Source organism: Sinomonas cellulolyticus, from assembly GCF_014656475.1.
Lineage (GTDB): Bacteria > Actinomycetota > Actinomycetes > Actinomycetales > Micrococcaceae > Sinomonas > Sinomonas cellulolyticus.
Genome location: NZ_BNCM01000005.1, coordinates 113330 through 227670, shown reverse-complemented (window position 1 = coordinate 227670; position 114341 = coordinate 113330). Strand labels below are relative to the sequence as shown.

The window sequence follows — 114341 nt, the reverse complement described above, 5'->3', positions numbered from 1 at the left end:
CCACGCCGACGATGTCCTCGCGGCGCACCCCGGCCTCGAGCAGGAGCCTGTCGAGGACCTCGACCGCGGCGCTGATGCTCACGTCCGCCCGGTGCCCGAGCGGCAGGCTCATGCTCTCCTCGGCGAGCACCTCGTAGGCGAGGTTGGCGAGGACCACGCGCAGGTGGCGCCGCCCGAAGTCGATGCCGACGGCGACGGCGGAGTTGCTGTTGAGGCGCACCCTCAGGGCGCGCCGGCCGGAGCTCGTGGTCGGCTCGGTGGCCACCACGTTGGCGTCCTGGAGGACTTTGACGATGTTGGAGACCGTAGCGGTCGAGAGCCCCGTCTGACGGGCGAGCTCGGCCTGGGTGGCGGGCCCCGACGTGAGCGTCTCCACGATGCGCTGCTCGTTGAGCTTCCGGAGGGCGGATTGGGAGCCCGGATTGCCGGTGCCGTTCATCGTCGAGCGCAAGGTGGAGACCATGCTGTACAGCTTCCCTTCAGGACCTCTTGTCGTCAAGAAGTGAACGCAACGCGGGTCCTTCGCCCTCATCCAGTGCGGCCACTAGTCTGGGCGCATGAGCCCAGTCATCGACTTCGGGGGCAGCACCCCGGACATCCATCCCAGCGCGTTCGTGGCCCCGACGGCCTCGATCATCGGCGATGCACACCTTGCCGAGCGCTCGAGCGCGTTCTACGGCGTCTCGGTGCGCGCGGACACCGCGACGATCACGGTGGGAGCGGGCAGCAACCTCCAGGACAACGTCGTCCTGCATGCCGACGCGGGCTTCCCCTGCACTGTGGGCGCCGGAGTCTCGGTGGGGCACAACGCCGTCGTGCACGGCTGCACCGTGGGGGACAACGTGCTGGTGGGAATGAGCGCGACCATCATGAACGGCGCGGTCATCGGGTCGGAGTCGCTGGTGGCCGCGGGCGCCGTCGTGCTGGAGGGCACCGAGGTGCCGCCCCGCTCGCTCGTGGCCGGTGTGCCGGCCAAGGTGCGCCGGGAGCTCAGCGACGAGGAGGTGCAGGGCCTCTACCGCAACGCGTCACACTACGTGGACCTCGCCCGCGCCCACCGGCAGGCCAACGGCCACTGACTTCCGCGATGAACTAGGCGAAGACGACCGTCCGGTGGCCGTCGAGCAGGACGCGGTGCTCGGCATGCCACTGGACGGCGCGGCAGAGGGTGCGGCCCTCGACGTCCCGACCGAGGCGCACGAGCTGCTCGGCGGTCTTCGAGTGGTCCACGCGGATGACCTCCTGCTCGATGATGGGTCCCTCGTCGAGCGCTGCTGTGACGTAGTGCGCGGTCGCACCGATGATCTTCACGCCGCGCGCGTGCGCCTGGTGGTAGGGCCTGGCGCCCTTGAACGAGGGCAGGAACGAGTGGTGGATGTTGATGGCCCGGCCCTCGAGCTCGCGGCACAGGTCGTCGGAGAGCACCTGCATGTAGCGCGCGAGGACCACGAGCTCCACCCGGTGCTCGGCCACGAGCTCGAGCAGGCGCGCCTCGGCCTCGCCCTTGGTCGACCCGTCAACCGGCAGGTGGACGAACGGAACGCCGTAGAACCCTGCCATCGGCTCGAGGTCCGTGTGGTTGGAGACGATGACCGGTACCTCGATCGGGAGCGTCCCGGTGCGCTGCTGGAACAGCAGGTCGTTGAGCGTCCGGCCGTCCCTGGAGCACATGATGAGGGTCCGCACGGGCTGATCACCGTCGTAGACCCCGAGCTTCATCGAGAAGGCCTCGGCCACAGGCGCGAGGGCGGCCTCGAGCTCGGCGCGGGGGGCGGCGGTCTCGACTTCGACCCGCATGAAGAAGGTGCCCGTGTCCGGGCTCTCGTACTGGCGCGACTCGGCGATGTTGCATCCGGCCTCGAGCAGGGCGCCCGAGACGGCATGCACGATCCCGGGCCGGTCCGGGCAGGAGAGGGTCACGATGAAGGTGTTGCGGTCCACCCGGCCTAGCCTACCGAGCGCTCAGCTGCGCCCCGGATGCACGCGTCAGCGCACGACGGCGCCCGACTCCTCGCGCTCGGCAGCGCGCCGCAGTGTCCGGGTTGCGGCAATTGCGGCGGACCGCCCCGCGCGCGTGGCTCCGACGGTCGAAGCGCTCGCGCCGTAGCCGACGAGGAACAGGCGCGGCTCGCGCACCACGCTCACGCCATCGGGTGCCATGAGCACCCCGCCGCCGGGCTCGCGCACGTGCAGCGGTGCGAGGTGCCCGAGGGATGCCCGGAATCCGGTGGCCCACAGGATCACGTCGAGCTCGAGCTCCGTCCCGTCCGTGAGGACGGCCCCAGCCGGGGTGATCCGTGCGAGCGGCCCCCGGGAGACCAGCACGCCGGACCGGATCCCCGCGAGGTACTGGGCGGTGAGCGGCAGGCCGGTCGCCGCGGACACGGAGAGCGGCGGCAGGCCGGCGCGCGTGCGCTCGTTGACGCGGCGTTCGACGTCGGTGCCCCACTCCGCGTCGAAGGGCACCTCGGTCCACTGGGGGGGACGGCGCGTGGTCCAGACGGTGTGCGCTCCGACGGCGTCGAGCTGCAGGAGGAACTGCAGGGCGCTCGTCCCGCCGCCCACCACGAGGACGCGCTTCCCGGCGAACTCCTCCGCGGCGACGAAGTCGTGGGTGTGCAGCTGCCGGCCGCGGAAGGTCTCGCGGCCCGGGTAGTGGGGCCAGTAGGGGCTGTCCCAGGTCCCCGTCGCGGAGATGACCGTCTCACCCAGCCACGAGCGGGCGTCGGCTGCGCGCACGAGGAGGCCGCCGCCGTCGTCCGTCCGCTCCACCGAGGCCACCTGCACCGGCCGCACGAGCGGGAGCCCGAACCTGCGCTCGTACTCCCCGTAGTAGCGGCTCACGACGGCGGACGCGGGCTCGCGCGGATCCGGCGCCTCGAGCGGGAGGCCCGGGAGCGAGTGGAGGTGGTGCGCCGAGTCGAAGGTGAGGGAGTCCCAGCGGTGCCGCCACGCGCCGCCGGGGCCGACGTTCGCGTCGAGGACCACGAAGTCCTGCCAGGGGACGAGTCCCCGGCGCTGCAGCCAGTAGGCCGCGCTGAGGCCGGCCTGGCCTGCACCGATGACGATCGCCTTGAGCGCCTCCACGCCGATCTCCTTTTGTTGACGAGTCAATCGTTTCAACGGGCGTCCGCCTCGGGTTGTTCCCGCCTCCCGCGGTAGACTGGGCAGGTCGCGACTGGCGTTGGGTGGAGCACCACCGGGGAGCGGCGCACATGGGACACCGCGGATCGTACGCCTGGGCCGGGGTCGAGACGCCGCGCCTTCATGCTCCGCCACCCTGTTCCGGTGGCAGCCCGGGGGCCGGTAGCCTGACCAGTAGCCCCCGCCAGTGAACCAGGAGAGCCCGTGAGCCCCACCACTCCTACCGTGTCCGCCGTCAGCAACCTCCCGCTCGAGGAGGTCGATCCCGAGATCGCAGCCGTCCTCGGGAAGGAACTCGGCCGCCAGCGCAACACCCTCGAGATGATCGCGTCCGAGAACTTTGCCCCCCGCGCCGTGATGGAGGCCCAGGGCTCGGTCCTGACCAACAAGTACGCCGAGGGCTACCCCGGCAAGCGCTACTACGGCGGCTGCGAGTACGTCGACGTGGCCGAGAACCTCGCGATCGACAGGGTCAAGGCCCTCTTCGGCGCAGAGTTCGCCAACGTCCAGCCGCACTCCGGCGCCCAGGCGAACGCCGCCGCGCTGTCGGCGATGATCACCCCCGGCGACAAGATCCTGGGCCTCTCGCTCGCCCACGGCGGACACCTCACGCACGGCATGAAGCTGAACTTCTCCGGCAAGCTGTACCAGGTCGCCGCCTACCAGGTTGAGGAGGATACCTTCCGGGTCGACATGGACAAGCTGCGCGCGCAGGCGCTCGCCGAGCGGCCGCAGGTGATCATCGCGGGCTGGTCCGCCTACCCCCGCCACCTCGACTTCGAGGCGTTCCGCTCCATCGCGGACGAGGTGGGCGCGTTCCTCTGGACCGACATGGCACACTTCGCCGGCCTCGTCGCCGCCGGCCTGCACCCGAGCCCCGTGCCGCACTCGCACGTGGTCACCTCGACTGTGCACAAGACCCTCGCGGGCCCGCGCTCCGGCGTGATCCTGGCCAAGGAGGAGTTCGGCAAGAAGATCAACTCCAACGTCTTCCCGGGCCAGCAGGGCGGCCCGCTCATGCACGTCATCGCCGCGAAGGCCGTCGCGTTCAAGATCGCCGGCTCCGAGGAGTTCCGGGAGCGCCAGGAGCGCGTGCTCGAGGGCGCCCGGATCATCGCCGAGCGCCTCACCGAGAGGGACGTCGCGGACGCCGGCGTCTCGGTCCTCACCGGCGGCACCGACGTGCACCTCGTGCTCGTGGACCTGCGCAACTCCGCGCTGGACGGCCAGCAGGCCGAGGACCTCCTCCACGAGGTCGGCATCACCGTGAACCGCAACGCGGTTCCCTTCGATCCGCGGCCGCCGATGGTCACCTCGGGCCTGCGCATCGGCACCCCCGCGCTCGCCACGCGCGGCTTCGGCGCCGCCGAGTTCACGGAGGTCGCGGACATCATCGCGACCGCGCTCAAGGGCGGAGCATCCGGTGCGGACCTCGACAGCCTCCGCGCCAGGGTGGACAAGCTGGCCAACGACTTCCCGCTGTACCCCGGCCACGAGGAGTGGTGAGCGCCCCCATGACGCAGCAGACCTCCCACAAGGCCGTCGTCCTCGACGGCAAGAAGGCCTCGGCGGACATCAAGGCCGAGCTGGCCGAGCGGATCGCTGCGCTCAAGGCCCAGGGCGTGACGCCGGGGATCGCCACGGTGCTCGTCGGGGCGGATCCGGCCTCGCAGCTGTACGTGGGCATGAAGCACAAGCAGTCCAAGGCGATCGGGATGAACTCGATCCAGAAGGAGCTGCCGGCCGATTCCACGCAGGAGCAGGTCGAGGCCCTCATCGACGAGCTCAATGCGGACCCGTCCTGCCACGGGTACATCGTCCAGCTGCCCCTGCCCAAGCACATCGACACCGACGCGGTGCTCGAGCGGATCGACCCGGCGAAGGATGCGGACGGGCTCCATCCGACCAACCTGGGCCGCTTGGTGCTCAACGTCAACGGCAAGATCGACACGCCGCTGCCCTGCACCCCCCGCGGGGTCATCGAACTCCTGCTGCGCAACGACTACGACCTCAAGGGCAAGCACGTCGTCGTGGTGGGCCGCGGGGTGACCATCGGGCGGCCGATGCCGCTCCTGCTCACGCGCCGCGAGATCAACGCAACGGTGACGATCGTCCACACCGGCACGCAGGACATGGGCCAGTACCTGCGCCAGGCTGACGTGATCGTCTCCGGTGCGGGCGTGAAGCACATCGTCAAGCCCGAGGACGTCAAGCCGGGTGCGGCCGTCCTGGACGTGGGCGTCACCCGCGAGGAGGATCCCGAGACGGGCAAGTCCACGGTGTATGGAGACGTCCACCCCGGGGTCGCGGACGTGGCCGGCTACATGTCCCCGAACCCGGGCGGCGTCGGCCCCATGACGGTGGCGCTCCTCATGACGAATGTGGTCGAGGCGGCCGAGCGGGCGGCACGGCTCGCCTGAGCCCGACCAGGGGCGCGCATACTCCCGCCGGAGTATGCGCGCCCCCTCCGCACTTCCGCCCGCGGACGACGACGCGCCGCCGCCGGCGCGCGTAGGCTCGGCTCATGCGTGGGTCGCCTGAGGTGTGGATGCGCCCCGGGTGGGCGGGCCGCCGGCCGGCGTGGCCGGTCAGGGTCGTGGCCGTGGTGGTCCTCGCCCTCATCCAGGTCCTGGGCACCCACGGCGCTGCCTTCCGCCAGCCCGAGGCGCGCCCGCTCGACGCACTCGCCGCAGCGCTCCTGATCGCGGGCCCCCTTCTCCTGCTCGCGCTTCCCGGCAGGCCGGGGCCGGTGGCCGCCGTCGTCGTCGGCATCACGCTCGTGTACTTCGCGCTCGGCTACCCGTGGGGCCCGGTGCTCGCCTCGCCGGTCATCGCCCTCGTGCTTGCGACGGCCGCGGGGGCGCGGCGCTGGAGCTGGGCCGCGGGCGCTGCCATGGTCGCCGCCGCCGCCGCTTGGGCGCTGCCCGCCGGCGACTGGCTCAAGGCCGGGGCGGTGGCCGCCTGGACCGCCGTCGTGCTGCTCGTGGGGGAGGGGCTGCGCGTGCGGCGGGAGCGGGTCGCCGTGCGCCGCCGCGAGTGGGAGTCGCACCGCCGCGAGGTCCGCGACCGGGATCGCCTCGAACTCGCCCGCGACATCCACGACATCGTGGCCCACTCCCTCTCGCTGATCAACGTCCGCGCGAGCGTGGCCCTGCACCTGGCCGAGAGGAAGCCGGAGGAGCTCGTGCCCGCGCTCGAGGCGATCAAGCACGCGAGCCACGAGGCACTCGGCGAGGTGCGCGAACTGCTCGGGGTGCTGCGCCAGGACGCGCCGGTCACGCCCGAGGACCCGCTCGGCCGCATCCCCGGCCTCGTCGAGGATGCCCGGGGGACAGGCCTCGAGGTGACCCTCGACGCGCGGCTCGACCCGCCGCCGTCGCCCGCCATCCAGAGGGTCGTGCACCGTGTAGTGCAGGAGGCGCTGACCAACACGGTGCGCCACGCCGGCGCCCACCGCGTCGGGGTGCGGATCGCGCGCGAGGGCGGCGCCGTGGTCGTGGAGGTGCACGACGACGGCGCCGGGCTCCGGGGGAACGGCCCGGGGGCGGGGCTCACCGGCATGCGCGAGCGCGTCGAGTCGCTCGGCGGCACGCTCGCCCTCACCGACGAGGGCGGCCTGCGGGTCCGCGCGGAACTGCCCGAGGAAGGGGACGCTGCCCGATGATCCGCGTCCTCGTGGTCGACGATCAGGCCCTCCTGCGCGCGGGCTTCCGCGCCCTCCTCGACGCGGAGCCGGACATGGAGGTGGTCGGTGAGGCCGGGACGGGAGCGGACGCCGTGGCTGCGGCCGCGAGGCTCGCGCCCGACGTCGTGCTCATGGACATCCGAATGCCCGGCGGCGACGGACTCGAAGCCACGCAGGCCATCCTCTCCGCCCACCCGGAGGGGCTCAAGGTCATCATCCTCACCACGTTCGAGCTCGACGAGTACATCACCGGGGCGATCCGCGCGGGCGCGAGCGGCTTCCTCGTCAAGGACACCGATCCGGCCGACCTCGTCCGCGCCGTGCGCGCCGTGCACGACGGCGACGCCATGCTCTCGCCGTCCGTCACCCGCAGGCTGCTGGCCCGGCTCGCCGCCGAGCAGCCCCCCGCCGGTGCGGCTGAGCCCGCGGCCGACGTCGGGCAGCTCACCGAGCGCGAGCGCGAGGTCGTCTCGCTCGTGGGGCAGGGGCTCAACAACGCCGAGATCGGGGCCACGCTGTTCATCACGCCGCTCACCGCCAAGACCCATGTCTCCCGGGCCATGACCAAGCTGGGGCTGCGTGACAGGGCCCAGCTCGTGGTGCTCGCCTACGAGTCCGGGCTCGTGCGGCCGGGCTGGCTCGGCTGATCGCGGCGCCTCAGGGCGTACGGCCGCATGATCCCGCCGGAGTAGGCGCGCCCCGCGAGGTGACTCCGCGGGGCCGATGCCGGAGCAGGGCCGGCTGAGAAGACTGGAATCAGCGGCTGAAGTCCAGCCGACAGAGTCCCAAGGAGACCGCCATGTTCGCCGTCCTCGATGCCACAGCCGCCGCCGACCCGACCGCCCACTGGGCGGGCCCCTGGTTCCCGTGGTTCCTGATCTTCCCGCTGTTCTGGATCCTCGCTCTGGGCCTCTTCTTCTTCATCGGCCGCCGCATCTGGTGGGGGCGCCGCGGTCAGGCGGCCGGCTCCGGGCGCTTCGGCCCGGGCCAGTACCCTGGCCACTTCCCGGCTGGCCCCGCAGCAGCCGAGGAGATCCTCCGCGAGCGCTACGCGCGGGGCGACATCGACGAGGCCGAGTACCGGCAGCGGCTCGAAGTCCTTCGCGGCGCCGAGCCCGGGCCGTACTACCAGGCCTGATCCCGTCTGGTCCCCAGGGGGGTACGCGAACGGCGACGCCGGGCACTCGCCTCGAGTGCCCGGCGTCGCCGGTGTCCAGCCGATGCTGGGGCGGATCAGCCCTGCACCGTCATCTCGCGTTCGGCTGTATTGGGGGCGAACATCGTGGCCCCGCTGGCCTGCTCGGCCTCGTGGTCCGGGCCGAGGGGGATCCCGCGCCGGTCACGGAGCATCAGCACGGCGGCGATGGAGACGAGGACGGCGATCAGCAGGTAGACCGAGATCGAGAGCGTCGAACCGGTGGCCTGCAGGAGCGCCTGGGCGATGGTCGGGGCGAAGGCGCCGCCGAGGATCGCACCGATCGCGTAGGAGATCGACACGCCTGAGAAGCGCACCGAGGCGGGGAAGATCTCCGAGTACCAGGCAGCCTGGGGACCGTAGGTGAGGCCGAGGCCGACCGAGAAGAGGATGAGGCCGGTGTAGAGCCCGGCCACGGTGCCCTGGTTGACGAAGAAGAAGACGACGAAGACCATAACTGCCTGGAGCGCGAACCCGATGAGGTACGTGTTCCGCCGTCCGATGGAGTCCGCCAGGTAGCCGGCGGCGAGCGTCGAGACGAACCACACCGCCGCAGCGACGGTGACGGCGAGCAGGACAGCGGTGGGGTCCATCTTGAGCTTGCCCGTGGCGTAGCCCTGGAGGAAGCCGCCGGTGGTCATGTAGCCGGCCGCGTTGTTCCCCACGAAGACGAGGGCGGCGAGGATCACGAGGTGCCAGTGCTTGCGGAACAGCGCGACGATCGGCACCTTGGTCTGCTGGCCGCGCTCGGCGATCTCGGCGAAGACGGGGCTCTCCTCGACGGAGCGGCGCACGAGGTAGCCGACGACGATGAGCACCACGCTGAGAAGGAACGGCACGCGCCAGCCCCACTCGAGGAAGGCCTTCCCGGGGGAGATGATGCCGGTCATGATCGCCATGACGCCCGAGGCCAGGAGCATGCCCAGCGGCACGCCGAGCTGCGGGAAGGCGCCGGCGCGCCCGCGGCGGTCGGCCGGTGCGTGCTCGACCGCCATGAGGACGGCGCCGCCCCACTCGCCGCCAGCGGAGACGCCCTGAAGGATGCGGAGCAGGAGGAGGAGGATCGGTGCGGCGATGCCGATCTGGGCGAAGGTCGGCAGGACGCCGATGAGGGTCGTCGACGCCCCCATGAGGATGAGCGTGATGACGAGCATCGCGCGGCGGCCGATCACGTCGCCGAAGTGGCCGGCCAGGAAAGCGCCGAGCGGGCGGAACAGGAACGAGATGCCGACGGTGGCGAAGGAGAGGAGCAGTCCGATGTCCTCGCCCGCGGGCCTGAAGAACAGCTGGGCGAACACGAGGCCTGCGCCCGTGGCGTAGATGAAGAAGTCGTACCACTCGATGGTGGTGCCGATGATCGTCGCGAACGCGACCCGCCGCTGCGTCGTGGCGCTGCTGGCGGTGCTGGATGGGGTCATTGCCTGTCCTTGAGCGGGTGCGGGATGGAGCTGTGACTCCTATGGTGAGGTACGCCACTTCCCCATGTAAACGTCAGATATGTGGGAAAATAGTTCGGATCAGCTTAAGAAGGATTCGGTCAGGACGGCACTGCGAGCCCTTCCTGGAGGGAGGTGGTCATGGCAGAGGTGACGCTGCGGCAGCTCGAGCTGTTCTCCGCGCTGCCGGACTTCGAGACGCTCAGTGCGGCGGCCGGGTACCTGCACATCTCCGAATCGGCGCTGTCCCAAGCGATCACGGGCCTCGAGAAGACCGTGGGGGAGCAGCTGTGCGTGCGGCGCAAGGCGAGGGGGCTGACCCTGACGCCGGCGGGGCAGCACTTCGCAGTCCAGGCACGCCGCATCCTTGCGGACACGCGCGAGCTTGTCCTCGATGCACGGCGCGGCGCCGATCTGCGCGGACCGGTGAAGCTAGGCTGCTTTGCGAGCTTCGCCACGAGCGTGGTGCCGGAGCTGCTCGAAGGCTTCCCGCGGAGGCATCCTGGCGTGGACCTCGAGATCACGGTGGGCACGAACGACGATCTGCTGCCCGCTCTCGAGTCGGGGCGCCTCGACGTGGCGATCATGTACGACATGTTCCTGCCGGTTGGGTACCGGAAGCGCGAGATCTATGCGACCGAGCTCGAGGCGCATCTGCACCCCGACCACCCGCTGGCCCGGCGCCGCACCGTGCACCTCGCCGACCTCGCGGACGAGCCGCTCATCCACTACGAGGCCAGCCCGAGCACGCTCAATACCATTCAGGCCTTTGCCGTCCACGGCCTCGAGCCGCGCATCGTCGCGCGCGTCCCGCAGATCATCCTGGTCGAGGCCCTCGTGGGCCGCGGCGTCGGATACGGACTGCTCATGTCCCGACCGAACGTGCTGCCGGTGAGCGTCGAGGGCCGGCCCGTTGCCGTGCGCCGTCTCGATCCGCCCGCAACTCGTGCCCACGTCGTGGGCATCTGGCCGGAGGACATGGCCCTCACGCCCCGCGCCGCCGCCCTCCTGGACTACGCGGTCGAGAAGCTCGGGTGCGAAGGGCCGGGCCCTCAGGCGGGTGCCGAGGCCCGCCCGGCCGCCCGCGGCATGATCTGACGGGATCTGTCATCTCATTGTGAAAGATTCGTTGCCGATCTCGAGGTGCCGTACTAGGGTGAAATCTGTGTCACACTTCGCTTCAGCACCTGCCGGGGGGACAGCCGTGAATGAGGCAGCTCGCCGCACCGTCATCTCGGCGCAGGACCTCGTGAAGGCCTACGGGGACTTCCATGCAGTGGACGGGATCAGCTTCGACGTCCCGGCGGGGGAGTCCTTCGGCCTCCTGGGACCCAACGGTGCCGGCAAGTCCACCACCATGCGGATGATCGGCGGGGTCACCCAGCGCACCTCGGGCAGGCTGCAGATCATGGGCCTGGATCCCGAGAAGCAGGGCCCGGAGGTCCGGGCACACCTCGGCGTCGTGCCGCAGCAGGACAACCTCGACGAAGAACTGCGCGTGCGGGACAACCTCATCGTCTACGGGCGGTACTTCGGCCTCCCCATGGCCTACCTCCAGCAGCGCGCCGACGAACTCCTGGCCTTCGCCCAGCTCGAGGAGAAGGCCGGGGCGAAGGTCGACTCGCTTTCCGGCGGCATGAAGCGGCGTCTCACCATTGCCCGTTCCCTGGTCAACGAGCCCAAGATCCTGCTCCTCGACGAGCCCACCACCGGCCTCGACCCCCAGGCACGCCACGTCCTCTGGGACCGCCTGTTCCGTCTGAAGGAGCAGGGCGTCACGCTCGTCCTCACCACCCACTACATGGACGAGGCCGAGCAGCTGTGCGACCGGCTCATCGTGGTGGACAAGGGCCGCATCATGGCCGAGGGGTCGCCCGCCGCGCTCATCCGCGAGCACTCGAGCCGGGAAGTGCTCGAGGTGCGGTTCGGGGCGGAGCGGAACGCCGCCGTCGTGGGCCAGCTCCACGGGGTCGGCGAGCGGATCGAGGCCCTGCCCGACCGCGTCCTCGTGTATGCGGAGAACGGCGATGACGCGCTCGAGCAGATCCGCTCCCGGGGCCTTCACCCGATCACCTCGCTCGTGCGCCGTGCCTCCCTTGAGGACGTCTTCCTCCGTCTGACGGGGCGGTCCCTCGTTGACTGACGCCGCACAGACTGCCCGGCCGGACCGGCTCGCGGCACACACGCCCGAGGTCTCCGCGGCCAAGGCGCGCCGCTGGGGGTCCTTCTACTTCGCCGAGCACATGCTTCGGTCCATGCGCGCCTACCTGCTCACGATCGTCGTCACGAGCGTGGGCAACCCGCTCCTGTACCTCTTCTCCATGGGCGTGGGCCTCGCCTCCATCGTGGACCGGAGCTCCGGCGGGGCCGCGGCAGCGTTCGGTGGGGTGGGCTACCTCGCCTTCGCCGCGCCCGCCCTGCTCATCTCGAGCGCCGTCATGACCAGCGCGAACGAGATGATGTTCCCGGTCATGGACGGCTTCAAATGGCGGCGCATCTACTACGGCCCCCACGTGACCCCGCTCGTGCCCGGCCAGCTCGCGGCCGGCCACATCATGGCCGTGGGCGCGAGGCTCTTTGTGCAGAGCCTCGTGTTCTTCCTCATCATGCTCGCGTTCGGCGCCGCCCCGGGCCCGTGGTCGTGGGCGCTCGTACCGCTCGGAATCCTGACCGGAATGGCGTTCGGCGCCCCGCTCATGGCCTACTCGGCGCACATCGAGAAGGAGAACTTCCAGTTCTCCATGATCCAGAGGTTCATCGTCATGCCGCTGTTCCTCTTCTCCGGGACGTTCTATCCGCTGGAGACCATGCCTGCGGGCATGCAGTGGATCGGCTGGATCTCCCCGATCTGGCACGGCAACCAGCTCGGCCGCGCCGTCTCCTACGGGCTGGCGGAGCCCGGGTGGCTCATTGCCCTGCACGTGCTCTACCTCGTGGCCCTCGGGGCCGCAGGGATCTGGTGGGCGCGCCGGAACTACGCGAAGAGGATGGGCGCGTGAGCGTGCTCACCGACGACGACTACGCCATCCGGCCCAGCGCTCGGCCGCTCGGTGCCCTCTACGCCGGCAACGCACGCTCCGTGATCGAGCGCGGATTCCGGGTCATCAAGAGCCAGAACTGGATCATCCTCGTCTCCGGGTTCTTCGAGCCGGTCTTCTACCTCCTCTCGATGGGAATCGGCCTCGGAGGGCTCGTCGGCGCCGTGGAGGGCCCGGGCGGCACCCACATCTCCTATGCGGCCTACATCGCTCCCGCCCTGCTCGCGGTGTCCGCGATGAACGGCGCGATCTATGACTCGACGTGGAACGTGTTCTTCAAGATGCACTTCGGCAAGCTCTACCAGGGGATGCTGTACACGTCCCTCGGCCCCCTGGACATCGCCATCGGGGAGATCTTCATGGCGCTCTTCCGAGGGTTCCTGTACGCGCTCGGGTTCACCGGGGTCATGGCCGTCATGGGCCTCATCACCACGCCGTGGGCTCTCCTGCTCGTGCCGGCCTCTGTGATGGTCGCGTTCGGGTTCGCCTCCTTCGGGATGGCCATCACGAGCTACATGAAGACGTTCCAGCAGATGGACATGATCACGTTCTTCATGCTGCCCATGTTCCTGTTCTCCGCGACCTTCTACCCGCTCTCCGTGTACCCCGAGCCCGTGCAGTGGGTGGTGCAGGCGTTCCCGCTGTGGCACGGGGTGGAGCTCATGCGGCAGATCAGCATCGGGGTGTTCACTCCAGCCACCGGCGTGCACCTGCTGTACTACGCGGTGATGATCCTCGTCGGCGTCTCCTTCACGACCCGTCGCCTCAGGGCCCTCTTCCTCCGCTGACGCCCTTTGGCGGCGGGCGGTGGCCTCCTCCCAGTCTGGGAGAATGGACACCATGCAGAGTCTCGGCCACCAGAACTCGTCCCAGCCCGACGCCGTCCCCCACCCCCGCCGCGGCGGGATCAGGATCGGCGCGCTCGGCCTCTCGGTCCTCGTGCTCGCGTTCCTCGTGGCAGTCATCTTCGCCGCGAACCGGAACGAGGTGATCGGCTGGATCGTGGCCATCATCTCCTTCGGCTGGCTTGTCTTCGCGCTGTTCGTCTTCGTCACCGTGCGCAGCGCCGGCCGCAAGGCGCAAGAGCGGTTCGAGCGTGCTGCGGAAAGGCTGGGCGGCCGGGCGCCGTCGGTGGCCGGCACCGCGAGCGAGGCACGATCCGTGGACGACGTCCGCGAACTCAAGCTGGACCACTCGTTCAAGATCATCCAGGTCCAGGAGCGCGTGGTCCGGGACAACCTCGGCAAGGACGACGAGCAGGTCGCGCGGGCGCTCGAGACCATCCAGATCACGGCCGCCAATGCCCGCGAGATGCTGCGTCCCGACAGCCAGGCACCGGTCGCCGGGACGGTCATCGACGAGGGGTAGAGTGGCTAGGTGACTTCCCCCGAAGCGGCCCCCAAGGGCGGTGCCCTGCGCATCGCCACGGTCAACGTCAACGGCCTCCGCGCCGCGTGGCGCAAGGGCATGGCGGAGTGGCTCAAGTCCCGCGACCTCGACATCCTCTGCCTGCAGGAGGTCCGCGCCCCCGACCCCGTCGTCCACGAGTACTTCGACGGGTGGCACGTGCTGCACGCCGAGGCGGATGCGAAGGGCCGCGCCGGCGTCGCGATCGTCTCACGCGACGCACCGACCGAGACGCGGATCGGGATCGGCGACGACTACTTTGCCACGGCCGGCCGCTGGGTGGAGGCGGACTACGCGCTCGACGGCGGCCGGCAGCTCACGGTGGTGAGCGCCTATGTGCACTCCGGAGAAGCGGGGACGCCCAAGCAGGAGGACAAGTACCGCTTCCTCGACGTCATGCTCAAGCGGCTCCCGGAGCTCGCCGAGGCCTCGGACCACGCCCTCGTGGTCGGCGACCTGAACGTGGGCCACACCCCGCTGGACATCCGCAACTGGAAGGCGAACCAGAAGCGGGCCGGATTCCTCCCCGAGGAGCGCGCCTACTTCGACCGGTTCTTCGGCACCGAGATCGGCTGGAAGGACGTGCACCGCGAACTCTCGGGTCAGGTCGACGGCCCCTATACCTGGTGGTCGCAGCGCGGCAAGGCATTCGACAACGACGCCGGATGGCGCATCGACTACCACCTTGCCACGCCCGGGCTAGCCGCGAGCGCCAGTGGCGCCGTGGTGGACCGGGCCGCCTCGTGGGACACCCGATGGTCCGACCATGCACCTCTCGTCATCGACTACCAGATCTAGTCCCGGAAAGCATCCCATGACCTCTACCACCCCGGCCCGCCAGCGTCTCCTCTCGGGCATGCAGCCCTCGGGCGACTCCCTCCACCTCGGCAACTATCTCGGCGCCCTCGTGAACTGGGTCCGGCTGCAGGACGAGTACGAGTGCTTCTACTTCATCCCGGACCTCCACGCGATCACGGTCCCCCAGGATCCGGCGGAGCTGCGGCACCGGACGCGGATGACGGCGGCGCAGTACCTCGCGGGCGGGATCGACCTTTCGAAGTCCACCCTGTTCGTGCAGTCCCACGTGCCCGAGCATGCCCAGCTGGCATGGGTCCTCATGTGCCTCACCTCGTTCGGCGAGGCGTCCCGCATGACTCAGTTCAAGGACAAGTCCGCGCGTCACGGCCACGACTCGGCGAGCGCGGGCCTGTTCACCTATCCCATGCTCATGGCCGCGGACATCCTCCTGTACAAGCCGTATGGCGTCCCGGTCGGCGAGGACCAGCGGCAGCATCTCGAACTCGCGAGGGATCTCGCGCACCGCTTCAACACTCGCTTCGGCGACACGTTCCCGGTTCCCGAGCCGCTCATCCCGCGGACGTCCGCGAAGATCTATGACCTCCAGAACCCGACGGCGAAGATGTCCAAGTCCGCCGAGTCGCCCAACGGGCTCATCAACCTCCTCGACGATCCGAAGGTCACGGCGAAGCGCATCAAGTCGGCCGTCACGGACACGGAGACGGAGATCCGCTTCGATCGGGAGAACAAGCCCGGTGTGTCGAACCTCCTCAGCATCCTCTCGACGGTGACCGGCCGGAGCATCCCCGAGCTGGAGGCGGCCTACGAGGGCAAGATGTACGGCCACCTCAAGGTCGACGTCGCCGAGGCCGTCGTCGATACGCTGGCGCCGATCAAGGCGCGCGCCGAGGAACTGCTGGCCGACACCGCCGAGCTGGACCGGCTCCTCGCACAGGGCGCGGCAAAGGCGCGGGAGATCGCCTCCCAGACGCTCGCAGAGGTCTACGAGCGCGTGGGCTTCCTGCCCGCGCTTGCCCCGGCGGCAGCAACGCTCGCCTGAGGCCATGCCGCTCCGCGACCACGGACCCTTCCAGCGCCGGCCCGGGGCGTCCCCGGGCAGCCCGCTCGTCGGCGTGATCCTCAGCTTCCCCGAAGCGGTAGCCGTAGAGCTCCGGGCCTGGCGCACCTCGTTCGGAGATCCGATGGCGGAGACCATCCCCGCGCATATCACCCTGGTCACGACGACCGAGACGGACGACTGGGACGCCACCGCCCGGCACGTGCGCGAGGTCGCTGCGGCGACAGCCCCCTTCAGGGTGAGCCTCCGTGGCACCGGAACGTTCCGCCCTGTCTCCCCCGTGGTCTTCGTCAACGTGGCGGAGGGCTTCGACGAGTGCGTCCGCCTCCACCGCCGCCTCCAACGCGGCCCGCTCGAACGGGCGCTCCCGTTCCCCTACCACCCCCACGTCACGGTCGCCCACGACCTCCCGCCTGAGCAGCTGGACGCCGCGCAGGAAGCCCTCGCCTCCTACAGGCAGTCCTTCACCGTGGCTAGCATGGGCCTGTACGAGCACGATGCCGACGGGTTCTGGCAGCTGAGAGAAGAGCTTGACTTTGGCGCACGACGGGAAGCACCCCGCGCGGGGGAGCAGCAGCAGGACCGATGAGAAGGAGCCCCTGCCCACCGAACGGGGCAAGCTCAAGCTCGCCGTACTCCATCAGCGCCAGGCCGTCGGCCGTGCCCGACGCGAGGGCAGCCTCCCCCGGGTAGCGCTCGCCGTGGCCATGTGGCTCGTGGCCCGGCTCAAGGCGTTCCGCCCCATGCGGGCCTGGACGCACTACAGCCTGCAGCACGGGCCGCTGATGAGTGCCGGGATCGGCTTCAACATGTTCTTCTCGATCTTCAGCCTGCTCGCGACCGGCTTCTCGGTTGCGGCCCTCGTGCTCGCTGGGAACCCGGCCCTGATCGACCAGGTGGTCCACAGCGTGGCGAAGGCCGCACCCGGACTGCTCAAGGTCGACGGCGGCGACGGGGTAGTCGACCCGAAGAGCCTGCTGAATCCGACGGGACTGAGCGTGACCGCGATCATCTCGATCCTCGTGGCCGTGTTCTCGTCGCTGGGCTGGATCACGAGCCTGCGGGACGGGCTCCGAGGGGTCGTGCAGCTGCCCCCTCTCAAGGTCAATCCCGTGCTGCTGAAGGTCCGCGACATCGGCACACTCCTGCTCCTCGGCGTGCTCCTCATCGCGACGTCCGGCGTGAGCATCATCTTCACGGCCGCGGTCGGCTACCTCGCAGGCCTCGTGGGGATCGACGGCGCGTTCGTCGCGCCGGTCGGCTGGCTCATCGGCCTGCTCGTTCCGCTGCTGCTCAACGTGCTGACAGCGTTCGTGCTGTTCCGGCTTGCCGGGGGCCTGCGGCTCGGCCGGCGTGCGCTGCTGGAGGGCGTGCTGCTCGCGGGAATCGGCACGTCGGTCCTCCAGGCGTTCAGCACCCAGCTGCTGGCCCGTGCCGGCGCCAACCCGCTCCTCGCGTCGTTCGCGATCATCATCGGCCTGCTCATCTGGTTCAACCTTGTGAGCCAGGTCTACCTCGTGTCCGCCTCGTGGAGCGCCATCCGGGAGGCGGATATCACGGCCGCGGCCCCGCGTCGGGTGGAGTCCTTCGGGTCCGCCCGCCCCCATGTGAGGCCCTCGGCCGCACTCGTCCGCGGCATTGGCGGGCGCTCCCAGCCGCCCGCCCGAGCCCTCGTAGCCCCTGCGGACGACGGCGCTCGGGCGGCGGGGGAGGGGCGCCGTCGTGCGTCTGGTCCGCTCGCGTGGCTCGGGGCGCTGCGTCCGCGTCGGGGCGACGCCCGCGCCCAACGCTGACAGGGTCCGCGAGAGGGCCGGAGCCCATACGACTCCGATGACGCACGGGAAGCGGAAGGGGCGCCGCTCACAGTGAGCGGCGCCCCTTTGCTGTGCGAAGGCAGCGATCAGACCTTGCGGGTCAGGATCGCCTGCTTGACCTCGGCAATGGCCTTGGTGACCTGGATGCCGCGCGGGCACGCCTCGGTGCAGTTGAAGGTGGTGCGGCAGCGCCACACGCCTTCCTTGTCGTTGAGGATCTCCAGACGCAGGTCGCCGGCGTCGTCGCGCGAGTCGAAGATGAAGCGGTGCGCATTGACGATCGCGGCCGGGCCGAAGTACTGCCCGTCCGTCCAGAACACGGGGCAGGACGACGTGCACGCGGCGCACAGGATGCACTTGGTGGTGTCGTCGAACCGCGCCCGGTCCTCGGGGGACTGGATGCGCTCCTTGGTGGGCTCGTGGCCCTTGGAGATCAGGAACGGCATGATCTCGCGGTACGACTGGAAGAACGGCTCCATGTCCACGATGAGGTCCTTCTCGACCGGAAGGGCCTTGATGGGCTCAACCGTGATCGGCTTGGACGTGTCGAGGTCCTTCAGGAGGGTCTTGCACGCGAGGCGGTTGCGGCCGTTGATGCGCATGGCGTCCGAGCCGCACACGCCGTGCGCACACGAGCGGCGGAAGGACAGCGAGCCGTCGATCTCCCACTTGACCTTGTGCAGGGCGTCGAGCACGCGGTCCGTGCCGTACATGGTCAGCTTGAACTCGTCCCAGCGGTGCTCGTCCGAGACCTCGGGGTCATACCGGCGCACCCGGAGCGTGACGTCGAACGTGGGGATCTCGCCCCCGCCGCCCACGCTCGCGGGCAGCTCGACCTTCGAAGCGGGCTCTACAGTTGACATCAGTACTTACGCTCCATCGGCTCGTAACGGGTGAAGACCACGGGCTTCGTGCCGAACCGGAGGCCCTTGATGCCCTCGGTCTCCGAGGAGGGATCCTTGTAGAGCATCGTGTGCTTCATCCAGTTGGCATCGTCGCGGTCGGGGAAGTCCTCGCGGTAGTGGCCGCCCCGGGACTCCTTGCGGTGGAGTGCAGCGACCGTCATGACCTCGGCGAGGTCCAGGAGGAAGCCGAGCTCGACGGCCTCGAGGAGATCGAGGTTGAAGCGCTTGCCCTTGTCCTGGATGCCGATGTTCTGGTACCGAAGGCGGAGCGCCGAGATGTCCGAGAGAGCCTTGGCGATCGAATCCCGGGTGCGGAACACCTGCATGTTCGCGTCCATCGTCTCCTGGAGGTCGGAGCGGATCGAGGCGATCCGCTCCGTGCCGGAGGCGTTGCGGACGGAGTCGAGCATGGCAACCGTCTCGGCGGCGGGGTTCTCCGGAAGCTCGACGAAGTCGGCCGTCTTGGCGTACTCGGCAGCGTTGATGCCCGAGCGCTTGCCGAACACGTTGATGTCCAGGAGCGAGTTGGTGCCGAGGCGGTTGGAGCCGTGCACGGACACGCACGCGACCTCGCCCGCGGCGTAGAGCCCCGGGATGACCGTGTCGTTGTCCTGGAGGACCTCGCCCTTGATGTTCGTGGGCACGCCGCCCATGACGTAGTGGCACGTGGGGAAGACCGGGACGGGCTCCGTGTAGGGCTCGACGCCGAGGTACGTGCGGGCGAACTCCGTGATGTCCGGGAGCTTGGCGTCGATGTGGGCCGGCTCGAGGTGCGTCAGGTCGAGCAGGACGTAGTCCTTGTTCGGGCCGCAGCCGCGTCCCTCGCGCACCTCGTTGGCCATCGAACGGGCCACGATGTCGCGCGGGGCGAGGTCCTTGATGGTCGGCGCGTAGCGCTCCATGAAGCGCTCGCCCTCGGAGTTGCGCAGGATCGCGCCCTCGCCGCGGGCTGCCTCCGAGAGGAGGATGCCGAGGCCTGCCAGTCCGGTCGGGTGGAACTGGATGAACTCCATGTCCTCGAGCGGGATGCCGCGGCGGAACGCAATGCCCATCCCGTCGCCCGTGAGGGTGTGCGCGTTCGAGGTCGTCTTGAAGACCTTGCCCGCGCCGCCCGTGGCGAAGACCACCGACTTGGCCTGGAACACGTGCAGCTCGCCCGAGGCGAGGTCGTAGCTCACGACGCCGGCCACGCGCTTCTGCTTGTACGCGGAGCCGTCCTCGCGGGTCGCGTCCTCCTCGACGACGAGCAGGTCGAGCACGTAGTACTCGTTGTAGAACTCGACGTTGTGCTTGACGCAGTTCTGGTAGAGCGTCTGGAGGATCATGTGGCCGGTGCGGTCCGCGGCGTAGCAGGCCCGGCGGACGGGAGCCTTGCCGTGGTCACGCGTGTGGCCGCCGAAGCGGCGCTGGTCGATCCGGCCCTCAGGGGTGCGGTTGAACGGCAGGCCCATCTTCTCGAGGTCGAGGACCGCGTCGATGGCCTCCTTGGCCATGACCTCCGCGGCGTCCTGGTCGACGAGGTAGTCGCCGCCCTTGACCGTGTCGAAGGTGTGCCACTCCCAGTTGTCCTCCTCGACGTTGGCGAGGGCCGCGCACATGCCGCCCTGGGCGGCTCCCGTGTGCGAGCGGGTCGGGTACAGCTTGGTCAGCACCGCGGTACGGGCCCGCTGGCCCGACTCGATCGCTGCGCGCATGCCGGCGCCACCGGCGCCGACGATCACCACATCGTATTTGTGGACCTGCATGCTTGGATGCTCTTTTCTCTTGCGGTCGTGAAGCTGCTCAGGCGGCGGGGCAGAAGTCGGGCAGGCCGGTCGTGACTCCCTGCGGGCACGGATCGAACGTGAAGATCACGAGCGTGCCCAGGATGACGATGACGATGGCCGCCGCGAAGAGGACCATCTTGAGCCAGAAGCGGACTGCGTCGCGCTCGGCGTAGTCGTTGATGATCGTCCGGACGCCGTTGGTGCCGTGCAGCATCGCGAGCCAGAGCATGGCGAGGTCCCAGAACTGCCAGAACGGGCTGGCCCACTTGCCGGCCACGAAGCCGAAGTCGATGCCGTGGACGCCCTTGCCCACGAGGAGGTTCACCGTGAGGTGGCCGAAGATCAGGACGACCAGGACGATGCCGGACAGGCGCATGAAGAGCCACGCCGCCATCTCGAAGGAGCCCTTGGGGCCGCCCGAGCGCTTGTAGCTCGGATCGATACGGCCGGTCACGGTCGTGCTGCGCGGTTCGCGGATTTCAGGTGCGGTGGTCATGTCATGCCCCCAGCGCGAGTGAGAGGTGGCGGATGGCGAAGCCTACGAAGGCGATGACCCAGATGACGACGACGGTCCAGAGCATCTGCTTCTGGTACTTCGGCCCGTTCTTCCAGAAGTCCACGAGGATCACGCGAAGGCCGTTGAAGGCGTGGAAGAGGATGGCGGCGACGAGGCCGGTCTCACCCAGGGCCATGAGCGGGTTCTTGTATTCGCCGATGACGGCCGTGTACACCTCGGGGGACACACGCACCAATGAGGTGTCCAAGACGTGCACCAACAAGAAGAAGAAGATCACGACGCCGGTGATCCGGTGGATGACCCATGACCACATGCCTTCATGGCCGCGGTATAGGGTGCCAGCTGGTTTTGTCGGCACTGAATAAACCTCCCTGCGGGCACCGGTGCCCGCATGGGGCCCATGCGGTGGGGGCAACCGGTGCGGAGTGGCCCTGCCGTGCTGCAGGGCGCGCTCACTAATCGAGCTCCAGACTAAATCTAGACTTCGCCCGCGGGTTACTCAATTCGCGTCAGGCGCCCATTTCCCCAACGTGTCGATTCTCACACGCCGCGCTCCTGGCGCTCTCGCGGGCGGCCGAACGGGTCAGCAGCCCGACGCCTTCCACTACAGTGGGGGGCAATGACTGACAATGCAACCCCCGTCCGGGACGCCTCCGCCACCGATCCTCTCAGCAGGTTCGTCGCGGTGATCCCTGCGGGCGGCGTGGGGACCCGGCTGTGGCCGCTCTCGCGTGCCGCCGCTCCGAAGTTCCTCCACGACCTGACCGGATCGGGCAGCACGCTGATCCGCGCCACATATGACCGGCTCACCCCGCTGGCCGGCAAGCGCTTCCTCGTGGTGACCGGTGACGCGCACCGGGCGGCTGTGTGCCGGCAGATTCCGGAGCTCGCCTCCGGCGACCTGGTCCTCGAGAGCGAGCCGAAGGACTCGGGTGCGGCCATCGGCCTCGCGGCCGCGATCCTTTCCCAGCGCGACCCGGAGACGATCATGGGCTCGTTCGCCGCGGACCACGTCATCTCCCCGGACAGCGTCTTCCAGGCGGCGGTCCGGGAGGCCATCCGCACCGCGGCCGCCGGTCCCCGTGGAAAGATCGTCACCATCGGCATCCAGCCGACCCACCCGTCCACGGGGTTCGGCTACATCCGCGGCGGGGCACCGCTTGCAGTCGACGGCGCGCCGAGCGCGCGCTCCGTCCTCGAGTTCGTCGAGAAGCCCAGCCGAGATGTCGCGGAGAAGTACCTCGCGACGGGCGAGTACCTGTGGAACGCGGGCATGTTCGTGGCGCCCGTCGCCCTCATGCTCGAGCACCTCAAGGCGAACCAGCCCGAGCTGTATGCGGGGCTCATGGAGATCGCCGAGGCCTGGGACACGCCCTCGCGGGACGACGTGGTCGCCCGGGTGTGGCCGACCCTGCCCAAGATCGCGATCGACTACGCCGTCGCCGAGCCGGCCGCCGCCGCCGGGGACGTCGCCGTCGTGCCTGGTGCGTTCCTGTGGGATGACGTCGGTGACTTCGCCGCGCTCGGGCGCCTCAACAGCGCCCGGGAGGCCGAGGGCGTCACCGTCATGGGCGAGGGCGCCCGCGTCTTCACGGAGGATGCGAGCGGGATCGTCGTCTCGGACACGAAGCGGGTCATAGCGCTCATCGGCATCGAGGATGTCGTGATCGTGGACACGCCGGACGCCCTCCTGGTCACCACCACCGAGCACGCCCAGAAGGTCAAGAACGCGGTGGCGAGGCTCAAGGCGAGCGGCGACGTCGACGTCCTGTGACGTCGGCCGGACGGTCCCCAGAGAGCCCGGCGCTCGTGACGCTAAAGTGAACGGGTGCGAAACTACACGACGGAGACTGAACCCACACCGCTCGTGGGGCCCCGGCTCGAAGCCTTCCTGCCAGAGCTGATTGCGTTCCGCAGGGACCTTCACTCGCACCCGGAGCTCTCGTTCCACGAGTACCGCACCACGGACCGCATCGTCGCCCGCCTCGAGGCCGCCGGGCTTCAGCCCAAGCGCCTCGAGGGCACCGGGGTCGTTGTCGACATCGGGTCCGGTCCTATCGCTACCGCGATCCGCGGGGACATCGATGCCCTCCCGATCATGGAGGAGACCAACCTCCCGTTTGCTTCGCGCAATCACGGCGTGACGCACGCCTGCGGCCACGATGTCCACACCACCGTGGCGCTCGGCGTCGCCCTCATGCTCGCCGAGATGGACCGGGAGAGGCCGCTCGGCGCGACCGTCCGGGTCCTGTTCCAGCCTGCCGAGGAGACCATGCCCGGGGGCGCGCTGTACTGCATCGAGCAGGGCGTTCTGTCCGGCGTCCCGCGCATCATGGCGCTGCACTGCGACCCCCGCATCGACGTCGGCCGGATCGGCACGCGCATCGGACCGATCACCTCGGCCTCGGACACGATCAAGATCTCACTCACCGGGCGCGGCGGCCACACGTCGCGCCCGCACCTGACCGAGGACCTCGTGTTCGCGCTCGCGCAGATCGCGATCAACGTCCCGGCCGTCCTCTCGCGCCGCGTCGACGTCCGCAGCGGGGTCTCGATGGTGTGGGGACAGATCTCGGCCGGCTCGGCCCCGAACGCCATCCCGGCCTCCGGGTCGATGTCCGGAACCATGCGCTGCCTGGACCGGGAAGCCTGGCACAGCGCGGGTGAGCTCCTCGACGAGGTGGTCCAGCAGGTCGCGGCCCCCTACGGGGTCGATGTGGCGCTCGAGCACACGCGAGGCGTTCCTCCTGTGGTCAACTCCGAGCACGAGACTGCCCTCCTGGAGGCGGCGGCCCGCGCCGAACTGGGGGAGGACGCGGTGGTGCTCACGCCGCAGTCGATGGGCGGGGAGGACTTCGCCTGGTTCCTCGCCGAGGTCCCGGGCTCGATGTTCCGGCTCGGCACCCACACGCCAGGCGGCGAAGAGTACGACCTGCACCGGGGCGACCTCGTCGTGGACGAGGGGGCGATCGGCTACGGCGTCCAGGTGCTCGCCGCCGCTGCGCTGAGGAGCATCCGGGATCTCTGAGCGCACCCCTCGTGAAGTCGGTGCAGCACCTCAGGTAACGAATCGCCAACGATTCCAACCGCTCGTGCGCGGTGCCTTTGTGAAGGACTCGCTTCCGACTAGCGTTGTGCGCTGTACCACATGCCTGGATGTCACCTGCGGCGCCGGCAGCTGAGGATTCCCGCCCCTTGGAGGACCACGTGATCACCTTCCGCCCCCGTCTGCCGAAGGCCGGACTGGCCGGCCTCGCCCTCGCCAGCGCGGCAGCCTTGGCCCTCTCCGGCTGCGGCTCCGCGCCCCCCACGACCGGATCGTCCGGCGGCTCCTCCGCGCAGGCCTCCGACTACCTCGGGTGCATGGTCTCCGACTCGGGGGGCTTCGATGACAAGTCGTTCAACCAGTCCGGCTACGAAGGCCTGCAGAAGGCCGTCAAGGACCTCGGGATCCAGGAGAAGCACGTCCAGTCCAAGGCGGACACGGACTACGACCCCAACCTCCGCTCCATGGTGCAGGCCGGCTGCAAGCTGACGGTCACGGTCGGCTTCCTCCTCGGCGACGCCACGAAGGCGATTGCCACGGCCAACCCCAACAGCCACTTCGCGATCATCGACTACAACGACCCGGCGTTCCCCAAGAACGTCAAGCCGATCGTGTACGACACGGCGCAGGCCGCGTTCCTCGCCGGCTACCTCGCCGCCGGCACCAGCAAGACGGGCAAGGTGGCCACCTTCGGAGGCCTCAACATCCCCACGGTGACGATCTTCATGGACGGGTTCGCCGACGGCGTGAAGTACTACAACCAGAAGAAGGGCAAGTCCGTCCAGGTCCTCGGCTGGGACAAGGACAAGCAGGACGGCACGTTCGTGGGCGACTTCAAGTCGATCGACAAGGGCAAGGTCCTCACCCAGGGCTTCCTCCAGCAGGGTGCGGACGTCATCCTGCCCGTGGCGGGCCCGGTGGGCTCGGGTGCCGGCTCGGCCGTGCTCGACGCGAAGAAGGCCGGGACCGACGCCAAGCTCATCTGGGTCGACTCGGACGGCTACCTCACGGCGCCCGACTACAAGTCCGTGCTCCTGACGTCCGTCCAGAAGAAGATGACCGACGCCGTCGAGGCGGTCATCAAGGACGACAAAGACGGCAAGTTCGATCCCGCCCCCTACGTTGGCACCCTGGCCAACGGCGGCGTGGCCCTCGCCCCGTTCCACGACCTCGACTCGGCAGTCCCCGCCGAGATGAAGAGCGAGCTGGACTCGCTGCAGAAGGACATCGTCTCCGGGGCCGTCAAGGTCGAGTCGAAGTCCAGCCCGGTCACGAAGTAGTCGCTCTCGATCGACGCGCCAGCGCCGCCCGCCCTTCCACGGGACCGGGCGGCGCTCGCGCTCGAAGGGATGGTTCCCGCAGTGAAACTCGAACTCCGCGGCATCACGAAGCGCTTCGGCACGTTCGCCGCCAACGACCACATCGACCTCACCGTCGAGGACTCCCAGGTCCACGCACTCCTCGGCGAGAACGGGGCCGGGAAGTCCACCCTGATGAACGTCCTGTACGGCCTCTACGAGCCGACGGAGGGCCAGATCCTCGTGGACGGCACGCCGGTTGCCTTTCGGGGTCCGGGCGATGCGATGGCCGCCGGCATCGGGATGGTGCACCAGCACTTCATGCTCGTCCCGGTCTTCACCGTCGCCGAGAACGTGGCCCTGGGCGCCGAGCCGACCAAGGCCGGCGGCTTCCTCGACCTCGACACGACGCGGAAGCGGATCCGCGAGATCTCCGCGCGCTACGGCTTCGACGTCGATCCCGACGCCCTCGTGGAGGACCTCCCGGTCGGCGTCCAGCAGCGGGTGGAGATCATCAAGGCCCTGGTCCGCGAGGCGAGGGTCCTCATCCTGGACGAGCCCACGGCCGTCCTCACCCCGCAGGAGACGGACGAGCTCCTCGCGATCATCGCCGAGCTCAAGTCCTCCGGCACGTCGATCATCTTCATCTCGCACAAGCTGCGCGAGGTGAAGGCCGTTGCGGACGTGATCACCGTCATCAGGCGCGGACGAGTGGTAGGCGATGCGCCGCCGTCGGCCGCTTCCGCTGAGCTCGCTGCGATGATGGTGGGCCGCCCCGTCAGCCTCACCCTCGACAAGGCGCCCGCCCAGCCCAAGGACATCACGTTCGTGGTCACGGACCTCACCGTGGTCGCGCCCACGGGGCAGCGGGTCGTGGACGGGGTGACGTTCAGCATTGCGCAAGGCGAGATCCTCTCCGTCGCGGGTGTGCAGGGCAACGGCCAGACCGAGCTGACCGAGGCGGTCCTCGGCCTCCAGAAGCACGCCACGGGTTCCGTGACCCTCGACGGCGAAGAGCTCCTGGGGCGCTCGGTCAAGCACGTGCTCGAGGCCGGCGTCGGGTTCGTCCCCGAAGACCGCTCCCATGACGGGCTCGTCGGCTCGTTCAGCGTGGCCGAGAATCTCGTGCTCGACCTCTACGACCGCGCGCCGTTCGCGCGGGGCCTCGCCATGAGCCCCGGCCGGGTCGCCGCGCAGGCCAAGGAGAAGATCGACGAGTTCGACATCCGCACACAGTCGGCGGACGAGCTCGCGTCCTCGCTCTCCGGCGGCAACCAGCAGAAGGTCGTCATGGCGCGCGAGCTCTCCCGCCCGCTGCGCCTGTTCATCGCCTCGCAGCCGACCCGCGGCGTCGATGTGGGCTCGATCGAGTTCCTGCACCGGCGCATCCTCGCCGAGCGCGACCACGGGACGCCGGTCATGATCGTCTCGACAGAGCTCGACGAGATCATGGAGCTCTCGGACCGGATCGCGGTGCTGTACCGGGGAAGGCTCATGGGGATCGTCGACGGGGACACCCCGCGCGATGTGCTCGGCCTGATGATGGCCGGCATGGGCGCGGAGGAAGCGCGGGCCGCCGCAGCCCAGACGCCCGAGAAGACAGGAGAGGACCATGTCTGAGACCACCTCCGCCCCGAGTGGGTCCCGCGACTCCGTCCTCCGCCGGATCGCGACGGGCGCGCCGATGGTCTCCCTCCTCTCGGTGGTCCTGGCCATCGTGATCGGCGGCATTCTCATGGCGGTCACGAACCCTAAGGTCGCGACCGCGGCGGGCTACTTCTTCGCACGGCCGTCGGACACGATCACCGAGGTGTTCCGCCCCTATGCTGCCTTGGTCCAGGGCTCGGTCTTCAACTGGCAGGGAGCCGACCTCGCCGCGAAGCTCTACCCCCTCGCGGAGACGCTCACCGTCTCGACGCCCCTGATCCTCGCGGGACTCGGGGTGGCAATCGCCTTCCGTGCTGGCCTGTTCAACATCGGCGCGCAGGGGCAGCTGATCTTCGGCGCCCTGTTCGGCGCCTATGTCGGGTTCACGTGGCACCTGCCGTTCGGCCTGCACCTCGCGCTTGTCATCGTTGCCGGGATCGTCGGGGGAGCCCTGTGGGGCGGCCTCGTCGGTCTCCTCAAGGCCCGCACCGGCGCCCACGAGGTCATCGTGACCATCATGTTCAACTACATCGCGAGCTTTCTCCTGCTGTACCTGCTGACCCAGCCGGCGTTCCAGCGCAAGGGCTCCACCAACCCGATCTCCCCCTTCCTCGACCAGACGGCGCTCTTCCCCGAGCTCCTCGGGCCCCAGTTCCGCCTGCACGCCGGGTTCATCCTCGCCATCCTCGTCACCTGGGGAGTCTGGTGGATCCTGTCCCGCTCCACGGTCGGGTTCGAGTTCCGGGCCGTCGGGGCGAACCCGTTCGCGGCGCGCACGGCAGGGATCAACGTGAACCGTGCGACCATCCTCGTGATGGCCCTCGCCGGGGCGCTCTCAGGCCTGGCCGGAATCGCCCAGGTCTCCGGCACGGAGAAGTACCTCTCCGGGGGCGTCGCGGCGTCAATCGGCTTCGATGCCATCACCGTTGCGCTCCTCGGGCGTTCGACGCCGTGGGGCACCTTCTTCGCGGGCCTCCTCTTCGGAGCCTTCCGCGCAGGAGGCGTCTCCATGCAGGCGGTGACCCAGACCCCGATCGACATCGTGCTGGTCATCCAGTCCCTCATCGTCCTCTTCATTGCCGCCCCGCCTCTCGTGCGGGCCGTGTTCGGGCTCAATCCCCGCAAGAAGAAGCAGTCGGACCTCGGGCCCCCCAACCCGACTCCGGCCACACCTGCGCAGAGCGGAGCCGCATCATGAGCACCATCGCCGCACCGGCTGCGCCCCAGAGCCTCGGCGGTGCCCAGACCGCGCCCGTGTCGCTGAAGTCCGCGATCGGGTTCAGCCTCCTCGCCATCGCGGGCACGGTCCTCTTCGGGTTCCTCTCCGGTACCAAGAGCGCCTCGTTCGGACTCGTGGATACGGGCCGGGAAGCCTCGGCGCTCGCGGCGTGGCTCGCGTTCGCCGTCGCCCTCGCTGCCGCGGCGTGGTTCGCGGCCCTGTGGGTGCGAGACCGCCGCTCGGGGCACGCACCCGCCCGCTGGGTCCGGGCCGCCCTCGCCGCCGCGGTCGTGGTGTTCTTGCTCTCGGTCCTGGGTGTCGCGGGCGTCACCGTCGTCACCCTCAGCGCACCCCTCGTGGGCTGGACGGCATCCGTGGTGATGCTCGCCATCGCCGCCTACTCCGTATGGCTGACCGTCGCCAGGCGCAGGACGCCGGGGTGGGCCGGAGCGCTCTTCGCGGCCGCGTTCGTGGTGGCCTTCCTCGTGTGGATCGTCGCGGGCGGCCGCGACGCCACTCCCTACATCTCCCTCGCGGGTCTGCTGGCAGGGGCCGTGACGCTTGCCGTGCCGCTCGTGTTCGGGTCCCTCTCGGGCGTCCTGTGCGAGCGCAGCGGCATCGTGAACATCGCCATCGAGGGCCAGCTGCTCATGGGCGCGTTCAGCGCCGCCGTCGGGGCGACCGTTGCCCACAACGTGTACGTGGGGCTCGTGTCCGCGGCGGTTGCCGGTGCGCTCGTCTCGCTCGTGCTCGCCCTCGTGAGCATCAAGTACCTCGTCAACCAGATCATCGTGGGCGTGGTGCTGAATGTCCTGGTGGTCGGACTGACGAACTTCCTGTTCTCGACCCTCCTCACGGAGAATCCCGAGGGCCTCAACAAGCCTCCGCACCTGGGCAGCATCGAGATCCCCATCCTCGCGGACGTGCCGGTGATCGGCCCCATCCTGTTCCGCCAGTCCCTCGTGGGCTACCTGATGTACGTTGCGGTGATCGTGGTCTACGTGGGCCTGTTCCATACGCGGTGGGGCCTGCGGGTCCGTGCGGTCGGCGAGCACCCGCAGGCAGCAGACACGCTCGGGGTGAACGTCAACCGCACCCGGTTCTGGAACACGATCCTGGGCGGGGCGGTAGCGGGCATCGGCGGCTCGTTCTTCACTCTCGTGGCCGTGGACGCCTTCAGCAAGGAGATGTCGGCGGGGCGCGGCTACATCGCCCTGGCAGCCCTCATCTTCGGCAGGTGGAACCCGATCGGTGCCTTCCTCGCCTCGCTCCTCTTCGGCTTCGCCGACAACCTGCAGAGCATCATCACCATCATCGGTTCACCGGTTCCGAGCCAGTTCATGGCGATGCTGCCCTACGTCGTGACGGTCTTCGCCGTGGCCGGCCTTGTGGGCCGGTCGAGGCCGCCGGCCATGGAGGGCATCCCCTATGTCAAGCAGTGACGTGGACTGGGACGTGCTCAGGGCAGCCGCGACGGACGCGATGCAGCGCGCCTACGCCCCGTACTCGCGCTTCCCGGTGGGAGCGGCCGCCCTCGTCGATGACGGCCGGATCATCACCGGGTGCAACGTCGAGAACGCCTCCTACGGGCTCACCCTGTGTGCCGAGTGCACCCTCGTCGGCCAGCTCCAGCTGGGCGGCGGTGGCCGGATCGTGGCCTTCGCCTGCGTGGACGGCGAGGGGAACGCGCTGATGCCGTGCGGCCGGTGCCGGCAGCTGCTCTACGAGTTCCGCGCGCCCGGCATGCTGCTGGCGACCGTGAGCGGTGTCCGCACGATGGACGAGGTCCTCCCCGACGCCTTCGGTCCCCAGAACCTGCCCGCCTGAACCCCAGCCCCTACGCAGAAGGATGCTCCATGAGCGCAGAGACCGCACCCGCCGAGGCCTTCGACGCCGTGGACGTGATCCGCGCCAAGCGGGATCGGCACGAGCTGACCGATCCGCAGATCGACTGGGTGATCGACGCCTACACGCGAGGCGCCGTCGCCGACGAGCAGATGTCCGCCCTCGCCATGGCGATCCTCCTCAACGGCATGACGCACCGCGAGACGGCGCGTTGGACGACGGCGATGATCGCCTCGGGCGAGCGGCTCGACTTCTCGTCCCTGCGCAGCTCGTCCGGTGGCCCCCGCCCCACGGCGGACAAGCACTCCACGGGTGGAGTCGGGGACAAGATCACCCTTCCGCTCGCCCCGCTCGTGGCGGTCTTCGGCGTGGCCGTCCCGCAGCTCTCTGGCCGGGGCCTCGGGCACACAGGGGGCACCCTGGACAAGCTCGAGTCCATCCCCGGCTGGCGCGCGTCGCTCACCAACGCGGAGATGATGGCACAGCTGAACGACGTCGGGGCGGTCGTGTGCGCGGCCGGCGCAGGTCTCGCCCCCGCGGACAAGAAGCTGTACGCCCTGCGTGACGTGACAGGGACCGTGGAGGCGATCCCGCTCATCGCGTCCTCGATCATGAGCAAGAAGATCGCCGAAGGCACGGGCGCCCTGGTCCTGGACGTCAAGGTGGGGTCGGGCGCCTTCATGAAGGACGAGGAGAGCGCACGGGAACTCGCCCAGACGATGGTGGCGCTCGGGCAGGACGCAGGCGTGCACACCGTGGCCCTCCTGACCGACATGGGCACGCCTCTGGGCCTCACGGCCGGCAATGCGATCGAGGTCGAGGAGTCCCTCGAGGTGCTCGCCGGCGGCGGCCCGGAGGACGTCGTCGGGCTCACGGTCCGCCTCGCCGAGGAGATGCTTGAAGGCGCAGGAGTACAGGGTGATCCTGCCGCAGCCCTCAGGGACGGCCGCGCCATGGACGTCTGGCGCCATATGATCGCCGCCCAGGGCGGCGACCCCGACGCGCCGCTGCCCGTGGCGAAGGAGTCGGACACGGTGTACGCGCCGGCTGACGGCGTCCTCGTGGGTCTGGACGCACTCTCGGTGGGCGTCGCGGCCTGGCGGCTCGGGGCCGGGCGCGCCCGCAAGGAGGACGCGGTCCAGGCGGGCGCGGGGGTCCGGCTCCATGCGAAGCCCGGGGCCGTGGTCCGGGCCGGGGAACCGCTCATGACCCTGCTGACGGACACCCCGGAGCGGTTCAGCCGGGCCCGCGAGGCCCTCGAGGGCGCTGTGACGATCGCCCCCGAAGGGTCGCGCCCCGCCCAGCGCCTCATCCTCGACCGCATCGCCTGAGCCGGGAGCCGCCGGCGCCGCCGTCGGCCGCTGGGGGAGCCGCCCTCGGCTGCCGGGAGGGGTCCCCCGCGGCGGCCACGGCGGATGGTCGCGGGGGGCCGGGCATGGGACACTGGATGTGGTCCATTAGTCCGAGGAGCACCGCCCCATGTCGCTTGAGGTCATCAACGAAGCGATTCTGCACGCCGCGGGGCAGTGGTGGATCTACCCGGTGCTGCTGGTCTTCTTCTTCGTCGACGGCTTCGCAATGATCGCGCCGAGCGAGACACTCATCGTCGCGCTTGCGGCCTACTGGCGGCACTCCGGTGAGCCCAATCTGTGGATCCTCGCCGCGACTGCCCTGATCGGCGCGATGGCGGGCGACAACATGGCCTACTTCCTCGGGCGCCGGATCGGCACGGACCGCTGGAAGTGGATGCGCCGCCCCAGAGTCCAGAAGGTCTTCACCTGGGCCCGGCACGAACTCGACAAGCGCGGCGCCGTCCTGATCTTCACCGCCCGCTACATCCCCTGGGGACGCGTCGCCGTCAACTACGTCTCCGGCAGCACGGGCTTCCAGCACCGCCGGTTCTTCTGGCTCGACGCCTTCGCGTGCCTGACCTGGGTGGGCTACTCGCTCGGGATCGGCCTCCTCGCGAGCTCGTTCCCCTGGCTGCACCACAACCCGCTCCTGAGCGTGGGGGTCGCCGTCGGGTTCGCACTCGTGCTCGGGTTCCTGCTGGATCACGCCATCAGCCTCTTCCACCGGTGGCGTGACACGGTGGACGCCACGAAGGCGGCGGAGGCCGCAGCGGCGGAGCACGAGCGCGAGCTGCGCCTGCGCCCGCACGAGCCCGCCGACGACTACGCCCCCCGTGAGCGCACCGCGGACCTCGCCCCCGGGAAGCCCTCGACCCGCGCCGAGTGAGCCGGGCTAGAGTGGTCCCGTGACTGAGCCGAACATCGACGCCGCCCCGGACCTTGCCTTCGACCTGCGCGCCCTGCCGAAGGTGTCCCTCCACGACCACCTCGACGGTGGCCTCCGCCCCGCCACGATCATCGAGCTCGCCGCAGAGATCGGCCACGAGCTTCCCTCCACAGATCCGGTGGCCCTCGGCCAGTGGTTCCGTGACGCCGCGGACTCCGGCTCCCTCCCGCGCTACCTCGAGACCTTCGACCACACCATCGCCGTGATGCAGACCGCGCCCGCACTGCGCCGGATCGCCCGCGAGTTCGTCGAGGACCTCGCGGACGACGGCGTGGTGTACGGCGAGGTGCGCTGGGCGCCCGAGCAGCACCTCACCGCAGGCCTCACGCTGGACGAGGCAGTCGAGGCCGTCCAGGCCGGCCTCGAGGACGGCATGGCGGCGGTCGAGGACTCGGGGCGCGTGATCGCCGTCGGCCAGCTCGTCACCGCGATGCGCCACGCGGACAACTCCCAGGAGATCGCCGAACTCGCCGTGCGCCACCGCGACAGGGGCGCCGTGGGCTTCGACATCGCCGGCGCCGAGGACGGCTTCCCCCCGTCCCGCTTCGCCGAGGCGTTCACCTACCTCGCCCGGAACAACTTCCCCGCCACGGTGCACGCCGGCGAGGCCGCGGGACTGGACAGCATCCAGTCCGCGCTCGTGGACGGGCGCGCGGTGCGGCTGGGCCACGGAGTGCGGATCGCGGAGGACATCACGGTCGAGTCCACCGACGAGGTCGACGAGGACGGCGTGCCGATCCTCGACGTGACCCTCGGGCCTCTCGCCGCGTGGGTCCGCGACCGCGGCATCCCGCTCGAGCTGTGCCCGTCGTCGAACCTGCAGACCGGCGCGATCGCGAAGTGGGGCGAGGACATCCTCGACCACCCGTTCGACATGCTCTACGAGCTCGGCTTCAACGTCACCGTCAACACCGACAACCGCCTCATGAGCGGCGTGACCCTCACGGACGAGTTCGAGCTGCTGGTCGAGGCCTTCGACTACGACCTCGACGACCTCCTCGAGCTGACCCTCAACGCCGCAGAGGCCGCATTCCTGCCCCTCGAGGACCGAGAGGACCTGGTCGAGTACATCAACGAGGCCTACGCGAACCTCGCCGAGTGAGCGAGGCCGTGGGGTGCAGCGTGAGCCACGGGCCTTCGCGCGGCGGGCGCGTGAGGTGAGCCCCGCCGTCGACCGCCTTGTGGAAGTGGTGCGCCTCCTCCGCGAGCACTGCCTCTGGACGGCCGAGCTCACCCATGCCTCCCTCGTGACGTACCTGATCGAGGAGTCGTACGAGCTCGTCGAGGCGATCGAGGACGGTGCGCCCGAGGAATCGCTCAAGGGCGAGCTCGCGGATGTCCTGCTGCAGGTGGTGCTGCACGCCGAGATCGCGCGCGAGCGCGGCGCGTTCGACCTCGACGCGGTCGCCGAGGCGCTCACCGAGAAGATGGTGCGCCGCAACCGCCACGTGTTCACGCCCGACGGCGGCCTGCAGCCGAGCTTCCCCGCGACCGTGGCGGAGATCATCGCCTCGTGGGACGCGGCCAAGCGCGAGGAGAAGCTCGCGGAGGGCGCGGGCGCAGAGCACGACGGCGCCAGCCCCCCGCGGCTTGTGGGGCCCGACGCGCTCGAGGGGCTGCCCCGGCACCTGCCGGCCCTTGCGCTCGCGCAGAAGGCACTCGGACGGGCCGAGAGGCGGCTTGCCCTGGACGGGATTCCGTCGGGGGAGGGGGCTGCCCCGACCCGCGGGGAGGCCGCCGCGTCCCGCTTCGCGACGGAGGAGGAGCTCGGCGCGTTCCTCCTCGGCGTCGTCCGCGGGGCGCGGGCCCACGGACTGGACGCGGAGCGGGCGCTGCGCGGCGCCGTCGGCCGCCTCTAGCGTCTGGCGCCGGTGGCGCATCATCCCGGGCGTCACAGGTCGCGCACGTCTGCGCGTGGCCGATAGTCTTGGGGGCGACCCGTTCCATACACCAAGGAGCACACCCATGGCCCTTATCGATGCCATCCACGCCCGCGAGATCCTCGATTCCCGCGGCAACCCGACGGTCGAGGTCGAGGTTCTCCTCAGCGACGGATCGCTCGGCCGCGCCGCCGTGCCCTCGGGCGCCTCGACGGGCGAGTTCGAGGCCGTGGAGCGCCGCGACGGCGACAAGGGCCGCTACCTGGGCAAGGGCGTCCAGCAGGCGGTCGAGGCCGTCCTCGACCAGATCGCCCCGGCACTGACGGGCTTCGACGCAACCGACCAGCGCGCCATCGACCAGGCCATGATCGACCTCGACGGCACCGCCAATAAGGGCAACCTCGGCGCCAACGCCATCCTCGGCGTCTCGCTCGCCGTGGCCAGCGCAGCCGCCGACTCCGCCAACCTCCCGCTCTACAAGTACCTGGGCGGCCCGAACGCCCACGTGCTGCCGGTGCCCCTCATGAACATCCTCAACGGCGGCTCGCACGCGGACTCCGACGTGGACATCCAGGAGTTCATGATTGCCCCGATCGGCGCCGAGACGTTCTCGGAAGGCCTCCGCTGGGGCGTCGAGGTCTACCACAGCCTCAAGAGCGTGCTCAAGGACAAGGGTCTCGCCACGGGCCTCGGCGATGAGGGCGGGTTCGCCCCGAACCTGCCGTCCAACCGGGCCGCGCTCGAGCTCATCACCGAGGCCATCCAGAAGGCCGGCTACGCCCCGGGCAAGGACATTGCGCTCGCGCTCGATGTCGCCTCGTCCGAGTTCTTCAAGGACGGCGCTTACCAGTTCGAGGGCAAGTCCCTCTCGGCGGCCGACATGAGCGCGTACTACGCGCAGCTCGTGGAGGACTTCCCCCTCGTCTCGATCGAGGACCCGCTCGACGAGAACGACTGGGAGGGCTGGAAGACGCTCACGGACGCGATCGGCGACAAGGTCCAGCTCGTCGGAGACGACCTCTTCGTGACCAACCCCGAGCGCCTCCAGCAGGGCATCGACGCCAACACGGCCAACTCCCTGCTCGTGAAGGTCAACCAGATCGGCTCGCTCACCGAGACGCTCGACGCCGTGTCCCTCGCCCAGCGCTCGGGCTACACGACGATCACCTCGCACCGCTCCGGCGAGACCGAGGACACGACCATCGCGGACATCTGCGTGGCCACCAACGCCGGCCAGATCAAGACCGGCGCGCCGGCCCGCTCCGAGCGCGTGGCGAAGTACAACCAGCTCCTGCGCATCGAGGAAGAGCTCGACGACGCTGCCCGCTACGCCGGCCGCAGCGCCTTCCCGCGCTTCAAGGGCTGACGCCCGGTCTGCACCGCTCCCGCCGAGCCTGCACCCCGTGAGGACCCGCGGCGGCTATCGTTGACAGGACGATGGCCGCCGCGGCGCCGTCTCCGGGCCACCTGCTGAGCCCGTGGTGCGGGGCGACACGGCGGCGTGGCAGACAAAGGACCCGCACAGCAAGGAGCTCCCATGGCGACGCGTCGACCGGCCGTGCCGCGCACGCCGGCCACGAAGCGGACCGCACCCCCGGCGGCGGCCGAGGTGCCAGTCGCGGCACCTCCGAGCCCCGAACCCGCGTCCTCGCCGTCAGCCAAGCCGACGAGGCGTCCCCGGGCCTCGAAGGGACCCAAGACCCCCCTGCGCACCCCCGTCCCGACCGACGACACGCCCGTGCCCGCCCGGGCCTTCTCCGGCCGGATCGTGGCGCTCGTCGTGGTCCTCGTCGCGATCACCATCATGCTCGCCCCCACCGTGAGGGTTTTCCTCGACCAGCGGGCGGAGATCAGCTCCCTGCAGGCCGACATCGCCGCCAAGCAGGCTGAGCAGGGCAGCCTCAAGGACTCGATCTCCCGCTGGCAGGACCCCAACTACGTCAAACAGCAGGCCCGGGACCGCATTAATATGGTCATGCCCGGTGAGACCTCCTACTGGGTCTTCGGCCAGGGTGGCGGGGTTACCGCCGGCACCGGCGGCAGCAGCCCCGTCACCCCGGACAGCGGCGGGGACAAGCCGTGGGCCCAGGGCTTCTGGGACTCCCTCACGAGGGCCGCCACCGAGTGACGTCCCTCTGGGCGCCTGCGGCCGGAGGCAGAAGGCCGGGCAGAGCACCGGTGCCCACGCGCCGTCGTGCGCTGCAGCGAACAGACCAAGGACAGTGACCACCGTGACCGAGACCACCCCCACGCCGGGCGCCCTTCCCGACGCCCCGACCGAGGCAGACCTGGACGTCCTCAGCCGCCAGCTCGGCCGGCCCGTGCGGGACGTCGTCGCGATCCCGGCACGGTGCGTGTGCGGCAATCCCCTCGTGGCCGCGACGGCGCCCCGCCTCTCCAACGGCACCCCGTTCCCGACCACGTTCTACCTCACCCATCCCGTCATCACCTCTGCCGTCTCGCGGCTCGAGGCCAGTGGGCTCATGGCAGAGATGAACGAGCGCCTCGCGGCGGACTCCGTGCTCGCTGCCGCCTATCAGGACGCGCACCGGGCCTACCTCGCGGCCCGGGCGGAGATCGGCCGGCGCGCCGGGACGGGACCGGTGCCGGAGATCGACGGGGTCTCCGCGGGCGGGATGCCCACCCGTGTCAAGTGCCTCCACGTCCTCGTGGGGCAGTCGCTCGCACTCGGCCCCGGCGTGAACCCCCTGGGGGACGAGGCCATCGAGGCGATCGCCCCCTGGTGGACGGCCGAGCGCTGCTACTGCGCCGGTGCCTGGAACACGGAGGGCGCGGCGCCCCAGAAGGACCTCTCCCGGCACGGACCCCAGGGCCTGCCGTCCATGACGGGCAGGCCCGCCCCGGTGCGCGGAGCGAAGGGCGCCGACGGCGCTCCTGCGGACGGGGGCCGTCCGTGAGGGTCGCCGGGATTGACTGTGGCACCAACTCGATCCGTCTGCTCGTGGCGGACTCGGCCGACGACGACGGCGTGGGGCGCCTGGTCGACGTGCACCGCGAGATGAGGATCGTGCGGCTCGGGCAAGGCGTCGACGCCACCGGAATGCTCGCGCCCGAGGCGCTCGCGCGGACCTTCGCGGCTGCCGACGACTATGCGGCCACGGTGCGGGACCTCCACGCCGAGCACGTGCGGTTCGTCGCGACCTCAGCGATGCGGGACGCACGCAACCGCGACGAGTTCATGGCGGGGATCCGCGAGCGGTTCGGGGTCGAGGCGGAGATCATCCCGGGAACCGAAGAGGCAGCCCTGAGCTTCGCCGGCGCGGCGAGCGTGCTGCCGCTGGACCAGGGCCGGCCCGTGCTCGTGGTCGATCTGGGCGGCGGCAGCACCGAGTTCGTGCTCGGGGACGCCGCGGGAGTGATCGCCTCGCGCTCGATCGACATGGGCTGTGTCCGGCTCACCGAACGTCACCTGCGCTCAGACCCGCCCACTGCGGAGGAGGTCGCGGCCGCCGAGCGCGACGTCGACGCCGGGATCGAGCAGGCGCTCGCCGAGGTGCCGCTTGCCGAGGCGACCGCGGTGATCGGCGTCGCCGGATCCATCACCACCATCACTGCCCACGCGCTCGCACTGCCCGCCTACCTGCCGGAGCGGATCCACGGCGCCGAGCTGGCGGTGGCCCAGGTGGCGCGGGCGTGCACATCGCTGCTCGGACTCTCGCACGCCGAGCGGGCGGCCCTGCCCTACATGCATCCGGGCCGGGTCGACGTCATCGGCGCGGGTGCGCTCGTGTGGCGCCGCATCCTGGGCCGCCTCGGCGAGCTCACCGGCGGCCGGATCGAGACCGCGATCACGAGCGAGCACGACATCCTGGACGGCATCGCGCTGAGCACCCTGGAGCGGCCGGGCCCGCTGCCCCGGAAGGCCACGTGATCCGACGCTCCCTGGCCCTGGCCGCCTCGTCGCTCATCGCTTTCGCCTTCGCCGCCCTCGGGCTCCTGCCGGTGGCGCCGGCGGCGAGGGCGGACAGCATCCGTGACCGCGAGTACTGGCTTGACGAGTACGGGATCACCAAGGCGTGGGAGGTGTCGAAGGGCGCAGGGGTCACCGTGGCGGTGATCGACAGCGGGGTGGACGGCACGCACCCCGACCTGCGCGGCGTCGTCGTCGGCGGTCACGACTCCTCCGGCGCCGGGACACCGGATGGCCAGAAGCCGCTGGGTGCCAAGCCGGAACACGGCACCCTCGTGGCCACCATGCTTGCCGGGCGCGGGCATTCGAGCGCTCCGCAGACCGGGACCCAGACCGCTCCCCAGACCCAGGCCCAGACCGGCGCGGCGGCCAGCGGGGGGCCGGACGGCGTGGTCGGGGTGGCGCCGGAGGCCCGGCTGCTCACCGCCTCCACCTGGCTCGGCTCGGCCAATCCCGCCGGGAGGACGGACATCGAGCAGATCCCCGACGCAGTGCGCTGGGCGGTCGACCAGGGTGCCAAGGTCATCAACATCTCGCTCGGCAGTTCCTCGCCCGTCTGGCCCCAGAGCTGGGATGCGGCGTTCCTCTACGCCGAGCAGCGGGACGCGGTCGTCGTTGCGGCGGCCGGGAACCGGCTGGGCGGCAACGTCCAGGTCGGCGCCCCGGCGACCATTCCCGGCGTGCTGACCGTGGCTGGCCTCGACCGCCAGGGAGCCGCGAGCATCGACTCCTCCTCCCAGGGAATCAGCATCGGGGTGGCCGCGCCGGCCGAGCAGCTCGTGGGCGGCCTCCCCGGGGGTCAGTACGCCGAGTGGGCCGGCACGTCCGGCGCCGCGCCCATCGTCTCGGGCGTCGCGGCACTCATCCGGTCGAAGTGGCCGCAGATGAGCGCAGCCCAGGTGATCAACCGCATCGTGGCCACCGCCAAGGACGCCGGCACCCCCGGCACTGACCCGATCTACGGGCACGGTATCCTCGACGCGGCCGCTGCCCTGACCGCCGAGGTCCCCGAGGTCTCTTCCAACCCACTGGGCTCGATCGCGGACTGGATCCGGGTCCACCGCAAGGGAGCGGCCGCGCCGTCCGCACCGTCCGCACAGGCAGGGGCGCCAGCCGGCGGAACGGCTGGAGGGGATCCGGCTTCCGTGCCGATTGCGGAGCCTTCGCCGCCGGCACCGCACGCCGACCAGGCCGAGAGCCCTTGGCCGGCAGTCACCGTCCTCGGTTCCGCCGGTGTGGTCCTCGCCGTGGCTGCAGGGGGCGCGCTGCACGTGGGCAGACGGGCGTCGCGGGAGCGGAACACTACCGGCCCGTCGCGATAGTGAATTTTTTCACAAACTGGTACGCTTGAGCCATGCCTTCCTCCCTGCAGCTTGTCGACCGCCCCCGCGTCCTCGTCGCCGGTGGCGGATACGTGGGCCTCTACGTCGCCCTCAACCTCCAGAAGAAGATCGCCGCGGCCGGCGGAATCGTCACGGTCGTCGATCCCAACCCCTACATGACCTACCAGCCGTTCCTGCCCGAGGTGGCCGGCGGCAACATCGAGGCGCGCCATGCCGTCGTCTCCCTCCGCGAGCACCTCAAGGGCAGCGAGGTCATCCAGGGCTCCGTCACGAGCATCGATCACGCCAACCGCAAGGCCGTCGTCGAGCTCCCGGGCGACCAGGGCACCATCGAGGTCCCCTACGTGGACGTGGTCCTCGCCGCGGGCGCGATTACCCGCACCTTCCCGATCCCCGGCCTCGCCGAGAAGGGCATCGGCAACAAGACCATCGAGGAGGCCGTCGCCCTCCGCAACCAGGTGCTCGAGCGCATCGAATTCGCCTCGACCGCCACCGACCCGGCCGAGCGCAGGCGCGCCCTGACCTTCGTGGTCGTGGGCGGCGGCTTCGCCGGCATCGAGACCATCGCCGAACTCGAGGACCTCGCCCGCGAGGCAGTGCGCAACAACGGCCGCCTCCGCCAGGAGGAGGTGCGCTTCGTCCTCGTCGAGGCCATGGGCCGCATCATGCCCGAGGTCACGGCCGAGCAGGCCGATTGGGTCGTGGGCCACCTGCAGAGCCGCGGCATCGAGGTGCTCCTGAACACCTCCCTCGCCAGCGCCGAGGGCACCCTGAAGCTCATCAGCATGCCGGACAAGGCACCGGCCGACGAGTTCGAGGCGGACACCCTCATCTGGACCGCAGGCGTCCAGGCGAACCCGATGGTCCGCTCCACCGACTTCCCGCTCGAGCCGCGCGGCCGCGTCCGCGTCCTCCCTGACCTGCGCATTGCCGGCGACGAGGGGATCGTCGAGAACGCGTGGGCGGCCGGCGACATCGCCGCAGTTCCGGACCTGACCGGCAAGGGCCTCCCGGACGGCACCTGCGTTCCCAACGCCCAGCACGCACTGCGACAGGCCAAGGTCCTCGCGGACAACCTGTGGGCCAATCGCTGGGACAAGCCGCTCACTGACTACAAGCACAAGAACCTCGGCGCCGTTGCGGGTTTCGGCCCGTGGAAGGGCGTGGCGAACATCAACCTGTTCGGCCGCATCGGCCTCAAGGGCCCGCTCGCCTGGCTCGCTCACCGTGGCTACCACGGCATGGCCATCCCGACCGCGGAGCGGAAGTTCCGCGTCATCCTCGACTGGTTCTCCTCGCTCTTCGCCGGCCGCGACACGACTCCGCTCCAGGGCCTCGAGAACCCACGCGCCGCGTTTGAGACGGCGGCCCGCCCGGCCCCGAAGCCCGCTGCAGCGGCACCCGCCCCGGCCGAGAAGACCGGCGAGTCGAATGTCAAGGTCCCCGCTGGCGTCAAGTGACGCTGCAGGACTCCTGAGCTGACCCACGACGGCGGCCGCTCCCTTCTGCGCAGGGGGGGCGGCCGCCGTCGGTATGCGAGCCTCGGGCGGCACCCCGGAAGGGGCTACGCTGGGGGCGCGCCCCAGTAGCCCAATCGGCAGAGGCAGCGGACTTAAAATCCGCTCAGTCAGGGTTCGAATCCCTGCTGGGGCACCGGTTTCCATACGTTACAAGGCTGTGACCTGAATCACTGTGATGAGCATTACGCGTTCAACTAGCCTGTCCTTAATCAGGAACACCTGATTGTTCGCATCTGGGGAGCTGCCATGCCCCCCGATGGAGGAGAGAACGCATGATTCAACGTCACTTCGTGACGCCCCGAGCCGCCAAGCTTGCTGCTCTGGGCGTCGGAGTCGCGCTGCTGGCGACAGCCTGCGGCGGCACGTCCAGCACGCCGTCGGGCTCCAGCAGCTCCAGCGCCGCGGCCGCCGGCATCTCCTGCCCGGCGCCGTCCTCAAGCGGAGGATCGTCCTCGGCGGCGGGCAAGACGGTAGCGCCAGCGGACGTCCCGAAGTCGTCGACGACGTCGCCCACCCCGCTCAAGCTCGGTACGCTGCTCCCGCAGACCGGTGCCCTCGCGTTCCTCGGCCCACCGGAAATCGCCGGCGTCAACCTCGCCGTCAAGCAGATCAACGATGCGGGCGGCGTGCTCGGCCACCCGGTCGACGTGATCCATCGCGATTCCGGCGACACCACCACTGACATCGCGACCCAGTCCGTCACCAACCTGCTCGGCCAGGGAGTGAGCGCCATCATCGGCGCCGCCTCGTCGGGCGTGTCCAAGACGGTCATCAACCAGATCACCGGCGCCGGCGTCGTGCAGTTCTCGCCGGCCAACACCTCGCCGGACTTCTCCACGTGGGACGCCAAGGGCCTCTACTGGCGCACGGCCCCCTCGGACGTGCTGCAGGGCCGGGTGCTCGGCAACTACATGGCCTCCTGCGGTGCCCAGACGCTCGGCATGATCGTCCTCAACGACTCCTATGGCACGGGCCTCCGGGATAACGTCAAGAAGGCGTTCGAGGGAGCCGGCGGCAAGGTCGTCGAGGAGCAGCTGTTCAACGAGGGCGATTCGCAGTTCAGCTCTCAGGTGGACAAGGTCGTGGCCGCCAAGCCGGACGCGATTGCGGTCATCTCGTTCGACCAGGCCAAGCAGATCGTGCCCCTCCTGACGGCCAAGGGCATCAAGCCGACCCAGATGTTCTTCGTGGACGGGAACACCGCCGACTACAGCAAGGACTTCGCCGCCGGGACTCTCACGGGCGCTCAGGGGACCCAGCCGGGGACCTTCGCCAAGGATGACTTCAAGGCGCAGCTCAAGACCATCGACTCCTCCCTCGTGAACTACAACTACGCGGGCGAGTCGTGGGATGCCGCGAACCTCATCGCGCTGGCGGCTGAGAAGGCCAAGAGCACCAAGGGCACGGACATCGCCGCCCAGTTCGTGGACATCACGCACGGCAGCAACCAGTGCACCGACTTCCCGAGCTGCGTGACCCTGCTGCGCCAGGGCAAGGACATCCACTACATGGGCAAGTCCGGGCCGGTGAGCTTCGCCAAGAACGGCGATCCGCAGGAGGCCTACATCGGCATCTACAAGTTCGACGACAAGAACGTGCCGCAGCCTCTCAAGGAGGAGTACGGCAAGCTCAGCTGACGCAGTGGTTTCCACGGCTCAATGACGCAAGGCCCCGGCCCCCTGAGGGGGCCGGGGCCTCGTCGTTGCGCCTCGCCGTTGCGGGAGCGCGCCACATGGCCCGCCGCGTACGACGGCGCCGCTCGCCTTGCAAGGGGAGCGGCGCCGTCGAGCGTGTGGTCAGGGACCTATTTGCCCTCGCCTTCCACCGTCTCGGCGAGCGTGCCGAGGTACAGCTGGATGACCTTGGGATCCTTGAGCAGCTCGCGCCCCGTGCCCGTGTATGCATCGCGGCCCTGGTCCAGCACATAGCCGCGGTCGCAGATCTGCAGGCAGCGCCGGGCGTTCTGCTCCACCATGATCACGGAGACGCCTGCCCGGTTGATCTCATGGACACGCAGGAAGGTCTCGTCCTGCTTGACGGGGGAGAGACCGGCGGATGGCTCGTCGAGCAGGAGGACGGCGGGGTCCATCATGAGCGCCCGTCCCATCGCAACCATCTGCCGTTCGCCGCCCGAGAGGGACCCGGCTCGCTGGGCCCGGCGCTTGCCGAGTTCGGGGAAGAGGTCGGTGACGAAGTCCCAGCGCTCCTTGAAGACCTTGGGACGCTGGAACAGCCCCATCTGCATGTTCTCCTCGATCGTGAGCGTGGTGAACACGTTGTTGTTCTGCGGGACGAACCCAAGGCCCCGGCTCACAAGCTTGTTCGCCTTGAGCCCGGTGAGATCCTGTCCGCGGACCACGACAGAGCCCGAGTGCACCTTGACGAGGCCGAACATGGCCTTCAGGAGCGTCGACTTCCCGGCCCCGTTCGGTCCGATGATGCCGATGAGCTCGCCCTTGCGGGCCTCGATGCTGCAGCCGTTGAGGATGTTGACCCCGGGAATGTAGCCGGCCACGAGATTGGTGACGCTCACGACCGCGTCCCCGGCCGCCGCCGTCTGGGGCGCCTCGGGTGCCCGCTGCTCGCTCATTCGTCCACCTTCTTCTCCGTCTCGGCGCTGTGGGGTGCAGGGGGCGAGGCGGGATCGCGGACCTCGCCCGGTCCGGGTTCCCGATGCCGCGCCTCGCCTGTCCGGCGCCCCGCGTCTCCGTTGTGGCCCACCCTGAGCGTCTCCGCACCCTCGTGGATCGCCTCCGGGGCGATCATGCCGGCGTCTTCGGTGCCCACCACGGACTGGTCGTCGGCGGCGAGCTCCTCCTCGAGCTCCTCGACACCGCCGGCGGCGCCAAGGTCGACGTCGTGGTGTGCCCCGAGGTAGGCATCGATGACCGCTTGATCCTTCATGACCTCGGTGGGCGGCCCCTCGGCCACGACCTTTCCCTCGGCCATGACCACCACCCAGTCGGCGATGTGCCGCACCATGTGCATGTCGTGCTCGACGAAGAGTACGGTCATGCCCTCGGCCTTGAGGTTCTTGATGTGGTCGAGCAGGCTCTGGGTCAGCGCTGGGTTGACGCCGGCCATGGGCTCGTCCAACATGACGAGCTTCGGCCGGACCATGAGCGCGCGCGCCATTTCGAGGAGCTTGCGCTGGCCTCCGGAGAGCGAGGCCGCGTAGTCGTCGCGCTTCGTGTCCAGTTTGAACTTCGTCAGCAGGCCCTCGGCCTGGTCGGTGATGTCCTTCTCCCGCCCGCCCCAGATGCCGCGGAAGAGCGCATTGCGCAGCTTCTCGCCCGGCTGCTCGGAGGCGCCGAGACGCATGTTCTCCATGACGGTGAGCTTGCCCATGACCTTGGTGAGCTGGAAGGTGCGCACCATTCCGAGACGTGCCACCTTGTAGGAGGACATGCCGGCCAAGTCCGTGCCCTCGAACTGCCACTTGCCGGAGTTCGGGGTGTCGAACCCGGTGAGCAGGTTGAACAGGGTGGTCTTGCCAGCACCGTTGGGCCCGATGAGGGCCGTGATCTTGTGGCGCGGGATCTCGAGGTGCTCGACGTCGACGGCGTTGATGCCACCGAAGCGGCGGGTGACGTTGTCCGCGATGACGATCGGGTCCCGCTTCCTGCAGCCCGGAGCCGCGGCCCCCTCGGCGATGGGGCGGGTGTCTGTCATGTAGTCGATGGTGCCGCTGGATTCCGCGGCGGCGTTGCCTGTCTCGCTCATGAGAACGCGAGCTCCTTCTTGTTGCCGAACACACCCTGTGGTCGGAAGATCATCAGCAGCATGAGTGCCACACCCACGAGGATGTACCTCAGCTGGCCGGCCTGCGTGGTGCTCAGGAACGGCAGGACACCGATGTTGATGAGCCCGTACAGGACGTTCTGGGTCAGGGACAGCACGACCCAGAAGATCATGGCGCCCACGATCGGGCCGAGGACGGTGGACATGCCGCCGAGGAGGAGGCAGGTCCAGAGGAAGAACGTGAACTCCGTGCCGTAGTTCGCCGGCTGGACGACGTCTCGGGGGAGAGTGAAGACGAGGCCCGCGAGGGCGCCGAAGATCCCGCCGATGATAAGGGCCTGCATCTTGTACGAGTAGACGTTCTTGCCGAGGGAGCGCACCGCCATCTCGTCCTCGCGGATCCCCTTCAGGACCCTGCCCCAGGGGCTCCGCATGAGCAGCCACACGACGACCGCGAGGATGATCACGAGCCCCCAGCCGAAGACGCGGTAGAAGAAGTCTGGGCTGCTGTATCCGAGGTAGTTGCCCGCGGGGAACGGGTTGAGCTTCAGGAAGTCCTGCCGGAAGCCGGCCAGGCCGTTGGCGGAGCCCGTCACGTCCGTGAGGGTGTTGGTGGTGACCACGTAGCGGATGATCTCCGCGGCGGCGATCGTGACGATGGCGAGGTAGTCCGCCCGGAGCCGCAGGGTCGGGATGCCGAGGATGAGCGCGAACACCACGGACGCGATCACCGCGACGATGAGCGCGAGCCAGAACGGGAACTGCAGATGGATCGTCGTCATCGCGAAGGCGTAGGCGCCCACCGCGATGAATCCCGCCTGGCCGAAGTTCAGCAGGCCGGAGTAGCCGAAGTGCACCGCGAGGCCCAGCGCGGCAAGCGCGTATGCGGCGGTCGTGGGGCTGAAGAGCTCACCGAGGGCTTCAATGAGGATCTGTCCGAAATCCATGGTGGCCTCCTAGCCCACTCGCTCGCGGCGGCCGAGGATGCCCTGCGGCCGGAAGAGGAGGACGAGGATCATCACGACCAGCGCCCCGACGTATTTGAGATCTGAGGTCAGGCCGAACACCGTAGTGAGCTCCACGAAGACACCCACGATGACTGAACCGACGAGGGCGCCGAAGACCGTGCCGAGGCCACCCAGCGTGACGCCGGCGAAGATCATCAGCAGGATCTGCTGGCCCATGTTGAAGCTCACGCCGGGCCGGTAGTAGGCCCACAGGATGCCGCCGAGCGCTGCGAGGAAGCCGCCCGTGATCCAGACGAGCCGGATGACGCGGTCGACGTCGATGCCACTCGCCGCCGCAAGCGCCGGATTGTCCGCCACCGCGCGGGTCGCCTTGCCGAGCCGTGTGCGCAGGAGGGCGAAGGCGACCAACAGCATGACCACGACCGAGATCAGCAGTGACCACAGGTTGTTGGGCGATACCGAGACAGGGCCGAGCTGGACGTCGGTGGACTGGGAGTAGGGGAGCTGCTGGGTCGCACCGCCGAAGAAGAAGAGGATGACGTACCGGGTGGCGAGCGCGAGGCCGATGCTGACGATCATCATCGGCACGAGGCCCGTGCCCCTGCGCCGCAGCGGCTTCCACAGCCACGCGTCCTGGACCCACCCGAAGGCGACGCCGGCCGCGAGCCCCGCGATCACCGCAAGCCAGAAGGGTGCGCCGACAGCGCTGAGCGAGAACACGACGACCGCGCCGAGCGTCACCATCTCGCCGTGGGCGAAGTTCGTCAGGCCCGTGGTGCCGAAGATGAGCGAGAGCCCGACCGCGGAGAGGGCCAGCAGCAGGCCGAAGCTCAGGCCGGCTACGAGACGGTTGGCGAGGTTGGTGAAGAAGCTCTCCTGGTGGACTTGGATGCCAGCGCCGAAGGCGAAGATGGTGCTCGCATTCGAGGTCTGGTTGAAGGTCACGGTGCGGGGGTTCTCCTGGCCGTCAGCGAGCTTGACCCCGTTGGGAAGGGTGGACTCGTCGAGCGTGACCTTGTAGCTGCCCTGGGTGGGCACGGAGATGCTCCATGCGCCGGATGCGGCGGACGTGGCGCTTCCGCTGAACCCGTTGCCCTCGGCGGTGATCTTGACGCCCTCCAGCGGCTGGCCGGCGTTCCGCAGGAAGCCGGAGATGGTGTTCTGGAACTGCGACTGGCTGGAGCTCGGGCCGGGGCTGGGCGAGGTCGTCGCGCCGGCAGCCGGGGGAAATGCCAAGAGCACTGCAAGGATGACGCCGAGGAGGGCGCCGGCGGCCGCGAGCACGCGTGGTACGCGTTGGCGGGCGGCCAGGCCTGTGCTGGTCACGAAGGGCCTCCGTCTTTCCGGGGTGGGGCTGGCGGGCCAGCCGAAACGGTCGGTGCAGCGGGCGCAGCCCGTCGCGGACCCGGAAGCGGGAGTGTGACGCGGATCACCCGTTGGAGGTCATGCTACTAGGGCAATGAGGCCACCCTTGGGCCTGAAGGGCTCTCTGAGGTCGCGATCCGGTAACGACTTGGGGGCCTCAGAGGTAGAGGCCGAGATCGCTCGCCGGCTCGCCGTGCTCGGCGACCGCGTGGACGTCGCGCTCCCGCAGGAGGATGTAGTCGTGGGCCGCGACCTCGACTTCGGAGCGGTCCTCCGGGTCGAAGAGTACGCGGTCCCCGATGGAGACCTGCCGGACGCTCGGCCCCGCCGCCACCACCTGCGCCCACGCGAGCCGCTTTCCGAGGACGGCGGTGGCAGGGATGACGATTCCGGACGCCGACCGGCGCTCGCTGGCCTCCCTGTCGAGCTCGACCAGGAGGCGGTCGTGGAGCATGCGCAGGGGAAGCGTGGGGCGTGAGGGGGCGGACTCGTTCGGCACCGGGACATTCTAGCGAGCCCGCTCCCGGCGAACGGCCTGTCGTGGACCCCCAAGCTGCCAGCCGCGGGGAACCTTCCGGGCCCTCCGTGCGTGGTCACTGTAGGCCGTCCCTGCAGCACCCGCGGGGCGGGACTGCATTTCGACCGAGGAGCCGACATGTCATTTGGGGGAAACCCCGTCTTCCGGGGGAAGAACTACAAGAGCGCCATCGCGACGGCGCCGCCCGTGCCCACGGGCCACTACGGGCAGAACCCTTACTCCCAGCAGCCCTACGGCCAGCAGGCGCCCTACGGGCAGCAGGCGCCGTATGGCCAGCAGGCGCCGTATGGCCAGCAGGCGCCGTATGGCCAGCAGGCGCCGTACGGGCAGTACCCGCAGCAGCCGATGTCTCCCGAGCAGCTGGACGAGCTGTACCGCTCGCCGTCGGCCGGCCCGGTGGAAACGGGCCGGATGACGTACGACGACGTGATCGTCCGCACGCTCGCGTGCCTCGGTCTCGTGGTGGTCGGCGCCGCTGTGACTCTGGCCATGCCGGCAAGCGCCGCTATGGGGCTCATGGTCCTCGGCGCGATCGGCGGATTCGTGCTGGCGCTCGTGAACTCGTTCAAGCGCGAGCCGGTGGCAGGTCTCATCCTGGCCTACGCCGCCCTCGAGGGCCTCTTCCTCGGTGGGATCACGAGGATCATCGACGCCTTCGCCCCCGGGGTCGGGTTCCAGGCCGTGCTGGGGACGCTGGTCGTGACGGGCGTGACGCTTGCGCTCTACAAGAGCGGCAAGGTCCGGGCGACTCCGGGCCTGATGAAGTTCTTCCTCATCGCAGTCGTCGGCTACCTCGGGTTCAGCCTCCTGAACCTCGGCCTGATGCTCTTCGGTGTCGTGCAGAACCCCTGGGGGCTGCGCGGCATGACGGTGGCGGGCATTCCCCTCGGCGTGCTGGTCGGGCTCGTGGCGATCGTCCTTGCCGCGATCTCGCTCATCTTCGACTTCAACTCGGTCGAGCAGGGCGTCCGCGCCGGTGCCCCGCGTCGCTACGCGTGGACCGCGGCGTTCGGCCTCACGGTGACCCTGGTGTGGCTGTACACGGAGATCCTGCGCCTGCTGGCCATCTTCAACAGCAACGACTGACGCACGAGGTCCAGGTCCCCGACCTCGAAAGGCCCCGCGGCGCGCCGCCCGAGAGCTCTCGCCCCCTCGAGATGAGAGGGCGAGCGTCTCCGGCAGCCTGCTGCGGGGTCTTGGCGTCAGAGGACGCGCCCGGCGCCCCCTGCCGGTGAGACGCTGAACAGCTCCGGACGGGCGAACCCGGCCTTCTCGAACGCAGCGAGCACGGCAGCGCTGACAGCGTCTCCACGGTCGAGGGGAACGAGGGCGATGGCGGAACCGCCGAAGCCGCCGCCGGTCATTCGCGCACCGAGCGCGCCTGCCTCGCGTGCCGCGGCCACCGCGAGGTCCAGCTCGGGGCACGAGATCTCGAAGTCGTCGCGCATCGAGGCGTGGCTTGCATCGAGGAGGGGGCCGATGCCGCGGGGCCCGTCGGCCCGCAGGACCCGCACCGTCTCATGCACTCGCTCGTCTTCGGTGACGACGTGGCGCACCCGGCGGAACGTGGTCGGGTCGAGGAGTGCGCGGGCCTCAGGGAGGTCCGCGGGGGAGACATCGCGCAGCGCCGGCACGCCGAGGACCTCCGCAGCGAGTTCGCAGGCGGCCCGGCGGCTCGCGTAGCCGCCCTCGGCGTGGGAGTGGGCCACGGTGGTGTCCACGACGAGGATGCCAAGGCCGGCGGCTGCCGGATCGAAGGGGATGAGCTCCGCGCTCTGGTCCCGGCAGTCCAAGAGGACGGCGTGGCCCGCCTCCCCGCGCAGCGACGCCGACTGGTCCAGGATTCCGGTCGGAGCGCCCACAAACCCGTTCTCGGCCTGCTGAGTGAGGAGCACGAGATCCTCCACGCGCAGTTCCGCGCCGGCCAGCTCGGCGAGGGCAATCGCCACCGCGCATTCGATGGCGTGGGAGGACGAGAGGCCAGCCCCGACCGGGACCGTGGAGTCCAGCGCGAGGTCGAACCCGGGTACCGGCGTGCCGCGGAGGCCGAGCGCCCAGGCCACGCCCGCCGGGTACACGGACCACGCGCGGGCAGACCCTTTCGAGAGCGTATCGAGGTCCAGTTCGATGACCTCCCCGCCATGGCCCGGACGGCCGGGGTCCCGGCGGGTGGTGGTGAGACGTGCAGTGCGGTCGGGCCGGGCACGGAGGGCCACGTGGGCGGCGAGGCCGATCGCAAAGGGCAGAGCGAAGCCCTCGTTGTAGTCCGTGTGCTCCCCGATGAGGTTCACGCGTCCCGGTGCGCGCCACACGCCGTCGGGCGCCCCGCCGAACGCGGAGGAGAACGCCTCGAGGACCGCGGCCGTGGGCGCCGGGAGATTGGGCTGGGTCATGCCTCGTCCTCTCCACTGTGGTTCCCCCTCGGCCCCGGGCCCGCCAGCCGCGAGCCCGCCGGCCCCGGACCGGCCGGCTGGCGGCCGGCCTGCCCGAGCACCGCACGGAGGCGCTCCGCGACCTGCTCTGCGGTGGTGTCGGTGATGAAGGCCCCCATCGCAGCCTCCGAGCCCGCAAGGTACTTGAGCTTGTCTGCGGCCCGGCGCGGTGAGGTGAGCTGGAGGTGGAAGCGTGTCGCTGGCCGAAGCAGCGGATCGAGTGGTGCCTGGTGCCAGGCGGCGATGTAGGGCGTGGGAGTGGCGTAGAGCGCGTCCACGGCGCCGAGGAGGGAAAGGTAGACCGAGGCGAGCTCGTCCTTCTCCTCGCCGGTGAGCGAGGTGAAGTCCGCGGCGTCGCGGTGGGGGACCAGATGGACCTCGAGCGGCCAGCGTGCGGCGAACGGCACGAAGGCGCTGAAGTGGCTGCCCTCGAGCACCATGCGTTCGCCCGCGGCGCGCTCGCGGCCGAGAAGGGAGCCCAGGAGGGTGGCCTTGCCGTCGGCGTGGTCGTAGAAGCGGCGGGCGGCGGCGCCCAGCTGGGACGCCCGTGGGGTCACGTAGGGGTAGGCGTAGATCTGTCCGTGCGGATGGTGGAGGGTGACTCCGATGTCTGCGCCGCGGTTCTCGAACGGGAAGACCTGCCGCACGCCCGGCAGCGAGCTGAGCGCCGCCGTACGGTGGGCCAGGGCCTCGACCACCGTGCGGGCCCGCTCGTAGGGCAGGTCCGCGAAGGATCCGCTGTGGTCCGAGGTGAAGGACACCACCTCGCACCGGCCCGCGGCCGCGGCGGCGACGCCCCAGGGGAGCGAGCCGGGGAGCTCGGCCAGGCCGGGACCGAGGGAGGGGAAGCGGTTCTCGAACACCGCGACGTCGTAGTCCGGATCGGGGATCTCGGAGGCGTGGGTGGGGGTGCTCGGGCAGAGGGGGCACTCGTCGGCTGGCGGGAGATGGGTGCGGGACTGGCGGTGTGCCGCCACGGCGACCCATTCCCCGGAGAGCTCGTCGTACCGCAGCTCGCCCTCAGGAGCTCTTCCCGTTAGCCGGCGGGTGTCCGCCATGTGCTGGCGGGGAGGGCTGCCTGGGTCGTCGAAGTAGATGAGCTCGCGTCCGTCGGAGAGCCTTGTGCCCGTGATGAGGGGTTGGCGCCTCATGCGCTCCGCGATTCGCCGACGGCGGCCACGACGAGGTCGGGCACGTTCTGGCGGAGCTCCTCGAGGGCGCTCGTGGAGAGCGCGTCATCCGTGATGAGGGTGTCCACGGCGCTCAAGGGGAGGATCCGGGCGAGGCTCACGAGGCCGTACTTGCTGTGGTCTGCGAGGACCACGAGGCGCGCCGCGGACTCTGCCGCCGCACGGTTCGTCTCGGCCTCCAGCATGTTCGGGGTGGTCAGCCCGGCGCGGGGATGGAGTCCATGGACCCCCATGAAGCAGGTCTCGACATGCAGCTGGCGCAGCGTCGAGGTCGCGAGTGGGCCTACGAGTGCCTCCGACGGCGTGCGCTCGCCGCCGGTGAGGATGGTCCGGACGCTGCCGTTGGACGCATCGCCGAGCGCCTCGGCGACCTTGATCGAGTTCGTCGCGACCGTGAGGTCGGGCACCGTCGCGAGCAGCTGCGCGAAGGTGAAGGTGGTGGTGCCCGCCGTCACGAAGATCGTTGCCCCTGGCCTCACGAGCTCGAGTGCGCGGGCGGCGATCGCCCCCTTGGCGTCGGGTCGGTGCTCGCTCTTGGCCGCGAACCCGAGCTCGGCGAAGCCGACTTCGGTGGGCCGCGCGGCTCCTCCGTGGACTCGGCGCGCAAGCCCCTGCAGCTCGAGCTGCTCGATGTCCCGGCGGATTGTCATCTCCGAGACGCCAAGCGCGGCCGCGAGCTCCGTGACGCGCACCGCCTCGCGTCGTTCCAGCTCGGCCACGATGTAGGCTTGGCGCTCTGCAGCCAGCATGCCGTCCCCCTCTTGGGCATGCGGCCGGATCTGGGCCGCATGCCACGATCTAACTAGACTACGATCTAACACAAACAACATTTTTTCTAACAAAATGTAACATCGTTCGGGCCTGCCGGGAAGAGCCATCGCCGAATGCGTGGGGCGATCCGCGGCGCTAGCGTTGGCCCCATGACTGCATCCCCGACCAACACTCCCGCCACCGGGCGCCAGTTCGAGCTCCGGCGCGCGGGCGGAGTCGTCGTCGTGACCGAGCTCGCGGCCGCCCTGCGCTCCTACTCGCGCGACGGCGTCGCCCTCACCGAGACGTTCGGCGACGACCAGATCCCCCCGAACGCGGCAGGCATCACCCTCGCCCCGTGGGCCAACCGCATCGAGGATGGGCGCTGGATCCTCGACGGTGCCCCGCAGCAGCTGGACATCACCGAGCCTTCCCGCGGCCACGCAAGCCACGGCCTGCTGCGCAACACCGGCTACACGCCCGTGGAGGCCACCGAGTCCTCGGTGGTGCTCGAGGCCAGCGCCTTCCCCCAGCACGGCTACCCGTTCCTGGTGCGGCATCGCGTCGAATATGCGCTCGACGCCGACGGCGGCCTGAGCGTGACCCAGACCCTCAGCAACGACTCCTCCCGGCGCGCGCCCTACGTCCTCGGGGCGCACCCCTACCTGCGTCTCGGCGAGGTTCCCACGGAGCTGCTCACCCTCACCGTTCCGGCTGCGACGCGCCTCGTCGCCGACGGGCGGCTCATCCCGCGCGGCTCCGCGCCCGTCGCAGGCGAGTGGGACCTGCGTGCCGGCCGCGTTGTGGGCGGGCTCTCCCTCGACTGCGCCTACACGGACCTGGCCTTCGCTCCGGCGCCTGCCCCGCAGGACGGCGCGGAGCCTGCCCCGCAGCACGGCGCGGAGCCGGCCGCGCACGACGGCGCCGGCGCACCGAGCGCCGCGGGGGCGCCCGGCGTCGTGCGCGCCACCCTCGCGGACGCCGACGGCCGAAGCGTCTGGCTGTGGCTCGAGGACTCCTGCCGGTACCTCCACGTCTTCGTCACGGACAGGTTCCCCGGCCGGCCTACAGCGGTGGCGCTGGAACCCATGACCGGCGCCGCCAACGCCTTCAACTCCGGCGAGGGGCTGAGGTGGCTCGAGCCCGGCGCCTCCGCGTCGATGCGATGGGGGATCGGCTCCGATCTGAAGAAGGGCCGGCCCTGATGAAAGGATGGGGCCATGGAGCCCACACCAGCAGGACCCCATCCCGGCCATCGTCCCGTGCCGCCCCGGCCGACGCGTCCCGTCACTGACTCCGATCTGCCCTTCGCCCTGCGGGTCGCCGCGTCGTGGTCCTGGCGCATCGCCATCGTCCTCGTGGTGGGCTGGGCCGTCGCGTGGGGGCTCGCGCAGCTGAGCTTCCTCGTGATCCCCGTGCTCGTCGCGGCGCTGCTCGCGGGGCTGCTGAACCCGGTCGTGGCGTGGCTGCGACGTGCCCGCGTGCCGAAGGGGCTGGCGGTCGCGGTGACGGAGCTGGGCTTCATCGCCGTCGTCGCGGGGCTCCTGACCCTCGTGGGGCGCCAGATCTCCTCGGGCTTCGCGCAGCTGTGGGGGGAGGCGCTTCAGGGCCTGGCTGAGGTCCAGAAGTGGCTCGCTGAGGGGCCGCTCCAGCTCACGTCCTCCCAGCTCGAGACGTACATCAAGGACGCCCAGAACCTCCTGGAGACCAACCAGAGCACGCTCCTCAACGGCGTCCTGAGCGTGAGCTCCTCAGCAGGGCACTTCATCACAGGTGCCCTCATCGCGCTCTTCGTCCTCGTCTTCTTCCTCCTCGAGGGCGAGCGCATCTGGACCTTCCTCGTGGGACTCCTTCCCCGGCAGGCGCGCCCGGCGGCGGACGGGGCTGGCCGGAGGGGCTGGACCTCACTCGTGAGCTACGTGCGCGTCCAGGTCTTCGTGGCCGCGGTCGATGCGGTGGGCATCGGTGTGGGCGCCGCGGTCCTCGGCGTCCCGCTGGCACTGCCGCTGGGCATCCTCGTGTTCGTGGCCTCGTTCGTGCCCGTGGTCGGCGCCCTCCTCAGCGGCGCGGTCGCCGTCCTGCTCGCGCTCGTGGCAAACGGCCTCGTCAACGCCCTGATCATGCTCATCATCGTCGTGGCCGTCCAGCAGCTCGAGTCGCACGTGCTCCAGCCCCTCGTGATGGGCCGAGCCGTCGCGCTCCACCCGGTGGCCGTCATCCTCGCCGTCGCGGCCGGCTCCTACATCGCCGGCATCGCGGGAGCGCTGTTCGCTGTGCCGACCCTGGCCGTCACGAACTCGGCGGTTCGGTACATCGCGGCCCGATCGTGGGAGAACTCGTGGGAAACTGGAAGGGCACCGGCCCAGCCGGACGAGGCCGGGCTGGCCCCGGAATCCCCTGAAGCCCTCTAGGAGCACTGAGAATGACTGCCCTCTCGACACTCGCTGTGACGCTCGACGACGTTCTTGCCGCACAGGAGCTGCTCGAGGGCATTAGCGCCAGGACGCCCATCGAGCAGTCCCGGGCCCTGGGACAGACCGTGGGCGGCGAGGTCTACTTCAAGTGCGAGAACCTCCAGCGCGCCGGCTCGTTCAAGGTCCGCGGTGCCTACGTGCGCATGGCGCGGCTGTCCGAGGAGGAGAAGCGCCGCGGCGTGGTCGCCGCGTCGGCAGGCAACCACGCCCAGGGCGTGGCCTCGGCCGCGAAGCGGCTCGGCATCCGCGCCCGGATCTACATGCCGCTCGGCGTCGCGCTGCCAAAGCTCCAGGCCACCCGCAGCCACGGGGCGGAGGTCGTGCTGCACGGCCACAACGTGGACGAGGCCCTCGCCGAGGCGAAGCGCTATGCGGACGAGACCGGCGCGGTGTTCGTGCACCCGTTCGACAACGCAGACGTCGTGGCCGGCCAGGGCACGATCGGCCTCGAGATCCTCGAGCAGGTCCCCGAGGTGGACACGGTCATCATGGGCGTCGGCGGCGGCGGCCTCCTGGCCGGGGTCACGGTCGCCGTGAAGGCGAAGGCGGCCGAGCTGGGCCGCGACATCCGCGTCATCGGCGTCCAGGCCGAGAACGCCGCGGCGTACCCGCCCTCGCTCGCGGCGGACGCCGTCGTGCCGCTGCCGAAGGTCGCCACGATGGCCGACGGCATCGCGGTGGGCCTGCCCGGCCAGATCCCCTTCAGCATCATCCGCGAGCTCGTCGACGACGTGGTGACTGTGAGCGAGGACTCCCTCGCCCGCGCCCTCATCTTCCTGCTCGAGCGGGCTAAGCTCGTCGTGGAGCCCGCCGGCGCGGTCGGGGTCGCGGCCCTGCTGGACGGCAAGCTCGCCGAACTCGGGATCGATGCACGCAAGACCGTCGTGATCCTCTCGGGCGGCAACATCGACCCGATGCTCATGCTCAAGGTCATCCAGCGCGGCCTCTCCGCGGCTGGCCGCTTCCTGACGGTGCGCATGATGCTCGACGACCGCCCCGGCTCCCTCGCCACGATCTCCCGCATCATCGCCGAGAACGACGCCAACGTCACGGGTGTGGACCACACGCGGGTCGGAGGCTCGATTGCCATGGGCGACGTGGCGATCACGATCGACATGGAGACGAAGGGCCACGAGCACTCGGACCAGGTGCTGCGCGCCCTGCGCGCCGAAGGCTTCCAGCCCATCGTCATCCACGTCTGAGGCCGCCCGCCATGCGTGCGCCGGGGTCAAGGAACGAGCTCGCGGGGCGCGCGCGGGCCGGGCTCGCGACCATGACGGCCGTCACGGTGGTGCTGTACGTGGTCCAGCTCGTCAACATGGCCACGCTCGGCCTCCTGTCCCGCACGTTGGGAATTCGTCCACGGGACGTCGGCAACCTGCCGGACATCCTCACCTCGCCCCTCGTGCACGACTCCGCAGGCTGGGGCCACCTCCTGGCGAACACGCTTCCGCTCTTCATCTTCGGATTTCTGGCGTTCCTCGCCGGGCTGAGGCAGTTCCTCACGGCCGTTGCCCTCTCGTGGCTGGCCTCCGGAATCGGGGTCTGGCTCTTCGGCGGGAGCCTGCTCGGCTACCCCTCGGTGACGGTCGGGGCGTCCGGGGTGATCTTCGGCCTGTTCGGCTTCCTCCTGGTCCGGGGCTTCCTGAACCGCAGCTGGTGGCAGATCCTGCTCGCGCTCGTCTTGTTCGGGGTCTATGGGAGCGTGCTGTTCGGGGCGCTCCCGACGGTGGGAAGGGGCATCTCGTGGCAGGCCCACCTCTTCGGGCTCGCGGGAGGAGTCGTCGCGGCGGTCCTGCTGAGGCCGCGCGGTCGGCTCGCGCAGTAGCCAGCAGCGCACTCGCGCAGTAGCCGGCAGCGCAGTAGCCACATGCGCAGCCAGACGCACGACGGCGCCGCGCACCTCGTGAGGTGGGCGGCGCCGTCGTGCGTTGTGCTGTTCTCTCAGCCGTTGTACGGGGTGGCCGAGATGATCTCGACCGGGATCTCCTTGCCGTTGGGCGCGGTGTAGGCGAGCTTGTCGCCCTGCTTGTGGCCCACGATCGCGGAGCCCAGCGGGGACTTCTCGCTGAAGATGTCGATGTCGGTGCCGGCGTCCGCGATCTCGCGGGAGCCGAGCAGGAAGCGCTCTTCCTCGCCGGCGATCTTCGCCACGACGAGCATGCCGGGCTCGACGACGCCGTCGTCCGCGGGCTTCTCGCCCACCTGGGCGTTGCGGAGCAGGTCGGTGAGCTGGCGGATGCGGGCCTCGATCTTGCCCTGCTCCTCCTTGGCGGCGTGGTACCCGCCGTTCTCCTTCAGATCGCCCTCCTGCCGGGCGGCCTCGATCTTCTCGACGATCTCATGACGGCCGGGGCCCGAGAGGTGGTCCAGCTCAGCCTTGAGGCGGTCGTACGCCTCCTGCGTGAGCCAAGCGCCGCCCTGATGGGTCGTGGTGGACATGTGGTCTCCTCGTCAACGTCTTACATGCAAAGACCCCGCCTGCGGTTCTGCGCGTGCCCATGAGGCGCGATGCCTCGGGAGCGCTTTCTGGACCACCGGCGGGGCAATGGGTATTAGAACATTCTAATGAACGAGGGGACCGATCCCAAGTCGGATGCCCTCCGGGCGCGGCGTGTCGCGGTCAGGAGGCCTTCAGCCAGCAGGAGTCCACGACCCCCGAGACCGCAGCGCTCTCCGTCCGGAGAGGCACCCGCTGCAGGGATGTGGCCGTGCCCGACCCGTTGGCGTCCGGGCCGATCTCGACCTCCTTGAACCCGACGACGGCGAAGTCCTGCGAGAGGGCATGCACGGCGCAGACGGCCGTCGCGGAGGCGTCCTTGGTGACCTGGAAGTCGATCTCGGCATGCCACGGGTCCGGCGTGGAGAAGCCCACGTCCTTGGACTGCACACCCGAGCGCGCGTTCGAGACGTAGGTCAGCCATCCGGCGACCGCGACCGCAACGACCAGCGCCGCGACGACGAGGAGACGTGCCGTCCGCTTCGCCAGGCGCGGTCGGGCGGCGCCGTAGCGCGCGGCGAGGGCGGGAGAGTCAGTCACGCGTCTATTCTAGGAGGCGTGCCTGAGAACCCTTCCGCCCTGCGACTCCTCGCCGTGCACGCCCACCCCGACGACGAGTCGAGCAAGGGCGCGCCGATGATGGCCAAGTACCTGGCGGAAGGGCACGAGGTGATGGTAGTCTCGTGCACCGACGGATCCCGGGGCGACATCCAGAATCCCCACATCCTCGATGCCCCGCATCCGAAGCGGGACATGGCCGGAGCACGCCGTCTCGAGATGGCTGCAGCGCAGGAGGTCCTGGGAGTCCAGCACCGCTGGCTCGGGTTCACCGACTCGGGGCTGCCGGAAGGGGATCCGCTCCCGCCACTGCCCTGGGGCTCATTCGCCACGCTGCCCATCGAGGAGGCCACTGCGCCCCTCGTGCGCCTGATGCGCGAGTTCCGCCCCCACGTCGTGGTGGCCTACGACGAGAACGGCGGCTACCCCCACCCAGACCACATCATGGCGCACCGGGTGGGCGTTGAGGCCTACCGGGCAGCGGGCGACCCCGCCGCGTATCCCGACGCAGGCGAGCCCTGGAAGCCCTCGAAGCTCTATTACGACGTCTCGTTCAACCCCGAGAAGACGCGCCGGATCCACGACGCGCTCGAGGCTGCGGGCCTGGCCTCGCCCTTCGCCGAGTGGATTGCCCGCGCGAGCGAGAACGACGCCGAAGGCCACCGGCCGTGGACCTCCCGCCACCCGGTGACCACCCAGATCGAATGCGCCGAGTATTTCGACGTCCGCGACCGCGCCCTCCTTGCTCACGCGACCCAGATCGATCCTGACGGCTGGTTCTTCGCGGTCCCCCTGGCCCTGAGGCAGCGCGAATGGCCCTGGGACGACTTCTCGCTCATCGACTCCAGCGTGGGCCGGCCCGCCGAGGGCGACGTGGAGCGGGACCTCTTCGCCGGGCTCCGGTAGCGCGCTGAGGGGCTCCGTGGCCCCGGTAGGATAGTCCGGTGCAGAGTTTCCTCGTTGCCCTTGCCCAGACGCCCGCGCCCTCGCCTGAGGGAACGCTGCGACCTGGCCTCAGCGAGGACATGATCACGCCCGGGACCTGGGGCTTCATTGCGACGGCCTTCGTCGTCATCCTCACGATGCTGCTGATCGTCGACATGGTGCGGCGCCTGCGGCGTATCCGGTACCGCGCCCAGGTCGAGGAGACCCGCGCCGAGCAGGACGACGCGGGCCTGGGAGCCCCCGACGAGGCACCCTCCGAAGGCTCCGGCGCTCACGACGCCGCTGCCGAGGAGACGGCGCGCGAGGACCACCACCACGGGACAGGCAACGGCCGCAAGTAAGGGCGCCGCCCCTCTGAGGCAGCCGCAAGAAGGTGAGCCAGAAGTGCCGGCGCCAGAAGTGCCGGCGCTGCGCTGGGCCGGCCCGTGCCTGAGCTGATCAGTGCGTCGGCTGGCGCGGTCTCGGGACGCTGAGGCTTCCGTAGCGCTCCATCCGGTGCCACCGCAGGTGCAGTCCCGCGAGCGCCGTGAAAACGGACTGGATGACCACCAGGTACATGAGCTGCCGGTACACGACCTGCTGCAGCGGCAGGGCCCAGAGCGGACCGAGCCGCTCCTTGTCGAGCCTGAAGGCATAGGCGGCCATGGCCAGCTGGGCGCCCATGAACGCGAGCCACAGCAGGGCAATCCTCCACGGGTCGAGGAAGAACAGGCCGTATACGGCGAAGACGTCCACGATCGGGGCGAAGAGCGGCAGGAGCACCTGCAGCACGAGAAGGTACCCGAGCCCGCGCCGGCCGAGCTTGCCCGCCTGTCCGCCCTGCACGACTGCGCCCCGGTGCTTCCACATGGCCTGCAGCGTCCCGTAGCACCACCGGTAGCGCTGCTTCCACAGGGCGCCCAGGGTCGCAGGGGCCTCTGTCCAGGCCCTCGCGTCGTCCTGGTAGACGACCCGCCACCCGGCGCGGCAGAGCGCCATGGTGAGGTCCGTATCCTCGGCGAGCGTGTCATTGCTGACTCCGCCCACGCGCAGGAGTGCATCGCGGCGGAACGCGCCGATCGCCCCCGGCACCGTGGGCATGCACTCGGCGAGGTCGAACAGGCGGCGGTCGAGGTTGAAGCCGACGACGTACTCGATGTGCTGCCAGGCACCGAGGATGCCACCGCGGTTGGCGACCTTCGTGTTCCCCGACACGGCGCCGACCCGGGGGTCCGCGAGGGGCTGGATGAGCGCGTGGACGGTCCCCGGCTCGAACACGGTGTCGCCGTCGACCATGACGACGATCTCGCACGACGCCGCGCGGAGGCCCGCGTTGAGCGCCGAGGGCTTCCCGCCGTTCTCCTTGCGGATCACGACGACGCCCGGGAGGGCGAGCGCCTCGACGATGTCCGCGGTGCCGTCCGTGGAGCCGTCGTCCACCACGATGACCTCGACGGGATGTGTGGACGCCGCGATCGAGGTGACCGCGGCCTCGATCCCGGCCGCCTCGTTGTAGGCGGGGACGATGACGGTGACGCGCTCGGTCACCTCGGCCCGGAGGGGCACGTCCCGGCGACGCCGGGCCCTCCGCGCGAGCCGGTGGTGGCGTGAGGCGACGGCGACGACGAGGACGCCGCGCGCCAGCGTGACGACGCCGCTCGCCGCGAGCAGCCACCCGATGGCCTCCACGACGGCCCCGCTGACCTGCATGCCCCACACGAAGGCTGTCCCGACGAGCCGCTCGGATGGGGGAGCCGGGCGCATGCTCGTGATGCCGAGCGCGTCGCCGACGGTGGTGACCCGGTAGCCCTGGCCCTCCGAGCGCGTGAGCGTGGCGTCCAGTGCGGCGACGGTCTCGCTCCGGTCGCCGCCGCCGTCGTGCATGAGCAGGACCTGCCCCTGGGTGCCCTGCGGGACGAGGTTCTTCTCGATCGCATCAGCACCGGGACGGGACCAGTCGCGGCTGTCCACGGTGCTGAGCACGGTCAGGTAGCCCTCTCCCGCAGTGGCCTTGATCGAGGTCCACTCGCCGGAGGTGACCGCGGCGTTCTCGGAGCTGTACGGCGGGCGCAGGAGGGTCGCCGTCTGTCCGGTGATGCCCGAGAGTGCGCGTTGGACGCCCTCGACCTCGAGGTTGCGGCGCCACTCGGGGACGGTGCCCAGGTCCACGTGGCTGAGCGTGTGCAGGCCGATCTCATGCCCCTCGGCGACTACCCGGCGCACGAGATCGGGATGGTCGAGCGCGGCGGTGCCGACCATGAAGAAGGTCGCGTGCACGTGGTGGGCCTTGAGGACGTCCAGGATCTTCGGCGTCCAGACGGGGTCGGGCCCGTCGTCGAACGTCAGCGCGAGCGTGCGCTCGGGCGGGCGGGCGGTGCGCACGGTCGCGGACCGGGCGTCGATGACGGGACCGCCGTTTAGGACGGCTGGAGGCACGCCGTCTGCGCTGCCGGACGTGGCCACCGAGTCGTCGCCGATCCCGGCCAGGTGCTGGGTGTACCCCTGCACGCCGAGGGCCAGCGCGAGCGCGGCCAGGAAGGCCGCGAGGATCACCCAGTGGGCCCTGACGCTCCCGGACCGGGCTTTGGTCCGCTTCGCCGTCACGGGCGCGTGGTGGGGGTCGCGCGGCGGGTCTGGCCCGGGGCGGTGGCGTTGCCGTTCACCGGCGCGGCGGCGGTCGCAGGCGCTGGTGCGGCCGCCGTGGGCGCCGGCGCGGCCGGTGCAACGGCCGGCGCCGTACCGGCTGGCTGAGCGGGTGCGGCCGGGGCTGCGGCGCCCGGTGCGGGTGCTGCGGGGTCCTGTGCACGAGCTGCCACTTCGGCGACGCTGGCCGGGGCTGCCGTCGGGATTACCGCGGGGGTGGGACCCCCTTCCCCGCCGGACGCCGGAGGCGGAACGGGTGCCGCGGTGTGCCGCGACATGTCGGGGAGGGACGGGGCGGCTGCATTCGGCCCGTCGCTCAGGAGCGCCACGCCGACGGCCACGAGATAGGCCGCCACCACCAGCAGGGTCACAGCCCCGAGGAGCCGCATCATGCGCAGCTTCCCGCCGGAGGCGTCGACGAAGACGGGGCGTGCGTCATTCCGTCGCAGCGCGCGCCGACTGGGAGTACTCGTGGGAGGAGAAGCCATCGGTAGCCCATTCTAGGACGTCCTGTCGCCATCGGCCTGCCAAAGGGGCAGACTCGTGGGCATGGAGAACCGCCTCGCCGGGCAGGCCTCGGCCTACCTGCGCCAGCATGCAGGCAACCCCGTCCACTGGCAGCCCTACGGGCCGGAGGCGTTCGAGGAGGCCGCGCGCCGAGACGTGCCGCTCTTCGTCTCGATTGGCTACGCGGCGTGTCATTGGTGCCACGTCATGGCCCATGAGTCCTTCGAGGACGAGGCGACGGCCGAGGCACTCAACGCACGGTTCGTGAGCGTCAAGGTGGACCGCGAGGAACGGCCGGACGTGGACTCCGCGTACATGGCCGCGTGCCAGGCGATGACGGGCCAGGGCGGCTGGCCCCTGAGCATCTTTGCCCTCCCGGATGGCCGCGCCTTCTACGCCGGGACGTACTTCCCTCCCGCTCCGCGCCCGGGCCAGCCGAGCTTCCGGCAGATCCTCGACGCCGTCGACGAGGCGTGGCGGGACCGCCGGCCGGCCGTCGAGCGGCAGGCAGCTGCTCTGGCCGAAGCGCTCGGCGGGCTCTTCTCGGACCAGCTGCTGCGCGTCGGCCCCGGAGACGGGCACGACGCCGGCGCCCTCGCGGAGGTGACCGGCGGCGCCGTCGTGCGTCTGGCACAGACAGAGGACCGGGACCACGGCGGGTTCGGCGGGGCGCCGAAGTTCCCGCCCTCACCCGTCGTCGAGTTCCTCATCCGGCACGCCGCCGGGAGCGCCGACACCGCTGGCGAAGCGCAGGGGCTCGCGGGCCGAACCCTTGCGGCGATGTGCCGCTCGGCGGTCTTCGACCTGCTGGGCGGCGGCTTCGCCCGGTACTCCGTCACGGCCGACTGGTCAGTGCCGCACTACGAGAAGATGCTCTACGACAACGCGCAGCTGCTGCGGGTGCTCGCCCACTGGGTGCGGCTCGGCGGATCGCCCGAATTCGACGCGCAGGAGGCGCGCGAGGCCGCGTCCCTCACCGCCGACTGGCTCATGCGCGAGCTCGGCCTTCCGGGCGGAGGCTTCGCGTCCTCGCTCGACGCGGACTCCGAGCGCGGCGGCCGCCACGTGGAGGGCGGCTACTACGTGTGGACCCGGGCCGAGCTCGCCCACGCGCTGGGGAGCAGCGGCGGCACGCCGACGGATACCACGCACGACGCCGCACGCCTGGTCTCCGCGTTCGGCCTCCGCGGGGGCGAGCATACGGGCTCCGCGGGACCTCTGCATGGCGGCCCCGAGCTGGGCCCAGACGAGCGGGCCCTCCTCGCGAAGCACCGTCCCGCGCTGCTCGACGCGAGGGCCCTGAGGAAGGCGCCGGCCCGCGACGACAAGGTGGTGGCGGGATGGAACGGCCTGGCCGTCGCAGCGCTCGCGGACGCGTCCACGGCCCTCCTCCGGCCCGAGCTGCTCGACGCCGCCAAGAGCGCCGCGGCACTCCTGCAGGACGTGCACTGGGACGGGCGCACGCTCCGGCGGGTCTCGCATGAGGGAGCCGCCGCGGGGATCGAGGGCATGCTCGCCGACTACGCCGGATGCGCGGAGGGGGCCTTCGCCCTTTACGCGGCGACGGGGGAGCCGCGGTGGTTCGCGTGGGCCGAAGACCTGCTCGGCGCTGCTCGCGCACGCTTCGTCGCGGACGGGCTGCTGTCCGACGAGGCGGTCGAATCCGACGGGCCAGCTGGATCCGGAGGCAGCCCACAGCAGCACGGTTCCGCGGACTCCGCCCCCCGCACGCCCCCGGCGCCCGGGGTGCGGGCCGCGCTGGCCGGCTCCCGCAGCCTCGACCCCCACGATGCCGAGCAGCCCAGCGGCGCTTCCCTCCTCGCCGGCGCGATGCTCACCCACGCCGCGTACACCGGCTCGGCCGACTCCCGCGCGGTGGCTGAATCGATCCTCGAAGCACTGCCAGTCCTGGTGGGGCAGGGCCCTCGCTCCGCAGGCTGGCTGCTTGCGGTGGCAGAGGCGGCCCTCGCCGGGCCGCTCGAGGTGGCCGTGGTCGGCCCGTTCGAGGGGGAGAGGGGCAGCCAGACGAGGACCCTGCACGGCCAGGCCCTGCTCGCCGCCAGTCCGGGTCTCGTCGTGGCGCTCGGGAGCCCGAGCCGCGGCGCCGGGGAAGCGGACGGCGCCGGGGAAGCGGACGGCGGGCGGCCCGGCGTCGTGCGCGTCGCCGTGCCGCTGCTCGAGGGCCGCCCAGCCGCGGCTGACGGCGGCCCGCTCGCCTACGTGTGCCGCAACTTCACGTGCCAGCTGCCGGTGGGCACGCCCGAGGAGCTGCGCGAGCAGCTCGAGGCGTCAGGCCGCTGAGACGGGCGGCATCCCGAGCACGGCGAGCATGATCGCGATGAAGTGCACCGCGAATGCCGCGACCGTGAACGCGTGGAAGAACTCGTGGAAGCCGAAGTGCCGGTAGGAGAAGTTGGGCCGGCGGATGCCGTAGAAGACGGCCCCGGCGATGTAGAGGGCGCCGCCGATGCAGATGAGGATCGCAGCGGGAACGCTCGCGGCGAAGAACTCGGGCAGGAACAGCAGCGCGGCGCAGCCGAGCACCACATAGATGGGCACGTAGAGCCACCGCGGGGCGCCGACCCAGAGCGTGCGGAAGGCGACGCCGGCGAGGGCACCGGCCCAGATGAGCGTCAGGAGCAGCACCGCCGTCGGGCGCGGGAGGAGCACCCAGGAGAGGGGCGTGTAGGTGCCGGCGATCACGAGCATGATGTTCGTGTGGTCGAGCCGCTTGAGCGTCGCCTTGACGCGGGGGGTCCAGTTGCCGCGGTGGTAGACGGCGCTCACCGAGAACAGCAGGAGGCCGGTGAGGGCATAGACGGCGCTCGCAAGCTTCCGGTCGGCGCCGGGGGCCAGCACCACCAGGACAATCCCCGCCGCCAAGGCGAGGGGAGCGGCCGCGGCATGGATCCATCCACGCCACGACGGCTTGATGGACAGGAGTTCTGCACGCATGACGACGGACTGCTGCATACGCTCCATTCTAACTTACCTCTCGGTAGGTTACTGAGCGGTAGCCTTCGGAGGCGCTGCGGTAGCCTAGAGGGGCAGCAGCGGATTCGACGGGCAGGAGGGGCATGGAACTGCCCGGTTTCCTCTATGGCTTCTACGAGCGCCGGCTCCAGCGCTCGCTGAGCCCGGCGAGCATCCCGAGGCACGTCGGCGTCATGGTGGACGGCAACCGCCGCTGGGCGAGGCAGTTCAACGCACCCACCAGCCAGGGCCATCGCGCCGGGGCGGACAAGATCCACGAGTTCCTCGGCTGGTGCCGTGAGCTCGGCGTCCGCGTCGTGACGCTGTACATGCTCTCCACGGACAACCTGAGCCGATCGACGGAGGAGCTCTCCGAGCTGACCGAGATCATCGCCGATACGCTCGACCGCCTCGACAGCGACCCCAACGTCTCTGTCCACGCGATGGGCGCACCGGAGATCCTCCCCGACCACCTCGCGGAGCGGCTCGCACGCCTCACCCACAAGCCCAGCCCGTCGGAGCCGCTCCACGTCAACGTCGCCGTCGGCTACGGCGGCCGCCGCGAGATCGTCGACGCCGTCCGCAACCTCCTCCGTGACGCTCTGGCCCGCGGTGAGGACATCGCCGCCCTCGCCGAGCGCCTCGACGTGGACGACATCTCCCGCTTCCTCTACACCGCCGGCCAGCCGGACCCGGACCTCGTGATCCGCACGTCCGGCGAGCAGCGGCTCTCCGGCTTCCTGATGTGGCAGAGCGCGTACAGCGAGTTCTACTTCTGCGAGGCCCTGTGGCCCGCCTTCCGCAAGGTCGACTTCCTGCGGGCGCTGCGCGACTACGCGGGCCGGCAGCGCCGCTTCGGCGCGTAGCCGAAGGGTCGCGCGCACGACGGCGGGCGGTGACGGAGGATGCTGTGGCAGCTCCGGAGGAGCGGAGATCAGGAGCCGGAGGGCTTTGGGCCGTCGAAGCCGACGTGCGCGCGCAGGAGCACTGCATAGCGTGCCGCGTCGGCGCGTTCGAGGAAGGTCACGAGCCGGCGGTGGTCCGAGAGGAACCGGGCAAGGTCAGCCTGCCCCGAGAGCACCACTGCACGGGTGATCCGCTCGAGCCGCGGCCGGATCTGCCCGTAGAAGGCCTCCACGAGGGCGTTGCCTGAGGCTGCGGCGATCCTCGCATGGAAGGCGTGGTCGGCAGCGGCGAAGCCGAGGGCGTCCCCTCTGCGCAATGCCTGGGCCTGCGCCGAGAGCAGCGGGTCCAGGTCCGCGGCAGCTGCCGCCTCCGAGCCTGAGGCGGCGCACGCCCGTACCGACTCCGACTCGAGCATGATGCGGGCCTCGAGAAGCTCATGCGTGGTCCGGGCATCCTCGGCGGTCACCACGGCGCCCTGGTGCGGGCGGAGCCGCAGGAGGCCCTCCGCGGCGAGCCGGAGGAACGCCTTGTGGACCGGTGTGCGGCTCATCGCGAGCTCGGCGGACTGACTGCCCTCGGTGAGCACGGCGCCCGGAGCGAGGCTGCCGGAGATGATCCGCGCGGCCAGGGCACCATGGGCCAGGTCTGCGGCGCTGTGGGCGGGCTGTAGGGCTGGCGGACCGAAGCTCATAGCGTCTTCATTTACCGGACACTCCCCTCGATGTCACCGTGCCGTCATGTGACCCGGCGTACATTGGCCGCATCGGAGGCATTCGCCCCCGATGCGGGGAGGCCGAATATGGACGTTGCGTCACAGCAGCTCCAGGGAGGCCGGTCCGGCCTCACGGCCGAGCCGGACGGAACTGGAGCAAGCCGGGGGATACGCCCGGGGGCTGGAGTCGACGTGACGACCAACGACGTGACGACCGGGGCGGGCGCCGCCCAGCAGGACTCAGCGCAGCACGCGGAGCAGCGCATGACCTACGTCCTGGACACGTCCGTGCTGCTGTCAGATCCGCGGGCCCTCCTGCGCTTCGCCGAGCACGAGGTGGTGATCCCCGTCGTCGTGATCACCGAGCTCGAGGGCAAACGCCACGACCCCGAGCTCGGGTACTTCGCCCGCAAGGCCCTGCGGCTCCTCGATGACCTGCGCATCCAGCACGGCAGCCTCAACAGTCCAGTCCCGCTCGAGACGGACGGCGGCGGGGTGGGCGGCACGCTGATCGTTGAACTCAACCACATCTCGGCCGATGTCCTGCCCGCGGGGTTCCGCAGCGGGGACAACGACGCGCGCATTCTCGCCGTCGCCCAGAACATGGCCAACGAGGGCCGCTCGGTGGTGCTCGTCTCGAAGGACCTCCCCCTGCGGGTCAAGGCCTCCGCCATGGGCCTGGCCGCCGATGAGTACCGCAATGAGCAGATCGTCGATTCGGGATGGACCGGCGTGGCCGAGGTGGACACCACCGAGGAGCAGGTGGCCACGCTCTACGGGCACGAGCCGGCCTTCATCCCCGAAGCGGCGGAGATGCCCGTCAACACGGGCCTCGTGATCCTGTCCCCGCGCGGCTCGGCGCTGGGCCGCGTCGGGGCGGACAAGCAGGTCAGGCTCGTGAGGGGGGACCGCGAGGTGTTCGGTCTGCACGGCAGATCTGCGGAGCAGCGGCTCGCGATAGACCTGCTGATGGATCCGGCCGTGGGCATCGTCTCGCTCGGCGGCAAGGCTGGCACCGGCAAGTCCGCGCTCGCGCTGTGCGCGGGCCTCGAAGCCGTCATGGAGAGGCGCGAGCACAAGAAGGTCGTCGTGTTCCGGCCGCTGTTCGCGGTGGGCGGGCAGGAGCTCGGCTACCTCCCCGGGTCCGAGGCCGAGAAGATGAACCCGTGGGGCCAGGCGGTCTTCGACACGCTTGGCGCGCTCGTGAGCAAGGACGTCCTGGACCACGTGATGGATGCCGGCCTGATCGAGGTCCTGCCGCTCACGCACATCCGCGGCCGCTCGTTGCACGACTCGTTCGTGATCGTGGACGAGGCGCAGTCCCTCGAGAAGAACGTCCTGCTCACGGTCATGAGCCGCATGGGCCAGAACTCGAAGATCGTCCTCACCCATGACGTCGCCCAGCGCGACAACCTCCGCGTGGGCCGCCACGATGGGATCGCCGCCGTGGTCGAGACGCTCAAGGGGCACCCCCTGTTCGGGCATGTCACCCTCACGCGCTCGGAGCGTTCGCCGATCGCGGCGCTCGTCACCGAGCTGCTCGAGGGGGCCGAGATCTAGGCGGTCCCGAGGAAGGCTGCCGCGGCGTCGTGTCCCTCGACGCGCAGCTCCCACTCGGGCCGCCTGAATGACTCGCGGGGGAGCCGGAACCGCAGTTCGCGTTCGACGACGCCGGGGCGCGGCGAGCGCCTCGCCTCGCCGTTGGGCCGGTACCCCAGTTTCCGGCTCACCCCGAGCGAGGGTGCGTTCCAGTCCCACGCGCTCGTGGTGGCGACCTCCGCGCCGAGGTGGTCGAAGACCCACACGAGTGCCGCCGCCCGCATCTCGGTGCCGAGCCCGCGGCCCTGGGCGTCACGGCGCAGCCATGATGCTGTGCTGACCGTCCTGAGGTCGCGGAAGCCCGTGGCGACCACGTCCTGCGCCCCGAGGAACGCGCCGTCGTGCGTGAAGATCCCGAACATGACCACCCAGTCCTCGGGCTGGCTGCGGAGCCAGCACTCCCAGATCAGGCCGCCCGTCACGTCGGATAGGGTCCAAGGGTGACCCATCGCCTTCCGGAGCTCTGGCAGAGCAGCCCGATCGCCTTCTGGCTCGTCGTGGCATGCCTGTGCTACTTCGTGTGGATGGCCGCCCGGCTAGCAGTCATCGACATCCGGAGCCACCTCCTGCCGAACCGGATCGTGCTCCCCAGCTACTGGACCGCCGTGCCGCTCACCGTGGCGGCGGCGATCGCTGCCGGAGGGTTCGACCTGGGTGCGGCACTCCGGGTGCTCGGCGGGGGCGCCGTGCTGTGGCTTGCGTACTTTGTGCTCCGGGTGATCTACCCCGCAGGAATGGGCTTCGGGGACGTCAAGCTGGCGGGCGTGCTGGGGCTGTACTTGGGGTTCCTGAGCTGGAGCCATCTGTTCTGGGCCACTGCCGCCGCGTTCCTTCTGGGGGGCCTGTTCGGGGTGGCACTCATCGTGAGCCGCCGGGGCACGGCGAAGTCCGCGATCCCGTTCGGCCCCTTCATGCTGGCCGGCGCGGTGCTCGCGCTCGCCCTCCCCGCCTGATCCGTTGAGGGGTCACGTCCCCGTTGAGGGGTCACCTCCCTGTTGAGGGGTCACGTCCACGAAATGGGAGCGCCGCTCCGGGTCCTGCGCCCACTCGATGGCGCGGCGGTGGAGCGGCGGAAGGTCAGGAAGCTCGTCCGGGGAGAACCACGCGACCTCGAGGTTCTCGTCATCAGCGACCCGCGCCTCGCCCCCTACGTAGGTGCACGCCATGACGACGTCCAGGTACTGCGCGTGGTCTCCGTTGGGATACACCATCGGAGCCGTCACACCGACGCCGGCGAGGTGGGTCACTATGACGTCCACCCCCGTCTCCTCCAGCACCTCGCGCACCGCCGTGGCAGCGGGCTCCTCGCCGGGCTCCATGATCCCGGCCGGCACCGTCCATCGTCCGTTGTCGGCACGCCGCACGAGGAGGAGGCAGCCGGCGTCATCCGTCACCACCGCCTTGACCCCCGGGAGCCACAGCGGGTGGACCCCGACCTTCTCGCGCAGGGTCAGGATGAAATCGGGAGTGGGCATGAACTCAGCTTAGGGCGGCACCCACAGAGCGAGAACGACGGCGGCCGCCGCCTCGTGCGGGAGGCGACGGCCGGCGTCGTGCGTACCAAGGTGACCCCTCAAGCGGGAAGTGACCCCTCAAGCGGGAAGTGACCCCCCAAGCGGTCGGGGGAGGCCTACTTGTTGGAGCCCGTCATCGTGGTGACGTCGAGGACCTTGTCCAGATCGGCCTCGGAGACCTTGCCCTCGCCCTCGCCGACGAAGCCGAGCGCCACGGTCGCCTCCCGGATGGTGAGGCCCTCCTTGACGGCCTTCTTCGCGATGGCAGCGGCGTTCTCGTAGCCGATGAACTTGTTCAGCGGCGTCACGATCGAGGGGGAGGCCTCGGCGAGGAAGCGCGCCCGCTCCACATTGGCGGTGATGCCGTCGACCATCTTGTCCGCCATGACGCGGGCCGTGTTCGACAGGAGGCGGATCGACTCGAGCAGGTTGGCGGCCATGACCGGGATGCCCACGTTGAGCTCGAAGGCCCCATTGGTGGAGGAGAGCGCGATCGTGGTGTCGTTGCCGATCACCTGGGCGGCGACCATGATCGCGGCCTCGCAGATCACGGGATTGACCTTGCCCGGCATGATTGAGGAGCCCGGCTGGAGGTCCGGGAGGGCGATCTCGCCGAGGCCCGTGTTGGGGCCCGAGCCCATCCAGCGCAGGTCGTTGGCGATCTTCATGATCGAGTAGGCGATGTTGCGCAGCTGGCCCGAGGCCTCGATGAGGCCGTCGCGGTTCGCCTGCGCCTCGAAGTGGTTGCGCGCCTCGGTGATCGGCAGCGCGGTGTCCTCGGCGAGGAGCTCGATGACCCGCTGCGGGAAGCCCGCCGGGGTGTTGATACCCGTGCCGACCGCGGTGCCGCCGAGCGGGACCTCTGCGACGCGGGGGAGCGAGGCCTCGATGCGCTCGATCCCGTAGCGGACCTGCGCCTCGTACCCGCCGAACTCCTGGCCGAGCGTGACCGGCGTGGCGTCCATGAGGTGAGTTCGGCCGGACTTCACGACGTCCTTGAACTCGTCGGCCTTGCGGCTGAAGGACGCGGCGAGGTAGGTCAGTGCCGGGATGAGGTCGTTCAGGAGCGCGTTGGTGGCAGCCACGTGAACGGACGTCGGGAAGACGTCGTTCGAGGACTGCGAGGCGTTCACATGGTCGTTCGGGTGCACGACCTTGTCGCTGCCCGCGTCCTTCAGGGCGCGCGTGGCGAGCTCGGCGAGGACCTCGTTCATGTTCATGTTGCTCGAGGTGCCCGAGCCGGTCTGGAAGACGTCGATCGGGAAGTGCTCGTCGAACTCGCCCGAGGCGACGCGGTCAGCGGCGTCGGCGATCGCATCCGCGAGATCACCGTCGATCACGCCGAGGTCCTCGTTGGCGCGCGCGGCGGCCTTCTTGACGCGCGCGAGAGCCTCGATGTGCTTGCGCTCGAGCGTCTTGCCCGAGATCGGGAAGTTCTCGACGGCGCGCTGCGTCTGGGCACGGTAGAGGGCGGATGCGGGGACGCGCACCTCGCCCATCGTGTCGTGCTCGATCCGGTATTCCGTGGCAGGGGCCTGCACTGCAGAGTCAGTCATGGCTCCCAGATTAGACCCCTGCGACGGGCGGATTCGAACCGGTGACGACTAGATCTGGCCGACGTGCGAGACGAGCTCGGCCTTGCCTTCGGCGAGGTGGTAGCACACGCTCAGGACGGCCGTGCGGCCCTCCTCCACGGCCTTCGCGATGATCTGCGACGTCTCGAGCAGGTGCGGTCCGGTCTGCTTCGCGTGCTCGACGACGGTCCCGTTGACGTCGGTCACCCCCTGGCGCTGCGCGGTGAGCACGCTGGGCATGATGCGCTCGACGAGGTCACGCACGAAGCCTTGGGGCATCTCGCCCGTCTCGTAGGCGTTGACGCTGGCCGTGACCGCGCCGCACGAGTCGTGGCCGAGGATCACGATGAGGGGGACGTTGAGGGGCTCGACGGCGTACTCGAGCGAACCAAGCACCGCCTCGTCGAGGACATGGCCGGCGGAGCGCACCACGAACGCGTCGCCGAGGCCGAGGTCGAAGATGATCTCGGCGGCCAGACGCGAGTCCGAGCAGCCGAAGATGACGCACACGGGGTTCTGGTCGTTGACCAGTTCGCTGCGCCGGGCGGAGTCCTGATTCGGGTGGATGCTCGCACCATCCACAAAGCGCTGGTTTCCGTCGCGCAGCATCTGCCACGCCTGGGCTGGAGTCAGAGAATGAGGCACGCGCCGCATTCTACGCCGGAGCCGGCCAGTGACGCGTTCAGCTCCGGGGCGCGGCCACGACGGCGGCGGCGACGGTATCGAACTCGTCGAACCCCGCAGACCCGCTCAGCACTACCGTGGTGCGCCCGACCGTGGCCACGAGGCTCTTCTCAACGCCGGGCTTGTCGTAGAGCGTCCAGTCCACTCCTGCGACGGTCCGGGTACCTGTGGTCGGCGCCTTCTTGACCTGCTCGGCGAGCCACGTGGGGTTCGCCGAGGCGGTCTGGACCACCGAGATGAATTTCTGCTGGGGCGTCAGGTAGCCGATGTCCCAGTGCGCGACCCCATCGGAGGCGCCGGCCACCCAGCGGGCGTAGTTGGGGGAGTAGCCGGCCGGCAGCTGGGGCGCCACCGGCGCGAAGCCGGCAACGTCCTTGGCGTTCACCGCGACGGAGGCCACGTCCACGCTCGGCCGGTAGGGGTCTGTCTTCTGCCCGGCGTTGAGCAGTACCACGGGCACGATCGCCAGGACGCTCACGAGCAGGGCCATGATCATGCCGATCACCGAGGCGTTCGCTCGCTTGGCGGCTGCGGGGGTCAGGACGGGCTTGACGGGGGCCTGCTCGGTGTTGCTCACCTATCCATGGTCCCGCATGCTGGGCGCGAGTGCGAACGGGGCCCGCGTCATCGTCTCCATGGCGCGATCCCGGAAAGACTAGGATGAAGGCAACCACCCGCTCTAAGAATCCGCTCGAAGAAGAGGTCCAAGTGTCCGAAGACACCCAGTACTCGACCCTGTCCAGCTCGCTCCACGTGGGAGCCGACGAGCCCGACCGGAACCTTGCTCTCGAGCTCGTCCGGGTCACCGAGGCAGCCGCGATCGCGGGAGGCCACTGGGTCGGCTTCGGCGACAAGAACAAGGCCGACGGCGCGGCCGTCGACGCGATGCGCTCCTTCCTCCAGACAGTCCATTTCAACGGCGTCGTGGTCATTGGCGAGGGCGAGAAGGACGAGGCCCCGATGCTCTTCAACGGGGAGCGTGTGGGCGACGGGACCGGACCCGAGGTGGACGTCGCGGTCGACCCCATCGACGGCACCCGCCTCACGGCCATGGGCATCAACAATGCGCTGGCGGTCCTCGCGGTCGCCGAGCGCGGCACGATGTTCGACCCGTCCGCCGTCTTCTACATGGAGAAGCTCGTCACCGGCCCGGAGGCCGCCGATCTCGTGGACCTGCGCCTCCCGGTCAAGCAGAACCTCCACCTCATCGCCAAGGCCAAGGGGGTGAAGGTCAACCAGATCAACGTCTGCGTCCTGGACCGCGACCGCCACAAGCCGCTCGTCGAGGAGATCCGCGCCGCCGGAGCCCGGACCAAGTTCATCATGGACGGCGACGTGGCCGGCGCGATCGCCGCAGCGCGCGAGGGCACCGGAGTGGACGCGCTGATGGGCATCGGCGGGACGCCCGAGGGCATCGTCTCGGCCTGCGCCATCAAGGCGCTCGGCGGCGTGATCCAGGGCCGCCTCTGGCCCACGAGCGACGAGGAGAAGCAGAAGGCGCTCGACGCAGGGCACGACCTCGACCGCGTCCTGACCACCAATGACCTCGTCACGAGCGACAACTGCTACTTCGCGGCCACGGGCATCACGGACGGCGACCTGCTGCGCGGCGTCCGCTATCGGAAGGACCGGGTCCGGACCCAGTCGATCGTGATGCGCTCGAAGTCCGGGACCGTGCGCTTCGTGGACGCCGAGCACCACGCGAGCAAGTGGGAGAGCTGGGCCCGCAAGGCCTGAGCCGCGGCTAGACTGGGGCGCGGCCGCCGACGCCGCGCCCCAGCGCTGTCTGAGCGACCGCCCCTGCCACCCGACCCCGGAGGATCATGAGCCCCGAGACCCAGACTGCTGCGACAGCGCCGACCGTCCGAGAGTGCCGCGACCGCGAGGAGTGGGACGCACTCGTGGACCGGTTCGGGGGGCATCCGCTGCAGCTGTGGGGCTGGGGCCAGGTGAAGGCGGAGCACCACTGGCGGGTGGAGCGCCTCGTCGTGGAGGATCCGGCGCACGACGCCGCCGGTGCGGCGGCCGCAGTCGGCGTCGCCCAGGTGCTCTACCGGGCACTTCCCTGGCCGCTCAAGTCCCTCGCCTACCTCTCCCGCGGGCCCGCGTGCGCTCCGGAGGACGCGGGCAGAGTGCTCACCGCCGTCGCTGCGACCGTCCGCGCGGCCCATGGGCCTGTGGCGCTCGTGGCCGAACCTGACTGGGAGGAAGGCTCGGCCGGTGAGCGGGCACTGGCAGCGTCCGGGTTCAGGCGCACCGACTCGACGATCCTCATTCCGCGCACGCTCATCCTCGACCTCACCCAGACGGAGGACGAGCTCATGGCCGCGATGTCGCGCACGACCCGTTCCAATGTCCGGAAGAACCTCAAGGGAACCCTCGAGTTCCGCACGGTTGCCACTGAGGACGAGCTCGAGCAGGTCCTGTCCATCTACCGTGAGACGGCGGCCCGGGCCGGCTTCGGCATCCACGAGGACGCCTACTATCGCGACATCTGGCGGTATCTGGGAGCCGCATCCCCGATTGTGGCAGCCTTCGACGGAGACACGGTGGTCGCCTTCGTCTGGATCGCCAAGAGCGCGGGGACCGCGTTCGAGCTCTACGGAGGAGTGAACGCCGCGGGGCAGAAGGCCCGCGCGAACTACGGTGTGAAGTGGGCTGCCTTCACAGCGATGAAGGCAGCCGGATGCACGCGCTACGACCTCAACGGCCTGCTCAACGACGGCATCTCCGACTTCAAGAAGCAGTTCGCCCAGCATGAGGACACGCTCACGGGGACGTGGGAGCTCCCACTCTCGCCGCTCTACCCCGTGTACGCGACCGGCATGCCGATCGCCCGGCGGGCCCTCCAGCAGGGGAGGCGGGCGGCCAAGGGCGCGGTCGCGGGGGCACGCCGCCAGCTGGCGGTGGTCTCGGACAAGGCGAAGCGCCTGGTCCGGCGCTAGCCAAGGCGACCGCTCAGCCAGCTGGGCTTGAGACTCAGCCCAGCTGCGAGCGGGACGCGAGCCCGGTCGTGACCGCGAAGGCGAGGACGCCGTCCGGCCCGACGTGCGCGAGTGCGGGCGCCTCGGCGTCCGGGATGAACGCACTCCCGCCCCTGGCGAGCACGAGGTCGCCCTTGGGCGTGTCGAGCGTGAGGGAGCCCTTCAGCACGAGCACGACGACTGCCCCGGCCTGGGCGATGGGCACCGGCTGCCGCAGCAGGCCGCCCTCGGACGCGCCGTCGCCCGATTCTCCGCGGCCCACGGGGGCCATCTCGATGCGCTGGAGCTGGAACTCGCCGAACGGCGGGCAGAAGAGCTCCTGGCCAAGCTCCGACTCCTGCGCCCGGAGCAGCGGGACCCCCGTGGCCTCGAAGACCACGGTGCGGAGGAGCTCGGGGATGTCCACGTGCTTCGGCGTGAGGCCGCCGCGCAGTACGTTGTCGGAGGACGCCATGACCTCGATGCCCAGGCCCTCGAGGTAGGCGTGCACATTGCCCGCCGGAAGGTACATCGCCTCACCGGGGGCCAGGCTCACGCGGTTCAGCATGAGCGAGATGAGCACACCAGGGTCCGAGGGATACGCCGCCGCGAGCTCGGCGACCGTGGTAAGCGCTGGATTCTCGGCCGCCGGTCCCGCGGATGCGGCTGCAGCTGCCGCGTCCACGGCAGCCCGCACGTCCGAGCCTCCGTTGAGGAGCCGCGCGAACGCAGCCTTGAGGGCCCCCGCGGTGTCAGGTCCGCGAAGGAGCTCGGCCACCTGCTCTGTGACCTTCGCAGCCGCGGACCCGGCCAGGAGGGCCGTGAGCCTTTCGAACAGCGCCGCGGACTCCCCGGGATCCCGGAAGCCGGACAGCGCCTCGAACGGGGTGAGCGCGAGGATCATCTCGGGCTTGTGGTTGTCGTCCTTGTAGTTCCGGTGCGGCGCAGAGCGGTCGACGCCGGCGGCCTCCTCCGCGGCGAAGCCGACCTTGGCCGCCTCGAGCTTCGGGTGGACCTGGAGGGACAGCGGTGACGCCGCGGCGAGGACCTTGAGCAGGTAGGGCAAGCGGGGTCCGAACGCCTCGACGCTCTCCTCGCCGAGCGCCGCGACCGGGTCCGAGGCGATGAGGGTGCCGAGCGTCTCGCCCTCGCGTGCGTCAGCCGGCCGGGAGGGTGCGTCGGGATGGGCGCCGATCCAGAGCTCCGCCTCGGGCCGCCCGCTCGGCTCATGGCCGAGCAGATCGGCCATCGCCGTCGTGGAGCCCCAGGCATAGTCGCGCAGGGTGTTGGTCAGCAGGTACATGCGATCCTTTCAGCGTCTCTGAACCGTCACCCGGGGGTGCATTCGCCGTTGCCCGCCATGATCTCGTTCAGGATGTCGTTCTGGCCCGTACGGAAGAGGTAGTCGAGACGATCCGCCGTGACCTTGACGCCGTCTGGACCGATGTCGTTGTACTGGCCCAATGGGGCCCTCTGGCCCACGCCCGCGGTCGCACCCACTGGGAGCGTGCCCGGCACCGCGAGACCGGCTCGCCCGGCTCCGGCGAGGCCCACACCCGAGGAGGCTGCCGTCGTCGTGCTTCCGAGCGCCTTCGGCGACGGCGAGTCGGAGGCGGACCCCGTGGCCTCTGCGAGGACGGACTTGACCTTGGCATGGATTGCGTCGAAGTCCGGGTAGGTCGGGAAGGAAGCGTCGAAGTCGGGCGGCCCGATCACCAGACGAGTGGTGGGCTGGCTCTTCCCCTTGAGGGCGAGGTCCACGAAGCTGCCGAGCTGGGAGGAGGAGATGTTCGACTCCACCACCTTCGTCCCGGCATTGGCGATGTCCTGGAACTTGCTCAGGAGCGTGGCCGGGTTGAGCTGGTTGATCATGGCCTGCTGGATGCACTGCTGCCGCGCAATGCGGTCGTAGTCGCTCGCGAATTCGCGGCTGCGGCCGTACCAGAGTGCGTGGAAGCCGTCGAGCGTCTGCTCGCCCGGGGCGATCCAGCCCACGGGCTGGGCGTGGTCGCCGTTGTCGTCGAGCGCAGCGCCGCTCATGGGCACCCAGCCGCCCGCCTTGACGCGGATCCCCCCCATAGCGTCGATGAGCTGCTGGAAGCCGGCCATGTCCACCACCACGTAGGCCTGGACCTTGATGCCGAGCGTGCCTGAAGCGGCCTCGAGGGTCGCCTGGGCGCCGGGGTCGTCAACGCCGGGATAGAGGTTCGTGTACTTCTGGTTGACCTCGGTGTTGATGGCGTTGATGAGGCAGTCGTTTCCGCAGTTGTACCCGTCCGGGTAGACCTTCCGCATCGGCGAGTCGGCGGAGAACTGGGCGTTCTGGAGGTTGCGCGGGATGGAGATGAGCGCCGTGCGACCGGTCTTCGCGTCCACGCTGATGATCGAGAGGCTGTCCGGGCGACGTCCCACACGGTCGGCGCCCGCGTCCCCTCCCATGACCATGAAGTTGTAGCGGCCGTCCACGGGCTGGATCGCCGGGCCTCCGGCGAAGATGGTGCCGATCGCGCCGCGGCTGACGCCGATGAGGTAGGCGGCGTAGCCGAGGCCGCCGCTTGAGAGGACCATCGCCAGCACGAGCGCGAGGACCACGAGGGGCCGCATCCCGGGGGCCAGGAGCGGTACCCGGATGAGCCTGAGGGTATTGAGGAACAGCAGGGCCCAGGCCAGCGCGAGCACCACGAGCGCCACTATCAGCACGAGGGAGATCACCGGATGGGTGAAGACCGTCAGGATGGCGCCGCGGTTGATGAGCCCGACGACGAGGAGCAGGAGCGCGAGGACCCAGACCGTCACGGTCACCGCGAGGGCGCGGCGGGCGAGCCGGCGGTTCCCTGCGATGAGCTGCGCCGCGCCGGGCACGAGCAGCGTCAGGACCAGGAGCGTGAACGCCCGCTTGGTGCGCACCGTCGGGGGGGCACCTTCAGGGTGACGGATGGGGTCGGTCTGATAGCTGCGCTGCGGGGCATGCAGGGCCATGGTCCTCCTTGTCAGCGGAGCCTGAGAGCGGGCCAGTCACGCAGGGCGCTGGTCGACGTGCTCGGCCGAGAAGACCTCGGCCGCCTTCGCCCGGAGCGCCTCGCCCTTGCGGGCGGCGGTCGCCTTCAGCTCAGATGCGAAGCCGTCCAGACGTGCGGACAGCCGCTGGCCGAGGTCATCACCGGCCGAGGCCAGCATACGGACGGCGAGGAGTCCGGCATTGCGCGCCCCGCCGATGGACACGGTCGCGACGGGGACTCCGGCCGGCATCTGGACGATCGAGAGCAGCGAGTCCATTCCGTCGAGGGTCTTCAGGGGCACAGGCACCCCGATGACCGGCAGGGTCGTGACAGAGGCGAGCATGCCGGGGAGATGGGCGGCGCCGCCCGCCCCGGCGATGATGGCGCGAAGGCCGCGCCCCCGGGCCTCTTTGCCGTAGGCGATCATCTCCTCGGGCATGCGGTGGGCAGAGACGACGTCGGCCTCGAACGGCACGCCGAATTCTGCGAGGGCCTCGGCGGCGGCTTCCATGACCGGCCAGTCGGAGTCCGAGCCCATGACGATGCCCACGAGGGGGGTGACGGCAGAGGACGTGGTGCTCATGGCTTCTCCTGGGTCTCGCCGGCGGCTGCTGCTCCGTCGCGCACGATGCTGGCGACGCGCGAAGCCCGTTCCCGCAGCGACGCGGGGTCTGAACCGAGTCCGCCCACGATGTTGACATGGCCGATCTTGCGGCCCGGACGCACGGACTTGCCGTAGGCGTGGACCTTCGCCGAGGGCTCGGCCGCGAGAGCGGCGGGGAAGGCGCTGTAGAGGTCCTGGTTGGCCCCGCCCAGATAGTTCTTCATGACCGCCCACGTGCCGAGCACGTCGGTCGCGCCGAGCGGGAGGTCCAGGACGGCGCGCAGATGCTGCTCGAACTGGCTCGTCACGCACCCGTCCTGCGTCCAGTGCCCCGTGTTGTGAGGGCGCATCGCGAGCTCGTTGATGAGGAAGCCGGGGCCGCGGCCGGGCGTCTCAAAGAGTTCAGCAGCCATGACTCCGGTCACGCCGAGCGTCTCGGCAATGCGCAGCGCGGCGTCCTGGGCGGCTTGGGCCACGGCAGGGTCGAGCTCGGGAGCCGGGGCGATCACCTCGTCGCAGACTCCCGCAACCTGGATGGTGTGCACCACGGGCCATGCTCGCGCCTCGCCGCTCGGGGTCCGGGCGACCAGAGCAGAGAGCTCGCGGGAAAAGGGGACCATCTCCTCGGCCAGCAGGGGGGACATCGTGCCGAACCAGTCGTCACAGTCCTGGGCCTCGCCCGGGGACCGGAGCACGCGCACGCCCTTGCCGTCATAGCCCCCCCGCGGAGTCTTGAGTACAACCGGCCAGCCGATCTCGGCGCCGAAGTCGATGAGCTCCTGGACGTGGTGGACAGCGCGCCACCGCGGGTTCGGCAGCCCCATCTCGTCCACAGCCGAGCGCATCCGCAGCTTGTCCTGGGCGTGGACGAGGGCCTCAGGGCCAGGCTGGACGTTGACGCCCTCCGCCATCAGGGTCAGGAGGTGCTCCGTCGGGACGTGCTCGTGGTCGAACGTCAGCACATCGACGCCCGCCGCGAAGGCCCGCAGGTCGTCCAGGCTGCGGTAGTCGCCGACAGGCGCCTGGGGGACAGCGGGCACGGCAGAGACGTCTTCAGCCTCTGCGAGGACTCGAAGTTCAAGGCCGAGGGCCGTGGCAGCGGGGGCCATCATGCGCGCCAGCTGGCCGCCTCCGACCACTCCGATCACAGGAAAACTCACCCCCACAGCCTACAGAATGCCGGAGGCGACGGTCCGGACGGACGGGCCCAGCACAGCTGGCCCTCAGCCGCCGGCGGTAGAATGCACTGTGCTCCAGCGCGTGGCGGCTGCCCAGAACCGGCAGGCCCCGCTCGTCCAGCGGGGCCGGAACAGTAGCCCGTGGAGGATCATGATCTCGACAGTCTCCGACCGCCTGCGCGGTCTCGTCTCGCTCTTCTGGCGTGAGGTGGCCAAGTTCGGGACGGTCGGCGGTGTGGCGTTCGTCATCGACAACGGCCTGACCTTCCTGCTGATGCACACCGCCATGTCGGACGCCGAGGCCAAGGCACGCTTCGTCGGCGCTACGGTCGCCACGATCTTCTCGTGGGTGGCGAACCGCTACTGGACCTTCCGGCACCGCAAGCAGGCCAATCTGGTCCGCGAGTTCGTGATGTTCGCCGTCATCAACGGCATCGGCATCGGCATCTCCACCGGATTCACAGCGATCGCGAAGTACTGGCTCAATGTGCAGGACAAGAACGTCCTGTTCCTGGCCGGCGTTGTGGGCATTGTGGTGGCCACGGTGGTGCGCTTCTTCGCCTACCGGTTCTGGGTCTTCAACCAGGAGCTCGACTCGGAGCCCGGGTACGAGGAAGACCACGAGATCTTCGAGCACGAGCACGAGCATGAGCACGAGGCGGCCTCGGAGCACGCTGCCCGCGCGGGCCGCGCAGCCGTTCCCGACGAGCGCGGCAAGCTCAACGCAGAGGCGCCCCGGGAGCCCTAGTCCCTTTCCTCAGGCGCGGTTCCCGTCCCGGCAGATCCGTTCCGTGCCGCGCCGTCTCCAGCGGTGACCTTCTCCGCCGCCCGGAGCCGCGGGCTGTCCTCGGCCTCCTCGTGCAGCAGCACCGCTGAACCTCCGGCGCCCCAGGCGCCCAGCAGGCGGGCCAGCACTCCCAGGAGCCCCTCCCGGGCGCTCACGAGGATCCGCTCTCCGGCACCGGCCGCCACGGCGAACTCCTCCAGCAGTGCCGCCTGCGTGAGCGTGCGGGGCCCGGAGCCGAGCGCTGCATCGCTGGGTTCCGGCGGGTCGAACGGCTCGTAGGAGTCCGCGAACTGGCGCACGAGCGCCGCGTAGTCGTAGGTGCCCGCGGGCAGCTGCCCCGGATAGGCGAGCTCGAGCGCGCCGAGCGCGACGGCGACCTGCTCGCCGCCGGTGGTCCCGCCGTCGTCGGTGCCCGGTCCCCAGAAGGTGATGTCCGCGTCGGTGGCGGCGTCCGCCTCTCCCTCCAGCAGCACCGCTCCGACCTGCCACGCCGCCAGGGCGACCACGGCCGATTTCCAATGGGCGGGCAGCGCGAGCCGGATGCGGGTGCCCCGCTCGGCATCGAGCTCCTCGGACAGGAAATTCGAGGTCTTCGCCACCCAGTTGTCCAGGACGCGGCCGGAGAGCTCGATGCGCTCGCCGCCTGGGCCGTACCACGTGAGGCGGGGAGACGAAGAGTGCTGGCCGCTGCGCAGCTCGTGCAGGAGATCGGGGATCGTCGAGAGCATGTGCCCATTCTGCCCGCGGTGACGGGTTCGGCGCGCCGAAGAGCCGTCGGCCAGTTCGTCCGCCGCCTCGCGTCACGACTCTCCGATGACTGGGTTCTCGTCCCGCAGATGAGGGTGACAGCAAGGCGGTTCGGGACACCGCGATTCCCCACGCGGCCGGGCGTGTCGTCCGCGAGCGGAAGTACCTGAAATGGCTAGAATCCGCCGCTGCCGCTTGACTCCCGCCGTCTTACAAGCATGTAATTAGGACTGGACAGTAACTGCGCCGGCGGCTTCGATAACAGATCATCGCATAGCCGAGGGGAACCGGCACCGGGATTTCTTCCTGGCGCTGGACTCCGCGGCTCGCCGCGCAGTACACGACCCGAGGAGGAGCACCGTGGGACAGGCGGAGCGTATCCAGTATGAGTCGGCGGTCGCGGAGCGGACGTCGGCACGGCACCGGTCGAGGGGGATCCCGTCCGACTGGTATGTCGACCCTGCGGACCCTGACGCGCAGGAGCGCTACAGATCGCAGTCCGCGGAAGCTCTCGAGGAGGCCGCAACCGCCTTCCTCGCGGCCCAGGAGGCGGACTCCGAGGATCTCGACGACGCCCCCGACGACGAGCCGACCGACGAGGCCATCGAACGGGCCTTGGCTCTGCTCGCGAACCCGGCACTGCATGCGCCCAAGCCGATCCTGATCGGCCTCTCCCAGCCGGGTGAACCGGAGGAGGGCGAACTCGCCTGGCAGGCCGAGGCGCTGTGCGCCCAGACCGACCCCGAGGCATTCTTCCCAGAGAAGGGCGGCTCCACGCGCGATGCGAAGAAGGTCTGCGGGTCCTGCACGGTGCGGGCGCAGTGCCTCGAATACGCGCTCGCCAACGACGAGCGGTTCGGCATCTGGGGCGGCCTCTCGGAACGCGAGCGCCGCCGCCTGAGGAAGCGGGCGGTCTGATCCTGGACGCCGTACGCGTCACCGCGGTCGTCGTGGCCCACGACGGCGGTGCCTACCTGTCCTCGACCCTCGCCGCCCTCGCGGACCAGACCCGCCCGGTTGACGCCGTGCTGGGCGTGGACACCGGGTCCCGGGACGACAGCGCCGAGCTCCTGCGGAGTGCCCTCGGACCGGATCACGTCGCCGTGGTCCGCGCACCCGGCGGATTCGGCGGCGCTGTTGCCCAGGGGCTCGAGCAGCTGGGCGACGACCAGCCCGCCGACTGGCTCTGGCTGCTCCACGACGACTCTGCGCCCGCTCCCGACGCCCTCGCAGCCCTCCTCGAGGCGGTCGAGGCGGCACCGAAGGTCGCCGTCGCCGGATGCAAGCAGCTCGATGCCGAGGCGCCAGGGCGGCTGATCGACGTCGGCCTGTCCGTGAGCCGCTGGGGTGAACGGCTCACGCTGATCGACGCGGAAGAGCAGGACCAGGGCCAGTACGACCACAGGGACGACGTCTTCGCGGTCAACTCCGCCGGCATGCTCGTGCGCCGGGACGTATGGGACCACCTGCACGGCTTCGACCCAGCGCTTCCCGCCACAGGCGATGACGTGGATTTCTGCTGGCGGGCCCGTCTCGCCGGGCACCGCGTCGTCGTGGTCCCCGGCGCGCGCGTCCTCCACGCTTCCAGGCCGGACGCGGCGGGCACCCACTTCGCGGCCCGGCGCGCCGAGGTCTATTCCCGTCTCAAGCACGCGCCGTGGTGGACGCTGCCGTTCCACGTGCTCGGCGCCCTCCTGGGCGGCCTCTGGCAGTGTGCCCTCGGCATCGTGGTGAAGGAGCCTGCACATGGTGCCGCGAAGCTCGGGGCCAGCCTCGCAGCGCTCGCCTCAGCGCGTCGGCTTGCCGCGGGCCGCCGCGCCCTTGCCCGGACGCGGACCGTGTCCCGGTCCGTGGTCATGGTTCCCCCGCTCGTCACGCCCCGGGCCGAGATATGGGCGCATCGGCGCGCCTTTCTCGAATCCGTGGCGGAGCCCGACGCCGTCGTGGGCGACGGCACCGGTGTCGCCGAGGGGCCGAGTGAGCCCACCGGCGACTCCCAGCACGACTTCGTGGCCCTCGCTGTCGCCTCGCGCGGCTGGGCTGGAACCGGCGCTGTGGCTGCTGCCGGTCTCGCGCTCGCAGCAGGCCTGGTCGCGCTCGCACCGCTCCTCGGTGCGGCTGCCGCAGTGGGTGGCGGCCTCGTCCCGGTCTCCTCGACCCTCTCGGCGATCTTCGGCCATGCGACCGCCTGGTGGGTTGCGCTCGGCGCCGGACAGGCGGGCCACGGCGACCCCTTCGACCTCGTCCTGTGGCTGCTCGGGCTCTTCGGACTGGGAGACGCGAACCGCGCTGTGGCCGGTGCCCTCGTCCTCGCGAGCCCCGTTGCGGCCCTCGGAGCCTGGGTCTTCGCGGCGAACCTGACCGCTCGTCGAGTCCCACGGTTCCTGGCCGCGCTCGTCTACGCTGCCGCGCCGTCCCTGATCACCGCCCTCGCGCAGGGGCGGCTCGGTTCGGTGATCGCCCACGCTGCGCTTCCCTGGGCCGCGGTGGGGATGCTGCGTGCGGTGGGGGCGGCCAGGATCAGGGGTGCCCTCGCCCATCATGAGCCCCGGCCCGGCTCTGGGGGAGTGCCGTCCTGGACGGCCGCTGCCGCCGGAGGGCTCGCTCTGGCGTGCGCAGCGGCTGGCGCACCGTCCCTTGTGCCGCTCACCGCCGCCGTCGTGCTCGTCCTGACGCTCGCCCTGCGCCGCCGGGCGAAGACGCTGTGGTGGATGCTCGTCCCCAGCATCGCCCTGTTCCTCCCGCTCTGGGTTTCTGCCCCGCGGGCCCTCCGGGCGTGGATCGGCGACCCGGGAATGCCCCTTCCCGCGGACCCGGCGTCACCGTGGCAGCTGGTCCTCGGGCAGCCCGTGGCGTTCGATCCCGCGGGGGGCCTCACCGCCGCGCCGTTCCTGCCCGCCGGGGTGCCGTGGTCCCTCATCGCCGCGATCCTCGTAGGCGCTCCAGTGCTGGTGGCAGCCGTGGCCGGCGCCGTCCTGCTCACCGGTCGGCGTGGAGCCGCCGCACGTCTGCTTCTGCTGCTCGGCATCGGCGGGCTGGCGTACGCATGGACGGTGAGCCGCGTACCCACTGCGGTGGCAGGCGACACTCTGGCCGCCCCCTTTGCCGGTCCGAGCCTCGCTGCGGCGGGACTCGCGTTGCTCGCCGCCGCCGTGCTCGCCGTCGACCGCCTCCTGGAGCTCCGCCGCGCTGCGGACCTCCGCGCAGGCGTGGTCGGCAACCGCCGTCTCGCTGCTATGCGGACGGCGGGGGCCGCCCTCGGGCTCGCTGCCGCGGTCGCCGCCGCGGGACCCGCAGGCGTCCTCGTGCAGTGGGCGGCAACGGGGCTCACCCATCCGCAGGCATCGGGCGGCCTCGGCCCCGCCCTGCTCGTGGGTCCGGGCCGGGAGTCCATCCTGCCCGCTACGGCCTCGGACCTAGGCCTGGGGGCCCAGCAGACGCGCACGCTCGTGCTTCGCGCCACGGACGGCGGCGGGTTCAGCGCGAGCGTCATGCGCGGCTCCGGCACCACGCTCGACTCGCTTTCCGCCGTGGCTGCCGCGAGCCGCATCGAGGGCGAGCCCGGGGCCGAGCAGGTGGCCGCGGACGACGCCGCACGGGTCGCGGTGCGCCGTGCGGTCGCCACCGTCGGCGGCGGGGCTGCTGTGGATCCGCGGGCGGACCTCGAACAGCTCGGTGTCGGATTCGTGGTCCTCGTGGATACGAGCGCTGCCGACCAGCTCACCGCGAGCCAGATCGATGGTGTCCCCTCGCTCGTCGCCGTCGGCCACACCGACGCGGGCTGGCTGTGGCGCGTGACGCCGAGGGCCGCCGGGACGGGAGCCAGCTTCGCCATCGACCAGCGGGTGCGGATCGTTGACGCAGCAGGCGCGACCCTCGCCCCCGTTCCCTCAAGCAGCCAGAGCGTCTCGGCCGACATCCCCGCCGGCCCGGAGGGTCGTCGCCTCGTGCTCGCCGAGCGTACCGACCCGGGGTGGGAGGCGACCCTCGACGGTGCGCGGCTCGCGCCGACGTCTCAGGACTGGGCCCAATCCTTCGAGCTTCCGCCTGGAGGCGGCCATCTGGACGTCCACTACACGAACGCGGCGGCACTGCCGCTGGGCGCCCTGACGATCGCGGCACTCGTGGTGACCGCTCTCATGGCGATTCCCGCGACCGCCCGTCCCACTGGTCGCGGCGGCTCCCGAAGCCGCGCAGGCGCCGCCTTCCTGGCGCCCGAGGCTCAGCGGAGGGATATGCAGGGCAAGAAGGTGCCGCGGCGCGCGTCGCGCAGGAAGCCCGTCCGGGAAGGCGCCCCAGAGGGGGACGCCGAGCCGAGCGTCGTCGTGCCCCGGGCGGGTGAGACGGGCGGGGGAGAGACGGGCGCGGGTGAGGTCCGTGCCGACGAGTCCAGCACGACCGGCCGCGGCGACGTCGCCGCCCACGAGGCCGAACCCGGCGACGGCGCCGCGACGCCCCCCGAGGGCAGCGAGCACCGAAAGGGAGGAACCGGGCGCCGGGCCGCGAGGCGATGGCGATCCCGAGCAGACGGGCCAGAGACCCCTCGTCCTGAAGACACGCCGGCCCGGGCCAATGGAGAGGAGCCAGCCCATGACGACGCCCACGTCTGAGAAGTCGCCGTCTGAGCAGTCGCCGGACGGGGGATCGTCAGCCGGGCAGGCACCGGACGCAGAGAGTGCTGAGGCGGCGCGATCTGCCACAGGCACTCCGGCGGCTCGTCCCTCAGCGGCAGGGCCCGCCACCGGGAAGCCATCGGCCGGAAAGTCCTCGGTCGCGAAGCCCTCCGCCGCGCGGAGTCCCGGACGCCGCACCCGGATCGTGGTCGCTGCGGCCATCGGGGTAGTGCTCACCGGGGCTGGCGCGGGTCTCACCGTCGCAGCCTCCGGGATCCCGGCCCCGGCGTCTCTCGCAGGGCGCTCCCCACAGTCCGTGAGCGTGCCCACGGGCGACTCCGTCCGCGTGTGCCCCGGTCCCGCACGGCTTCTCGAGGGCACCCCGGTCGAAGGCGACCCGCAGTTCAGCCCCGCGAGCAAGAGCGCCCAGACGAGCGTCGGCGGGATCGTCCTGTCGGACACCCAGGGCACGCTGCCGGACGCCGCCCTCGCTCCGCTCGGCGCCCCGCCCCTGAAGGCGCTCCCGAGCGGCAGCGTGCCCGCGGGAACTGTCGCGCAGCCGCGGGCCGCAGTCGTCAGCGGCCAGCCGGTGGACGCCCTCACGGCCCTGACGGCAAAGCCTCTCTCCGGGGTCGCCGCGGCCTCGGGCGCGATGACCCGCTTCGAGGCGCGGGACGGCGATCTCCAGGGCTTGGCCACTGCCACCTGCGCGCCGCCGGCCAATGACCAGTGGCTCTCCGGGGCCGCAACGACGGTCGGCCGCACGTCCGTGCTCACTCTCACCAACGCGAGTACGACGCCCGCCACCGTCGATCTCCAGTTCTTCGGCGACAAACCGCTCACCCAGGCGCCCCCGTCGAGCCGCGGCCTCACCGTCAAGCCCGGCAGCTCGGCGTCGTACGTCCTGAATGGCTACATGCCAGGTCAGTCCAACGTCGCGGTTCGCGTGCGCAGCACGGGCGGTCCAGTGGCAGCGTCCATCCAGCAGTCGACGCTCCGCGGCTTGACGGCCGGCGGCGTCGAACTCATCACGGCCGCCTCGGCTCCCTCGACCCGCCAGACCGTTGCGGGGATCGAGCTGCAGGACCCCGGCCAGTCGAAGGACCTCGCCGCGCGGAGCGGCTTCGAGGATGCACGTCCTGCCGTGCAGATCACCGTGCCGGGCGCGGCCGACGCCGTCGTGCAGCTACGCGTCTACGGGCGCAACGGCGCCGTGCAGCTTCCGGGCGGCGGCGTGGTGACGGCGAAGGCCGGGGCCGTCACGGAGGTTCCCCTCACCGGCCTTCCGGCTGGCGTCTACAGCGTCTCCGCGACAGCAGACGTCTCCTTCACGGCGAGCGCCCGCGCACCGCGCGGCCTCTCCGCCTCCGGGCCGATGGACTTCGCCCTCGTCGCGGCATCGCAGAGGATCGGCGACAGCCAGGTCGTCCCCGTCGGATCAGGCGGCACGCGGCAGATCGTCCTCGGGGTCCCGGACGGGCGCGCCCAGATCCGTGCCGTTCCCGTGTCGGAGGACGGAGCCATGCACACTCCCGTGACACTGGATGTGGGCGGAGGGACCACCGCTGTGCTGGACGTACCGGACACGGTCGACGGCGCTCCGCTCGCCGGGTACGTCCTCTCAGCCTCGAGCGACGCAGCCTATGGGTCCCTGCTCACACACGGCGACGGGAACGCCGTCTCCTCGGCGACCATCGTGCCGGGTGCCGCAGCCTCGCAGAGCCTGCCCGTGACAGTGGACTACTAGGTCGCTGCCTGGAACTCCCGGCGGCCGGCTGGACCTCCCGGCGGCCGGCTCGAACTCCCGGCCGCGACACGGGCGGCTAGTACCCGCGGTAGTACGGGTCCAGACTCTCGGGAGCCACGCCCAGCATGAGCGCCGTGTACTCCACGACGATGTCATGGACGAGGTCCTGCAGCTCCCCCGGGGATCCGGCGCCGGTCTCCACGACCCTCCGGTACACCGTGATGCGAGGCGCTCGCCCTGGGCCGCCGGGCGTGTACTGCCCCTGCGGCGGGGTGCCGCCGTCGCGGAGCATCTGCTCGAGTCCCGGCGGAATCTCCTCGACCGCGTACTCGACGCCGTCGAGCTTGCTTCCGTTGAGGTCCTGCAGCCGGTCCGCGGCGTCGAACACCCAGTCCTCGAACCGTTCGGCCCGTGTGCGGCTCGCGGGCAGGACCGAAGGCAGGAGCTCCCCTCGCAGGCCCCGTCCGTGACGGTTCCGCCGGCGCTCCCGGAACGATCTGCGCCGCCCCGCGCCCGGCTCGCCCTCGGGGGGGACGGGGCGGATGCTCAGGGAGTGGCCGTCCGAGCCGAGCGGCGCCCCCGTGAACCGACTGTCCTGCATACATCGACTGTAGTTCGTCACCCGGCACCGTGCGAGTTGCAGCGGGCTGGAGCAGTGCGCTGGCCCGCGCGCGGCGCGGCCACGAGGACGCAGTCAATGCGGCTCAGACTGCGGGGGCGGGAGTAGGGTTCTGTGCCGTGGGTCCAGTACGCCATTGTTCACGATCTGCGTGCCGCCAGGCTGCGGTGGCAACGCTCACGTATGTCTACGCCGAGTCGACAGCTGTCCTCGGTCCCCTGGCCACGTACGCCGAGCCGCACAGCTACGACCTGTGCGCCACCCACGCCGACCGCCTCACCGTGCCCCGCGGATGGGAAGTGCTCCGGCTCGCCATGCCGGTCGCGCCCCCGCGCAACCCGGACGACCTCCTTGCTCTCGCGGAGGCCGTCCGCGATCAGCCGTCGTCGGGAGGAGCGCCCGAGGACGGTGCCTCCTCGAGCGCGTCGACGCACCGCGGAGACGGTCCCCGCACGCCCCTCGAGGCCCCGCCCGGCGTCGACGGGCCGCCGCGGCGCCACCTGCGCCTTCTGCGCGAACCGTCCTGACTGCCCGACCCCACTGCCCGACCCCACTGCTCTGCCCGCGCTCCGTTCTCTCCACGGTTGGCGGGGAGGGCCCGCGCGCGCTCCTGCTGCGGGGGTCGGTAGTCTAGAGGGCATGCCGAATCTCAGCCCGTCGCTGCTCGCCATTCTCCGGTGCCCCGTGACTGGGTCTCCGCTCGTCCAGGAGGGGGATGCCCTCGTCGCGACGGAACCGGGGCCCGACGGAACGGCTCCCCGCTATCCGATCGAGGACGGCATCCCTGTTCTCCTTCCCCACCTGACTGCCGCCGATACCCAGGAGCATTCCGCATGACGCTCGACTACAAGGTCAAGGACCTCTCCCTCCATGAGGCGGGCCGGCACCAGATCCGGCTCGCCGAGCACGAGATGCCGGGCCTCATGGCGCTGCGAGAGGAGTTCGGCGAGTCCCAGCCGCTCGCGGGCGCTCGCATCGCGGGCTCGCTGCACATGACCGTCCAGACGGCGGTGCTGATCGAGACCCTCGTCGCCCTCGGCGCGCAGGTCCGCTGGGCCTCGTGCAACATCTTCTCGACACAGGACGAGGCGGCAGCAGCCGTCGTCGTCGGCAGCGGCACGCCCGAGGACCCGCACGGCGTTCCAGTCTTCGCGTGGAAGGGCGAGAGCCTCGACGAGTACTGGTGGACCGCTGAGCAGATCCTGACGTGGCCCGGCGCCGAGCAGGACCCCGCGCTGGGCCCGAACATGATCCTCGACGATGGGGGAGACGCAACGCTCCTGGTCCACAAGGGCGTCGAGTTCGAGGCCGCCGGCGCTGTGCCGCCGGCCACCGACGAGGACGCGGACGAGTACCGCATCATCCTGGACGTCCTGCGGGCGGGCCAGGAGAAGGACCCGCGCAAGTGGACCCGCATCGCCGCCGGCATCAAGGGCGTGAGTGAGGAGACCACCACGGGCGTCCACCGCCTCTACCAGCTCGCCGAGCAGGGAAAGCTCCTGTTCCCGGCCATCAACGTCAACGACGCGGTGACCAAGAGCAAGTTCGACAACAAGTACGGCATCCGCCACTCCCTGCCGGACGGGATCAACCGCGCCACCGATGTGCTGATCGGCGGCAAGGTCGCGGTGGTCTGCGGCTACGGTGACGTCGGCAAGGGCGCAGCCGAGGCCCTGCGCGGCCAAGGAGCCCGCGTGATCGTGACCGAGATCGACCCGATCTGCGCGCTGCAGGCGGCGATGGACGGCTACCAGGTGGCGCGGCTCGAGTCCGTCCTTGCCCAGGGCGACCTCTTCATCACCACCACGGGCGGCAAGGACATCATCCTCGCCGAACACATGGCGGCTATGAAGGACAAGGCCATCGTGGGCAACGTGGGGCACTTCGACAACGAGATCGACATGGCCGGGCTCGCGAAGGTCCCGGGCGTGCAGAAGGTCGAGATCAAGCCGCAGGTCCACGAGTGGATCTTCCCCGCCTCAAGCGGCCTGGACGGTGCGGTGCCCGAGCACTCGGTCATCGTCCTCTCCGAGGGCCGGCTGCTGAACCTCGGCAACGCGACCGGCCACCCCTCCTTCGTCATGAGCAACTCCTTCGCCAATCAGACGATCGCCCAGATCGAGCTCTGGACCAAGCGGGACACCGGGGAGTACGAGAACAAGGTCTACGTGCTGCCGAAGATCCTGGACGAGAAGGTGGCGCGCCTGCATCTGGACGCACTCGGCGTGGAGCTGACTGAGCTGACCAAGGACCAGGCCGAGTACCTCGACGTCGACGTCGCGGGACCGTACAAGGCGGACCACTACCGGTACTGATCCGTCCCGGCCCACCGCTGAACGCTCCGCGGCCCCGGTTCGTGTCCCGACTGTTGCCGGGACGTGACAGCCATGCCGGTACCCTTGGATGAGGCATCCGTACGACAGGCCGTCAGTGGCGGAGGCAACATCGGTGCCAGAGGCAACGCGAAGGGGACATGCACGTGGATGGTCAGGCGACGGCGTCCGGGCGGAGGAAGTTGGGCAGAGGCGGCAAGATCGCGATCCTCGTCGCTGTCCTCGCGATCCTCGGGATTGCCGGGACGTTCGTCGCCATCGGCCCTCTGCAGGCCGCACCACCCATCAGCTCGGAAGCGGCGTCCCCCCTGCGCAGCCAGCCGGGAACCGCATTTCCTGTGGTCAAGCCCGCCACGGTCACGGCGGTGCCCGCGGCGGGCGCCAAGGAGGTCAACCCCGCTGCGCCGGTCACCCTCGCAGTGGCCAACGGCACCATCGACAACGTGAGCCTGCGGTCCGCTTCGGGCCAGGACATCGAGGGCGCCCTCGGCGCCGGACGCAGCCAGTGGACGTCGAGCGGCCAGCTGGCGTTCAACACGACCTACACGTTCACGTACACGACGCTCGACGGCGCGGGGCGTACCTCGAGCGCCACCTCGACCTTTACGACTGTCTCGACCAAGAACGAGGCGGATGCGGCGATGTACCCGCTGGATGGCATGAGCGTCGGCGTGGCGCAGCCGATACAGCTCACCTTCAGTGAGCCGGTGACGAACAAGAAGGCCGTCGAGAAGGCCATCACGGTCACCTCGACGTCCGGCCAGGCCGGGGCCTTCCACTGGTTCAGCGATACGGTGGTGCGGTATCGCCCGGAATCGTTCTGGGCCGCCAACAGCACGATCACGGTGAAGATGGACCTCTTCGGCGTGGATCTGGGCAAGGGGCAGATCGGCAACTTCACGAAGACCAACACGGTCCACATCGGGGACAAGCGGACCGCAGTTGCGGATGCCAAGGCGCACACCTTCACGGCCTACATCAACGACAAGCCCGTGCAGACGTGGCCTGCAACTCTGGGCGACGAGCGGTTCCCCTCGGCCCGCGGCTACCTGGTCCTCATGGAGAAGCAGCGCCGTGCGCACTTCGTGGCCGCGTCGATCGGCCTCAAGCCGGGGGACCCGGCCAACTACGGCGAGCTCGACGTCGAGTACGCCACCCGACTGACGCCGAGCGGTGAGTTCATCCACCAGGCGACCGACAATGCCCTGCCCTACCTGGGCCAGGTGAACCTCTCACACGGCTGCATCGGGCTCGGTCCCGACGGCGCGGCCTGGGTCTTCAACAACATGACCACCGGTGACGTCGTCCAGGTCATCAACACGGACGGCGACTACGCGAACTTCGACGACGGGTTCGGGGACTGGAACATCCCGTGGTCGCAGTACGCGAACGGCTAGGAACGGATAACGCTTCGGCCACACGTGGGCGTAGCCGCGCCCTCGGCGCGGTGACCGGAGGGTAGCGTGGACACAGACCCTGTTACGCCAGGCCCCTGAGGCCTCTACTGGACGGTGACATGTTGACCGACAACAAATCCGGATCCGAGCCGGGTGCCGATTTCGACGAGTCCCGGGACAGCGACGAACCGGCCTTCGAATGGATGAAGAAGGGCTCCGGACGCAGCGACGGCGCGGCTGCCGGAAGTTCTGCCGCGGGGAGTTCTGCTTCCGGGCGTCCGGCCGCAGAGAACCGTGCGGGCGGCGAGCGAGCCGCCCGCGAGGCCGACGCGGCGCATCCGGCCCCTTCTGGGCCGGCCTCCTCCGAGCCAGCACCCTCCGAGCCAGCGCCCTCTGAGCCAGCGCCCTCTGAGCCAGCGCCCTCCGGGGCCGCCCCTGCTGGGCGCACGACGGCGGGCCCGCGCCACCTCGACGAGGAGACACGGCACCCCGAGGAGGCCCCGCGGCCGCATCACGAGCCCGCTCCCACAGGCGCCCTCAACGTGCGTCCTCCCCAGGACGAAGTGGAGCGGCGGACTGCCCAGCGGGACGCCGTGGCCCGGTCGAAGCCAGCGGGCCCTCGGGTGGTCCAGGTCCTCATGGCGATCCTGCTGCCGTTCCTCCTGCTCATCGCGGCTGTCCGGCTGGTCGCGAGCCCGGTGTTCCTGTGGATCGAGTACTACCGACCGGGCTTCCCGGGCGACGGCTACGGATTCACTACCGACGACCGCCTCACCTACGGCTCGTACGCCGTGGACTACCTCGCAAACCTTTCGGGCCCGCGGTACCTCGGCAACCTCGTCTTCCCCTCGGGCGACCACCTCTTCACGGCCGGCGAGGTCAGCCACATGGCAGACGTCAAGGGCGTCGTCTTCGCCGCCTACGCCGCCGGCCTCGTCCTGCTCCTGTTCTTCGTGTTCGCATACTTCGGCCTGCGCAAGTCCAAGGGGGCGTTCGTGCGGGGGCTGTTCGCCGGCGCCTTCGTCACCATCGGCATCATCGTGGCGCTTGCCGTCCTCGCGGCCCTCGGCTGGCAGCAGTTCTTCACGGACTTCCACCGCATCTTCTTCGCCAACGGGACGTGGACCTTCCGTCTGGAGGACACCCTCATCCGGCTCTTCCCGGGCCAGTTCTGGATCGACTCCGCCCTCGTGATCGGTGTCCTGGTGGCCCTCGTGGCGAGCCTGCTGGTGATCTTCTGCTGGCCGACCCCGCGCCGTCGTGCTCGGCGCCTTGCGGCGGGCGACGATGAGAACGCAGAGGAGTCTTCGGCTCACGCCGAGTAGAGCTCCTCGAGGGCCTCGGGGACGGAGTCCAGCAGGTACTGCCTCCGCAGCTTCAGCGACGGCGTGAGGTCCCCGTCCTCGAGCGTCAGTTCCCGGGGCAGGATCACGATGCGCCGAATCGATTCGGCGCGCGAGACTGCGGCGTTCGCTGCGTCCACCGCACGCTGGAGCTCGGCGATCACTTCGGGATCCGACGCTGCCTCCGCCACCCCCAGCACGCGCCCGCGGCGTCGCGCCCACGAGGCGAGCCGCTCGCCGTCGAGCGCCACGACCGCACCGATGAACGGCCGGCCCTCGCCGACGACCACGGCGTGGGCGATGAGCTCCGATTCCTCGAGAACCTCCTCCAAGGGGCCGGGCACCACATTCTTGCCGCCGGCCGTCACCAGGATGTCCTTGAGGCGCCCGGTGAGCGTGAGGAACCCGTCCGGGTCGAGCGAGCCGAGATCGCCCGTGGCGAAGTAGCCGTCGGGGCGGAACGCCCCTGCTGCGGCGGCGGAGCCCGCCGCCGTGTAGCCTCGGATCACGCCGATCCCCTTGACGAGGACCTCGCCGTTCTCCGCGATCCGGATCGACGTGCCGGGAACGGGCCGGCCCACGGTCCCGATGCGCGTCGCCGACGGCGTGTTGACGGTGCACGGCGCGGTCGTCTCGGTGAGGCCGTACCCCTCCAGCACGGTGAGCCCGGCGCCCCGGAAGAAGTGCGCGAGGGTGGGGCTGAGCGCGCTCCCGCCGGACACAATGGTGGACACGCTGCCGCCGAAGGCCGCCCGCAGCCTGCTGTACACGAGGCGGTCGAACACGGCGTGCCGGATCCGCAGCCGGCGGTTCGGGCCCTCGCCGCGGCCGGCCGCCTCGTCGTCGAGCGCCCTCGAGTACTCGCGCGCCGTGGCCGCAGCCCGCACGAACAGCGAACCGCGCACGCCCTCCGCCCGTTCGCGGGCCGAGGCATAGACCTTCTCGAACACCCGCGGGACGGCCAGGAGGAAGGTGGGACGGAACGTGGCGAGGTCCGCCAGCAGTGTGGACTGGCGCGAATGACCCACCGTGACGCCGGCCGCGACGCACGTGACCTGCACGGCGCGCGCCAGGACGTGCGCCAGGGGAAGGAACATGAGGGTCCGCGAGCCGGGACCGACGACCTCGGGAAGGTGGGCGCGCAGGTTCTCTGCGAGGAGGGCCAGGTTCGCGTGCGTGATCTCGCAGCCCTTGGGGCGGCTCGTGGTGCCTGAGGTGTACACGAGCGTCGCGAGCGAGTCGAGGGTGGCCGCCCCGCGGTGGAGCTCGAGCTCGCCGTCGGAGACGCCGAGGCCGGGGCCGGTCAGGGACCGCAGGGTCGAGCCGGGCCCGTCATCCGCCATCAGGGTCACCGGCAGCCACGTCTGGGCGAGCTCGGGCAGCGAGGTCATGGCATCCTGGACGGCGAGCTCGAGGTGACTGTTCTCGACGAAGACGCGCTTCGCGCCGGAGTCTGCGAGGATGAAGGCGATCTGCGCCGGGGAGGACGTCTCGTAGATGGGGACTGGCACGCCGCCGGCGTACCAGACGGCGAAGTCGGTCAGGGCCCATTCATAGCTGGATGCGGAGACGATCGCTACCCGGTCTCCGACGTCCAGGCCGCTCGCGATGAGGCCTTTGGCCAAGGCCTGGACCTCGCTTCGGAACTGGGCCGCGCTGACGTCCTCCCAGCCTGTCTCGGTGCGCAGGGAGAAGAGGGCCGTGTCCGGCGTCTCTGCCGCGCGGGACTCCAGCAGGTCAGTGACGTTCGAGCTCGGGGGGAGCGCGGTGAGGAGCTCGGCGGAGGCCTCCGCCGGTGCTGGATGCTGGCTGGATCCGGGCTGCGGTTGGCCGCTCACGTTGTCTCCTCCTCCGCGCTCGGGCGCTGCGGACTCGTCTGGTGTGGCGTTCATCCCCGGTCCCATCCTGCCATCTCCCCGGATGCGCTACGGGCAGGCGCCTACGTCCAGCTCGGCATCCACAGCCTGAGCCGCCACTCGATGTACGGGAGGGGTTCCGCTGTCCAGATGGGCATCAGGTAGGCCGAGACGACGAGTGCGGCGAGCACGAAGACGCCGACGGCGAGGAACCCCGCCTGCCGGCGCGCCAGGGCATCCGTGGGCCGTCCCAGCATCAGCCCGAGCATCATGGCCAGAGCGAGGACGATGAACGGCTCGAACGCGACCGCGTAGAACGCGAACATCGTGCGGTCCGGGTAGAAGAACCACGGGAGGTAGCCGGCCGCGACGCCTGACAGTATCGCCCCGGCACGCCAGTCGCGGCGGCCCGCCCACAGGAGCACCAGCACGGCCAGGGCGATGGTTCCGCCCCACCAGATGAGGGGATTGCCGACCGACAGCACCGCCGACGAGCAGTGCTGCACCCCGCACACGCCCGAGGGCTCGGTGTAGTAGAACGAAACCGGCCGGCCCTGGAGCAGCCAGCTCCAGGGCGAGGAGGCATAGGGATGCGGGGTGGACAGCCCGTTGTGGAAGGCATAGGCCTCCTGGTGGTAATGCACCAGGGAACGGATGGGGGCTGGCACCCAATTCCACGCGGGGTCCGGATTCGCCTCTGCCCAGTGCCGGTAGAAGCCGTTGTCGGACAGGAACCAGCCCGTCCATGACGCGAGGTAGACCGCGCCCGCGGTGACGAGGATGCTGGCTGCTGCGAGCGGCGCGTCACGGATGACGGCGGCGGGAAGCCACGCCCGGATGCCCGCCTCCCGCCGGGCACCGGCGTCCCACAGGACGGTCATGAGGCCGAAGACGGCGATGAACGCGAGCGCGGACCACTTGACCCCGACGGCGAGGCCCAGGCACACGCTTGCGGCGATGCGCCACCACCGCACGCCGAGCCACGGGCCCGTGACGAGCGCCGTCGGCCGTATCCGCCCGTCAGGGCCGGCCAGCTTCCCCAGCCGGGAGGCGAGGCGGCGTCGCGCATCGTCGCGGTCGAGCAGGAGGGCGCAGAACGCGGCGAGGATCCAGAACGAGAGGAAGATGTCGAGAATGCCCGTGCGGGAGAGCACGAGGTGGTGGCCGTCGATCGCGAGGAGCAGTCCGGCCGCCGCGGCGAGCGTGTGAGAGCGGAACAGACGGTGCGCGGCCCACGCCGTCATCATGACCGAGAGGGTTCCCACGAGCGCGGCGGAGAAGCGCCAGCCGAACGAGCTCGCGGGCCCGAACAGTTCCATGCCGAACGCGATCATCCATTTGCCCACGGGCGGGTGGACCACGTATTCGGGGGACGCCAGGAGCCCTGACATGTCACCGCGGACAAAGAGGTCGTTCGCGTTCTCGCTCCACGCGCGCTCCACACCCGAGACGAGGTAGGAGTAGGCGTCCTTGACGTAGTAGGTCTCGTCGAAGATGAGCGCGTGCGGCCGGTCGAGCTGCCAGAACCGCAGGATCCCCGCCACGGCCCCGACCAGCACTGGCACGAGCCACACCAGCACCCGGTCACGCCTGTCAGTGTCCCTCCACCGCACCGCCGCCCCACCCAGCAGGCGGCGGCGGAGCGCCTCCGAGGGGCCCTCGCCGGCCGTGGCAGCCGGGTCACGGAGGCGGGTGCGCGGGGAGTTCCAGCTGCGCACCTGCGGACGGGTCTGGGTCGGCGTGGCCATCGCGCCCCATGCTACCGGGGCCGCTGGCGTAGGCTGAGGCGGTGCAGCCTCCCGAGACATCCGCCGAGCCGCCGCAGGACTTCGCAGCGGAGGAATCCGCCGTCGAGGGCGCCGCGCGCCGGGAGTCTGCGGAGGAAGAGCCGTCCCCTTCGGCGTACGACGGCGGGGCGGGACCGGCGCGCTCGCCCGGCGGCGGGGCGGTGGTCCTGGCGGCGACGCCCATCGGCAATCTGGGGGACGCGAGCCGACGGCTTGTTGAGCTGCTCGGCGAGGCCGACATCATCGCGGCGGAGGACACGCGCCGCCTCTCGCGCCTCGTCCACGGACTGGGAGTCCAGCCCCGCGGACGCGTGCTCAGCTACCACGAGCACAACGAGTCCGCGAAGACCCCCGAGCTCCTGGAGGCGGTGGCCGGCGGTGCCACGGTGCTGCTTGTCACTGATGCGGGCATGCCGGCTGTCTCGGATCCGGGGTTCCGGCTCGTCGAGGCTGCCGTGGACCAAGGCCTCACGGTGACGGCGGTGCCCGGCCCCTCTGCCGTGCTCACTGCGCTGGCGCTCTCCGGTCTGCCGACCGACAGGTTCTGCTTCGAGGGGTTCCTCCCGCGCAAGGCGGGGGAGCGGGCCTCGCGCCTCGCCCAGCTGCGGAGTGAGCGGCGCACCATGGTGTTCTTCGAGGCGCCTCATCGCCTGGCCGCGATGCTGCGCGCGCTGGCCGAGGCCTTCGGCGGCAGTCGGAGGGTCGCGGTGTGCCGCGAACTGACGAAGGCGTATGAGGAGGTCCTGCGTGGGGGTGCCGCGGAGCTCGCGGCGTGGGCGGAAGCCGGCGAGGTCCGGGGCGAGATTGCCGTCGTCGTCGAAGGTGCGCCGGAGCAGGCTCCGGCGAGGCCTGAGGATCTCGTGGCCGAGGTGCAGTCGCTCGTGGCCGGGGGCACCCGCCTCAAGGACGCCGTTGCGGTCGTGGCGGAGGAAGCCGGAGCGAGCAAGCGTCAGCTGTACGCCGCGGTCATTGCTGCCCGCTGACGGCGCATTGAAACCCGCTGACGCCGCATTGAAAACCGCGGAATGACGCGGGAGTCGTTTGTGCACCTGCACAAGTGGGATGCGTCACTGTCGTATCCGTCAGCATGGACAGCGACGCGGCCGGGGGCCTAGCGTGGAAGGAGTCCACCCGCGCTCGAGGTCGAGCGTGCGCCTTGAAGGAGTCGACGTGTCTGAGACTACTGCTGTCACACCGGAGCGCGAGCAGGAACTGCTTGCCAAAGTCCCCACCGGCCTGCTGATCAACGGCGAATGGCGCGAGGCCACGGGCGGCAAGAAGTTCACGGTCGAGGATCCCGCGACCGGCAAGCCGCTGCTCGAGATCGCTGACGGCACGAGCGAGGACGCCATCGCCGCGCTCGACGCAGCCGACGCCGCCCAGGCCGCGTGGGCCCGCACCGCGCCCCGTGAGCGCGGCGAGATCCTCCGCCGTGCCTTCGACATCGTCACCGAGCGGGCCGACGACTTCGCCCTGCTCATGACGCTCGAGATGGGCAAGCCGCTGGCCGAATCCCGCGGCGAGGTCACCTACGGCGCGGAGTTCCTGCGCTGGTTCTCGGAAGAGGCAGTGCGCGACTACGGCCGCTACCTCACCACCCCCGAGGGCAAGAACAAGATCCTCGTCCAGCGCAAGCCCGTGGGCCCGGCGCTGCTCATCACGCCGTGGAACTTCCCGCTCGCGATGGCGACCCGCAAGGTCGGCCCGGCGCTCGCGGCCGGCTGCACGGCCATCATCAAGCCGGCCAAGTTCACCCCGCTCACCACGCAGCTGTTCGCGGCCGTCCTCGTCGAGGCCGGCGTGCCGGCCGGCGTCGTCAACGTCGTCTCCTCCTCGTCGGCCTCGAGCATCTCCGGTCCCCTCATGAAGGACTCGCGCCTGCGCAAGGTCTCCTTCACCGGGTCGACTCCGGTGGGCCAGCGACTGCTCGCCGATGCCGCACAGAACGTGCTGCGCACGTCGATGGAGCTCGGCGGGAACGCCCCGTTCCTCGTGTTCGAGGACGCGGACCTGGACAAGGCCGTCGAGGGCGCGATGGCCGCCAAGATGCGCAACATGGGCGAGGCCTGCACGGCCGCGAACCGCTTCCTCGTGCAGGAGTCGGTGGCCGAGGAGTTCACGCAGAAGTTCGCTGCCGCGATGGCTGCCCTCAAGCCGGGCCGCGGTACCGAGTCCGAGACCACCGTTGGCCCGCTCATCGACGGGGGCGCCCGCAAGGACGTCCACGCCCTCGTCACGGAGGCCGTCTCCTCCGGCGCGACCGTGGCCACGGGCGGCGACGTGGTGGAAGGCGACGGGTACTTCTACCAGCCGACCGTCCTCGCCAACGTCCCGAACGACGCGGAGATCCTCCGCAACGAGATCTTCGGCCCGGTGGCCCCGGTGACCACGTTCGCGACCGAGGAGGAGGCCATCCGCCTCGCGAACGCGAGCGAGTACGGCCTCGCCTCGTACCTGTACACGCGGGACTATGCCCGCATGTTCCGGGTCGCGGAGCAGATCGAGTTCGGCATGGTCGGCTTCAACGCCGGTGTCATCTCGAACGCTGCCGCCCCGTTCGGCGGCGTCAAGCAGTCCGGGCTCGGCCGCGAGGGCGGCGCCGAGGGCATCGACGAGTACACGACGGTGCAGTACATCGGCATCGCCGATCCCTACGCGCAGTAACCTGTCCCGGGTCGCTGGGAGGTGACCGCGGGTCGCTGGTGAGGCGGCCCTAGCCCTTCTTGTGCCGCAGCACCCTTCTGAAGGCGGCTCGTGTCCTGGCCCCCGCAGCCCTGGCTGCGGGGGCCAGCCGCATCACGGCCCGGCTCAGCCACGCGAAGGACGACGGCGGGAGCGCGGCGATCCGGGCGCGGTGCACCGGCCGCTGGGCGAGCCGGCCGGCGCGGTGCACCTCGGAGACGGCCGCGCGGGCGGCCTCCTCGTCCGCCTCATAGCCCGGACGGCCGAACTGGTGCCGCTCGTATTCGGTGGTGAGGGTATCGAGCGCGCGGTGCACCCCGCCGTCGTGCGCCTCCCACGCCCCTAGCCGATTCGCGAAGCTCCTGGGGGTGTCAGCGGGGTCCGGCGCGAGTCCGTGGTCGAGCCCCACCGCCTCGAGCTCCTCCCAGATGCCCCGCAGGCCCCTCGCGAGGCGGCGTCGGCGCTGGGCCGCACGCACCGCCGCGGGGAGTGCGACGACGACCGCCACCGCGAGGACGCCGAGGGCCAGCAGGAGCGCCGGCAGCCAGGAGGATTCCGGCGCGGTCCGGGCCCCCTGCGGGGCCTGGCCCGGGGCGGGCACCGGAGCGCCGGTGGCCGGACCGGGGCGCAGCCCCTCGTTCAGGTTGTCGAGGTTGGTGCTGCCGCCCTGGCCCGTGGTGTCGGTGAAGGCGTAGGCCGGCAGGACGCCCCGTGAGGGGGTGGGTTCGAAGGGGACCCAGCCCAGTCCCTGGAAGTACAGCTCGGGCCACGCGTGGGCGTCCTTCCCGTCCACCTGGTACTCCGGCAGAGCTTCGGCGGAGGGGATCGCCACCGTCCGGCCCGTGGGGTGCCCCGGGGCGAAGCCGACCGCGATCCTGCTGGGGATGCCGACGAGGCGGGCCATGACGGCCATGGCCGCGGCGAAGTGGATGCAGTATCCGGCACGCTTCTGCAGGAAGACGTCCAGCACGTCCATCCCGGTCCCGTCGTAGCCGTCCTCGACAGGGGTCTTCTCGGAGTAGGTGAACGTGCGCAGCCACGCCTGGATCGCGAGGGCCCGCGCGTAGGGGGTCGAGGCGCCCGCCGTCACCTGCTCTGCTGCGGCGCGCACCCGGTCCGGGACGCCGCGGGGAACCTCCTTGGCCACGAGATCGATCCCGTGGGGCGCGGTGACGGCGGCGCTGAGGGCCGCCGCGGTGATCTGCGGCATGGTCGAGTGCACCGTGTAGAACTGGTTCTGGCTTGCGGCCGGGGGCCCTTTGACGCTCAGATCGCTCGGATCCCAGCCGAAGTCCCCGCGGACGCCGTCGAACGCCATCGGGGCATAGGGGGCCGGGAGGTAGGGGCTGGTGAACCCGCCGGTGTTGATGACCGTGGTGGACGACGTCGTGGGGACCGTCACCTGATTGCCGGAGGAGATCTGGCCGATGGGGCGCTGGAGCTGGTCGTCGTGGTTCTCGGGGGCCCACGAGCCGCCATTGAAGTCCTCGACCGTGACCGTCCGCAGGTACACGGGAGCGGTGGAGTCGGTCGCGTACGTCAGGACCCCGAGGGCGTTCGAGCTGCGCAGGTCGCTGCCGAGGGTGATGAGGGGATTCAGGCCGACGTTCTGGCCTAGCGCGCTCAGGCGCGAGCCCTCGGGGAAGGTGCCCCGGGCGAAGCCGGGGATGATCTGCGGCACGACGAGCGCGCCGGCGACCACGGCCGCCACGAGCACCACGAGCCGCGTCGGCGAGAGGGCCGCGCCCATGCGATGGGGTTCCACGTCGTCGCCCCGGGCCGTTCCTTGCGGCCGACCGGCGGCCTCCTGGCTGCTGGCGGCCGAGCCTGCCGTGGCGACGAGTCCCAGATAGCCGGCAGCCGCGGCAGCGAAGCCGACCGGCCCAACGCTCTCGGGCTTGAGCACCGCAGGAACCACGAGCACGGCGAGCACCGCAACGCCGGAGAGGGCAGGCATGCGGCACGAGACGGCGATCGTCTCGGCGACGAGTGCGATGAGGCCGAGCGCGCCCGCCGTGAGGGCGACGATGCCCACATTGGGTGCGGCAGGCACGGCGTCGAACGCGATCGTGTGCCAGGCCTGGTCCAGCGCTTCCTTCGCCGCGGCCGCCGTCTGGAGCGAGGGGACGATCCCGGCCACGCTCGAGTCGCGGAAGAACATCGAGTCCATGCCGATGATCCAGGCCGCGGCGCCCGCGAGCGCGACGAGCACGGGGTGCAGCCGGAACAGCCGGGCGGCCGAGACGCCGGCGAGGGCCGCGCACACGACGACGAGCACGGGGTACAGCCAGCTGTACCCCCGCAGCACGCCAGAGTAGCTGACGGCGCCCCCGCAGACCGCCAGCGCCAGGAAGCCCTCGGCCGGAAGATGGCGCCACTGGACGCGGCGCCTCAGCACCCTGCTCACGCAGTGCTCCTCGTGGACTCGCCGCCGAACGTCCTACCCTCGTCTGCCCTGCTGGGCGGAGCCTCCGCGGTGAGCGCCGCCCACAGGTGCGCTACCGACGAGCGCGGCGTGGCCTCGGCCGCGAGCCAGCCCTCGTCCCGCAGTGCCTCGACGGCGTCGCGCGAGGTTCCTGCCCTCGGGGTGACGACGAGTGCGATGGCCCGTTCGGCGCCCCCCGCCGCCGCGGCGAGCTGGCGCGCATCCTCCCGGCCGGTGCGCCCGAGGACCGCCACGATCGGCCCTCGCTGGTGATGGGCCTCGATCCTGTCCAGGAGGGTGTCGCTGAACCCCGCGGCCGTCGGTCCGTCGAGCGGGGCGATGGCGGCGAGTCCCTCGGCCACCATGGCAAGCCCCTCGCGGCCGCTGTAGTCGCTGCTGTCGGGTTCCGGCGCTGATGCCGAGTGCGCGAGCGCCGGGCCGCCGCCGTGCTCGAGCAGGCGGAGCGAGTAGCCGAGCTCGGCCAGATGCGCTGCGATCGACATCACGGCGGTGACCGCCCACTCGAAGGCGGGGGAATCGGCGCCGTCACGGTCCTCGCGCCCCTGCAGCGGGAAGGCCGGACGGCGCAGGTCCACCACGAGGGTCGCCTCGGGGGAGACCGCCGCCTCCTCCTGGCGGACCATGAGCTCGCCGTGCCGCGCGGTCGCGGCCCAGTGGACGCGCCGCATCGGGTCCCCGTGCCGATATTCGCGGGTCATGACGTCGTCGTCGCTGGGGGTGGACTGGATGCGGGCCGCGACGGAGCCCTCAGCACCGCGCACGCCGGCCAGCACGCTGGCTGCCAGCGGGACCGCTGCCGGCGTCACTGTGAGGCGGGAGGTGCTGCCCAGACGGCTGTGCCTCTCGGCGAGTCCGAACGGGTCGGTGTGGCGTGCCTCGACCGGGCCGAGCTCGAAGAGGCCGCGCCGAGGACAGGCGAGCTCGTAGCGGTAGTGGCTCGCGCCGTCGCGGGAGACCGAGCGGCCCGGGTAGACGAAGGAGGGACCGGTTCCGAGGCTGGCCGGGAGCTGCTCCGCCATCGACATGCGGCCAGAGAGCAGGCCGCTGTGGCTCAGGCTCAGCGCGATCTCGGTGAGGTGTCCCGCCTCGACGACGTCCGGCCGGGGCATGCGCTGCACCGTCATCGACGGGCGGATGAGGAGGTTGGAGACCAGGGCCGCGGCCGGCACGAGCGCGAGGAAGACCGCCAGGTGCAGCAGGTCCCGGCGGCCCATGACCTGGGCAGCGAGCAGGGCCACCGCGGCGGCGGCCACAAACCCCCACCCTCGGGGCGTGAGCGTGCCCTGCCAGGTGGTCCGTGGAGCCGCCGAGGCCATCGGAATCCCTCAGCCCCGCCGGCGCGAGGCCGGTGCTCCCGCCGCGGGGACGGGCACGGACTCGATGAGCGCCCGGAGCACCCCGGCCGCGGTCAGGCCGCTGCCCGCGGCCCGGCGGTCGAGCACGAGGCGGTGCGTGAGGACCGCGGGCGCCATGGCGGCGACGTCGTCCGGGAGCACGAAGTCCCTGCCCCCGAGGGCCGCGCGGGCCTTGGCCGCACGCAGGAGCTGGAGCACCGCGCGGGGGCTGGCTCCGAGCCGGAGGCGCTCGCTCGTCCGCGTGGCGCTGCCCAGGGCGACCGTGTACTCCTTGACGGGGGCCGAGACGAAGACGTCCTTGACCGTGGCGGTCATGGAGCGGACCTCTGCAGCGTCCACGACCGGCTCGACCTTGAGCAGCGGCGAGTCCGACTGGTGGTTCTCGAGCATCTCGGCCTCGGCCGCAGCATCCGGGTAGCCCATCGAGATGCGCGCCATGAAACGGTCACGCTGTGCCTCGGGCAGGGGGTAGGTGCCCTCCATCTCGATCGGGTTCTGCGTCGCAACCACCATGAACGGCTCGCCGAGCGGGTAGGACGTGCCGTCAACCGTCACCTGGTGCTCCTCCATGCACTCGAGCAGCGCCGACTGGGTCTTCGCGGACGCTCGGTTGATCTCATCCCCGATCACGATGTTCGCGAACACGGCACCCGGACGGAACTCGAACTGACGGGTGGCCTGGTTGTAGATGGACACCCCGGTGACGTCGCTCGGGAGCAGGTCCGGGGTGAACTGGATCCGGCTCACCGAGCAGTCGATGGAGCGGGCGAGCGTCTTGGCGAGCATGGTCTTGCCGACGCCGGGGACGTCCTCGACGAGCAGGTGGCCCTGCGCCAGCAGGACTGTGAGGGCCAATCGGGCAGCTTCGGCCTGCCCGTCCACGACGCGGCCGATCGAGGCGAGGATCCGCTCGCAGGCGGCCTTGAACCGCGCTGCCTCCATCGGTTCGGGCCGGCCTTGAGGGTGAACTGGGCGCAGCGGGCTGACCGTGGCCTCGTGGTGGTCCGTCCCGGCGTCGTGGCCGTCCATGCGTCCTCCCGGAGTAGGCGGGCAGTGTCCCGCATCACACCTGGTTCAACGGTACCCTCAGCGCCGGTTCTCTGCCGCGTCGCTGCGACTGCCGCTGTGACTACAGTGGAGCCCATGTGCTCCGCCCGCCCGCCCCGCGCCTACCGATGGACTGACTCCGGACCCGCCCCCGAGGGCGCTGCCCCCGAGGACGCCGGCGGCGAGAAGCGCACCGACGGCGGGAAGGCGCCGTCGTCCGGCAGCGCCGCGACCGGAGAGAGCGGCCGCCGGCGCCCCCGGGAGTACGCGCCGGCGCCCGAACCGCTGCCCGTCCCGGTCGTGGACAACCACACGCACCTGGACTTCCGGGACGGCCTCGTCGAGGTCGGCGTGAAGGACGCGCTCGACGCCGCTGCGGCCGTCGGGGTGGACCGCGCGGTCCAGGTGGGGTGCGATCTGGAGTCCTCCCGCTTCACGGTGGAGGCGGTCGACGCCGATCCTCGTCTCCTCGGGGCCGTGGCCCTCCATCCCAACGACGCGCCCCGCTACGCCGCCCGGGGAGAGCTCGAGGCGGCGTACGCAGAGATCGAGCGGCTCGCGGCGCATCCCCGCGTCCGGGCCATCGGCGAGACCGGCCTGGACTACTTCCGCTCCAAGGGGGACGCGCTCGCGGTCCAGCACGACTCGTTCCGCTGGCACATCGACCTTGCCAAGCGGCTCGGCAAGACCCTGCAGATCCACGACCGCGACGCACATGAGGACGTGGTGCGGATCCTCGGAGAGGAAGGGGCGCCCGAACGCGTCGTGTTCCACTGCTTCTCGGGGGATGAGGACCTCGCCCGGACGTGCAACGAGAATGGCTGGTTCCTCTCCTTCGCGGGGACCTTCACCTTCAAGAACGCCGAGAACCTCCGCCGGGCCATCGCGGTCGCCGAGCCGTCCCGGATCCTCGTGGAGACCGATTCGCCGTACCTGACGCCGCACCCCTTCCGGGGCAGGCCCAATGCGAGCTACATGGTCCCCTACACCGTCCGTTCCATGGCCGAGGTCCTCGGCGCGGACCTCGCCGAGCTGTGCGCGCGGGTCTCCGCCAATACCGAGGAGGCGTACGGCTCCTGGAGCTAGCCGGCCCCGGTTGCAGGGCGTTCCACGGCCCCGGTTGCGCGACGTTCGGCGGCCCCGGTTGCGCGGCGTTCGGCGGTCCGGGGCGGGCGTCGCCGTTTGGACTCGGCGATAACGTTTCGGTTACAGTCGATCCTCGATGGCCGGGGCTGGGGGAGTGCCCGGACGGAACGAGCATTGGAACCTTGTGACGCCACCCTCCGGACGCCGCGCTGCCCGCGCCGCTGAGACCGCCCCCGCAACCCGCCGCTCCGCGGTCCGCATCGCAGGCCAGGCCGCCGTCGTGGCGGCCCTCGCCCTCGGAACCACCGCCTTCGTGGTGAACGGCAAGAGCGTCACGCTGGACGTGGACGGCCAGACGACACGGGTCACGACGTTCGCCTCAACGGTGGACGAGGTCGTGAAGAGCGCGGCAGTGGAGGTCGGCTCGGCAGACAGGGTGAGCCCCGCGCTGACCGCGGACGTCGCGGACGGCGCCGTCGTCACCGTGAACCGGGCCAAGCACCTCACCCTGGACATCGACGGCGCGCGGCGCGTCGTGGACACGACCGCGCCCGACGTCGCGGCCCTCGTGGGCCAGCTCGGCCTCCCCGCCGCCTCGGCCGCCTCGGTGGACCCCTCCACCCAGCTTCAGACCGACTCCGCGCCGATCCGGATCTCCACCCCCAAGGACGTCACCGTCATCGTGGACGGCAACCCCGTCACGCGCACGACGACGGCCGCAACCGTCGCGGACCTGCTCGCCGAGCTGGGGATCACCCCCGGCGCGGCCGACCGCGTCTCAGCCCCGGGTGCCGCGCCCGTCGTGGCCAACATGGCGCTCAAGGTCACCCGCGTGGACACCTCGGGCGCGGCGACGACCACCGACGCCATCCCGTTCAGCACAGAGAAGACCGAGAGCGCCGACCTCACCGTCGGCGACACCAAGGTGGTGCAGGCGGGCTCCGACGGCACGCTCGAGAAGCACTACCAGCTCGTGACGGTGGACGGACGGGAGGCCCAGCGCACCCTCGTCTCCCAGAACGTCACAAAGGCACCCGTGCCGCAGAAGGTCCTGGTCGGCACGAAGCCCAAGCCCGCTGCGGCCGCCCCGAGCACCGGCCAGAATTCCGGCGCCGCCGCGCCGGCCGTCATGAACGGGGCCATGTGGGACAAGATCGCCCAGTGCGAGTCGAGCGGGAACTGGGCCGCCAACACCGGCAACGGCTACTACGGCGGCCTCCAGTTCGACATCTCCTCGTGGCTGGCCAACGGCGGCGGCCAGTACGCCCCGAATGCGTCCCTTGCGACCCGGGAGCAGCAGATCGCCGTGGCCAACACCTACTACGCCAAGGCCGGCCTCGCGCCCTGGGGCTGCCGCACCGCGGTCGGCGGCTGAGGCCGCCACGGTCGCGGGGCCGGACCCCGCGTCCCGATAGGATGCTCGGGTGACTGACGCCCCCGGAACCGCACCACTCCTCGGCGCCGCGGACATCCGCGCCCTGGCTGGGGAGCTCGGGATCCGGCCCACGAAGACCCTCGGGCAGAACTTCGTGATCGACGGCAACACCATCCGCCGCATCGTGGCCGCCGCGCGGCTCGACCCCTCGGAGACCGTCCTCGAGGTTGGGCCGGGGCTCGGCTCGCTCACGCTCGGACTGCTGGACGCGGCCGCCCACGTCGTCGCTGTCGAGATCGACCCCGTGCTCGCCGGGAAGCTCCCGGCGACCGTTCAGCGATGGCGGCCGGACGCCGTCGGCCGCTTCGACCTCGTGCTCTCCGACGCGCTCAAGGTCACCGAGCTGCCGCGGCAGCCGACGGCGCTCGTGGCGAACCTCCCGTACAACGTCGCGGTCCCCGTGGTGCTGCACCTCCTCGAGCACTTCGACAGCCTGCGCCACGGGCTGGTCATGGTCCAGGACGAGGTGGCCGACCGCCTCGCGGCCCTTCCCGGATCGAAGATCTACGGCGTGCCGAGCGTCAAGGCCGCCTGGTACGGGACCATGCGCAAGGCGGGGGTGATCGGCATGAACGTCTTCTGGCCGGCGCCCAAGATCAGCTCCGGGCTCGTGGGCTTCACCCGCACCGAACCGCCCGCCACCACCGCCACCCGCGAGGAGGTCTTCGCGGTGATCGACGCCGCCTTCGCCCAGCGCCGCAAGACGCTGCGGGCAGCCCTGGCCGGCTGGGCAGGATCCGGCGCGGAGGCGGAGCGGATCCTGCGCGCTGCCTCCGTGGACCCGCAGGCGCGAGGCGAGGTGCTCGGGGTCGCCGACTTCGCCCGCATCGCCGAGCAGGGCCGGGCCGCCGGAAGCGCGGTCGGCTAGCGTGGAGGCCATGCGCACCCCCACCGGCCCCGGCGGCCGCCCCCGGTCCGTGAGGGTCAAGGCCCCGGGCAAGGTCAATGTCTCGCTCCAGGTCGGCCCGCTCCGCCCTGACGGGTACCACTCGGTCGCGAGCGTCTACCTCGCCGTCTCCCTCTTCGAGGAGGTCACGGCCACGAGCACGCCCGAGCCGGGCGTCACCGTGAGCCTCGGCCCTGACAGCACCCTCGACGTCGACTCCCTCGACATCCCCCTGGACGAGCGCAACCTCGCGGTCAAAGCGGCCCGGCTGATGGCCGAGATGACCGAGAACCCCACGGGTGTGCACCTCACGATCACCAAGCGGGTCCCGGTGGCCGGCGGCATGGGCGGCGGGTCCGCGGACGCCGCCGCGACGCTGCTCGCGTGCGACGCGCTGTGGGGCTCGGGCCTCTCACGCGAGGAGCTCGCCCACGTCGCCGGAGAGCTGGGGGCCGACGTGCCCTTCGCGCTCCTGGGCGGCGCGGCGGTGGGACTCGGGCTCGGCGACCAGCTCTCGCCGGCGCTTGCCACGAGCCGCTTCGACTGGGTCCTCGTCCCGGCGGAGTTCGGCCTCAGCACCCCGCGCGTGTACGCGGAGCTGGACCGGCTCCGTCAGGCCGAGGGGGTCCACGCTGCCGAGCCGACCGACGTCGAGCCGGCGATCCTCGCCGCCCTCCGCACGGGGGACGCGGGAGGACTCTCCCATCTCCTCGTCAACGACCTGCAGCGGGCGGCGATCGGCCTGGCGCCTGGGCTGCGCGACACCCTCGGGTGGGCCGACTCCCACGGCGCGCTTGCCTCCATGGTCTCGGGCTCCGGCCCCACCATCGCGCTCCTCGCGCAGGATGCCGATGCGGCCGCGGACCTCGCAGAGGACCTCGGGCACCGGGGTGTGGAGGCGTTCGCCGTGCACGGGCCCGTTCCCGGGGCCCGCATCGTCAGCGATACGGTCCTCTAGCCCCTCTCGTCCTCGAGTCCCGCCGGACCCCACGACGCGCGGCCGGGGGCGGCGGCGGTAGGCTTCTGTCGTCCCATTCCCGGTCCATGCGAAGGACGTTCCACCTGTGGCACACCTGCTCGGCGGCGAGAGCCTGGCCCTTTCCTTCGGCACCCGCACGGTGCTCGACGGCGTGACGGTCGGCCTCAACGAGGGCGACCGGATCGGCATCGTCGGCCGCAACGGGGACGGCAAGTCCACGCTCATGCGGCTCCTCGCTCAACGGCTCGAACCCGACGCGGGGCGCGTCACCAAGCGGCGCGACGTCAACGTCGGCTACCTCGACCAGACCGACGTCCTCGACGGCGACCTGAGCGTGGGCGCGGCGATCGTCGGGGACCGGGCCGACTACGAGTGGGCGTCCAACCCGAAGATCCGCGACATCATGGGCGGCCTCGTGGCGGACGTGGACTGGGAGGCCCAGGTCTCCTCGCTCTCCGGCGGCCAGAAGCGCCGCGTGGCCCTGGCCAAGCTCCTCATCGAGCCGCACGACGTCATCATGCTCGACGAGCCCACCAACCACCTCGACGTCGAGGGCGTGGCCTGGCTCGCGCGGCACCTCAAGACCCGTTGGCGGCCCACCGACGGCGCCTTCCTCGTCGTCACCCACGACCGGTGGTTCCTCGACGAGGTCTGCACGGACACGTGGGAGGTGCACGACGGCATCGTCGAACCGTTCGAGGGCGGCTACGCGGCCTACGTGCTGGCCCGCGCCGAGCGCGACCGGATGGCCGCCGTCGTCGAGGGCAAGCGCCAGAACCTCATGAAGAAGGAGCTTGCGTGGCTCCGCCGCGGCGCGCCCGCCCGGACGTCCAAGCCCAAGTTCAGGATCGACGCCGCGAACGCCCTCATCGCCGACGTCCCCGAGCCCCGCGACACGGTCGCGCTCTCGACGATGGCCACGGCCCGGCTCGGCAAGGACGTCATCGACCTCGAGAGCGTGACCCTCGCGTACCCGTCGGCCACAGCGCCGGCCGACGGCGCCCGGCCGCTCCTCGACAACCTCACCCTGCGCCTGGCGCCAGGAGAGCGTGTGGGCCTCGTAGGCGTGAACGGCGCCGGGAAATCCACCCTCCTGCGCCTCCTCTCAGGCGAGATCGCCGCGACGTCGGGACGGGTCAGGCGGGGCAAGACCGTGGTGCCGGCTGTCCTGAGCCAGGAAGTCCGGGAGCTCGACGACGTCGCGGACCTGCGGGTCGTGGAGGTCATCCAGCGCGAGAAGCAGACGTTCTCGGTCGGGGGCAAGGACCTCACCGCCGGGCAGCTCGTCGAACAGCTCGGCTTCACCAATGAGAAGCAGTGGACCCGCGTCTCCGAGCTCTCCGGCGGCGAGCGGCGTCGGCTCCAGCTCCTGCGGCTCCTCGTGGGGGAGCCCAACGTGCTCATGCTCGACGAGCCCACCAACGACCTCGACACCGAGACCCTCGCCGCGGTCGAGGACGTGCTCGACGGCTGGCCGGGGACCCTCGTGGTGGTCAGCCACGACAGGTACCTGCTCGAGCGGGTCACGGACCACCAGCTCGCCCTGCTCGGGGACGGCAAGGTGCGGGACCTGCCCGGCGGCGTCGACCAGTACCTGGCCCTGCGCGAGGAGGCGCTCGCGGCAGCTGAGAGGGCCACGGGCGGCTCGGCAGGAACGACGGCGGGAGCGGCCTCTGCCTCAGGACCCGCCTCGGCGGCGGACTCCGCTTCCGGCGGCCGCGCGCCGTCGGACGCTGCCGGCTCCTCGCGGCACAGCGAGGCCGAGAAGCGCGAGGCGCGCAAGGAGCTGTCCCGGATCGAGCGCCAGCTGACCAAGCTCACCTCCCAGGAGGAGAAGCTGCACGCCCAGATGGCCGAGTCCGCGGAGGACTACGGCCGCCTCGGTGAGCTCAACACGCAGCTGCAGGGCATCCTCGCCCAGAAGGACGAGCTCGAGATGGCCTGGCTCGAGGCCTCGGAGATCGTCGAGTAGGGCGGGAGTCCCACCGGCCCCGAGGATTCACCTGTGCGTCATCCCGACGGCACCTGCGGGCCCTACGCTCGGCCTGTTGGTGCCACGTCGGCAGCCGAGGGCTGCCGCGCCGGAAGGGGACGCACATGGGTGGGCGTACTGACGACTTCACGCTCGTGGTGCCGGGGGATCCCGTCACCGTCACGGCGCCCGGGCGGCTCGTCATCGACGGGACTGTCGACGCGGTTGCGCCCGACGGCTCCGTCCTCTGGGTCGTCGAAGACGGCGGCCAGGGCCGGCACATGGTCCACCGCACGGACGCCGCCGCCGTCCAGCTCCGCTGAGCCGTCCAGTCCCGCTGAGTCGTACAGCCGCGCTGAGCCGTCCGGTCCCGCTGAGTCGTGCAGCCCCTGCTGAGCCGGGCCCGCGTGCGCGCTCTGGAAGCTCCCAGCACGGGAGCCTAGGATCGTTCGGATGGGCTCCCTCGTCGACGCGATCCTCTCGATGCCGCCGCTGCTGGCATACGTGCTCGTGTTCGCGTTCGTCTTCGCCGAAGACGCGGTCTTCGTCGGGTTCGTCATCCCCGGAGAGACCGCTGCCGTCCTCGGCGGGGTCATCGCCAACCAGGGCAAGGCGGATGTGTGGATCATGGCGCCGCTCGTCGTCGTCGCCGCCGTCCTCGGCGACACGGTGGGGTACGAGATCGGGCGGCACTTCGGTCCGAGGCTCCTGAAGCTGCGGGCCTTCAACCGCCACCGCGGCAAGCTTGACGACGCCGAGGCATTCCTGCGCACGAGGGGCGGCTGGGCGGTCTTCCTGGGCCGCTTCGTCGCGTTCTTCCGCGCGGTGATGCCCGCTCTGGCCGGAACCTCCCGCATGCACTATCCGCGCTTCCTCGGGTTCAACTCGCTCGGGGGCCTCGTCTGGGGAATCGGCTTCACGCTCCTCGGCTTCCTCGCCGGCGCCTCCTACAAGGCTGTCGCCGGGGCTGTGGGCAGGGACGCGGCGGCCATCGTGGCGCTGATCGCCGTCATCGCGCTCATCGTCTGGCGCGTCCGCAAGGGCCGCAGGGAGCGGCGCCGGGAGAGCACGTCCCGGCCGCGGCCCGCCTCGGATCCCTCAGACGGCCACTGAGGCCAGTGCCCCCCCGCGGCGCGAGTGCGGCGCCATACCCGGTGCCCGAGCCGTGCTGCCATCCGTGGCAGAATTGGAGACTGTGCCGCGCCCGTCCTCGCCGAGGACTCGCGCGCACTCCGCCCTGGTGTAATGGCAGCACGCCGGCCTTTGGAGCCGTGCAGTCTAGGTTCGAATCCTAGGGGCGGAACGGGGCACGGCTAGAATGGCCGCGAGCCCCACACGCGCCAGCCGATTCGCGACAGGAGAGCCAGCGACAGTGAATGCGGAGACCCCCGGACGCAGCGGAGCGGCACACGAGCACGCGGAAGGACGCGATCAGGAGCAGCAACAGCAGCAGGGGCCCGCGGCGGTCATCGTCCTCGCGGCCGGAGCCGGGACCCGCATGAAGTCCCGGACCCCCAAGATCCTCCATGAGCTCGGCGGCCGCTCAATGGTCGCCCACGCACTCGACGCAGCCCGGGGCCTCGCGCCGCAGCGCCTCGCCGCCGTCGTGCGCCACGAGCGGGACCTGGTTGCCGCGCACATCGCCGGGCACGACCCCGACGTCCTCATCGTCGACCAGGACGAGATCCCGGGCACAGGCCGTGCGGTGGAGGCGGCCCTGGAGGCGCTCGACGCGCAGGCTGCGGCCGGAGGCCACGGCGAGCTCACGGGCACCGTCGTGGTGACCTACGGCGACGTGCCCCTCCTGACGACCTCCCTGCTCAGAGACCTCGTCGCCGAGCACGAGGCGGACGGCAACGCCGTCACGGTCCTCACGGCCGTGCTCGACGACGCGACCGGGTACGGCCGGATCCTGCGGGAATCGGACGGGACGGTATCTGGCATCCGTGAGCACAAGGACGCCAGTGAAGCGGAGCGGGCCATCCCGGAAGTGAATTCGGGCATCTACGCGTTCGACGCCGCCGCGCTCCGCGACGCGCTCACCCAGGTCACCACCGACAACGCCCAAGGCGAGAAGTACCTCACAGACGTGCTCGCGATCGCCCGGGCCGCCGGCGGACGCGTCTCGGCCCTCGCCACGACCGACCGGTGGCAGGTCGAGGGCGCCAACGACAGGGTCCAGCTCCAGGCGCTCGCTGCCGAGCACAACCGGAGGACGGTCGAGGCCTGGATGCGCGCCGGCGTCACAGTGGTGGACCCCGCCACGACATGGATCGACGCGACCGTCCAGCTCGCCGCGGATGTCACCGTCAAGCCGAACACCCAGCTGCACGGTGCCACCGTGGTGGAGCGGGACGCCGTGATCGGCCCCGACACGACGCTCACCGACTGCCTGGTCGGGGAGGGCGCGACGGTCAAGCGGACCGACGGCACCCAGGCCGAGATCGGGGCGGGCGCTACCGTCGGGCCCTTCACGTACCTCCGTCCCGGCACCCGTCTGGGGGCAGAGGGCAAGATCGGCGCGTTCTACGAGACGAAGAACGCCGTGATCGGCCGCGGCGCCAAGCTCTCCCACCTCGGCTACGCGGGGGATGCGGAGATCGGCGAGGGCGCCAACATCGGCTGCGGCAACATCACCGCGAACTACGACGGCGTCAACAAGCACCGCACGGTCATCGGTGCGCACGTCCGGACCGGGTCCAACACGGTCTTCGTGGCCCCCGTGACGGTGGGCGACGGCGCCTACACTGCCGCCGGCGCCATCGTGCGCAAGGACGTTCCGCCCGGAGCGCTCGCGCTCTCCGTCAGCCCGCAGCGCAACGCCGCGGGCTGGACCCAGGCCCACAGGGCCGGCTCGCCCTCCGCGGCCGCCGCACAGTCTTCCTCCTCCGCCACCCCCACTGAGAAAGTTGAAGGCAAGTAGATGACCGAGATCACGGCCCACGGCGAGAAGCGCCTGGTGCTCGCCTCCGGGCGCGCACACCCGGAGCTCGCGCAGGAGATCGCCAAAGAACTCGGCACCGAGCTCCTGCCGACCTCGGCGTACGACTTCGCCAACGGGGAGACGTATGTCCGCTTCGAGGAGAGCGTCCGCGGCGCGGACGCCTTCGTGATCCAGGCGCACCCGGCGCCGATCAACAACTGGATCATGGAGCAGCTCATCATGATCGATTCGCTCAAGCGTGCGAGCGCGAAGCGGATCACGGTGGTCTCGCCCTTCTACCCGTACGCGCGTCAGGACAAGAAGCACCGCGGCCGTGAGCCCATCTCGGCCCGCCTCATGGCGGACCTCTACAAGACGGCCGGTGCAGACCGGCTCATGAGCGTGGACCTGCACACGGCACAGATCCAGGGCTTCTTCGACGGCCCAGTGGACCACCTCATGGCCATCCCGCTGCTCGCCGACTACGTCCGCACGCGGGTGGAGCTGGGCAAGGTCACCGTGGTCTCCCCGGACACCGGCCGCGTGCGCGTGGCCGAGCAGTGGGCCGAGCGGCTCGGGGGGGCCCCGCTCGCCTTCGTCCACAAGATGCGCGACGTCAACGTGCCGAACTCGGCCGTGTCCAAGACCGTCGTCGGCCAGATCGAGGGGCGCGACTGCGTGCTCATCGACGACATGATCGACACCGGCGGCACGATCTCCGGTGCGGTGTCCGTGCTCGAGAACGCCGGCGCCCGCTCCGTGATCATCGCCGCGACCCACGCGGTCTTCTCGGACCCCGCCGCGCAGCGGCTCGCTGAGTGCGGCGCCCGCGAGGTCGTCGTGACCAACACGCTCCCGATCCCCGCGGAGAAGCGCTTCGAGACGCTCACCGTGCTCTCGATTGCCCCGCTCATCGCGCGCGCGATCCACGAGGTCTTCGACGACGGCTCGGTCACGAGCCTGTTCGACGGCCGGAGCTAGCAGGCAGAAGCCGCGCATGACGGCGCCGTCCCCGGCTATGGCGGGCACGGCGCCGTCGTGCGTCGTTTTGGAGAGCTGCCCCCGACCCCGGTAGGATGGACGCCGAACCTTGGCGAGGGAGCGCCCGCTCCGTGATCGACTGGGTCTGGCACTCCTTCGCGACGCCCTCCGGGGTGAAGGCGGAGGTCGGCAGACCTCGCGCCAACGAACCTGA

At 70.6% G+C, this 114341-nt stretch carries 104 protein-coding genes, 2 tRNA genes and 1 riboswitch (1 of these 107 cut by a window edge); of the genes, 68 read left to right on the top strand and 38 right to left on the bottom strand.

From position 1 onward, the window contains the following. Window positions 1-463, bottom strand: partial view of an ROK family transcriptional regulator gene (locus IE231_RS08475; RefSeq protein WP_189693499.1) — the beginning only. The gene continues 731 nt to the left of window position 1, outside the view; 463 of the gene's 1194 nt are visible here — the first part of the coding sequence; the start codon lies at window positions 461-463; its stop codon lies beyond the left edge, outside the window. Between the two features lie 94 nt (window positions 464-557). Between IE231_RS08475 and IE231_RS08470 the strand changes: the two genes are divergently transcribed. Continuing rightward, window positions 558-1079, top strand: a complete 522-nt coding sequence (locus IE231_RS08470; protein WP_189693498.1) for a gamma carbonic anhydrase family protein — start codon at window positions 558-560, stop codon at window positions 1077-1079. Between the two features lie 13 nt (window positions 1080-1092). Here IE231_RS08470 and purU read toward each other — a convergent pair whose 3' ends face one another. Further along, window positions 1093-1941: a formyltetrahydrofolate deformylase gene (purU, locus tag IE231_RS08465; protein WP_189693497.1), complete on the bottom strand. Its 849-nt coding sequence runs from the start codon at window positions 1939-1941 to the stop codon at window positions 1093-1095. Window positions 1942-1986: 45 nt separating this feature from the next. Beyond that, window positions 1987-3087, bottom strand: coding sequence for an NAD(P)-binding domain-containing protein (locus tag IE231_RS08460; RefSeq protein WP_229866593.1), 1101 nt, complete (start codon window positions 3085-3087; stop codon window positions 1987-1989). Between the two features lie 77 nt (window positions 3088-3164). Further along, window positions 3165-3251, top strand: a riboswitch (ZMP/ZTP riboswitch). Window positions 3252-3348: 97 nt separating this feature from the next. Here IE231_RS08460 and glyA point away from each other — a divergent pair. From glyA to IE231_RS08435, 5 genes are all read left to right on the top strand, one after another. Next, a complete protein-coding gene (gene glyA, locus IE231_RS08455) occupies window positions 3349-4650 on the top strand; it encodes a serine hydroxymethyltransferase (RefSeq protein ID WP_189693496.1) in 1302 nt (433 codons plus the stop codon). 8 nt (window positions 4651-4658) lie between these two features. Further along, entirely contained in the window at window positions 4659-5564 is a 906-nt protein-coding gene (locus tag IE231_RS08450; protein ID WP_189693600.1) for a bifunctional methylenetetrahydrofolate dehydrogenase/methenyltetrahydrofolate cyclohydrolase, read from the top strand. Between the two features lie 104 nt (window positions 5565-5668). After that, window positions 5669-6808, top strand: a complete 1140-nt coding sequence (locus IE231_RS08445; protein ID WP_189693495.1) for a sensor histidine kinase — start codon at window positions 5669-5671, stop codon at window positions 6806-6808. Continuing rightward, the gene (locus tag IE231_RS08440) at window positions 6805-7476 is read left to right on the top strand and encodes a response regulator transcription factor (RefSeq protein WP_189693494.1); all 672 of its coding nucleotides are present in this window, start codon (window positions 6805-6807) and stop codon (window positions 7474-7476) included. The genes IE231_RS08445 and IE231_RS08440 overlap by 4 nt, the downstream gene beginning before the upstream one ends. A gap of 152 nt (window positions 7477-7628) precedes the next feature. Then, on the top strand, window positions 7629-7967 hold the full coding sequence (locus IE231_RS08435; protein ID WP_189693493.1) for an SHOCT domain-containing protein: 339 nt from the start codon (window positions 7629-7631) through the stop codon (window positions 7965-7967). 95 nt (window positions 7968-8062) lie between these two features. Here the strand turns inward: IE231_RS08435 and IE231_RS08430 are convergent, their stop codons facing one another. Further along, window positions 8063-9442, bottom strand: a complete 1380-nt coding sequence (locus tag IE231_RS08430; RefSeq protein ID WP_189693492.1) for an MFS transporter — start codon at window positions 9440-9442, stop codon at window positions 8063-8065. Between the two features lie 159 nt (window positions 9443-9601). On the opposite strand from IE231_RS08430, the gene IE231_RS08425 reads away from it, so the two are divergent. The 9 genes from IE231_RS08425 to IE231_RS08390 all read left to right on the top strand — a co-directional run bounded on the left by IE231_RS08425 (window position 9602) and on the right by IE231_RS08390 (window position 17574). Next, complete coding sequence (locus IE231_RS08425; RefSeq protein WP_189693491.1) at window positions 9602-10558, top strand: LysR substrate-binding domain-containing protein; 957 nt, start codon at window positions 9602-9604, stop codon at window positions 10556-10558. 106 nt (window positions 10559-10664) lie between these two features. Continuing rightward, a complete protein-coding gene (locus IE231_RS08420; protein ID WP_189693490.1) occupies window positions 10665-11603 on the top strand; it encodes an ABC transporter ATP-binding protein in 939 nt (312 codons plus the stop codon). Further along, window positions 11596-12459, top strand: a complete 864-nt coding sequence (locus tag IE231_RS18230; protein WP_229866592.1) for an ABC transporter permease — start codon at window positions 11596-11598, stop codon at window positions 12457-12459. Before IE231_RS08420 ends, IE231_RS18230 begins: the two co-directional genes overlap by 8 nt. Beyond that, on the top strand, window positions 12456-13286 hold the full coding sequence (locus IE231_RS18225) for an ABC transporter permease (protein ID WP_229866591.1): 831 nt from the start codon (window positions 12456-12458) through the stop codon (window positions 13284-13286). The genes IE231_RS18230 and IE231_RS18225 overlap by 4 nt, the downstream gene beginning before the upstream one ends. A 43-nt stretch (window positions 13287-13329) precedes the next feature. Beyond that, window positions 13330-13866: a hypothetical protein gene (locus tag IE231_RS08410; protein WP_306341561.1), complete on the top strand. Its 537-nt coding sequence runs from the start codon at window positions 13330-13332 to the stop codon at window positions 13864-13866. A 9-nt stretch (window positions 13867-13875) separates the two neighbouring features. Next, window positions 13876-14703, top strand: coding sequence for an exodeoxyribonuclease III (locus IE231_RS08405; protein ID WP_189693488.1), 828 nt, complete (start codon window positions 13876-13878; stop codon window positions 14701-14703). A 16-nt stretch (window positions 14704-14719) separates the two neighbouring features. After that, window positions 14720-15763, top strand: a complete 1044-nt coding sequence (gene trpS, locus IE231_RS08400) for a tryptophan--tRNA ligase (protein ID WP_189693487.1) — start codon at window positions 14720-14722, stop codon at window positions 15761-15763. A 4-nt stretch (window positions 15764-15767) separates the two neighbouring features. Further along, window positions 15768-16370, top strand: a complete 603-nt coding sequence (locus IE231_RS08395) for a 2'-5' RNA ligase family protein (protein WP_189693486.1) — start codon at window positions 15768-15770, stop codon at window positions 16368-16370. Continuing rightward, on the top strand, window positions 16312-17574 hold the full coding sequence (locus IE231_RS08390) for a YihY/virulence factor BrkB family protein (protein WP_229866590.1): 1263 nt from the start codon (window positions 16312-16314) through the stop codon (window positions 17572-17574). Before IE231_RS08395 ends, IE231_RS08390 begins: the two co-directional genes overlap by 59 nt. Before the next feature lie 107 nt (window positions 17575-17681). Here IE231_RS08390 and IE231_RS08385 read toward each other — a convergent pair whose 3' ends face one another. Genes IE231_RS08385 through sdhC form a run of 4 tightly spaced genes read right to left on the bottom strand, consistent with a single transcriptional unit; the run spans window position 17682 to window position 21141 of the window. Further along, entirely contained in the window at window positions 17682-18458 is a 777-nt protein-coding gene (locus tag IE231_RS08385) for a succinate dehydrogenase iron-sulfur subunit (protein WP_189693485.1), read from the bottom strand. Beyond that, window positions 18458-20245: a succinate dehydrogenase flavoprotein subunit gene (gene sdhA / locus IE231_RS08380; protein WP_189693484.1), complete on the bottom strand. Its 1788-nt coding sequence runs from the start codon at window positions 20243-20245 to the stop codon at window positions 18458-18460. Before sdhA ends, IE231_RS08385 begins: the two co-directional genes overlap by 1 nt. Before the next feature lie 37 nt (window positions 20246-20282). Then, on the bottom strand, window positions 20283-20762 hold the full coding sequence (locus IE231_RS08375; protein ID WP_189693483.1) for a succinate dehydrogenase hydrophobic membrane anchor subunit: 480 nt from the start codon (window positions 20760-20762) through the stop codon (window positions 20283-20285). 1 nt (window position 20763) lies between these two features. Then, the gene (sdhC, locus tag IE231_RS08370) at window positions 20764-21141 is read right to left on the bottom strand and encodes a succinate dehydrogenase, cytochrome b556 subunit (protein WP_189693482.1); all 378 of its coding nucleotides are present in this window, start codon (window positions 21139-21141) and stop codon (window positions 20764-20766) included. Window positions 21142-21402: 261 nt separating this feature from the next. Between sdhC and IE231_RS08365 the strand changes: the two genes are divergently transcribed. The 19 genes from IE231_RS08365 to IE231_RS08275 all read left to right on the top strand — a co-directional run bounded on the left by IE231_RS08365 (window position 21403) and on the right by IE231_RS08275 (window position 42447). Next, window positions 21403-22557 (top strand): mannose-1-phosphate guanylyltransferase, encoded by a 1155-nt coding sequence (locus IE231_RS08365; RefSeq protein ID WP_189693481.1) that lies wholly within the window; start codon window positions 21403-21405, stop codon window positions 22555-22557. 54 nt (window positions 22558-22611) lie between these two features. After that, entirely contained in the window at window positions 22612-23811 is a 1200-nt protein-coding gene (locus IE231_RS08360; RefSeq protein WP_189693480.1) for an amidohydrolase, read from the top strand. Window positions 23812-23990: 179 nt separating this feature from the next. After that, a complete protein-coding gene (locus IE231_RS08355) occupies window positions 23991-25109 on the top strand; it encodes a BMP family lipoprotein (RefSeq protein WP_229866588.1) in 1119 nt (372 codons plus the stop codon). Window positions 25110-25190: 81 nt separating this feature from the next. Further along, complete coding sequence (locus IE231_RS08350; RefSeq protein ID WP_189693478.1) at window positions 25191-26747, top strand: ABC transporter ATP-binding protein; 1557 nt, start codon at window positions 25191-25193, stop codon at window positions 26745-26747. Then, window positions 26740-27972, top strand: a complete 1233-nt coding sequence (locus IE231_RS08345; RefSeq protein ID WP_189693477.1) for an ABC transporter permease — start codon at window positions 26740-26742, stop codon at window positions 27970-27972. The genes IE231_RS08350 and IE231_RS08345 overlap by 8 nt, the downstream gene beginning before the upstream one ends. Continuing rightward, window positions 27969-29435: an ABC transporter permease gene (locus tag IE231_RS08340; RefSeq protein ID WP_189693476.1), complete on the top strand. Its 1467-nt coding sequence runs from the start codon at window positions 27969-27971 to the stop codon at window positions 29433-29435. The genes IE231_RS08345 and IE231_RS08340 overlap by 4 nt, the downstream gene beginning before the upstream one ends. Then, window positions 29422-29820 carry a cytidine deaminase gene (locus IE231_RS08335; RefSeq protein ID WP_189693475.1) on the top strand — a complete coding sequence of 133 codons (399 nt, stop codon included), beginning with the start codon at window positions 29422-29424 and terminating at the stop codon, window positions 29818-29820. The genes IE231_RS08340 and IE231_RS08335 overlap by 14 nt, the downstream gene beginning before the upstream one ends. 29 nt (window positions 29821-29849) lie before the next feature. Next, a complete protein-coding gene (locus tag IE231_RS08330) occupies window positions 29850-31169 on the top strand; it encodes a thymidine phosphorylase (RefSeq protein ID WP_189693474.1) in 1320 nt (439 codons plus the stop codon). 148 nt (window positions 31170-31317) lie between these two features. Next, window positions 31318-32076, top strand: a complete 759-nt coding sequence (locus IE231_RS08325; RefSeq protein WP_189693473.1) for a DedA family protein — start codon at window positions 31318-31320, stop codon at window positions 32074-32076. 19 nt (window positions 32077-32095) lie between these two features. After that, a complete protein-coding gene (locus IE231_RS08320) occupies window positions 32096-33238 on the top strand; it encodes an adenosine deaminase (RefSeq protein WP_189693472.1) in 1143 nt (380 codons plus the stop codon). Window positions 33239-33293: 55 nt separating this feature from the next. Further along, window positions 33294-33995: a MazG nucleotide pyrophosphohydrolase domain-containing protein gene (locus IE231_RS08315; protein ID WP_189693471.1), complete on the top strand. Its 702-nt coding sequence runs from the start codon at window positions 33294-33296 to the stop codon at window positions 33993-33995. 106 nt (window positions 33996-34101) lie between these two features. Next, window positions 34102-35382, top strand: a complete 1281-nt coding sequence (gene eno, locus IE231_RS08310; RefSeq protein WP_189693470.1) for a phosphopyruvate hydratase — start codon at window positions 34102-34104, stop codon at window positions 35380-35382. 171 nt (window positions 35383-35553) lie between these two features. Next, a complete protein-coding gene (locus IE231_RS08305; RefSeq protein WP_189693469.1) occupies window positions 35554-36144 on the top strand; it encodes an FtsB family cell division protein in 591 nt (196 codons plus the stop codon). A 103-nt stretch (window positions 36145-36247) separates the two neighbouring features. Further along, window positions 36248-36934 carry a DUF501 domain-containing protein gene (locus IE231_RS08300; RefSeq protein ID WP_189693468.1) on the top strand — a complete coding sequence of 229 codons (687 nt, stop codon included), beginning with the start codon at window positions 36248-36250 and terminating at the stop codon, window positions 36932-36934. Next, window positions 36931-37908, top strand: coding sequence for a Ppx/GppA phosphatase family protein (locus tag IE231_RS08295; RefSeq protein WP_189693467.1), 978 nt, complete (start codon window positions 36931-36933; stop codon window positions 37906-37908). Before IE231_RS08300 ends, IE231_RS08295 begins: the two co-directional genes overlap by 4 nt. Continuing rightward, entirely contained in the window at window positions 37908-39269 is a 1362-nt protein-coding gene (locus IE231_RS08290; protein WP_374189429.1) for a S8 family serine peptidase, read from the top strand. Before IE231_RS08295 ends, IE231_RS08290 begins: the two co-directional genes overlap by 1 nt. Window positions 39270-39301: 32 nt before the next feature. After that, window positions 39302-40750 carry an NAD(P)/FAD-dependent oxidoreductase gene (locus IE231_RS08285; RefSeq protein WP_189693465.1) on the top strand — a complete coding sequence of 483 codons (1449 nt, stop codon included), beginning with the start codon at window positions 39302-39304 and terminating at the stop codon, window positions 40748-40750. Window positions 40751-40869: 119 nt separating this feature from the next. Continuing rightward, window positions 40870-40943: transfer RNA gene (locus IE231_RS08280), tRNA-Leu, on the top strand. Window positions 40944-41082: 139 nt separating this feature from the next. Beyond that, on the top strand, window positions 41083-42447 hold the full coding sequence (locus IE231_RS08275) for an ABC transporter substrate-binding protein (RefSeq protein WP_189693464.1): 1365 nt from the start codon (window positions 41083-41085) through the stop codon (window positions 42445-42447). 167 nt (window positions 42448-42614) lie between these two features. Here the strand turns inward: IE231_RS08275 and IE231_RS08270 are convergent, their stop codons facing one another. The 5 genes from IE231_RS08270 to IE231_RS08250 form a co-directional block, all read right to left on the bottom strand. After that, window positions 42615-43400, bottom strand: coding sequence for an ABC transporter ATP-binding protein (locus tag IE231_RS08270; RefSeq protein WP_189693463.1), 786 nt, complete (start codon window positions 43398-43400; stop codon window positions 42615-42617). After that, window positions 43397-44533: an ABC transporter ATP-binding protein gene (locus IE231_RS08265; protein WP_189693462.1), complete on the bottom strand. Its 1137-nt coding sequence runs from the start codon at window positions 44531-44533 to the stop codon at window positions 43397-43399. Before IE231_RS08265 ends, IE231_RS08270 begins: the two co-directional genes overlap by 4 nt. Further along, window positions 44530-45498 carry a branched-chain amino acid ABC transporter permease gene (locus tag IE231_RS08260; RefSeq protein ID WP_189693461.1) on the bottom strand — a complete coding sequence of 323 codons (969 nt, stop codon included), beginning with the start codon at window positions 45496-45498 and terminating at the stop codon, window positions 44530-44532. Before IE231_RS08260 ends, IE231_RS08265 begins: the two co-directional genes overlap by 4 nt. Window positions 45499-45507: 9 nt before the next feature. After that, window positions 45508-46803: a branched-chain amino acid ABC transporter permease gene (locus IE231_RS08255; RefSeq protein ID WP_189693597.1), complete on the bottom strand. Its 1296-nt coding sequence runs from the start codon at window positions 46801-46803 to the stop codon at window positions 45508-45510. Window positions 46804-47041: 238 nt separating this feature from the next. Further along, the gene (locus IE231_RS08250; protein ID WP_189693596.1) at window positions 47042-47338 is read right to left on the bottom strand and encodes a GroES family chaperonin; all 297 of its coding nucleotides are present in this window, start codon (window positions 47336-47338) and stop codon (window positions 47042-47044) included. Between the two features lie 201 nt (window positions 47339-47539). Between IE231_RS08250 and IE231_RS08245 the strand changes: the two genes are divergently transcribed. Continuing rightward, window positions 47540-48508 (top strand): Bax inhibitor-1/YccA family protein, encoded by a 969-nt coding sequence (locus IE231_RS08245; protein ID WP_189693460.1) that lies wholly within the window; start codon window positions 47540-47542, stop codon window positions 48506-48508. Between the two features lie 116 nt (window positions 48509-48624). Here the strand turns inward: IE231_RS08245 and galK are convergent, their stop codons facing one another. Genes galK through IE231_RS08230 form a run of 3 tightly spaced genes read right to left on the bottom strand, consistent with a single transcriptional unit; the run spans window position 48625 to window position 51793 of the window. Further along, the gene (galK, locus tag IE231_RS08240) at window positions 48625-49815 is read right to left on the bottom strand and encodes a galactokinase (protein ID WP_189693459.1); all 1191 of its coding nucleotides are present in this window, start codon (window positions 49813-49815) and stop codon (window positions 48625-48627) included. Then, complete coding sequence (gene galT, locus IE231_RS08235; protein ID WP_189693458.1) at window positions 49812-51005, bottom strand: galactose-1-phosphate uridylyltransferase; 1194 nt, start codon at window positions 51003-51005, stop codon at window positions 49812-49814. Before galT ends, galK begins: the two co-directional genes overlap by 4 nt. Next, entirely contained in the window at window positions 51002-51793 is a 792-nt protein-coding gene (locus tag IE231_RS08230; protein WP_189693457.1) for a DeoR/GlpR family DNA-binding transcription regulator, read from the bottom strand. Before IE231_RS08230 ends, galT begins: the two co-directional genes overlap by 4 nt. Before the next feature lie 171 nt (window positions 51794-51964). Between IE231_RS08230 and IE231_RS08225 the strand changes: the two genes are divergently transcribed. The 4 genes from IE231_RS08225 to IE231_RS08210 are packed head-to-tail and all read left to right on the top strand — an operon-like array spanning window position 51965 to window position 56096. Beyond that, window positions 51965-52999 (top strand): aldose 1-epimerase family protein, encoded by a 1035-nt coding sequence (locus tag IE231_RS08225; RefSeq protein WP_189693456.1) that lies wholly within the window; start codon window positions 51965-51967, stop codon window positions 52997-52999. Between the two features lie 15 nt (window positions 53000-53014). Next, a complete protein-coding gene (locus IE231_RS08220) occupies window positions 53015-54205 on the top strand; it encodes an AI-2E family transporter (RefSeq protein ID WP_189693455.1) in 1191 nt (396 codons plus the stop codon). Between the two features lie 11 nt (window positions 54206-54216). Continuing rightward, a complete protein-coding gene (gene ilvA, locus IE231_RS08215; protein WP_189693454.1) occupies window positions 54217-55470 on the top strand; it encodes a threonine ammonia-lyase in 1254 nt (417 codons plus the stop codon). Between the two features lie 11 nt (window positions 55471-55481). Then, entirely contained in the window at window positions 55482-56096 is a 615-nt protein-coding gene (locus tag IE231_RS08210) for a rhomboid family intramembrane serine protease (protein WP_189693453.1), read from the top strand. Window positions 56097-56212: 116 nt separating this feature from the next. Here IE231_RS08210 and greA read toward each other — a convergent pair whose 3' ends face one another. Both greA and IE231_RS08200 read right to left on the bottom strand, forming a co-directional pair. Further along, entirely contained in the window at window positions 56213-56710 is a 498-nt protein-coding gene (gene greA / locus IE231_RS08205; RefSeq protein WP_189693452.1) for a transcription elongation factor GreA, read from the bottom strand. A gap of 181 nt (window positions 56711-56891) precedes the next feature. Beyond that, window positions 56892-57308 carry a DUF4307 domain-containing protein gene (locus IE231_RS08200; RefSeq protein WP_189693451.1) on the bottom strand — a complete coding sequence of 139 codons (417 nt, stop codon included), beginning with the start codon at window positions 57306-57308 and terminating at the stop codon, window positions 56892-56894. Between the two features lie 18 nt (window positions 57309-57326). Between IE231_RS08200 and mca the strand changes: the two genes are divergently transcribed. Then, window positions 57327-58232, top strand: a complete 906-nt coding sequence (mca, locus tag IE231_RS08195) for a mycothiol conjugate amidase Mca (RefSeq protein WP_189693450.1) — start codon at window positions 57327-57329, stop codon at window positions 58230-58232. A 38-nt stretch (window positions 58233-58270) separates the two neighbouring features. Further along, complete coding sequence (locus tag IE231_RS08190; RefSeq protein ID WP_189693449.1) at window positions 58271-58612, top strand: hypothetical protein; 342 nt, start codon at window positions 58271-58273, stop codon at window positions 58610-58612. A 97-nt stretch (window positions 58613-58709) separates the two neighbouring features. Here the strand turns inward: IE231_RS08190 and IE231_RS08185 are convergent, their stop codons facing one another. Further along, window positions 58710-60854, bottom strand: coding sequence for a bifunctional polysaccharide deacetylase/glycosyltransferase family 2 protein (locus IE231_RS08185; RefSeq protein ID WP_189693448.1), 2145 nt, complete (start codon window positions 60852-60854; stop codon window positions 58710-58712). Further along, window positions 60851-61381 (bottom strand): hypothetical protein, encoded by a 531-nt coding sequence (locus tag IE231_RS08180; RefSeq protein WP_189693447.1) that lies wholly within the window; start codon window positions 61379-61381, stop codon window positions 60851-60853. The genes IE231_RS08185 and IE231_RS08180 overlap by 4 nt, the downstream gene beginning before the upstream one ends. Before the next feature lie 61 nt (window positions 61382-61442). On the opposite strand from IE231_RS08180, the gene IE231_RS08175 reads away from it, so the two are divergent. Continuing rightward, window positions 61443-63701 (top strand): thioredoxin domain-containing protein, encoded by a 2259-nt coding sequence (locus IE231_RS08175; RefSeq protein ID WP_189693446.1) that lies wholly within the window; start codon window positions 61443-61445, stop codon window positions 63699-63701. Here the strand turns inward: IE231_RS08175 and trhA are convergent. Continuing rightward, the gene (trhA, locus tag IE231_RS08170) at window positions 63690-64373 is read right to left on the bottom strand and encodes a PAQR family membrane homeostasis protein TrhA (RefSeq protein ID WP_189693445.1); all 684 of its coding nucleotides are present in this window, start codon (window positions 64371-64373) and stop codon (window positions 63690-63692) included. The genes IE231_RS08175 and trhA overlap by 12 nt on opposite strands. 104 nt (window positions 64374-64477) lie before the next feature. Between trhA and IE231_RS08165 the strand changes: the two genes are divergently transcribed. After that, window positions 64478-65239: an isoprenyl transferase gene (locus IE231_RS08165; protein ID WP_189693444.1), complete on the top strand. Its 762-nt coding sequence runs from the start codon at window positions 64478-64480 to the stop codon at window positions 65237-65239. Window positions 65240-65307: 68 nt separating this feature from the next. Here the strand turns inward: IE231_RS08165 and IE231_RS08160 are convergent, their stop codons facing one another. After that, entirely contained in the window at window positions 65308-65970 is a 663-nt protein-coding gene (locus IE231_RS08160; RefSeq protein ID WP_189693443.1) for a GntR family transcriptional regulator, read from the bottom strand. 285 nt (window positions 65971-66255) lie between these two features. Between IE231_RS08160 and phoH2 the strand changes: the two genes are divergently transcribed. Beyond that, entirely contained in the window at window positions 66256-67551 is a 1296-nt protein-coding gene (gene phoH2, locus IE231_RS08155; protein WP_189693595.1) for an RNA 5'-3' helicase PhoH2, read from the top strand. Here the strand turns inward: phoH2 and IE231_RS08150 are convergent. After that, a complete protein-coding gene (locus tag IE231_RS08150) occupies window positions 67548-68012 on the bottom strand; it encodes a GNAT family N-acetyltransferase (protein WP_229866587.1) in 465 nt (154 codons plus the stop codon). The two genes, phoH2 and IE231_RS08150, sit on opposite strands and share 4 nt — an antisense overlap. Before the next feature lie 18 nt (window positions 68013-68030). Between IE231_RS08150 and IE231_RS08145 the strand changes: the two genes are divergently transcribed. Next, window positions 68031-68543 (top strand): prepilin peptidase, encoded by a 513-nt coding sequence (locus tag IE231_RS08145; protein WP_189693441.1) that lies wholly within the window; start codon window positions 68031-68033, stop codon window positions 68541-68543. A 12-nt stretch (window positions 68544-68555) separates the two neighbouring features. Here the strand turns inward: IE231_RS08145 and IE231_RS08140 are convergent, their stop codons facing one another. The 4 genes from IE231_RS08140 to IE231_RS08125 all read right to left on the bottom strand — a co-directional run bounded on the left by IE231_RS08140 (window position 68556) and on the right by IE231_RS08125 (window position 71939). Beyond that, window positions 68556-69065 carry an NUDIX hydrolase gene (locus IE231_RS08140; RefSeq protein ID WP_189693440.1) on the bottom strand — a complete coding sequence of 170 codons (510 nt, stop codon included), beginning with the start codon at window positions 69063-69065 and terminating at the stop codon, window positions 68556-68558. Window positions 69066-69220: 155 nt separating this feature from the next. Then, entirely contained in the window at window positions 69221-70660 is a 1440-nt protein-coding gene (locus IE231_RS08135) for a class II fumarate hydratase (protein WP_189693439.1), read from the bottom strand. Window positions 70661-70708: 48 nt separating this feature from the next. Continuing rightward, window positions 70709-71332 carry a carbonic anhydrase gene (locus IE231_RS08130; protein ID WP_236662616.1) on the bottom strand — a complete coding sequence of 208 codons (624 nt, stop codon included), beginning with the start codon at window positions 71330-71332 and terminating at the stop codon, window positions 70709-70711. Between the two features lie 28 nt (window positions 71333-71360). After that, complete coding sequence (locus IE231_RS08125) at window positions 71361-71939, bottom strand: DUF4245 domain-containing protein (RefSeq protein WP_189693437.1); 579 nt, start codon at window positions 71937-71939, stop codon at window positions 71361-71363. 131 nt (window positions 71940-72070) lie between these two features. Between IE231_RS08125 and glpX the strand changes: the two genes are divergently transcribed. Both glpX and IE231_RS08115 read left to right on the top strand, forming a co-directional pair. Beyond that, on the top strand, window positions 72071-73099 hold the full coding sequence (gene glpX, locus IE231_RS08120) for a class II fructose-bisphosphatase (protein ID WP_189693436.1): 1029 nt from the start codon (window positions 72071-72073) through the stop codon (window positions 73097-73099). Window positions 73100-73185: 86 nt separating this feature from the next. After that, complete coding sequence (locus IE231_RS08115; protein WP_189693435.1) at window positions 73186-74307, top strand: lipid II:glycine glycyltransferase FemX; 1122 nt, start codon at window positions 73186-73188, stop codon at window positions 74305-74307. 34 nt (window positions 74308-74341) lie between these two features. On the opposite strand, the gene manA is transcribed toward IE231_RS08115, so the two are convergent. The 4 genes from manA to IE231_RS08095 are packed head-to-tail and all read right to left on the bottom strand — an operon-like array spanning window position 74342 to window position 79088. After that, window positions 74342-75628, bottom strand: a complete 1287-nt coding sequence (gene manA, locus IE231_RS08110) for a mannose-6-phosphate isomerase, class I (RefSeq protein WP_189693434.1) — start codon at window positions 75626-75628, stop codon at window positions 74342-74344. Window positions 75629-75654: 26 nt separating this feature from the next. Next, window positions 75655-77304 carry an LCP family protein gene (locus tag IE231_RS08105; protein WP_189693433.1) on the bottom strand — a complete coding sequence of 550 codons (1650 nt, stop codon included), beginning with the start codon at window positions 77302-77304 and terminating at the stop codon, window positions 75655-75657. 36 nt (window positions 77305-77340) lie between these two features. Continuing rightward, entirely contained in the window at window positions 77341-77907 is a 567-nt protein-coding gene (gene purE / locus IE231_RS08100; RefSeq protein ID WP_189693432.1) for a 5-(carboxyamino)imidazole ribonucleotide mutase, read from the bottom strand. Continuing rightward, complete coding sequence (locus tag IE231_RS08095) at window positions 77904-79088, bottom strand: 5-(carboxyamino)imidazole ribonucleotide synthase (RefSeq protein ID WP_189693431.1); 1185 nt, start codon at window positions 79086-79088, stop codon at window positions 77904-77906. Before IE231_RS08095 ends, purE begins: the two co-directional genes overlap by 4 nt. Window positions 79089-79257: 169 nt before the next feature. Here IE231_RS08095 and IE231_RS08090 point away from each other — a divergent pair, with 169 nt between their 5' ends. Then, on the top strand, window positions 79258-79854 hold the full coding sequence (locus IE231_RS08090; RefSeq protein ID WP_189693430.1) for a GtrA family protein: 597 nt from the start codon (window positions 79258-79260) through the stop codon (window positions 79852-79854). Here the strand turns inward: IE231_RS08090 and IE231_RS08085 are convergent. After that, the gene (locus IE231_RS08085) at window positions 79851-80621 is read right to left on the bottom strand and encodes a TIGR03089 family protein (protein WP_189693429.1); all 771 of its coding nucleotides are present in this window, start codon (window positions 80619-80621) and stop codon (window positions 79851-79853) included. The genes IE231_RS08090 and IE231_RS08085 overlap by 4 nt on opposite strands. Window positions 80622-81000: 379 nt before the next feature. Between IE231_RS08085 and IE231_RS18220 the strand changes: the two genes are divergently transcribed. Genes IE231_RS18220 through IE231_RS08070 form a run of 3 tightly spaced genes read left to right on the top strand, consistent with a single transcriptional unit; the run spans window position 81001 to window position 87000 of the window. Further along, entirely contained in the window at window positions 81001-81558 is a 558-nt protein-coding gene (locus IE231_RS18220) for a WhiB family transcriptional regulator (RefSeq protein WP_229866586.1), read from the top strand. Further along, window positions 81555-85250 (top strand): glycosyltransferase family 2 protein, encoded by a 3696-nt coding sequence (locus IE231_RS08075; protein WP_306341562.1) that lies wholly within the window; start codon window positions 81555-81557, stop codon window positions 85248-85250. The genes IE231_RS18220 and IE231_RS08075 overlap by 4 nt, the downstream gene beginning before the upstream one ends. Then, window positions 85231-87000 (top strand): DUF5719 family protein, encoded by a 1770-nt coding sequence (locus tag IE231_RS08070; protein WP_189693428.1) that lies wholly within the window; start codon window positions 85231-85233, stop codon window positions 86998-87000. Before IE231_RS08075 ends, IE231_RS08070 begins: the two co-directional genes overlap by 20 nt. A gap of 76 nt (window positions 87001-87076) precedes the next feature. On the opposite strand, the gene IE231_RS08065 is transcribed toward IE231_RS08070, so the two are convergent. Continuing rightward, window positions 87077-87601 (bottom strand): metallopeptidase family protein, encoded by a 525-nt coding sequence (locus tag IE231_RS08065; protein WP_229866584.1) that lies wholly within the window; start codon window positions 87599-87601, stop codon window positions 87077-87079. Between the two features lie 137 nt (window positions 87602-87738). Between IE231_RS08065 and IE231_RS08060 the strand changes: the two genes are divergently transcribed. The 5 genes from IE231_RS08060 (at window position 87739) to IE231_RS18495 (ending at window position 92674) form a co-directional block, all read left to right on the top strand. After that, window positions 87739-88146, top strand: a complete 408-nt coding sequence (locus IE231_RS08060) for a DUF3499 domain-containing protein (protein ID WP_189693427.1) — start codon at window positions 87739-87741, stop codon at window positions 88144-88146. A 112-nt stretch (window positions 88147-88258) separates the two neighbouring features. Next, window positions 88259-88456, top strand: a complete 198-nt coding sequence (locus IE231_RS08055; protein ID WP_189693426.1) for a Trm112 family protein — start codon at window positions 88259-88261, stop codon at window positions 88454-88456. Continuing rightward, entirely contained in the window at window positions 88453-89934 is a 1482-nt protein-coding gene (gene ahcY / locus IE231_RS08050; protein WP_189693425.1) for an adenosylhomocysteinase, read from the top strand. The genes IE231_RS08055 and ahcY overlap by 4 nt, the downstream gene beginning before the upstream one ends. Before the next feature lie 164 nt (window positions 89935-90098). Next, on the top strand, window positions 90099-91349 hold the full coding sequence (locus tag IE231_RS08045; RefSeq protein ID WP_229866583.1) for a L,D-transpeptidase: 1251 nt from the start codon (window positions 90099-90101) through the stop codon (window positions 91347-91349). Window positions 91350-91891: 542 nt separating this feature from the next. Further along, on the top strand, window positions 91892-92674 hold the full coding sequence (locus IE231_RS18495; RefSeq protein ID WP_306341560.1) for a TIGR01906 family membrane protein: 783 nt from the start codon (window positions 91892-91894) through the stop codon (window positions 92672-92674). Here IE231_RS18495 and IE231_RS08035 read toward each other — a convergent pair. Further along, window positions 92662-94584, bottom strand: coding sequence for an AMP-dependent synthetase/ligase (locus tag IE231_RS08035; RefSeq protein WP_189693423.1), 1923 nt, complete (start codon window positions 94582-94584; stop codon window positions 92662-92664). The two genes, IE231_RS18495 and IE231_RS08035, sit on opposite strands and share 13 nt — an antisense overlap. A 47-nt stretch (window positions 94585-94631) precedes the next feature. Further along, entirely contained in the window at window positions 94632-96296 is a 1665-nt protein-coding gene (locus IE231_RS08030) for a dolichyl-phosphate-mannose--protein mannosyltransferase (RefSeq protein ID WP_229866581.1), read from the bottom strand. 200 nt (window positions 96297-96496) lie between these two features. Here IE231_RS08030 and rsmI point away from each other — a divergent pair, with 200 nt between their 5' ends. Continuing rightward, the gene (gene rsmI / locus IE231_RS08025; RefSeq protein WP_229866602.1) at window positions 96497-97318 is read left to right on the top strand and encodes a 16S rRNA (cytidine(1402)-2'-O)-methyltransferase; all 822 of its coding nucleotides are present in this window, start codon (window positions 96497-96499) and stop codon (window positions 97316-97318) included. A gap of 79 nt (window positions 97319-97397) precedes the next feature. Further along, window positions 97398-98999, top strand: coding sequence for an NAD-dependent succinate-semialdehyde dehydrogenase (locus tag IE231_RS08020; RefSeq protein WP_189693420.1), 1602 nt, complete (start codon window positions 97398-97400; stop codon window positions 98997-98999). A 49-nt stretch (window positions 99000-99048) separates the two neighbouring features. On the opposite strand, the gene IE231_RS08015 is transcribed toward IE231_RS08020, so the two are convergent. Genes IE231_RS08015 through IE231_RS08005 form a run of 3 tightly spaced genes read right to left on the bottom strand, consistent with a single transcriptional unit; the run spans window position 99049 to window position 103847 of the window. Beyond that, entirely contained in the window at window positions 99049-101424 is a 2376-nt protein-coding gene (locus tag IE231_RS08015) for a transglutaminase TgpA family protein (RefSeq protein ID WP_189693419.1), read from the bottom strand. Continuing rightward, window positions 101421-102779, bottom strand: a complete 1359-nt coding sequence (locus tag IE231_RS08010) for a DUF58 domain-containing protein (protein ID WP_189693418.1) — start codon at window positions 102777-102779, stop codon at window positions 101421-101423. Before IE231_RS08010 ends, IE231_RS08015 begins: the two co-directional genes overlap by 4 nt. A 9-nt stretch (window positions 102780-102788) precedes the next feature. After that, window positions 102789-103847 carry an AAA family ATPase gene (locus tag IE231_RS08005; RefSeq protein ID WP_189693417.1) on the bottom strand — a complete coding sequence of 353 codons (1059 nt, stop codon included), beginning with the start codon at window positions 103845-103847 and terminating at the stop codon, window positions 102789-102791. Between the two features lie 114 nt (window positions 103848-103961). Between IE231_RS08005 and IE231_RS08000 the strand changes: the two genes are divergently transcribed. The 10 genes from IE231_RS08000 (at window position 103962) to IE231_RS07955 (ending at window position 114127) form a co-directional block, all read left to right on the top strand. Next, on the top strand, window positions 103962-104951 hold the full coding sequence (locus tag IE231_RS08000; protein WP_189693416.1) for a TatD family hydrolase: 990 nt from the start codon (window positions 103962-103964) through the stop codon (window positions 104949-104951). Window positions 104952-105135: 184 nt separating this feature from the next. Then, window positions 105136-106326 (top strand): resuscitation-promoting factor, encoded by a 1191-nt coding sequence (locus IE231_RS07995; protein ID WP_304944924.1) that lies wholly within the window; start codon window positions 105136-105138, stop codon window positions 106324-106326. Between the two features lie 49 nt (window positions 106327-106375). Beyond that, complete coding sequence (rsmA, locus tag IE231_RS07990) at window positions 106376-107254, top strand: 16S rRNA (adenine(1518)-N(6)/adenine(1519)-N(6))-dimethyltransferase RsmA (protein WP_189693414.1); 879 nt, start codon at window positions 106376-106378, stop codon at window positions 107252-107254. Window positions 107255-107264: 10 nt separating this feature from the next. Next, window positions 107265-108230: a 4-(cytidine 5'-diphospho)-2-C-methyl-D-erythritol kinase gene (locus IE231_RS07985; protein ID WP_189693413.1), complete on the top strand. Its 966-nt coding sequence runs from the start codon at window positions 107265-107267 to the stop codon at window positions 108228-108230. Window positions 108231-108336: 106 nt separating this feature from the next. Then, complete coding sequence (locus IE231_RS07980; protein ID WP_189693412.1) at window positions 108337-110223, top strand: ABC-F family ATP-binding cassette domain-containing protein; 1887 nt, start codon at window positions 108337-108339, stop codon at window positions 110221-110223. A gap of 125 nt (window positions 110224-110348) precedes the next feature. Then, window positions 110349-110546 (top strand): hypothetical protein, encoded by a 198-nt coding sequence (locus tag IE231_RS07975; RefSeq protein WP_189693411.1) that lies wholly within the window; start codon window positions 110349-110351, stop codon window positions 110544-110546. Between the two features lie 130 nt (window positions 110547-110676). After that, complete coding sequence (locus IE231_RS07970) at window positions 110677-111336, top strand: DedA family protein (protein ID WP_189693410.1); 660 nt, start codon at window positions 110677-110679, stop codon at window positions 111334-111336. Window positions 111337-111454: 118 nt separating this feature from the next. Continuing rightward, window positions 111455-111526, top strand: a tRNA-Gln gene (locus tag IE231_RS07965). A 69-nt stretch (window positions 111527-111595) separates the two neighbouring features. Further along, window positions 111596-113146 (top strand): bifunctional UDP-N-acetylglucosamine diphosphorylase/glucosamine-1-phosphate N-acetyltransferase GlmU, encoded by a 1551-nt coding sequence (gene glmU, locus IE231_RS07960; protein ID WP_304944923.1) that lies wholly within the window; start codon window positions 111596-111598, stop codon window positions 113144-113146. Next, window positions 113147-114127 (top strand): ribose-phosphate diphosphokinase, encoded by a 981-nt coding sequence (locus tag IE231_RS07955; protein WP_189693408.1) that lies wholly within the window; start codon window positions 113147-113149, stop codon window positions 114125-114127. It begins immediately after the preceding gene. The last annotated feature ends 214 nt before the right edge of the window (window positions 114128-114341 follow it).

Coding starts and splice junctions, on each gene's coding strand:
- IE231_RS08470 (WP_189693498.1), top strand. CDS start 558: ATGAGCCCAGTCATCGACTTCGGGGGCAGCACCCCGGACATCCATCCC.
- IE231_RS08450 (WP_189693600.1), top strand. CDS start 4,659: ATGACGCAGCAGACCTCCCACAAGGCCGTCGTCCTCGACGGCAAGAAG.
- IE231_RS08445 (WP_189693495.1), top strand. CDS start 5,669: ATGCGTGGGTCGCCTGAGGTGTGGATGCGCCCCGGGTGGGCGGGCCGC.
- IE231_RS08440 (WP_189693494.1), top strand. CDS start 6,805: ATGATCCGCGTCCTCGTGGTCGACGATCAGGCCCTCCTGCGCGCGGGC.
- IE231_RS08435 (WP_189693493.1), top strand. CDS start 7,629: ATGTTCGCCGTCCTCGATGCCACAGCCGCCGCCGACCCGACCGCCCAC.
- IE231_RS08430 (WP_189693492.1), bottom strand. CDS start 9,442: ATGACCCCATCCAGCACCGCCAGCAGCGCCACGACGCAGCGGCGGGTC.
- IE231_RS08425 (WP_189693491.1), top strand. CDS start 9,602: ATGGCAGAGGTGACGCTGCGGCAGCTCGAGCTGTTCTCCGCGCTGCCG.
- IE231_RS08410 (WP_306341561.1), top strand. CDS start 13,330: ATGGACACCATGCAGAGTCTCGGCCACCAGAACTCGTCCCAGCCCGAC.
- trpS (WP_189693487.1), top strand. CDS start 14,720: ATGACCTCTACCACCCCGGCCCGCCAGCGTCTCCTCTCGGGCATGCAG.
- IE231_RS08395 (WP_189693486.1), top strand. CDS start 15,768: ATGCCGCTCCGCGACCACGGACCCTTCCAGCGCCGGCCCGGGGCGTCC.
- IE231_RS08385 (WP_189693485.1), bottom strand. CDS start 18,458: ATGTCAACTGTAGAGCCCGCTTCGAAGGTCGAGCTGCCCGCGAGCGTG.
- sdhA (WP_189693484.1), bottom strand. CDS start 20,245: ATGCAGGTCCACAAATACGATGTGGTGATCGTCGGCGCCGGTGGCGCC.
- IE231_RS08375 (WP_189693483.1), bottom strand. CDS start 20,762: ATGACCACCGCACCTGAAATCCGCGAACCGCGCAGCACGACCGTGACC.
- IE231_RS08365 (WP_189693481.1), top strand. CDS start 21,403: ATGACTGACAATGCAACCCCCGTCCGGGACGCCTCCGCCACCGATCCT.
- IE231_RS08345 (WP_189693477.1), top strand. CDS start 26,740: ATGTCTGAGACCACCTCCGCCCCGAGTGGGTCCCGCGACTCCGTCCTC.
- IE231_RS08340 (WP_189693476.1), top strand. CDS start 27,969: ATGAGCACCATCGCCGCACCGGCTGCGCCCCAGAGCCTCGGCGGTGCC.
- IE231_RS08335 (WP_189693475.1), top strand. CDS start 29,422: ATGTCAAGCAGTGACGTGGACTGGGACGTGCTCAGGGCAGCCGCGACG.
- IE231_RS08330 (WP_189693474.1), top strand. CDS start 29,850: ATGAGCGCAGAGACCGCACCCGCCGAGGCCTTCGACGCCGTGGACGTG.
- IE231_RS08325 (WP_189693473.1), top strand. CDS start 31,318: ATGTCGCTTGAGGTCATCAACGAAGCGATTCTGCACGCCGCGGGGCAG.
- eno (WP_189693470.1), top strand. CDS start 34,102: ATGGCCCTTATCGATGCCATCCACGCCCGCGAGATCCTCGATTCCCGC.
- IE231_RS08305 (WP_189693469.1), top strand. CDS start 35,554: ATGGCGACGCGTCGACCGGCCGTGCCGCGCACGCCGGCCACGAAGCGG.
- IE231_RS08285 (WP_189693465.1), top strand. CDS start 39,302: ATGCCTTCCTCCCTGCAGCTTGTCGACCGCCCCCGCGTCCTCGTCGCC.
- IE231_RS08275 (WP_189693464.1), top strand. CDS start 41,083: ATGATTCAACGTCACTTCGTGACGCCCCGAGCCGCCAAGCTTGCTGCT.
- IE231_RS08270 (WP_189693463.1), bottom strand. CDS start 43,400: ATGAGCGAGCAGCGGGCACCCGAGGCGCCCCAGACGGCGGCGGCCGGG.
- IE231_RS08265 (WP_189693462.1), bottom strand. CDS start 44,533: ATGAGCGAGACAGGCAACGCCGCCGCGGAATCCAGCGGCACCATCGAC.
- IE231_RS08260 (WP_189693461.1), bottom strand. CDS start 45,498: ATGGATTTCGGACAGATCCTCATTGAAGCCCTCGGTGAGCTCTTCAGC.
- IE231_RS08250 (WP_189693596.1), bottom strand. CDS start 47,338: ATGCTCCACGACCGCCTCCTGGTCGAGCTCGACAGGGAGGCCAGCGAG.
- IE231_RS08245 (WP_189693460.1), top strand. CDS start 47,540: ATGTCATTTGGGGGAAACCCCGTCTTCCGGGGGAAGAACTACAAGAGC.
- galK (WP_189693459.1), bottom strand. CDS start 49,815: ATGACCCAGCCCAATCTCCCGGCGCCCACGGCCGCGGTCCTCGAGGCG.
- galT (WP_189693458.1), bottom strand. CDS start 51,005: ATGAGGCGCCAACCCCTCATCACGGGCACAAGGCTCTCCGACGGACGC.
- IE231_RS08230 (WP_189693457.1), bottom strand. CDS start 51,793: ATGCTGGCTGCAGAGCGCCAAGCCTACATCGTGGCCGAGCTGGAACGA.
- IE231_RS08225 (WP_189693456.1), top strand. CDS start 51,965: ATGACTGCATCCCCGACCAACACTCCCGCCACCGGGCGCCAGTTCGAG.
- IE231_RS08220 (WP_189693455.1), top strand. CDS start 53,015: ATGGAGCCCACACCAGCAGGACCCCATCCCGGCCATCGTCCCGTGCCG.
- ilvA (WP_189693454.1), top strand. CDS start 54,217: ATGACTGCCCTCTCGACACTCGCTGTGACGCTCGACGACGTTCTTGCC.
- IE231_RS08210 (WP_189693453.1), top strand. CDS start 55,482: ATGCGTGCGCCGGGGTCAAGGAACGAGCTCGCGGGGCGCGCGCGGGCC.
- greA (WP_189693452.1), bottom strand. CDS start 56,710: ATGTCCACCACGACCCATCAGGGCGGCGCTTGGCTCACGCAGGAGGCG.
- IE231_RS08180 (WP_189693447.1), bottom strand. CDS start 61,381: ATGGCTTCTCCTCCCACGAGTACTCCCAGTCGGCGCGCGCTGCGACGG.
- IE231_RS08175 (WP_189693446.1), top strand. CDS start 61,443: ATGGAGAACCGCCTCGCCGGGCAGGCCTCGGCCTACCTGCGCCAGCAT.
- trhA (WP_189693445.1), bottom strand. CDS start 64,373: ATGCAGCAGTCCGTCGTCATGCGTGCAGAACTCCTGTCCATCAAGCCG.
- IE231_RS08165 (WP_189693444.1), top strand. CDS start 64,478: ATGGAACTGCCCGGTTTCCTCTATGGCTTCTACGAGCGCCGGCTCCAG.
- IE231_RS08160 (WP_189693443.1), bottom strand. CDS start 65,970: ATGAGCTTCGGTCCGCCAGCCCTACAGCCCGCCCACAGCGCCGCAGAC.
- phoH2 (WP_189693595.1), top strand. CDS start 66,256: ATGACCTACGTCCTGGACACGTCCGTGCTGCTGTCAGATCCGCGGGCC.
- IE231_RS08140 (WP_189693440.1), bottom strand. CDS start 69,065: ATGCCCACTCCCGATTTCATCCTGACCCTGCGCGAGAAGGTCGGGGTC.
- IE231_RS08135 (WP_189693439.1), bottom strand. CDS start 70,660: ATGACTGACTCTGCAGTGCAGGCCCCTGCCACGGAATACCGGATCGAG.
- IE231_RS08130 (WP_236662616.1), bottom strand. CDS start 71,332: ATGCGGCGCGTGCCTCATTCTCTGACTCCAGCCCAGGCGTGGCAGATG.
- IE231_RS08115 (WP_189693435.1), top strand. CDS start 73,186: ATGAGCCCCGAGACCCAGACTGCTGCGACAGCGCCGACCGTCCGAGAG.
- manA (WP_189693434.1), bottom strand. CDS start 75,628: ATGTACCTGCTGACCAACACCCTGCGCGACTATGCCTGGGGCTCCACG.
- IE231_RS08105 (WP_189693433.1), bottom strand. CDS start 77,304: ATGGCCCTGCATGCCCCGCAGCGCAGCTATCAGACCGACCCCATCCGT.
- purE (WP_189693432.1), bottom strand. CDS start 77,907: ATGAGCACCACGTCCTCTGCCGTCACCCCCCTCGTGGGCATCGTCATG.
- IE231_RS08090 (WP_189693430.1), top strand. CDS start 79,258: ATGATCTCGACAGTCTCCGACCGCCTGCGCGGTCTCGTCTCGCTCTTC.
- IE231_RS08085 (WP_189693429.1), bottom strand. CDS start 80,621: ATGCTCTCGACGATCCCCGATCTCCTGCACGAGCTGCGCAGCGGCCAG.
- IE231_RS08070 (WP_189693428.1), top strand. CDS start 85,231: ATGACGACGCCCACGTCTGAGAAGTCGCCGTCTGAGCAGTCGCCGGAC.
- IE231_RS08065 (WP_229866584.1), bottom strand. CDS start 87,601: ATGCAGGACAGTCGGTTCACGGGGGCGCCGCTCGGCTCGGACGGCCAC.
- IE231_RS08055 (WP_189693426.1), top strand. CDS start 88,259: ATGCCGAATCTCAGCCCGTCGCTGCTCGCCATTCTCCGGTGCCCCGTG.
- ahcY (WP_189693425.1), top strand. CDS start 88,453: ATGACGCTCGACTACAAGGTCAAGGACCTCTCCCTCCATGAGGCGGGC.
- IE231_RS08035 (WP_189693423.1), bottom strand. CDS start 94,584: ATGAACGCCACACCAGACGAGTCCGCAGCGCCCGAGCGCGGAGGAGGA.
- IE231_RS08030 (WP_229866581.1), bottom strand. CDS start 96,296: ATGGCCACGCCGACCCAGACCCGTCCGCAGGTGCGCAGCTGGAACTCC.
- IE231_RS08020 (WP_189693420.1), top strand. CDS start 97,398: ATGCGTCACTGTCGTATCCGTCAGCATGGACAGCGACGCGGCCGGGGG.
- IE231_RS08010 (WP_189693418.1), bottom strand. CDS start 102,779: ATGGCCTCGGCGGCTCCACGGACCACCTGGCAGGGCACGCTCACGCCC.
- IE231_RS08005 (WP_189693417.1), bottom strand. CDS start 103,847: ATGGACGGCCACGACGCCGGGACGGACCACCACGAGGCCACGGTCAGC.
- IE231_RS08000 (WP_189693416.1), top strand. CDS start 103,962: ATGTGCTCCGCCCGCCCGCCCCGCGCCTACCGATGGACTGACTCCGGA.
- IE231_RS07985 (WP_189693413.1), top strand. CDS start 107,265: ATGCGCACCCCCACCGGCCCCGGCGGCCGCCCCCGGTCCGTGAGGGTC.
- IE231_RS07975 (WP_189693411.1), top strand. CDS start 110,349: ATGGGTGGGCGTACTGACGACTTCACGCTCGTGGTGCCGGGGGATCCC.
- IE231_RS07970 (WP_189693410.1), top strand. CDS start 110,677: ATGGGCTCCCTCGTCGACGCGATCCTCTCGATGCCGCCGCTGCTGGCA.
- IE231_RS07955 (WP_189693408.1), top strand. CDS start 113,147: ATGACCGAGATCACGGCCCACGGCGAGAAGCGCCTGGTGCTCGCCTCC.